This window comes from Pseudomonas sp. yb_9, from assembly GCF_043103635.1.
GTDB lineage: Bacteria > Pseudomonadota > Gammaproteobacteria > Pseudomonadales > Pseudomonadaceae > Aquipseudomonas > Aquipseudomonas monteilii.
The window spans coordinates 109281-224623 of sequence record NZ_JBICKA010000025.1 but is presented as its reverse complement, the minus strand read 5'-3'; the positions used below and the strand labels follow the sequence as shown (position 1 = coordinate 224623).

Genomic DNA, 115343 nt, shown 5'->3' with positions numbered 1-115343 from the left:
TAACGGCGGCCGCCGGTCTGCTTGAGGAAGTTCGCGAACAGCTCGTGGCCCTGTTCGGTCAGGATCGACTCGGGGTGGAACTGCACCCCTTCGATATTCAGCGTCTTGTGGCGCAGGCCCATGATTTCATCGACCGAGCCGTCTTCATGCGCAGTCCAGGCCGTGACTTCCAGGCAGTCGGGCAAGGTTTCGCGCTTGACCACCAGCGAGTGGTATCGGGTAACGGTCAGCGGGTTGTTGAGCCCGGTGAACACACCCAGGTCGCGGTGGTGCACCGGGCTGGTCTTTCCGTGCATCACCTGGCGGGCACGCACCACATCACCCCCAAAGGCCTGGCCGATGGACTGGTGGCCCAAGCATACCCCCAGGATCGGCAGCTTGCCGGCGAAATGCAGGATGGCCTCGATGGACACACCAGCCTCGCTCGGCGTGCACGGGCCTGGGGATACGACGATGCGTTCGGGATTAAGGGCTTCGATCTGGGCAATGGTCATTTCGTCGTTGCGAATGACCTTCACCTCCGCACCCAACTCGCCCAGGTACTGAACGACGTTGTAAGTGAATGAGTCGTAATTGTCGATCATCAGTAACATGGTGTTAAACCTCTTGAACGTACTGACTTCAGAATTCGAACCTTCTTGCTGTCGCAACAGGCACAGCTTCGCCACAAAGGGCAGAAAATGAAGAAGGCAAACGGAGACGGGCCGGACGGGCCGGCAAGAGATAAAGTCAGGCGCGCCAACGCCAACGGGCGTGGGCCTTGATTACGCGCATCAAGAGTTTGCTGACGATCAACACAGGATAGGTCTCGCTCATACGTCCCGGCACAGTAGCTTACCGGGGCGGCGGGCGCAATATGCCTGTAACCACGGGGAAACGAATGGACTTGGGAGGGATGCACGGCGATTTGCCAAGGTCGATCGGGCAGCCCCTCATAAAAACAAAGAAAAGGATGTTCCCTGATGCGAAAAGCCCCGTTATTTGCGCTTTACCCTCGCCTCATTGGCATTAGCCTGCAGCCAGCCATTCGCGGCACCCTCGCCCTACTCCAGCATGATCGTATTTGGCGACAGCCTCAGCGATGCCGGGCGGTTTGGCTGCGTGCGCTTCACCAACCTCGATGCCAATGGCAACTATGCGCCAGTTTCGCCGATGGTCCTGAGCGGACGGTTGGGTGTGAACCCGACCGAGCTTGGCCCGCGCGCCGACCCCTCCGCGCTACAACCTGACAGTGGGCGGCAGCTACCGCCTGAACGACGCCGGGCGGCTGGGCCACACCTGGCAGCTCACAGCAGCAACTGGCAGCTGGCCCCCTTCATCAGTGCCGACTATGCGCGCGTGAAGGTGGATGGTTACGACGAGAAGAGTGGTCGCTCGACGGCGCTGGGCTTCGATGACCAGGCGCGCACGTCACGCCGCTTGGGCCTGGGGTCGCAGGGCACTGTGCAGGTGCTGCCGAGTACCCGGCTGTTCACAGAAGTGGCGCAGGAACATGAGTTCGAAGATGACCGGCAGGATGTGACCATGCACCTCACCAGCTTACCGGCGAATGACTTCACCCTCACCGGGTATACGCCGCACAGCGACCTGACCCGGGCGAGCCTGGGGGTAAGCCATGAAGTGGTGGCAGGGGTGCATTTGCGCGGAAACTACAACTGGCGCAAGAGTGACGAGTTGACGCAGCAGGGGGTGAGCCTGGGGATCAGCATGGACTTCTGAATAGATGGGGCCGCTGCGCGGCCCTTCGCGGGCGTGCCCGCGAAGGGCTGCAAAGCAGCCCAATCGATTTATTTGGCGCTGGTCTGCTCAGCCAACGCAACTGCACGGAACATCGCGCGGCGCTTGTTGATGGTTTCTTCCCACTCCAGCGCCGGCACCGAGTCGGCAACGATGCCGCCACCGGCCTGCACATGCAGTTCGCCGTCCTTGATCACGGCAGTACGGATGGCAATCGCGGTGTCCATGTTGCCATTCCAGGCAAAGTACCCCACGGCACCACCGTAAACCCCACGCTTGACCGGCTCCAGTTCGTCGATGATCTCCATCGCACGAATCTTCGGTGCGCCCGACAAGGTGCCAGCCGGCAAAATCGCCCGCAGCGCATCCATCGCCGTCAGCCCTTCACGCAGCTGGCCGGTGACATTGGAAACAATGTGCATCACGTTGGAATAACGCTCGATCACCATCTTCTCGGTCAGCCGCACGCTTCCGGTCGAGGACACCCGGCCCACGTCGTTACGGCCCAGGTCGATCAGCATCAGGTGCTCGGCGATCTCCTTGTCGTCCGACAGCAGGTCGTCTTCCAGCGCGCGGTCGGCCTCTTCAGTCGCACCACGCGGGCGAGTACCGGCAATCGGGCGCACGGTAACCAGGTTGTCCTCGACACGCACCAGCACCTCGGGCGAACTGCCAACCACATGGAAGTCACCGAAGTTGAAGAAGTACATGTAGGGCGTCGGGTTGAAGCAGCGCAGCGCGCGGTACAAGTCGATAGGCGCAGCCTTGAAGTCGATGGACATGCGCTGCGACGGCACCACTTGCATGCAGTCACCGGCCAGGATGTATTCCTTGATACGGCCGACGGCGTTCTCGTAGTCCTCGCGCGTGTAGCTGGAGCGGAACTCCGGCTCGGCGGCCTGCGGGCCACTCAAGTCCAGGCCACGGCGCGGAGTGATCGGCTGACGCAGGGTTTCCAGCAGGCCTTGCAGCCGTGCCTGGCCCTGTTCGAAGGCGTGCGCTTCAGCCGGGTCGACCAGCACGATCGCGTGCATCTTGCCTGCCAGGTTGTCGAACACCACAACGGCATCGGACACCATCAGCAGGATATCCGGCACACCCAGCGGGTCCGGGTTGGGGCTGGCGCCCAGGCGCTTTTCCACATAACGCACGCAGTCGTAGCCGAAGTAGCCGACCAGGCCGCCGTTGAAGCGCGGCAGGCCAGGGATGTCGGCGACCTTGTAACGGTCCTTGAAGCTTTCGACAAACGCCAACGGGTCTTCGACATCGTGGCTTTCCACCTCGATGCCATCCTGCAGGATGCTGACGTGGTAGCCGTGAACGCGCATCACGGTGCGCGACGGCAGGCCAATCATCGAGTAACGGCCCCACTTCTCGCCGCCCTGAACCGATTCGAGCAGGTACGAGTTGGGTTGGTCGGCCAGTTTCAGGTAGATCGATAGCGGCGTGTCGAAGTCGGCCAGTGTTTCGCAGGCCAGGGGGATGCGGTTGTAGCCGGCAGCGGCTAGGCGCAGGAATTCTTCGCGGTTCATGAGTAGCCTCGTGGCAAGCTGCAATAAGTCAGGCAAACGGATGGGCCGGCACACGCCGGCAGGCAGAAGTCAGGCGCGCCAACGCCAACGGGCCAGGGCCTTGATGACTTTCATCCAGAATTTGCCAGTAACCGCCACGGTGGACTCTCTGTCTTGTGAGGCTTGAAGGTCCGCCAACGTTATCCCAGTGGCCGGGTCTTCGCAACCGGGCAGCAAGGCGCGCAGGTCATCGATCACAAGGCTGGGGGTTTCGTCGTGGATCGGTCGGCCATGGTTGTAGCCGTAGGTCAGCCCTACGCATTGCACGCCAGCCGCCTTGGCCGCCAGCACGTCACTGCGCGAATCACCGACGAACAACGATTGTTGCGGGGTAACGCCGGCCATCTGCATGACGAACAGCAACGCCGCCGGGTCCGGTTTTTTCTGCGGCAGGGTGTCGCCGCCGATGATCCAGCGGAAATAGCGGCCGATCTTCATCTGGTCCAACAACGGGGCGACGAAGCGCTCCGGCTTGTTGGTGATCAGCGCCATTTCCACGCCCTGCTTCTGCAGCCAGCGCAGGGTGTCTTTCACACCGGGATAAACCACGGTGAGCTCATGGCTTTCGGCATAGGCTTCCATGAACAGCGCCAGGCCCTGCTCGGCCAGCGCATCATCCACAGCGCCATGCTCAATACCGCCCGCCAGTGCTCGGCGCACCAGCACCTGAGCGCCATTGCCAACCCAATGGCGCACCGCCTCAAGGCCGGCAGGCGGGCGCCCCAGTTCGAGCAGCATGCGGTCCACGGCGGCGGCCAAGTCTGGCACGGAATCGATCAGGGTACCGTCCAGATCGAACATCACCAGCCTGGGCAGCGTCCCCGGGAACAGCTGCTCGAAGCCACTCATGGGCGGGCCTGAGCCAGCTCGGCGCGCATCTTGGCGATGACTTCCTGGTAGTCCGGGGCGTTGAAGATCGCCGAGCCGGCCACGAAGGTGTCGGCGCCAGCGGCAGCGATCTCGCGGATGTTGTTGACGTTGACACCGCCGTCGATTTCCAGGCGGATATCACGGCCACTGGCATCGATCAACGCACGCGCCTCGCGCAGCTTGTCGAGGGTGCCGGGAATGAACTTCTGCCCGCCGAAGCCTGGGTTGACGCTCATCAGCAGCACCATGTCGATCTTGTCCATCACGTACTTCAGGGCATCCAGGCTGGTGGCCGGGTTGAACACCAGGCCGGCCTTGCAGCCACCGTCCTTGATCAACTGCAGCGAGCGGTCGATGTGCTGGGTGGCTTCCGGGTGGAAGGTGATGTAGGTGGCGCCGGCCTCGATGAAGTCGCCGATGATGCGGTCGACAGGGCTGACCATCAGGTGCACGTCGATCGGCGCGGTGACGCCGTACTTGCGCAGGGCAGTGCACACCATCGGGCCGATGGTCAGGTTCGGAACGTAATGGTTGTCCATGACATCGAAGTGGACGATGTCGGCACCCGCCGCCAATACCTTGTCGACGTCCTCACCCAGGCGGGCGAAATCAGCAGAGAGAATGGAGGGGGCAATAGCGTAGGGCTGCATGGCGCACCTGTTGGCAGAATCACGGTGGCGCGCATTGTAACTCAGGCAAACGGGTAGAGGCTGATTGGTATCAATCCGTGTCGACCAGCTGTTTCAACCTGTACCGACCTCTTCGCGGGCTTGCCCGCGAAGAGGTCGGTACAGAAAACTGACAATCAGGCAGGCTGCTGGGTTCTCAGCTTCTCGCTACGCCCACGCAACCACTCCAGGGTCAGCAGCAATATCACCGAGAAGGCAATCAGCAAGGTCGCTGCCGCTGCAATGGTCGGGCTCAGGTTTTCGCGAATACCACTGAACATCTGCCGTGGCAGGGTCGCCTGCTCCGGCCCAGCCAGGAACAGGGTCACCACCACCTCGTCAAACGATGTGGCAAAGGCGAACAACGCACCAGAGATAACCCCGGGCGCAATCAGCGGCAGTGTCACGCGGCGGAAGGTCAGCAGTGGCGATGCGCCCAGGCTGGCCGCCGCGCGCACCAGGTTGTAGTTGAAGCCCTGCAAGGTGGCCGACACGGTAATGATGACGAACGGTACACCAAGCACCGCATGCACCAGAATCAGCGAGGTGAAGCTGTTGCCCATCCCCAGCGGTGCAAAGAACAGGTAACTGGCTACACCGATAATCACGACCGGTACCACCATCGGCGAAATCACCAACGCCATCACCAGCGACTTGCCGGGGAAATCGCCACGGGTCAGGCCGATGGCCGCCAGGGTGCCGAACACCATGGCCAGCACCGTGGCTGCCGGGGCGACGATGATGCTGTTCTTCAGCGCACGCATCCATTCGGCCGAGCCGAAGAAGTCCTGGTACCACTGCAACGAGAAGCCCTGCAGCGGGTACACCAGGAAGCTGCCACTGTTGAACGACAGCGGCACGATCACCAATACCGGCAAGATCAGGAACAGCAGGATCAAACCGCAAAGAATGCGCAGGCTGTAGAACCAGACCCGCTCCACGGGCGACATGTATGGGCTCAGCATGACAAGGCTCCTCAGCTCAGGCGCAGGCGGCTGGCGCCGACCAGCCAGCTATAGATCAGGTACAACAGCACGGTCGCCAGCAGCAACAGCCCGCCCAGCGCGGTGGCCATGCCCCAGTTGATGCTGGTGTTGGTGTAGAAGGCAACGAAGTAGCTGACCATCTGGTCGTTCGGGCTGCCCAGCAGTGCCGGGGTGATGTAGTAGCCGATGGCCAGGATGAACACCAGCAGGCAACCCGCACCAACACCGGCGTAAGTCTGCGGGAAGTAAACCCGCCAGAAGCTCGCGAACGGATGGCAGCCCAGCGAAATTGCCGCACGCATGTAGCTGGGCGAAATGCCCTTCATCACGCTGTACAGCGGCAGGATCATGAACGGCAGCAGGATGTGCACCATCGAGATGTAAACGCCGGTACGGTTGAACACCAGTTCCAGCGGTTGATCGATGATGCCCATGGCCATCAGCGCGCTGTTGATCAGGCCGCCCGACTGCAGCAGCACGATCCACGCCGCCACCCGCACCAGGATCGAAGTCCAGAACGGCAGCAGCACCAGGATCATCAGCAGGTTGCTCTGCCGGGTCGGCAGATTGGCCAGCAAATAGGCCAGTGGGTAGGCCAGCACCAGGCAGATGGCGGTGATCACCACACCCATCCACAGGGTACGGGCAAAAATGTCCAGGTAAATGGCCTGGTCCGGGGTGGCCTTGGCCAGTTCGCCAAGGTCATCGATGCGGTGGTCGACAGAGGCCAGCAGGTAGAACGATGTCACCGAACTGGTATTGCGGCGTATCGCTTGCCAGTAGGCTGGGTCACCCCAACGCTCGTCGACGGCCTGCAGCGCGTCTTTATAAGAGGCAGGCTCAGCCTTGAAGGGCAGTGCCCGGGCGGTCTTGGTCAACAAGCTGCGGTAGCCGGCCAGCTCCATGTTCAAGCGCTTGGAAAGGTCGCCAAGGGTCTGGTTCTTGCGCGACTCGGCTAGGTCCTGGCTCAGCGCCTTGTACACGTCCTCGCCGGGCAGGCTCTTGCCATCCCACTGGCTGATGACCTCGACCGTGCGCGGCAGGCCGCCGACCACCTCCGGGTTGCCGACGCTCTTGTACAGCAGCGCTGCAATCGGCACCAGGAACACCAACAGAAGAAACAGCGCCAGCGGCGCGATCAACGCCTGCGCCTTCCAGCGGTTGACCCGCTCGGCGTGCTTTAGGCGCTGCTTGAGACTTGGACCTGCGCCTTCATTGAGGGGCACTGCAATGGCCATGGCGAACTCCGCGATACGAACTGAAAATGGGGCCGCTTTGCGGCCCCCTACACCGGACGCTTACTTCTTCGCCGCCCAGGCGTTGAAGCGTTGCTCCAGCTGCTCGCTGTTGTCAGCCCAGAAGGCCACATCGATCTGCACCTGATTGGCGATGTTCTCAGGCGTGGTCGGCATGTCCTTCTTTACCTCATCCGACAGCAGGCTCACGGCCTTGGAGTTGGCCGGGCCATAGGCGATGTTTTCGGAGTAAGTCTTCTGCTGCTCGGGCTTGACGCTGTAAGCGATGAATTTCTTCGCCTCTTCTGCGTTCTTGGCACCTTTAGGGATCGCCCAAGCGTCAAAGTCGTAGATGCCGCCGTTCCACACCACCTTGAGGTTGCTCTCTTTCTGCACAGCGGCAATACGGCCGTTGTACGCAGAACTCATGACCACGTCACCCGAAGCCAGGAACTGCGGTGGCTGTGCACCCGCTTCCCACCACTGGATGCTGGGCTTGAGCTCATCGAGCTTTTTGAAGGCGCGGTCCTGGCCTTCCTTGGTGGCCAGCACTTTGTAGACGTCCTTGGGCGCAACGCCGTCGGCCATCAGTGCGAATTCCATGGTGTACTTGGCACCTTTGCGCAGGCCGCGCTTGCCTGGGAATTTCTTGGTGTCCCAGAAATCAGCCCAGCTGGTAGGTGCGGTTTTCAGCTTGTCGGCGTTGTAGGCCATGACCGTGGACCAGACGAAGAAGCCCACGCCGCACGGCTGGATGGCACCCGGCACGTAGTCACCCTCATTGCCAAACAGGGCCGGGTCGAGCTCTTCGAACATGCCCTCATCGCAACCACGCGCCAGCTCTGGCGACTCAACCTCTACCAGGTTCCACGACACACTCTTGGTGTCGACCATCGCCTTGACCTTGGCCATTTCGCCGTTGTACTCACCGGCGACGATCTTGCCATTACCCGCCTTCTCCCATGGCTCGTAGAACGCTTTTACCTGGGCCGCCTTGTTGGCGCCCCCGAACGAGATCACGGTGAGGTCTGCGGCCATGACCTGGCCAGCGGCGAACAGCCCCAAGGCCAGGGCGGTCAGTTTCAACTGCTTGCGCATTCTTATTCTCTCCACAGTACAGGGTTGGTGAAGCAATCCATCAATGGGCTTCGGCAATCGGATCGAGCGCGCGGGCGTGCTCCACCTCCCAGCCCAGCGGTACTACATCGCCCACGGCCAACGCCGGGTCGAGCTCGGCAATGGGCTGTTTCACGAAGAAGTCGCCCTTGCCGCAAACTTCCAGGCGCACCCGCACGTGATCGCCCAGGTAAATGAATTCAGCCACCCGGCCAGAGAAGCGGTTCACGCAGCTTTCGCTGTGGCCGTTCAGACGTACGCGTTCGGGGCGGATCGACAAGGTGACCGGCTCGCCGACCTGGCCGACATTCACCGCCAGCGCCTCTACCCGCTCACCGCGCGGCAGCTGCACCTGGCAGCGCTTGCCATCACTGGCCAGCAGGGTGCCGTTGATGCGGTTGTTCTCGCCGATGAAGTTGGCGACGAAGGTGTTGCAGGGCTCTTCGTACAGCGTTCGCGGGTCGGCGATCTGCTGGATCTCGCCCTGGTGGAACACCGCCACGCGGTCGGACATGGTCAGCGCTTCGCCCTGGTCGTGGGTCACGTACACCACGGTCACGCCAAGGCGCTGGTGAATATGCTTGATCTCCATCTGCATGTGTTCACGCAGTTGCTTGTCCAGCGCCCCGAGCGGTTCGTCCATCAGCACCAGCTGCGGCTCGAACACCAGCGCACGGGCCAGGGCCACGCGCTGCTGCTGGCCGCCGGACAGCTGGCCGGGATAGCGCTTGGCGAAGGCATCGAGCTGGACCATGTTCAGCACGCGCTTGACCCGCTCGCTGATGTCGGTCTTGCTGAGGTTGCGCACGGTCAGCGGGAAGGCCAGGTTTTCGGCCACGGTCATGTGCGGGAACAGCGCGTAGTTCTGGAACACCATGCCGATGTCGCGCTTGTGCGGCGGCACGTTGTTGATCGAGCGCCCGGCCAGCTGAATTTCACCCGCGGTGGGCGTTTCGAAGCCGGCCAGCATCATCAGGCTGGTGGTCTTGCCCGAGCCGGACGGGCCGAGCAGGGTCAGGAACTCGCCCTTGCGAATCTCCAGGTTGAGGTCTTTGACGATCAGCGACTCGCCGTCGTAGCTCTTCTGCACACCACGGAAGCTGACCAGCGTTTCGCTGGTTGCAGCGTTCGACTTCGCCTCGCTCATGCCTGCACCTTCTTGTTGGATGACTGCGTAGGCAAAAGAGTAGAAGAGGCGCAAGCGCCCGAAAATCGGGGGTGCTGAGAGAATGCCATCATCCGGATGGAAGATTTGTTGTAGGGATTGCCCTACAAGGATGGCGGGATTGGAATGCCCTTGCGAACACTCCACCGAACCTGTGGGAGCGGGCACGCCCGCGAAGAGGCCGGCACAGCCATGGAGATCAGCAGGTAAGGCCCTTTCGCGGGCACGCCCGCTCCCACAGGGACGTCGACAGGTTCACCGAGAGTGCATGTCGCAATCAGACCAGCTTGTGCTCCATGGCGTACTTCACCAGCTCCGCCAGCGAGTTCACTTTCAGCTTCTGCATCAGGCGCGCCTTGTGGGTGCTGATGGTCTTGCTCGACAGCGCCAGCTGCTGGGCGATGTCGTTGACGTTGGCGCCCTGGGCCAGGCGCTCGAACACCGAAAACTCGCGCTCCGACAGCAGCGTGTGCAACGGCCGCGACTCGGTCAGGCCCACTTCGAACACCATGCGGTCAGCCAGCGAAGGGTCGATGTAACGCCCGCCACCCGCCACCCGACGGATCGCGGTCAGCAACAGCGCCGGATCACTGTCCTTGGTGGCATAACCTGCCGCTCCGGCCTTCAGCGCCCGCGCCGCCATTTGTGCCTCGTCGTGCATCGACAACATCAGGATCGCGGGGGCATCGTGCAACGCACGTATCCGCGGGATCGCCTCCAGGCCATTCACACCCGGCATGGAGATATCCAGCAATACCACCTCACAGGGCGTGTGGCGCAAGGTTTCAAGCAGCTGCTCGCCGTTACCGGCCTCCCCCGCCACCTGCATGTCCTTGGCCAGGCCAATCAGCTGCTTGATACCCTCACGGACAATGGTGTGGTCTTCGGCCACCAGCACTCGAATCACGATCGCTCTCCTACTCCAACGGTATGGCCACGCTCAGGCTGGTGCCTTCGCCTGGCTCGCTGTCCAGCGCCATGCTGCCCCCCAACATCAGCACCCGCTCACGCACGCCCACCAGGCCAAACGAGGTGGGCCGGGTCTGCTCGCGGCAAAAGCCCTGGCCATCATCGCTGACCGTCATGCGCAATTGCCCCTGTGCAAGCACCAGCTCGATCTCCACGCTGTGCGCCTGGGCATGACGCATCACGTTGGTCAGTGCCTCCTGGAGGATACGGAATAACCCAATGGCCTTGGCATCGCTCAATGCTGGCAGATTATCCGGCACTTGTACCAGGCACGGGATCTGCGTGCGCGCCTCGAAACGCCGTGCCTGCCATTCGATGGCCGAAGCGATGCCGGCATCGAGGATTGGCGGGCGCAACGCCGTGGCCACGTCGCGCACCAACTGGAACAGCTGGGCGATCAGGCGTTTCATGCTAGCCAGGCGCTCGTTCAGGCCCGGGTCCAGCTCGGCAAAGGCCAGCTCGCACATCGACACTTCCAGCTTGAGCACCGTCAGCATCTGCCCCAGTTCATCATGCACTTCCCGGGCGATGCGGGCTTTCTCTTCTTCACGCACGCTTTCCAGGTGGGCCGACAGCTCGCGTAGCTGCTCCTGGGACTTGGCCAGTGCCATTTCCGCACGCTTGCCTTGGGTGATGTCCCACACCACACCGTCCCACACCACCTGGCCGTTACCCAGGCGCCGGGTACTGGCCTTGATGTCGGCCCAACGCTGTTCGCCCTGGCGGGTGAGGATACGGCCCTGCCAGGACCAGTCCTGGTCACTGGCCAGGGCCAGGTCCTGCACCCGGTGGTAATCGGCACGGTCCTCAGGGTGCACCAGGTTACGCAGCCCCATCTGCGGGTGCTGGATTTCACCAGGCGTATACCCCACCAGCGCCTCGCTGCCTTCACTGATGTAGGGAAACTCCAGATCGCCCTCGGCCGGGTCGCGCTCCAGACGAAATACCAGCCCCGGCACATTGCCAGCAATGCCCTTCAGCCGCGCCTCGCTTTCGCGCAGTGCCGCCAGGGCACGGTGGCGCTCGGTGACGTCGGCAAGGTAGACCACCAGGTATTCGGAATCACGAAAGCGCAGAAAACTCAGCGACAGCTCGACCGGCAGCAGGCTGTGGTCGGCCCGTCGGCACTGCGTCTCGAACTGGCCGATGCCCGTTGCCCCCGTACGCGCGCCTTTCCACAGTTCCAGCCAGCGGTCCATGTTAAGGCTTGGCTCGAAGTCACCCAGCGGCCGTTCCAGCAGCGCCCCCTCGGCGTAACCCAGCATGCGCTCGGCAGCGTGGTTGGCGTAGCGCACGTGGCTGTCCCAGTTGACCCACAAGATACCCACCGTGCTCTGGTCGATGGCGAACTGGCTCAATCGCAACGCCTCTTCGCGCACCTGGCGCTCCACCAGGCTTTCCCGCGTGGCCAACAGGCTGCGCTCCAGCTGGCGCTGCTGCCGGCGTTGCCACACCAACGTGGCCAGCGCGCACAACAGCAGCATGCCGAACAGCAAGGCCAGGTTCTGCCAGAAGCCAGGCGACTCGCTCAGGCGTGGGTACTTCGGCTGCAACCAGCGCTGGTGCATTTGCTCCAGCTCCTTGGCCGGCAATGCCTGCAGGCCACGCTCCAGCACGTCGGCCAGCAGTGGCCAGTCGCGTCGAGAACCAATGCGCAGTAGCTGTGGCAGGCCTATATCGCCAACCACCGCCAGCTCACTGAACTCGCTCTCACGCGACAGGCGGCTGAGTCGGGCTTCATCCAGCACGGCGAAACTGGCCTGGCCACCTACCACCAGTTGCAAGGCCTCACGCTCGTTGGGTACCCCCTGCAGGTTGAGGTTGCCGTAGTTGCCACGCAGATAATCCGCCAGCTGGCTGGGCATGCGCACCGCCACGCGCTGCTCGGCCTCGAGCTTTTCCAGCTCTACCGCCATGGCCCCGGTGCGCGGCCCCACCACCAGTTGCGGCACGCGCATGTACGGGTCGCTGAACAACCACAGGCGCAGGCTGGCTGGCGTCTGGGTAAGGCCTGGGGCAAAGTCGATTTCCCCGGCCTGCAGGGCATGTTCAAGGCTGGTCTGGTCGGTGAAGTTGCGCCAGGTAAGGTCCAGGCGCAGTGCCTGCGCCAGGCTGTTCACCAGCTCTACGTTGGCCCCATACAGTTGCTGCAGGCGCCGGTCGAACTGGGCGTAGGGCGCTTGCAGCACCAGGCCGACGCGCAGGCTGCGATGGCTGTCCAGCCACTGCTGCTGCGCAGGTTCCAGTACAACCGTGGGCTGCGCCTCGGTCCTGGCCAAGGCTATCAAGGGCAGCCACAAGCAGCCGATAACCAACAGGCGACGCACTCGCTTCATCTACACGCTCGTCTTGGCAAAGGCGGCCATGCAGCATGGCCGTCACGGGCAAATACTATTAGGCTGCCGGTATCATTCTGGCCTTGGGTTGACGCATGTCCACACTTTATCGCACGACGCTGGCAATGTGCTGCCTGGCCTCGATCCTTCCGCTCGCCGCCGTGGCCGCCGATGCAGAAAAAGCACCCGCCACAACCGATGCACCCGCTGCCGAAGCCCCGCGCCCGCCGCTGCTGGAGCGCAGCCAGGAAGATGCCCTGGCCCTGGAGCGGCTGGTACCCAGGGCCGAGCAGCAGACGTTGCAGGCGGGCGCCGACAGCTTCCTGGCCTTGTGGAAGCCGGCCAACGACAGCGACCCGCAAGGGGCGGTGATCATCGTCCCGGGGGCTGGTGAAACGGCCGACTGGCCAAATGCCGTAGGCCCCCTGCGGCAAAAATTCCCGGATGTCGGCTGGCACAGCCTGAGCCTTAGCCTGCCGGATCTTCTGGCCGACAGCCCGCAGGCACGGGTTGAAGCCAAGCCGGCTGCCGAACCCGAAAAAACCCAGGGTGAAAGTGCGCCAGCCAAGGACGTACCCGCCGACGCCAATGCCAATGTCGCCCAGGCCACTGCTGCCGATGCCGATACGGCGGAAAGCACCGACGCCGAACAGGCCAGCGAGCAGACAGACCCGGCCGACGCCGAGCGCATTTTCGCCCGACTGGACGCTGCCGTGGCGTTTGCCCAACAGCACAATGCCCGCAGCATCGTGCTGATCGGACATGGCAGCGGTGCGTACTGGGCAGCCCGCTACCTGAGCGAAAAACAGCCACCGCACGTGCAGAAACTGGTGATGGTGGCTGCGCAGACGCCAGCGAGGGTGGAACATGACCTGGAAAGCCTGGCGCCAACCTTGAAGGTGCCGACAGCCGATATCTACTACGCCACCCGCAGCCAGGACCGCAGCGCAGCCGAACAGCGGCTGCAGGCCAGCAAGCGGCAGAAGGACAGCCAATACCGGCAGTTGTCGTTGATCGCCATGCCGGGGAACAAGGCAGCCGAGCAGGAGCAGTTGTTCCGCCGGGTGCGGGGATGGATAAGTCCACAGGGTTGAGCTGAAATCGATGGGGCCGCTTTGCGGCCCCGTTTTTTACAGGCCCCGACGCTTGCGGATCATGGCATAGGCCTGGTGCAACTCACGGGTACGCTCGGTCGCTTCCCGCACCTGCGCCTCACTGGCACCCGTGCCCGCCAGCTTGTCCGGGTGGTGACGGCTGACCAGCCGACGATAGGCCTGCTTGACCTTGTCGCCTTCGGTATCCGCCTCCACCGCCAACAAGCGCAAGGCAGCCGCATAGGTCATGGGGACACCTTCCGCCCCCGTAGCCTTGCGCGGCTCGTACTCCAGCGACATGGCCTGCACCTGCCGCCGGCTCAGGCCCAGTTTCTGCCCCCAGTCCAGCAGCAGCTCACGCTCCTTGTTGCCCATCTTGCCGTCGGCCCAGACCATGCGCCAACAGGCACGCAAGGTGCCTTCCGCCGCATGTGGCTGCTGGCGAATGCGCCGCAGGTGCCTGCCAAGCCTGTCCTTGCCTGCCTTGCCACGGTTGAACGCATTGATAGCGCGTAGCCGGGCCGCTTCGGCCAGGTCCAGGCGCACCATCTCCTGACGCGCCTGCTGGATGTGCTGCTCGCCCACCCGACCATCGCACTTGGCCAGGCGCCCAAGCATCACGAACAGCAACTCGTCATCGCGCAAGGCCGGGCGCCCGCCCAGGCGCTCGCGCATGTCCTCCCAGCCATCCAGGCGCAAGCGGCGGTCAAGGGCCTGCCCAAGCAACAGGCCCAGCAAAGCGCCCGGAATGCTGGCCACGGCAAAGCCGGCGCCGGCGCCAATCAGTGTCCCTGGCCACCACATATCAGGCGCGCTCGCCAATCAGGCGCTCGGCTTCGGCCAAGCGCTCGAGCGTGCCGACATCCACCCAGTGCCCACGGTAGTGTTCGCCACTGACCTGCCCTGCCGCCATGGCCTGGCGCAACAGCGGTGCCAGCTTGAAGGCACCCGGTTGGCAGCCGTCGAACAGCGCAGGGTCCAGCACCGAAATGCCACTGAAAGTCAGCGTGCCCGGTGCCTCATCGCCATCGACGACTTGTTCGCCCAACAGGCGGAAGTCACCTCGGCCATGGTGGCCCGGGTTGTCGACCAGCACCAGGTGAGCAAGCCCTTGCAAGGGGGCTTGCAGGCGTGCGAAGTCGTAGTCGGTCCAGACATCGCCGTTCACCAGTAGGAATGACTCATCACCCAGCAAAGGCAAGGCCTTGAAGATGCCTCCACCGGTTTCCAGCGGCTCGCCCTCGGGCGAATATTGGATGCTCAGACCAAAGCGGCTACCGTCACCCAGGTGGTCTTCGATTTGCTGGCCGAGCCAGGCATGGTTGATCACCACCTCGTTAACGCCTGCCGCCGCCAGGGCGCGCAGGTGATACTCGATCAGCGGCTGGCCGGCCACCGGGACCAGCGGTTTTGGGGTGTGCAGGGTCAGCGGGCGCATGCGCTCGCCTTTACCCGCCGCCAGGATCATTGCCTTCATGCACGCGCTCCGGCCTGCAACTGTGCGATCAGTTCACGCAGCTCCGCCAATTCGGGCCGGCGGCTGATCACTTCTTCTATATAGGCGAAGAAACGCGGCACGTCGCCCAGGTAACGGGGTTTACCGTCACGGTGGCAGATACGGGCGAAGATACCGATCACCTTCAGGTGGCGCTGCACGCCCATCAGGTCGCTGGCACGCTGGAACGCCTCGAAGTCGGCCTGTACCGGGATACCGGCAACCTGCGCCTTCTGCCAGTAGTCACGCAGCCAACCTTCGACCCGTGGCTGAGGCCAGCTGAGGAAGGCGTCCTTGAACAGGCAGGTGATGTCGTAGGTGACCGGGCCGTACACCGCGTCCTGGAAGTCCAGCACGCCGGGGTTGGGGGTGCTTTGCATCAGGTTGCGCGGCATGTAGTCGCGGTGCACCAACACCTTGGGCTGGGCCAGGGCACTGTCGATCAGCAGTTGGCTGATACGCTGCCAGGCAGCCTTCTGGGCATCGGTGAAGGTCAGGCCCAGTTCACGACCCACGTACCACTCCGGGAACAATTCCACTTCACGGCGCAGCAGCGCGTCGTCGTAGCTGGGCAGTGGCGCGTCCATCGGCAGGCGCTGGAAGGCCAGCAGAGCATCGATGGCATCTGCGAACAGCCCGTCGGCGTTGTCGGCATCAATGATATCAAGGTATGTCTGGTGGCCCAGATCACCCAGCAGCAGGAAGCCGCGCTCCAGGTCCTGGGCGTGGATCAGCGGCACATGCACGCCAGCGCTGGCCAGCAGGTGGTCGATGGCGACGAACGGTCGGCAGTTCTCCTGCGGAGGCGGTGCGTCCATGACCACAAAGCTGTGGCCGGCGCCCTGCCAGCGGAAGTAGCGGCGGAAGCTCGCGTCGCTGCTGGCCGCAGTCAGGCTGCCGGCCGGCACTTCGCCCCAGGCGTTTTTGCGGAAAAGATCATTGAGCTGCTCATCGAGCCAGACCGTCAGTTGTTGCAAGCGTACATCGTGTTCAGGCATTACAAGGGTCTCCGACGGCCCTAGCCGTCAAGCGGGTCATGCTTTATTATCCAGCATCTTTTTCAGACCATCGAGAGGCGTGCGGCCCCACACGCGGGCAGATGGCACGCAGGAAGCCCGGACTAATAAGATGGCATTGAAATCCCCCGCGTTTCGTAGAAAGTTTCCGTTGCTGGTAACCGGCGGTCTGCTGGCCCTGCAACCTCTGGCCACGTCGTACGTGGTGGCAGCCGAACAGTTCGACTGCCAAGTGTCCGCTGCCGGTGGTTGGGACTGCAAGCCCAAGGCCCCAGTCAACAACCTGCCACCGCGCCCGGTGCATGAGGGTGCTGCTGTCAGCACCGGCACCGAAGCCGCGAGCGAAGGCGAAACCGCGGACCGGCCAATGCTGGTCACCGAGGCCAAAGGCCGCGCCCTGAAGTCGCGCAGCGAAGACTACAGCCACCTGGACTGGGTTCCGCGTGAAAAACTCACCGCCGCGCAGCTGGCCGAAACCGGCCCGTACTGCGGGGGTGCGTACATCGAGCCAACCCGCCCGGGCATGGCCGACACCACGCCGAAGGACGAGTCGCCGACCTACATCAACGCCAAGGTGTCCAAGTACCAGCAGGAGCAGCAGATCGCTACCCTCGCCGGTGACGTGGTGATGCGCCAGGGCAGCATGCAGGCCGAAGCTGACGAGGCCAACCTATACCAGACCGAAAACCGTGGCGAGCTCAAGGGCAACGTCAAGATCCGTGACAACGGCTCGCTGGTGGTCGGTGACGAGGCACAGATTCAGCTCGACACGGGCGAGGCCCAGGTCGATAACGCCGAATACGTGATGCACAAGTCGCACATCCGCGGCAGTGCCCTGTACGCCAAGCGTGGCGAAAACGCCATCATCCGCCTCAAGGACGGTACGTACACCACCTGCGAACCGGGCAGCAACGCCTGGCAGCTGAAGGGCAACAACATCACCCTGAACCCAGCCACCGGTTTCGGTACCGCGACCAACGTGACGCTGCGGGTTAAGGATTTCCCGGTGTTCTACACACCGTACATCTACTTCCCGATCGACGACCGTCGCCAGTCCGGTTTCCTGCCGCCATCGTTCAGCACCAGCAGCGACACCGGCTTCATGCTGGTAACGCCGTACTACTTCAACCTGGCGCCTAACTACGACGCCACGTTGTACCCGCGTTACATGGCCAAGCGCGGCCTGCTGATGGAAGGCGAGTTCCGCTACCTGACGCCTTCGAGCGAAGGCCAGTTCGGTGGCGCGTATCTGAACGACAAGAATGACGATCGCAAAGACCAGACTGACTACAAAGATCAGCGCTGGATGGTCAACTGGCAGCACAAGGGCGGGCTGGACGAGCGCCTGATGGCCGAGGTGAACTACACCGACATCAGCGACCCGTTCTACTTCCAGGACCTGGAGTCCGACCAGATTGGTGTTGAAAGCAAGGATCTGCTGGACCAGCAGGGCGCACTGACCTGGCGTGGCGACAGCTACACCGCGCGCTTGAATGTGCATGCCTACGAGATGGCGACCATTTCGCAGATCACGCCGTATGATCGACTGCCGCAGATTACTTTCAACGGCAAGCTGCCGTTCGAACCAGGCGGGTTGAATCTTGCTTATGAAACCGAAGCTGTTCGCTTCGACCGTGACCTGAAGAACGACCTAGTTTTCAATAAGGATGGCGAGGCTGACAGGACTGCTGGCGTCGTCATCGACCCGGTTACCAAAGAGGTGCTGGGAGGACGGCGACTTGATGAAAACGTTTCAGGCATCGCTCGAGCAAATGGCACCCGCCTGAACGTTGCCCCATCCATCAGCTTACCCATGGAGGCCAGTTACGGCTTCATTACGCCGAAGCTGAAGTATGCATATACGCATTACGATCTAGACCTCGACAGCAAGGGTAAGGCTGAAGCAATTACCCAGTCTGCCAACCCTGCTTACGGCAGCTATAACAGCACGCTGAACCGCGATGTCCCGATTTTTAGCGTTGATAGTGGCTTGTACTTCGACCGTAACACGTCGATGTTTGGCACTAACTACAAGCAGACGCTTGAACCGCGAATGTTCTACCTCTATGTACCTTACAAAGACCAGCGAGACATTCCGCTGTTCGACTCGGGCGAAACGCTGTTCAGCTACGACTCGCTGTTCCGTGACAACCGCTTCAGTGGTACTGACCGCATTGGCGACGAGAACAAATTATCGCTGGGTGTGACCACTCGCTGGATCGAGGACAACGGTTTCGAGCGCCAGAACTTTAGCATCGGCCAGGCTTACTACTTCAAGGACCGCAAAGTTCAGCTGCCGGGTATCAACTACAGGACCCGCACCGACTCGCAATCCGACGTATCGCCATACGCATTGCTTTACAACTACTACTTCAACCGCGACTGGCGCTTCAATTCGGACTTCAACTGGGACCCGGACAGCCGCAGCACCCGCTCGGGCAGCGCGATGTTCCACTACCAGCCTGAAGACAACCCGAACAAAGTGGTCAACCTCGGTTATCGCTACCGTAACGACACCATCGCCTACGACTCCACGACCGGTACCTGGAAAGTGGGCGGCGGTGACTACGGCACCCCGGGCGACCCGAACTACATCAAGGACTACTACAAGATCCAGCAGCATGACTTCTCGGTCATCTGGCCGATCGTTCCGCAGTGGAACGTTATCGCTCGCTGGCAGCATGACTACAACCGCAACCGCACCCTGGAAGCCATGGGCGGTTTCGAGTACGACAACTGCTGCTGGAAGCTGCGCCTGATCAACCGCTACTGGATCGATTACGACGACTTCAGCCAAGCCCTACCGGCGAACGAAAAAGGCGACCACGGTGTCTTCCTTCAGATCGTCCTGAAAGGCCTCGGTGGCGTCGTTGGCAACAAGGTCGAATCTTTCCTCGACCAAGGCATTCAAGGTTACCGTGAACGTGAAGACCAAGCTTATTGATCGACTGCGCCCGGCGTTGCTGGGCGTTGCATTGCTGAGTGGCGCGGTGCATGCCGCGGTGCAACCTCTTGATCGCGTGGTGGCCATCGTCGACAACGACGTGGTCATGCAAAGCCAGCTGGACCAGCGCGTTCACGAGGTGCAGCAGACCATCGCCAAGCGCGGCGGCGGCGTGCCGCCAACCGGCGCCCTTGAACAGCAGGTACTGGAGCGCCTGATCGTCGAGAACCTGCAACTGCAGATCGGCGAGCGCTCCGGCATCCGCATCACCGACGAAGAACTGAACCAGGCCATCGGCACCATTGCCCAGCGCAATGGCATGTCGCTGGACCAGTTCCGTGCTGCCCTGGCCCACGACGGCCTGTCGTTCGACGACGCCCGCGAACAGGTCAAGCGCGAGATGATCATCAGCCGCGTGCGCCAGCGCCGTGTGGCCGAGCGCATCCAGGTGTCGGAGCAGGAAGTGAAGAACTTCCTCAACTCCGACATGGGCAAGATGCAGATGTCGGAAGAGTACCGCCTGGCCAACATCCTGATCCCGACCCCGGAAGCAGCCAGCTCGGATGACATCCAGAAGGCTGCGCGCCAGGTTGGCGATGTGTACCAGCAGCTCAAGCAAGGCGCGGACTTTGGCCAAATGGCTATCGCCCGTTCGGCCAGCGAAAACGCCCTGGAAGGCGGCGAGATGGGCTGGCGTAAAGCCGGCCAGCTGCCACCCGACTTCGCCAAGATGCTCAGCAGCATGCCGGTCGGCGAGATTACCCAGCCTATCCGCATCCCTAACGGCTTCATCATCCTCAAGCTCGAGGAGAAGCGCGGGGGTAGCGAGAACGTGCTGCGTGACGAAGTGCATGTACGCCACATCCTGATCAAGCCAAGCGAGATCCGCAGCGATGCGGCCACCGAGCAACTGGCCGAGCGCCTGTACGACCGCATCAAGAACGGCGAAGACTTCGGCGAACTGGCGAAGAGCTTCTCGGAAGACCCAGGCTCGGCGCTTAACGGCGGCGACCTCAACTGGGTAGACCCGAACAGCCTGGTACCGGAGTTCCGTGAACAGATGGCCAACGCCCAGCAAGGCGTGGTGACCAAACCGTTCAAGACCCAGTACGGCTGGCACGTTCTGGAAGTGCTGGGCCGCCGCGCCACCGACAGCACCGAGCAGGCTCGCGAACAGCAAGCCCTGAGCGTTCTGCGTAACCGCAAGTACGACGAAGAGCTGCAAACCTGGCTGCGCCAGATCCGCGACGAAGCCTATGTTGAAATCAAGCTGCCTGGCGCTGACCAGGCCGCCCAGTGAAGCCCCTGCGCTTCGCCGTCACTCCCGGTGAACCAGCCGGCATAGGTCCCGACCTGTGCCTGCTGCTCGCCGCAGACGCCCAGCCCCACCCCCTGATCGCCATCACCAGCCGTGACCTGCTCGCCGAGCGGGCCACGCAGCTGGGGCTGGCTGTCAGCCTGCTGCCGGTAGGCCCGAGCCAATGGCCCGACCAGCCGGCACCCGCAGGCAGCCTTTACGTCTGGGATACCCCCCTCGCTGCCCCGGTAGCGCCAGGCCAGCTCGACAAAGCCAACGCCGCGTTCGTGCTGGAGACCCTGACCCGTGCAGGCCAAGGCTGCCTGGACGGGCGCTTCGCCGGGATGATCACCGCCCCTGTGCACAAGGGTGTTATCAACGAAAGCGGTATCGCCTTCTCCGGGCATACCGAATTCCTTGCCGAACTGACCCACACCGCACAGGTGGTGATGATGCTGGCCACCCGTGGCTTGCGTGTGGCCCTGGTGACCACACACCTGCCGCTGCGTGATATTGCCGACGCCATCACTGCCGAGCGCGTAGAGCGTGTAACCCGTATCCTGCATGCCGACATGCGCGACAAATTCGGCATCGCCAACCCGCGCATTCTGGTGTGCGGCCTCAACCCGCATGCGGGCGAGGGCGGCCATCTTGGCCGCGAAGAAATCGACATCATCGAGCCGACCCTGGCCCGCCTGCGCACCGAAGGCATGGACCTGCGCGGGCCACTGCCGGCCGATACCCTGTTTACCCCCAAATATCTGGAGCACTGCGACGCGGTGCTGGCGATGTACCACGACCAGGGCCTGCCCGTACTCAAGTACAAAGGCTTCGGCGCTGCGGTCAACGTAACCTTGGGCCTGCCGATCATCCGCACGTCGGTCGACCACGGCACCGCCCTGGACCTGGCCGGCACCGGCAAGGTCGACACCGGCAGCCTGCGCGTCGCGCTGGAAACCGCCTACCAGATGGCCGAGAACCGACCATGAACGAGCAATACCAACACCGGGCGCGCAAGCGTTTCGGCCAGAACTTCCTGCACGACGCCGGCATCATCGACCGCATCCTGCGTGCCATCAACGCCAAGGCAGGCGAACACCTGCTGGAAATCGGCCCGGGCCAGGGCGCCCTGACCGAAGGCCTGCTGGGCAGCGGTGCACAGCTGGATGTGGTGGAACTGGACAAAGACCTGGTGCCGATCCTGCAGCACAAGTTCGCTGACCGCAGCAACTTCCGCCTGCACCAGGGTGACGCCCTGAAGTTCGACTTCAACCAGCTGGGCGTGCCGCCACGCAGCCTCAAGGTGGTCGGCAACCTGCCCTACAACATCTCCACCCCACTGATCTTCCACCTGCTCAGCCATGCCGGGCTGATCCGCGACATGCACTTCATGTTGCAGAAGGAAGTGGTCGAGCGCATGGCCGCCGGCCCCGGTGGTGGGGATTGGGGGCGTTTGTCGATCATGGTGCAGTACCACTGCCGGGTCGAGCACCTGTTCAACGTCGGCCCTGGCGCCTTCAACCCGCCGCCGAAAGTGGACTCGGCCATCGTGCGCCTGGTACCGCACGAAGTGCTGCCCCACCCGGCCAAAGATGCCAAGCTGCTGGAGCAGGTGGTGCGCGAGGCGTTCAACCAGCGCCGCAAGACCCTGCGCAACACCATGAAGGGCCTGCTCGACAGCGCAGCCATCGAAGCTGCCGGCGTGGACGGCAGCCTGCGCCCTGAACAGCTGGACCTGGCGGCCTTTGTGCGCCTGGCTGACCAGTTGGCTGACCAGCAAGCCTGATTTCGCCTGTACCGGCCTCTTCGCGGGCAAACCCGCGAAGAGGCCGGCATATCCAACCTAGCCCTCAAGCCCCCTCGGCGCTGGCCCTCCCCCCTCCCAATGGCCTAGACTGCATTATTGCGTCAGTTCGCCCAAGGCCCTTGCATGTCCGACCCCCGCTATCAAATCGACGTCAGCGTCGTGACCCGCTACCTGAAAGAACAATCCGACCCGGAAAACAGTCGTTTCGCGTTCGCCTACACCATCACCGTGCAGAACAACGGCTCGCTCAAGGCCAAGCTGTTGTCGCGGCACTGGCTGATCACCAACGGTGACGGCGAAGTCGAGGAAGTGCGCGGCGCCGGTGTGGTTGGTCAGCAACCCAACATCGACCCGGGCCAGAGCCACACCTACAGCAGTGGTGCGGTCATCAGCACCCGCGTGGGCACCATGCAGGGCAGCTACCAGATGTTCGCCGAAGACGGTAAGCGCTTCGACGCCGACATCGCGCCCTTCCGCCTGGCGGTGCCCGGGGCGCTGCACTGATGGCCACCTACGCCGTCGGCGATCTGCAAGGCTGCCTGCAACCTCTCAAGTGCCTGCTGGAACGCGTCAACTTCAACCCGGCCGTCGACCGCCTGTGGCTGGTCGGCGACCTGGTCAATCGCGGCCCCGAGTCGCTGGAAACCCTGCGCTTCCTGTACTCGATCCGCCAGTCGCTGGTCTGCGTGCTGGGTAACCATGACCTGCACCTGCTGGCCGCCTGGCATAACGTCGAGCGCCTGAAAAAAAGCGACACCCTGCGCGAAATCATCGAAGCGCCGGATGCCGATCAACTGTTCGACTGGCTGCGCCAGCAAAAGCTGCTGCATTACGACGAGGCACGCGGCATTGCCATGGTGCATGCCGGCATCCCGCCACAGTGGACGCTGGGCCAGGCACTTGGCCTGGCGGCTGAGGTGGAAGAAGTACTGCGCGACGATGGCCGCCTGAAGCTGTACCTCGACGGCATGTACGGCAATGAGCCGAACAAGTGGAGCAAGAACCTCACCGGCGTGGAACGTCTGCGGGTCATCACCAATTACTTCACCCGCATGCGCTTCTGCACCGCCGAGGGCAAGCTCGACCTCAAGAGCAAAGAGGGCCTGGGCACCGCGCCCAAGGGCTACAAGCCCTGGTTCGCACACAAGGACCGCCGCTCGCGGCATGTGAAGATCATCTTCGGCCACTGGGCGGCCCTCGAAGGCCGCGTAGACGCGCCAGGCGTCATCGCCCTGGACACCGGCTGCGTGTGGGGCGGCGCCATGACCCTGTACAACGTCGACAGCGGCGAATACCACCGCTGCGACTGCGCCGACGACGGCACCCTGCGCCCGCCGGCACAACCCACTACACTCAACGACCACACCTGAAGGAAGTAGTACCCATGAGCGAATTCAAGCGCATCCCTCCCGAGCAGGCACTGGCACTGCGCGCGCAAGGTGCGGTCGTCGTCGATATTCGCGACCCGCAGGCCTTTGCCGCAGGCCACATCACGGGTGCCCAGCACCTGGATAACCACTCGGTTGCCGAGTTCATCCGCAATGCCGACCTCGATGCCCCGACCCTGGTGGTCTGCTACCACGGCAACTCCAGCCAGAGCGCTGCCGCCTACCTGGTCGGCCAGGGCTTCTCCAACGTGTACAGCGTGGACGGCGGCTTCGAACTGTGGCGCGCCACCTACCCGGCCGAGACCGCCCAAGGCAGCGCCGAATAAATATTTTCATTTTTCCTGCAGCCCGCGCCCCGTGCGGGCTTGCGGCTTATCTGACGAACGGTCGTTCGTAACTTCTGCCCACCTCGCCCCTTGACCTTGCAGATAACCAACTACGCTTAAGCTCAGGCCATCCAAAAAAGGGGAGAGCCGGTACACCGGCGTGCGGGTCATCGGTAGCGTTACAGGGTGTTCTGGGGGGTATACAGCAATCGGCGAACCCGGTTGCATGCCAGCATCAGCTGACTGATCCGGCGTCGTCTCCACGTATCGAGCGAGGTGACGTCATGAGTATTTTTAGCCACTTCCAACAACGTTTCGAGTCTACGCGCCAGGAAGAACTCTCGCTGCAGGAGTACCTCGAGCTGTGCAAAGAGGATCGCAGTGCCTACGCATCGGCGGCCGAACGGCTGTTGCTGGCCATCGGTGAGCCAGAGCTGATCGACACCTCTACCAACTCCAGGCTGTCGCGCATCTTTTCCAACAAGGTAATTCGCCGCTATCCGGCCTTTGCCGACTTCCATGGCATGGAAGAGTGCATCGACCAGATCGTTTCGTACTTCCGCCACGCTGCCCAAGGCCTGGAAGAGAAGAAACAGATCCTCTATCTGCTGGGCCCGGTGGGCGGCGGCAAGTCGTCGCTGGCCGAAAAACTCAAGCAGCTGATGGAAAAGGTGCCGTTCTACGCGATCAAGGGTTCGCCGGTGTTCGAGTCACCCTTGGGTTTGTTCAATGCCACCGAAGATGGGGCCATTCTCGAGGAAGAGTTCGGCATCCCACGGCGCTACCTGAACACCATCATGTCGCCATGGGCCACCAAGCGCCTGCAGGAGTTTGGCGGCGATATCTCCAAGTTCAAGGTAGTGAAACTCTACCCGTCGATTCTCAACCAGGTCGCCATTGCCAAGACCGAGCCCGGCGACGAGAACAACCAGGACATCTCGGCCCTGGTCGGCAAGGTCGATATCCGCAAGCTTGAAGAGTACCCACAGAACGACGCCGACGCTTACAGCTACTCGGGCGCGCTGTGCCGGGCCAACCAGGGCCTGATGGAATTCGTCGAAATGTTCAAGGCGCCTATCAAGGTTCTGCACCCCTTGCTCACTGCCACACAGGAAGGCAACTACAACAGTACCGAAGGCCTTGGGGCGATTCCCTATACCGGTATCCTGCTGGCGCACTCCAACGAATCGGAGTGGCACACCTTCCGCAACAACAAGAACAACGAAGCGTTCATCGACCGGATCTACATCGTGAAGGTGCCGTACTGCCTGCGCGTCAGCGATGAGATCAAGATCTACGACAAGCTGCTGGTCAACAGCTCGCTGTCCAAGGCCCATTGCGCGCCAGACACGCTCAAGATGCTGGCTCAGTTCACGGTACTTTCCCGCCTCAAAGAGCCGGAAAACTCCAATATCTACTCGAAGATGCGCGTTTACGACGGAGAAAACCTCAAGGATACCGATCCCAAGGCCAAGTCGATCCAGGAATACCGGGACTCCGCTGGCGTTGATGAAGGCATGAACGGCCTTTCGACCCGCTTCGCCTTCAAGATCCTGTCCAAGGTGTTCAACTTCGACCCACACGAGATTGCCGCCAACCCGGTGCACTTGCTGTACGTGCTGGAACAGCAGATAGAACAGGAACAGTTCCCGGCGGAAGTGCGCGAACGCTACTTGCGCTACCTGAAGGAATACCTGGCACCACGCTACATCGAGTTCATCGGCAAGGAAATCCAGACGGCCTACCTGGAGTCCTACAGCGAATACGGCCAGAACATCTTCGACCGCTATGTGCTGTACGCCGACTTCTGGATCCAGGACCAGGAATACCGCGACCCGGAAACCGGCGAAATCCTCAACCGCATCGCCCTCAACGAGGAGCTGGAAAAGATCGAGAAACCGGCCGGCATCAGCAACCCGAAAGACTTCCGCAACGAGATCGTCAACTTCGTACTGCGCGCACGCGCCAACAACAACGGCAAAAATCCAAGCTGGCTGAGCTATGAAAAACTGCGGGTCGTGATCGAGAAGAAAATGTTCTCCAACACCGAAGACCTGCTGCCCGTCATCAGCTTCAACGCCAAGGCCAGCAAAGAGGACCAGAAGAAACACAACGACTTCGTCACCCGGATGGTGGAGCGTGGATACACCGACAAACAGGTGCGCCTGCTGTCGGAATGGTACCTGCGGGTCAGGAAATCGCAATAAAGCGACAAGCTATACACCGCGCGCCCAAGGCTGCCATGCCGGCCTTGGGCGGCGGCAGCTGCTTTGCTGCCATGACGTGCAGCAGCTCGTAGCTTGAAGCGTGCAGCTGTTCCCAGCTACCGGAGGGACCATGAGCTACGTTATCGACCGACGCCTGAACGGCAAGAACAAGAGCACGGTCAACCGCCAGCGCTTTTTGCGGCGGTACCGCGAACACATCAAGAAGGCCGTCGAAGAGGCGGTGAGCCGCCGTTCCATCATGGACATGGAACATGGCGAGCAGATCAGCATTCCCGGTCGCGACATCGACGAACCAGTGCTGCACCATGGTCGCGGGGGCAAACAGACCATCGTGCACCCTGGCAACAAGGAATTCACTGCAGGTGAACACATCCCAAGGCCGCAAGGCGGCGGGGGTGGCGGCGGTGGCCGTGGCAAGGCCGGTAATTCCGGCGAAGGCATGGATGAATTCGTCTTCCAGATCACTCAGGAAGAGTTTCTCGAATTCATGTTCGAAGACCTCGAACTGCCCAACCTGGTCAAGCGCCACCTGACAGGCGCCGATACCTTCAAGACCGTGCGCGCCGGCATCGCCAATGAAGGTAACCCGTCGCGCATCAATATCGTGCGTACCCTGCGCTCGGCCCATGCCAGGCGCATCGCCCTGACCGGAAGCAGCCGTGCGCTGCTGCGCGAAGCACAAAAGGAACTCGCCCGCCTGCGGGTCGAAGAACCGGACAATTTCACCGATATCCAGGAAGTCGAACAGGAAATCGAACGCTTGAAGGCGCGCATCAACCGCCTGCCCTTCCTCGACACCTTCGACCTCAAGTACAACCTGCTGGTCAAGCAGCCCAACCCCAGCTCGAAGGCGGTGATGTTCTGCCTGATGGACGTGTCCGGCTCGATGACCCAGGCCACCAAGGACATCGCCAAGCGCTTCTTCATCCTGTTGTACCTGTTCCTCAAGCGTAACTACGACCGCATCGAAGTGGTGTTCATCCGCCACCACACCAGCGCCCGGGAAGTCGACGAGGAGGAGTTCTTCTACTCACGGGAAACGGGCGGCACCATCGTTTCCAGTGCACTCAAGCTGATGCAGGAGATCATGGCCGAACGCTACCCGGCCAGCGACTGGAACATCTATGCCGCGCAGGCCTCTGATGGCGATAACTGGAACGACGACTCGCCCATCTGCCGCGAGATCCTCTCCAAGCAGATCATGCCGCATGTGCAGTACTACACTTACGTCGAGATCACCCCCCGTGAGCACCAGGCGCTGTGGTATGAATACGAACGCATCGGTGAAGCCTACCCCGACACGTTCGCTCAGCAGCAGCTGGTATCGGCCGGCGACATCTACCCGGTCTTCCGTGAACTCTTCCAGCGCAGGTTAGCCACATGACCGCCAGAGCACAGAGACGCCAACCCATTTCCACCGGGTCCGAGTGGACGTTCGAGCTGATCCAGACCTACGATCGGGAAATCAGCCGCCTGGCCGAGCGTTACGCCCTGGACACCTACCCCAACCAGATCGAGGTGATCACGGCCGAGCAGATGATGGACGCCTACGCCTCGGTCGGCATGCCGCTGGGCTACCACCACTGGTCCTACGGGAAGCAGTTCCTCAGCACGGAAAAGTCGTACAGCCGAGGCCAGATGGGCCTGGCCTACGAAATCGTGATCAACTCCGACCCGTGCATCGCCTACCTGATGGAAGAAAACACCATGTGCATGCAGGCACTGGTGATCGCCCACGCCTGCTACGGCCATAACAGTTTCTTCAAGGGCAATTACCTGTTCCGCACCTGGACCGACGCCAGTTCGATCATCGACTACCTGGTGTTCGCCAAGCAGTACATCGCCCAGTGCGAAGAGCGTCATGGCATTGATGCCGTGGAAGACCTGATCGACTCCTGCCATGCCCTGATGAACTACGGTGTGGACCGCTACAAGCGGCCCTACCCTATTTCCGCCGAGGAAGAACGGCGCCGGCAACAGGAGCGCGAGGAGCACCTGCAGCGCCAGATCAATGACCTGTGGCGCACCATTCCGAAAAGCGCCGAAAAGGGTAACGACCGCGATGACGGGCGCTTCCCCGCCGAACCTCAGGAAAACATCCTGTATTTCATCGAGAAAAACGCCCCGCTGCTGGAGCCCTGGCAACGTGAAGTGGTGCGCATCGTGCGCAAGATTGCCCAGTACTTCTACCCGCAGCGCCAGACCCAGGTGATGAACGAAGGCTGGGCGACGTTCTGGCACTACACCCTGATGAACGACCTGTACGACGAGGGGTTGATTACCGAAGGTTTCATGATGGAGTTCTTGCAGTCGCACACCAGCGTGGTGTTTCAGCCCGGCTTCGACAGCCCGTACTACAGCGGCATCAACCCGTATGCACTGGGCTTTGCTATGTACACCGACATCCGCCGCATGTGCGAAAACCCGACCGAGGAAGATCGCCGCTGGTTCCCCGACATTGCCGGCAGCGACTGGCTTTCTACCATCAAGTTCGCCATGAGCAGTTTCAAGGACGAAAGCTTCATCCTGCAGTATCTGTCGCCTAAAGTGATGCGCGACCTCAAGCTGTTCAGCATCCTCGATGACGACCAGCGCGACGACCTGCTGGTGCCCGCCATTCACGACGAAGCGGGGTACCGGGTGATTCGTGAGCAGTTGGCAGCGCAGTACAACCTGGGCAACCGCGAACCGAACGTGCAGATCTGGAGCGTCGACCGCCGTGGCGACCGCTCGCTGACCCTGCGCCACCAGCAGCACAACCGCAAACCGCTGGGCGACTCGACCGATGAAGTGCTCAAGCACCTGCACCGCCTGTGGGGCTTCGATATCCACCTGGAAACCGTGCAAGGTGAGCAGGTGATGAAGACCCATCACATGCCGCCGCGTGGCGAGCACGGCGAAAGCGCGGACTACGGCCGCATGGACCTGGCAGTCATCCACCACCTCTAGTGCAACGCCATAACGGCCGACAGGGTATTCTGTCGGCAGTTATGGAGAGCTGCACATGCACATCTACAAAGTCGGCGGCGCCGTGCGCGACCGCCTGCTCGGCCGCCCGGTCAGCGATATCGACTGGCTGGTGGTGGGCGCCACCGTCGAAGAAATGCTCGCCAACGGCTATCGGCCGGTCGGCGCTGATTTCCCGGTGTTCCTGCACCCGAAAACCGGCGAGGAATACGCACTGGCGCGCACCGAGCGCAAGAGCGGGCGCGGCTATGGTGGTTTCACCTTTCACGCCAGCCCTGACGTGACCCTGGAAGAAGACCTGATCCGCCGCGACCTCACCATCAATGCGATGGCCGAGGATGAGGCGGGCACGGTGTACGACCCCTACCATGGCAAGGCCGATCTCGATCAGCGCCTGTTACGCCACGTTTCCCCGGCATTCGCAGAAGATCCTTTACGCGTGCTGCGCGTTGCGCGGTTTGCTGCCCGCTATGCACCACTGGGTTTCCGGGTTGCCGAAGAGACTCTGGAGCTGATGCGCCAGATCAGTGCTTCGGGGGAGCTGCAAGCACTGACAGCCGAGCGTAGCTGGAAGGAAATCGAGCGGGCATTGATGGAAGCGCAGCCGCAGGTGTTCTTCCAGGTGCTGCGTGCTTGCGATGCACTGCAAGCGCTGCTGCCTGAGCTTGCAGACAACTCACGGGCATTGGCAGCCCTGGAGCAAGCGGCGGTGCACGAGCAGCCCTTGCACGTACGCTGGGCGTGCCTGCTGAGCGGCTTGGCACCGGCCTCGATCAAAGCCGTCAACCAGCGCCTCAAGGCGCCTCGGGAATGCCAGGAGCTGGCGCTGCTGACAGGGGAATGTCTGACGCAGGGCAATCAGGCGCTGGCGTTACCTGCGGCGGTACTGCTGGAGCTGTTGCAGAAGTTCGACGTATATCGGCGGCCGCAGCGGTTCGAGGATTTTATTGCGGCGTGCGAGATGGTGGCGCTGGGTGATGGCAAGGAGGGTTATCCACAGGCAGCGTATCTGCGTGGCGCAGCGGCGGCGGTACGGGCGGTGGATGTGAAGCCCCTGGTGCAGGCCGGGCTGACGGGCCAGGCACTGGGCAAAGCACTCAAGGCTGAGCGATTGAAGGCGATTGAAGCCTACATCGGTGTTGCAGAAGGGTGATTTTTTGGCTGTCTGTACTGGCCCTTTCGCGGCTAAAGCCGCTCCTACAGGGACCGCGTTTGCTCGGCATCCCGCGATCTCTGTAGGAGCGGCTTTAGCCGCGAAAGGGCCGGTACAGGCTTATGCTGGAGTCAACTGCAACCCACGCCATTCAAAGGCGACCGGCGCCAACACCTGATCAATCTGCGCCTCCTGCCACAACTGCGCCATGGTCTTGCCCGCCCCCGGATGCACCAGCTCAGGTGCCAGCAACGACAATGGCCACAGCACAAACGCGTTCTTCAGGATCTCGGCCCTGGGCAGCACCAGCCCATCGAACGTACCGTGCAATTCGTCATACATCAGCACGTCGATATCCAGCGGCAACCCTTTGCGGTCCGGCGCATAGCGGCCGTTGTCGGCCTCGATGAACTTCAGCCGACGGTCCAGTTCAATCAGCGGCAGCTCGGTTTGCCCGGTCACCACGAAGTTGATGAACGGCCCGCTCTTGATCCCCACCGCCTGGCTTTCGAACGCCGGTGAGCAGCGCATGTCGGTCAGGATGCCGGCCAGGGCATCAAGCCCGGCGCACAAATGCGCTTCGCGGTCGATGTTGCTACCCAGTCCCAGGTAAACCGTGCTCAGAGACATCCGCGCTCGATCTCCACGCCAACACCACCACGGGCCGCCGGCACCGCTCCCGGCTTGGTCAGCTTCAACCGCACCCACGGGATCTGGAACTCTTCCATCAAGGTGGCCACCAGGCGCTCGGCAAAGGTTTCCACCAACTCGAAGCGCGCCTGCTCGGCAAACGCCTGGACACGCGCCGACACGCTGGCATAGTCCAGCGCCAGGCTCAGGTCGTCACCCGCCGCCGCCGGGCGGTTGTCCCAGGCGAAGCTCAGGTCCAGGCGCAAGCACTGGCGAATATCCCGCTCCCAGTCATAGGCACCGATGACGGTATCGACTTCCAGGCCTTCGATGAACACTCTGTCCAAGCACTTCTCTCCACAGCACGACAAGGGCGACTGGCGCCGTTAGAATCAGGGCGTCCTCGCCCGGAATAGTTAGCATGTTTTGGTTACTGGCGTTACTCGCCTACCTGCTCGGCTCGCTGTCCTTCGCCATTGTCCTCAGCCGCCTTTCGGGCAGCCCGGACCCGCGTTCCAGCGGCTCAGGCAATGCCGGCGCCACCAACATGCTACGCCTGGCAGGCCGTAAACTGGCGATCCTGACCCTGCTTGGCGACCTGTGCAAGGGCCTTTTGCCGGTATTGCTTGCCCGCTTTGCCGGGCTGGACCTGCACGCGCAAGCCTGGGTAGGCGTGTGCGCAGTGCTGGGCCACCTGTTCCCGCTGTATTTCTGCTTTCGGGGCGGCAAAGGCGTAGCCACCGCCGCCGGCATGCTCATGGGCCTGTACTTCCCGGCCGCGCTGCTGGCCATTGGCGCCTGGCTACTGACGTTCTACCTTACCCGTACCAGCTCGCTGGCGGCACTGATTGCCACGCCACTGACCTTGCCATTGCTGGCCTGGCGCGAGCCGGAAGCCCTGCTACCGATCACCGTGCTGACGGTGATGATCGTGTGGCGCCACCGCAGCAACCTGCGCGACCTGTTTGCCGGGCGCGAACGGCACTTCTAAAACCTACAGCGGTGGCAACTGCTCCATCGGCCAGCGTGCCTGCACGCTGATGGCCAGGTCCTGCTGCTGCCCGGCCAACAGGCGCTGGCAGCCGGCGTAAGCGATCATCGCGCCATTGTCGGTACAAAACTGCGGCCGCGCGTAGTACACGTTGCCCTTGATGCTGCCGAGCATGTCCTCGAGGGACGCCCGCAACGCCTTGTTGGCACTCACGCCACCGGCGATGACCAGGCGCTTGAGGCCGGCCTGCTTGAGCGCCCGCTTGCATTTGATGGTCAACGTCTCCACCACCGCCTGCTGGAATGCCAGGGACACGTCGCAACGGGTTTGCTCACCGTCGTCACCAGCATCCTTGCATTGCTGCCAGGTGTTGAGGGCGAAGGTTTTCAAGCCACTGAAGCTGAACTCCAGGCCCGGGCGATCAGTCATCGGCCGTGGGAACACGAAACGCCCAGGCACACCCTTTTCAGCAAGGCGCGCGATTTCCGGGCCACCGGGGTAGTTGAGGCCGATCAGCTTGGCGGTCTTGTCGAACGCTTCACCGGCAGCGTCATCCAGGCTCTCGCCCAGCAGTTCGTACTGGCCGATGCCATCGACCCGAACCAACTGGGTATGCCCGCCGGAAACCAACAAAGCGACGAACGGAAACTCCGGTGGGTTTTCTTCCAGCATGGGCGCCAGCAAGTGGCCTTCCATGTGGTGTACGCCAATTGCCGGAATGTCCCAGGCAAAGGCCAGTGCCTGGGCGCAGGAGGCACCCACCAGCAGTGCACCGACCAGGCCAGGGCCTGCGGTGTAGGCGATGGCGTCGATCTCGGTGGCGACGCAGCCGGCCTCGTCCAGCACCTGGCGGATGAGCGGCAGCATGCGCTTGACGTGGTCACGCGAGGCAAGCTCGGGCACCACACCGCCAAACACGCGGTGCAGGTCGATCTGGCTGAACAGTGCGTCGGCCAACAAACCGCGTTCACTGTCGTATAATGCGACACCAGTTTCGTCGCAGGATGTTTCCAATCCCAGTACTAGCATGGGTTCGTCCCTTGTGGGGGCTGAATTCGAAGCCGCGCATGATAGTCCCCGTGTCGGATGCCGACCAGCGGTTTTCGATCAGAGGCTTTGCATTCCGGCTTGCTAAGGGTTAACATCCGCAACCCTTGAAAACCGACGTTCTCCAGCACACCTTTGTTTTGCCAGGAGCACGTCTACCCCGGTAATGAATTAAGGTAGCCCTGGATGCCAGCCGTCAAAGTTAAAGAGAACGAACCCTTCGACGTAGCTCTGCGTCGTTTCAAGCGCTCCTGCGAAAAAGCCGGTGTACTGGCTGAAGTTCGTAGCCGCGAGTTTTACGAGAAGCCGACCGCAGAGCGTAAGCGCAAAGCAGCTGCCGCTGTTAAGCGTCACGCCAAGAAAGTTCAGCGCGAACAGCGCCGCGCCGTTCGTCTGTACTAATACAGGCGTTCAACGCAAAGCTTCTGCCCTGCCCGGCTAACCGCCGGGCGATGGCAGTGGTCGCTTCAAACTTGAGCAGCTAGCTCAAGGCCCTGCACAAGCGTCATGCGAACTGCACATGGGCAACCTGCCTGAAACGTCAGAGCTGGTCCTCCTTGTTGTATGACCAGACGTGCACGTCCGACTGACGGGCCCTCAAGGGCCGGCGACGAGCACACTCCCTCGCACTTCCCCAAGCAACACTCGCCCCATTCGGCGCGTGAGCGATTAGACTTGCCAGTTGCCAGATGACGAGACTGCCATGGCCGGGCTGATTCCCCAGAGCTTCATTGACGACCTGATCAACCGCCTCGACATCGTCGACGTGGTGAGTTCGCGCGTCCAGCTGAAAAAAACCGGCAAGAACTACTCCGCCTGCTGCCCGTTCCACAAGGAGAAAACCCCCTCCTTCACGGTCAGCCCCGACAAGCAGTTCTACTACTGCTTCGGCTGCGGCGCCGGCGGCAACGCCCTGGGCTTCGTCATGGACCACGACAACCTGGACTTCCCCCAGGCCGTCGAGGAACTGGCCCGCGCCGCCGGTATGGAAGTGCCCCGCGAACAGGGCCGCCGCGACCACAAGCCGCGCCAGCCTACCGACTCGCCACTGTACCCGCTACTGGATGCCGCCTCGGAGTTCTACCGCCAGGCCCTGCGCAGCCACCCGACCCGCAAGGCGGCGGTGGATTACCTCAAAGGGCGCGGCCTGTCCGGGGAAATTGCCCGCGACTTCGGCCTGGGCTTTGCCCCGCCAGGCTGGGACAACCTGCTCAAGCACCTGGGTGCCGACACCCTGCAGCAGAAAGTGATGATCGACGCCGGCCTGCTGATCGAGAACGCCGAAAGCGGCAAGCGTTACGACCGCTTCCGCGACCGGGTGATGTTCCCGATCCGCGACAGCCGTGGGCGCATCATCGCCTTCGGCGGCCGGGTGCTCGGCGACGACAAACCCAAGTACCTGAACTCCCCGGAAACCCCGGTGTTCCACAAGGGCCAGGAACTGTACGGGCTGTACGAGGCGCGCAAGCACAACCGCAACCTCGACGAAATCATCGTCGTCGAGGGCTACATGGACGTCATCGCCCTGGCCCAGCAAGGCTTGCGCAATGCCGTGGCCACCCTGGGCACCGCCACCAGCGAGGAGCACCTCAAGCGGCTGTTCCGCGTGGTGCCCAGCGTGCTGTTCTGCTTCGACGGCGACCAGGCCGGGCGCAAGGCCGCCTGGCGTGCGCTGGAGTCGACCCTGTCGAACCTGCAGGACGGCCGCCGCGCGCGTTTCCTGTTCCTGCCTGAAGGCGAAGACCCGGATAGCCTGGTGCGCGCCGAGGGCACCGATGCCTTCATGGCCCGCATCAACCAGCATGCCCAGCCACTGGCCGACTACTTCTTCGAGCAGCTGAGTGTCGAAGCCGACCCTCGCTCACTGGAAGGCAAGGCACACATGGCGACCCTGGCCGCACCGTTGATCGAAAAGATCCCTGGCGCCAACCTGCGCCAGTTGATGCGCAACCGCCTGAAGGAAATCACCGGCCTCGATCCGCAGCAGGTCGAGCAACTGACGCAACACGCACCCGCGGCCAACAGCGTGCCGGATTACGACCCTGGCTACGACTACGACGCCATGGCCAGCTACACCCCCGACTTCGGCGACATGCCGCAGCACGACTACGCCCCTGTTCATCAGGAACAGGAGTGGAAGCCGAACAAGGGCGGCGGCAAGAAGCAATGGAGCGACAAACCCTGGGACAAGAACCGTAAAGGCGGCAAGCCCTGGCAGCAACGCGACGAAGCGCCACCACGCGTACCGGCCCCGGTCGAACCCCCCACCCTGGCGGCCTTGCGCACCCTGCTGCACCACCCGCTGCTGGCCGGCAAGGTGGAAGACGCCAGCCATTTTGCCGACGAAGAACATCTGTACAGCCAACTGCTGGTGGCACTGATCGAAGCCGCGCAGAAAAATCCTGGGCTAAGCTCAATGCAGTTGATCGCACGTTGGCACGGCACCGAACAGGGCCGCCTGCTGCGAGCGCTGGCAGAAAAGGAATGGCTGATCGTGGCCGACAACCTTGAACAACAGTTTTTCGACACTATAACTAGCTTGTCCGCCCGCCAACGCGAGCGCAGCCTGGAACAACTGCTCAGGAAATCACGTCAAAGCGAATTGACCAGCGAGGAAAAAACCCAGCTCCTCGCCCTGCTGAGCCGGAATGTTCCCGCACAAACGCCGACCTCATCTGGCGCGTGAGGCCCATGCTCGGGTATAATCCTCGGCTTGTTTTTTGCCCGCCAAGACCTTCAGTGGATAGGGTGTTATGTCCGGAAAAGCGCAACAGCAGTCTCGTATCAAAGAGTTGATCACCCGCGGTCGTGAGCAGGGCTACCTGACTTACGCGGAGGTCAACGACCACCTGCCTGAGGATATTTCAGATCCGGAACAGGTGGAAGACATCATCCGCATGATCAACGACATGGGGATCAACGTATTCGAGAGTGCTCCGGATGCGGATGCCCTTCTGTTGGCGGAAGCCGACACCGACGAAGCCGCGGCCGAAGAAGCCGCTGCTGCGTTGGCGGCAGTTGAAACCGATATCGGCCGCACGACCGACCCGGTGCGCATGTACATGCGCGAAATGGGTACCGTCGAGCTGCTGACCCGCGAAGGCGAAATCGAAATCGCCAAGCGTATCGAGGAAGGCATCCGTGAAGTTATGGGCGCCATCGCCCACTTCCCGGGCACTGTCGACTACATTCTCGGCGAATATGACCGCGTCACCACCGAAGGTGGCCGTCTGTCGGACGTTCTCAGCGGTTACATCGACCCTGACGACAACATCGCTGCGCCGACCGAAGAAGTGCCGATTCCTGGCACCAAGGCCGCCGCTGCGAAAGAAGAGTCCGACGACGACGAAGAAGAGTCCGAAGGCGGTGACGACGAGGAAGAGGCCGAAAGCGGCCCGGACCCGGTTGTTGCAGCCCAGCGCTTCGGTGCGGTATCCGAGCAGCTTCAGGCGACCACCAAGGTCCTGAAGAAAAACGGTCGTACCCACAAGGAAAGCGTCGAGGCCCTGCAGGCCCTGGCCGACCTGTTCATGCCGATCAAGCTGGTACCGAAGCAGTTCGAGGTACTGGTAGAGCGTGTACGTGATGCCCTGAACCGCCTGCGTCAGCAAGAACGCGCCATCATGCAGCTGTGCGTGCGTGACGCCCGCATGCCGCGTGCCGACTTCCTGCGCATGTTCCCAAGCAACGAAACCGACCAAACCTGGAGCGGTGACCTGGCCAAGCGCAACACTAAGTGGGCTGCCGCCCTGGGTGAAAAGGACGCCGCCATCGTTGCCTGCCAGCAGAAGCTGATCGACCTTGAGACCGAAACCGGCCTGACCGTTGCCGAGATCAAGGAAATCAACCGTCGCATGTCGATCGGTGAAGCCAAGGCCCGCCGCGCCAAGAAAGAAATGGTCGAGGCGAACCTGCGTCTGGTGATCTCCATCGCCAAGAAGTACACCAACCGTGGCCTGCAGTTCCTCGACCTGATCCAGGAAGGCAACATCGGCTTGATGAAAGCGGTGGACAAGTTCGAATACCGTCGCGGTTACAAGTTCTCGACCTACGCCACCTGGTGGATTCGTCAGGCGATCACCCGTTCGATCGCCGACCAGGCACGCACCATCCGTATTCCGGTGCACATGATCGAAACGATCAACAAGCTCAACCGTATTTCCCGCCAGATGCTGCAGGAAATGGGCCGTGAACCGACCCCGGAAGAGCTGGGCGAGCGCATGGAAATGCCTGAGGACAAAATCCGCAAGGTATTGAAGATCGCCAAAGAGCCGATCTCCATGGAAACCCCGATCGGTGACGACGAAGATTCGCACCTGGGCGACTTCATCGAGGACTCGACCATGCAGTCCCCGATCGACGTAGCCACGGTCGAAAGCCTCAAGGAAGCCACCCGCGACGTGCTCTCGGGCCTGACCGCACGCGAAGCCAAGGTGCTGCGCATGCGTTTCGGTATCGACATGAACACCGACCACACCCTTGAAGAAGTGGGCAAGCAGTTTGACGTAACGCGTGAGCGGATCCGTCAGATCGAAGCGAAGGCGTTGCGCAAACTGCGCCACCCGACGCGCAGCGAGCACCTGCGCTCCTTCCTCGACGAGTGATGACAAACCCCGGCCCAGGCCGGGGTTTTTCTTTAGTGGCCCGTAACATAAAGCCCGGCTTCCACTGCACATCTGCCGCAATGCCCGTCTACACTCGACTTCAGACCACCTGAATGCGAGGCTGCCATGTCCTTGAAGCCGGCCATTCTGTTGCTGCTCCTGATGCTGTGGAACACAACGGCCGGCGCCCTGACCCTGACAGACGAGGAAAAAGCCTGGCTGGCTGCCCATCCGCAGCTAAGCCTGGGTGTCGACGCCTCTTGGCCACCGTTCGAGTTTCGCGACCAGGAGGGCCGGTACCAGGGATTGGCCGCCGATTACATCGCCATGATCCAGCAACGTCTGGGTGTGACGCTAAAACCGGTCGAACCCAGTAGCTGGACCGAAGTACTGGCGCAGGCGCGCGAAAGCCGCATCGACCTGCTGCCCGGCATCATGTCTACCCCTGAACGCCAGGGCTACCTGGCTTTCACCCGCCCATACCTCGACTTTCCCATTGTCATCCTTGCCCACAAAGGCGGTGCACAGCCGCGCAAACTGGAAGACCTGTACGGCCTGAAAATCGCTGTGGTCGAGAACTACGCCCCGCACGAGTTGCTGCGCACCCACCACCCGGACCTCAACCTGGTCGCACTGCCCAATGTAAGCTCCACGCTGCAGGCCTTGGCCACCGATCAGGTAGATGCTGTCGTCGGCGACCTCGCATCCAGCATCTGGAGCCTGCGCCAGCTCAAGCTCGACGGCCTCTACGTCAGCGGCGAAACGCCCTATCGCTACCAACTGGCGATGGCCGTCCCCCGCAGCAACCACGTACTGGTCGGTATTCTCGACAAAGTGATGGCCGACATGAGCAGCAGCGAAGTCAGCCAGATACAGCAGCGCTGGGTAGGCAATGTGGTCGACCAGCGGATGTTCTGGTCCGACCTGCTGGTGTATGGCCTGCCAACGGTGCTGCTGCTGATGGCCGTACTGGCCGTGGTGATCCGCATCAACCGCCGCCTCAGTTCGGAAATTTCACGGCGCATTGCCTTGGAACAGGAACTGCGCAGCAGCGAATACCACTACCGAGGTTTGATAGAAAGCCTGTCGGCCATCGCCTGGGAAGCCGATGCCAAAGACTTCACCTACAGCTACGTTTCGCCGCATGCCGAAGACCTGCTCGGCTACCCCTTGAGTGACTGGCTCAAGCCTGGTTTCTGGCGCAGCATTCTGCACCCGGAGGACGCCCTTTGGGCCCAGGCCTACTGCGACAGCGAAACTGCAGCCGGGCGCGACCACAGCCTGGATTACCGGGTAATCCGAGCCGACGGCCAGCCCCTCTGGGTACGCAATATTGTCAGCATGATCGAGCACGGCCACCAACCGGTGATGCGCGGGCTGATGATCGACATCAGCGAAACCAAGCGCACCGAGGACGCCCTGCGCCTGTCCGAGCAGAAGTTCGCCTCGGTGTTCCAGCAGTGCCCCGATATTTTGCTGATCGCCCGTCACAGTGATGGCTGCCTGTTGGAGGTGAACGAAGCGTTCGAAGAACAGATCGGCCTGACCCCAGGCCAGGTGATTGGCCGTACCGCCACCGACCTCAACCTGTGGGGTGTCGAAGGCAGCGGCCCGCGGGTGCTCGAACGCCTGCACCAGGGCGGTATCCGTAACCTTGAAATGAGCTTCCGCCGCAGCAACGGCCAACTGTTCACCGGCCTGACCTCGGCCGAAACCTTCGAGCTCGACGGCACCCCGGCGCTGGTGGTGGCAGTACGCGATATCAGCCAGCTCAAGGAAACCCAGGAACAGCTGCAAACCTCGGAAGAGAAGTTCGCCAAAGCCTTTCACGCCTCGCCCGACGGCCTGTTACTGTCGCGCCAGAGCGACGGTTTGCTGCTGGAGGTGAACGAGGGCTTCTGCCGCCTTACCGGCTATGACCTCAACCCGACCATCGACCAAACCTCGCTGGACCTGGGTATCTGGGTCGACCTCAACGAGCGCAAGCGCCTCGTCGACCAGCTCAACCGTGACGGCTTCGTGCGCGACTTCACCTGCCACATCCGCCGCAGTGACGGGCAGATCCGCCTCTGCGAGCTGTCCGCCAGGCCCCTGCCGATTGCCGGCGTCGATTGCATGCTGACCATTGCCCGAGACATCACCGAACGCCATCTGATGCAGGAAAAGCTGCAACTGGCGGCCACCGTGTTCGAAAACACCGCCGAAGGCGTGCTGATCACAGACATCGACCAACGCATCAGTGCCGTCAACCGCGCTTTTAGTGAAATCACCGGCTATAGCGAAATCGAAGCCCTGGGCCAAACCCCGCGCCTGCTCGCTTCCGGCCAGCACGACAGCGCCTTTTATGCCGCCATGTGGCACCAGCTTACCGACGAAGGCCACTGGCAAGGCGAGATCTACAACAAACGCAAGAACGGCGAACTGTACCCCGGCTGGCTGACCATCAGTGCGGTGCGCAACAACGAACGCGAGATCACGCATTTCGTGGCCGTGTTTGCCGATATTTCCAGCCTCAAGCACGCCCAGGCCAAGCTCGACTACCAGGCCCACCACGACCCGCTGACCGGGCTGCCCAACCGCGCCCTGTTCGAGAACCGCCTGCAGGCCGTGCTTACCTGCGCGCAAGTGTCGAACCGCCAGGGCGCGGTGCTGTTCCTCGACCTCGACCGCTTCAAGCACATCAACGACAGCCTCGGTCACCCGGTCGGCGACCTGCTGCTCAAAGGCATCGCCCAGCGCCTGAAGGAACAGGTACGTGACGTCGACACTGTGGCCCGCCTGGGCGGCGACGAGTTCATCATCCTGCTACCGGGCCTGCACAAGCCCAGTGACGCCAGCACCATCGCCAACAAACTGCTGGCCTGCTTCGTCGCGCCGTTCCAGGCCGGTGAGCACGAGTTCTTTACCAGCGCCAGTATCGGCATCAGCCTGTACCCACAGGACGGCACTGATGTCGCGACATTGATCCGCAACGCCGACGCGGCCATGTACCGCTCCAAGGCCAAAGGCCGCAACCGCGTCGAAGCCTACACCCGCGACCTCACCGCTCAGGCCAGCGAGCGCATCGCCCTTGAGCACGAGCTGCGCCGCGCCGTCGAACGCAACGAAATGAGCCTGTGCTTCCAGCCCAAGCTCAGCCTCAAGACCCAAAGCCTGGTAGGCGCCGAGGCGCTGATCCGCTGGAGCCACCCCACCTTTGGTGAAGTACCGCCGGAGCACTTCATCCACCTGGCGGAAGAGAACGGCACCATTCTCCAGCTCGGCGACTGGGTGCTGGAGCAAGCCTGCCGGCAGATGCAGGCCTGGAAACAACACTATGAACCGTTCGGCCCGTTGTCGATCAACCTCGCTGGCGCCCAGCTACGCCACCCAAACCTTGCCCGACGCATCGAGCAATTGCTCAAGCAGCACCAGCTCAAGGCCGGCGACTTGCAGTTGGAAATCACCGAAAACTTCATCATGAGCCAGGCAGAAGAGGCCTTGGCTGTGCTGTACCAGCTGAAAAAACTGGGCGTGCAGTTGGCCATCGACGACTTTGGCACCGGCTACTCCTCGCTGAGCTATCTCAAGCGCCTGCCGCTGGACATCCTCAAGATCGACAAGTCGTTCATCCGCGGCCTGCCTGACGACCCCCACGACGCGGCCATCGCCCGTGCGATCATCGCCCTGGGCCGCAGCATGCAACTGACGATCATTGCCGAGGGTGTTGAAAACCAAGCCCAGCAGCGTTTTCTGGCAGCCGAAGGATGCGAGCAGATCCAGGGCTACATCGTCAGCCTGCCGCTGCCGCCAGAGGAATTTGCGGCCGCGTTTCTTCGCATAGCACTATCGGATCTTTCAGATGGCACAGGTGCGAAACCCTCGTTATAATCCGGCCACTTACTGAGGGCCTATAGCTCAGTCGGTTAGAGCAGAGGACTCATAATCCTTTGGTCCACGGTTCGAGTCCGTGTGGGCCCACCAGCTTACAAGCCGCGCACTGCGCGGCTTTGTCGTTTCTACAGTCTGCTATTTCCCGTCTCCCTCACCTTTCACAACACTTCGATGTGTCCACCGTGTGTCCACGCCCAGCCAGAGGGTTGAGATTGACCACATCGGCCAGATGGCCTGGACTGAAATGGGCGTATTTCTGAGCCATGGCTGTGAGCCAGCTGCAGAGTGAGGATGTCTCCACGTTATTTGGCACCCCTTCTTTGGGAGAAAGGCAGTAACTAGCGCCGAAGAACCGGTTGAACTTGTTCACATCTTGATACGGAAACATTAAGGTAGCAAATTGCCACATTCCGCCCTGGATGGCGCATCGCAGAGAACATGGAGTCGTTTTCTATCTCCCCCCATGTCAAGACGCATGCACTCAATCTCGCCCTGCACAGCGGCCTCGCGCAGGGTCGATTCGATTTCAGCCCCCAGCGCGTGAATTTTTCGATAGCACCGTTACGGTGCTATCGATGCAAGGAAATTGCGGCCGACGCTGCAACAGTTTCAGCGGTAACGCTGGTATTCGCCCGGGTTGGGCAGAAGAAAGAGGAAGGGGCATGCTGAGCACAAAGACAATGCAACGCACAGCTCTCGCTACGGCTATTGCCGTGGGGTTGAGTGGATGCGCAACGATCGATAAAACGCTGGGAGAGCGCTCCGGCAAATTCGCCTGTGGTGCCGGCGCGGTTCTCGGCTCGCTCGTCGTAGGCGGTGTTGTTGCTGCCGCTGGTGGCAACGGCAATCAGATTGCCGCAGGCGCTGTCGCTGGCGGAGCGCTGGGCTGCGCTGCACTGTATGCGTACAAGCAGCGTGTCGATCGTCTGAAGGCTGTGGCTGCCGAGCAGGGTCTCACCGCCGAAGTGCGGGAAGTAGAAATGGTTGATGCCAGCGGCCAGAAGAAGTCTGTCGGCGTGGAAGCCCAGATCGAAGTCGCCGAGATGTTCTCTTCGGGTTCGGCAACCCTGACCGCTGAGGGCTATCGCAAGCTGAGCATGATGGCACAAGAGTTCGCGCGTGATCGCGCAGCAACTCGGCCAGGTGTCCCCGCCAAGAAGCTCTTGGTGGTCGGTCACACCGACTCTTCGGGTGGTGCCGAACTTAACCAGAGACTGTCCGAAAAACGCGCTCAAACCGTCGCTGACATGATGGCTGCGATTGGCGTTCCGAAACAGGACATCTTCTTCCAGGGGGCAGGCTCCGCACGGCCTGTGGCAGATAACACCACCGATGCCGGCCGAGCGAAGAACCGCCGAGTGGAGATCGTCGAAGTCGACAACGAGCAGGTTCTGGCGCAACGCGTGCGTGACGAGCGTTCTAGCGCCAAGTACCTGGCTCATGGCACCGCCGTCGAGTCCAAGGTCAAAGCCAAGACGGTCGCCGCAAAGCCGAGCACCCCGTCCAAACCCATTCAGGTCGCTACTGCTGCGAAGCAGCCAGTGAGCACGCCCGCCAAGCTGGAAGCTCCGGTTATCAACAAGAAGGCCCCCGTACTGCCAACCACCCCGGCCCAGGATGTTGTGGTCCAACTCGGAGGCAAAGGCGGTATCGACTTCGGTGGTGTGCCGGTTACCACGACCACCTCGATGCTGTCGTCCCGCATTCAGCCGAAGAGCTCGACCTTCTCCATGATCAGCTCGGCATACGCCGATGCACCTGTCACCTCTTGCGTTGGGGACCTGCCGCGCGTCGAGGGTGAGGTGAAAAACCTGGCCACCGGTAAGGCGCTGAAAGACTACTCGACCACTGACTTCCTGCCAGGCCTCAACGGTGGAGTCTGGGCGAGCAAGGTCAATGGCCACGTGGCCGCAGTAGGCCCCGTTGCCGTGCTGCGTGACACGGGTGCAGCTGCCGGGGTGCCGATCATGCAGTTCACTTCGAACGTCGGTACCGCCAACAGGAAGGACTCTGCCCCCTTCAAGTCGGTCGCCAACACCTACGAAGGTGAGACTCAGGTGCTTTACCGCGTTTTCGCGCTCGACCAAAAGAGCACTCCGGTTTCCTGCATGGACATCGTGTTCGACAAACGTGCAGGCAATGCGGTGGCCGGCGAAATCTACTACCCGAAACAGGGTGACGCCTACGTGGCGCAGTTCCAACCGAAGAAGCGCGGCTAAGGAGAATTACCCATGCTCGAAACCATCCAGACGTTTTTCGCCCTCTACTGGCACATCGTCCTGCCAATCGTCCTGCTGACGTTCCTGGCCATCCCGATCATCACCAACTGGTACGAGGTGCGCTACGCCCTGATGAAGGCGCGCATCAACACCCCTTGGGTCGGCCGCCTGGCACATTGGGTCAAGAATCCGGGCTCGAAGGAGCAACCGACCCCGAAAAACCCGGAAGCTGTCGGCTTCTACGAGTCGGAAAACCAGCTGAACCTGAAATACGAAACCTACTACCGTGACCACCAGCCGTCGGAAGCGCACTTCAAGCGCTGCCAGGACTACCTGGGCAAGATCGGAGAAGACAACCGCAAAGAAAAAGGTTTCGGCATGTGGGCGATCATCATCGTACTGATGCTGATCGAGGCCACGGCTTTCGGCTACGCGCTCGCACCCTTTGCGTTGACGCTCGCAACCCCCGACACTGCCGTAGCAGGTGCATTTGGCATCGGGTTGGTCATATCGATCATCGGTGTTTTTCTGTCTGAGTTTGCTGGCCGTCAGCTCTACCTCAACAGCATCGTCGGCAAGATCATGGGTTACGAGGAACTGCGTCACGGTGGTGCTGATGGCGACATGGTGTCCCGTGACATCGTGACCATCGATAACACCAACATCGATGACGGGCGCCCGGAATATCAGCGAATGCTGAACCGCGTGAAGGTGCCACAGGATGGCGCTATGCCGGCCAAGCGTTACGGCATCGTTATCGGTTATGCCGTGTTTATCGTCATCCTGGCCGTCGCTGCGTTCTGGGTACGTACCGAGACCCTCAATGCACAAGAGGCTGACCTGATCGCCAACCCTCCGGCTGTCTCGCAAGCAGCTGACGACTTCCCTGCCAGCGGTGAGGACGACTTCCCGTTGCCGGGCGACATGCAGTCCATCGCCAACGATACCGCTGGCAAATCTGCCCAGGACCAGATTGATGCTCTCCACCGCGCAAGCCTCGTGACATTTGCGGTGCTGAGTGCACTGTTCATTTTCATCCAGTTCACCTCCACCTTCCTGGCCTACACCTTCGGCTTCGCCGGTACCTACTCGCGCAAGGCTTGGGAGTTGGTGCACAAGTTCTCCAGCGCGAGTGAGTTCACGCGTTATCACGAAGCCAAAGCCCGCAGCATTGCCAATGACGCCCAATCAGCCCTCGGCAAGCTCCAGGCTCTTCAGCTGGCGCAATTCCGCGTGAAAGGCGGTGATCGCGAAGAGCTGCGCAAAGACAACGTACGCCGTACCTTCATCCGCTTCATTGAAGAGCAGGACGCGGGCAAAGCCTGGACTGATCAGAAAGCGATTGCTGAACAACTCGGTAAAGACAGCCGGGCGGTATTGGAAAACTACATCAAGAAGTCGACTGCTGACCTGAACACTGCCATTGCCAACAACGACTCTGCGAGGATTGATGAAATCATTCGGGTAGCCTTGCCACGGATGAATCAGATCGATGACCCGTCATTGTTCCAACTTCGCGACACCTTCAGAAGTGTAGCGAAAACCTTCGTAGCACCTGCCGCACCTGCACCTGCACCGACTGTGGCTGTTCAAGTGAATGTCCCAGTCGAAACCCAGCCTGTTGTGGCCGTCGTGCACGCTGCGCCAGTCGTCGAAACCGCCCCGGCAGTTGCCGCGCCTGTAGTCCAAGCTGCACCCGCGTCTGTTGCAGCAGCCCCTGTTGCAGCACCCGCTGCTGGCGGGTTCGACCCGAACCAGTTCGGTGACCTGACTGAGTTCCACGACGATGACCTGTCCTTCGTGGCCACCACCAAAGGTGTTGATCTCGACACCATCAAGCGCGCTCGTCGCCTGCAACTGATGGTCAAGCAAAGCACCCAGCGTGCCTAAGCCTGCACTGAGCGGCTGCGCCCTTGCGTAGCCGCTCTACCCACACCCCCTGGAGGCACCATGAATTTCAAGAGCCTGGCTCTGGCGCTGCTGCTCGCGCCTACCGCTCTGCTGGCGGCTGAACGTAATGACGTTCCGAGCTGCTACGCCCAAGCCCGCATCGACGAGTTCCGCACTTCGCCGTCCGGCCGGATGCTGACCGTGGTCGTGGACCAGACCACTCCCCTGACCCAAGACCTGCAACGAACTGCCTGGGGCCACATCAAGCGCTTCATGCAGCCAGGCGACAAGATCCGCCTGTACTCCTTCAGCGCGTACCTTGAAGGTCACTACACCCGCCTGCGCTACGCCGGCGAGCTGGAGCAACCGATCGACCCGAAGGTATTGGGTAGCGTACCGATGATGGCCACCCGTAAGTTCGAGTCCTGCCTCAAGCACCAACCTGCGCAGATGTTCCAAGGCTTCGGCAAGGTCTTTGCCGCCACCATGGGCAAGTCGAGCTCCGACATTCCCCGCAGTGAGATCCTGTTCAGCCTGAAAGCAGTGGGCGAGGACCTGGCCAAGGCTGAAGGCGTCAGCGAGCATGTCATGCTGCTGATGTCCGACATGCTGGAGTACAGCGACTTCGGAAGCTTCTATCAGTCCAACGGTATCCGTCAGATAGATCCGAAGGTCGAAATAGCCAAGGTCGAGAAGCAGAAACTGCTGGGTGATTTCAGCGGAGCGCGCGTCTACGTGCATGGCGCAGCCTTCGTACCGACCACTGCCAAAAACGGGTACCGCAGTGGAAAGATGATTCAGAACCTGGAGCAGTTCTGGAGCACTTACTTCAAGGAGTCGAACGCAAGTCTCGCCGGTTTTGGCAATCCAGAACTGACGGCGGCTGTCGAGTAGTTGAGGGACCACCAGATTCGACAAAGCCGCGCTCACGCGCGGCTTTTTCATGCTTGCCATTCAGTTGAGCATTTAGGCTCGCTTCTTCCGTGCACGCCCTTGGCCAATCAACCTGTTTGCGTACTGGCCAGACGAACCACGAGATACGCTATTAGCCTCAGCCTCAGCCTCAGCCAACCGGAGTGCCTCCCACCCTTTCATAGCCAAGGCTACGGTCTTCGGTACGGGTTTTTCACCACTGCGATAGTAGGCCAACATACGCCTGCTCAGCCCCAGCTCCTGAGCTGCACGATCCAACGTCAGCCCATGCCTGGCCATCCAGTTCCAGATGAACTCATGTGAACACTCCCCTGCCTGTTCGACAGCTCTGGCACGAAGGTTGTCGGCGGCAAGTTCAAGATTTTCGTCACCGGCCCAGATGACCGTATCTTTCCACTCACCAATTGCGACCTTTGCGAACACCTTGGGATTGGCAAGCGGGGCCAACGTCGCGTGCTTTCCAATGATTTCATCCAGAACCACGGTGAATTGCTGGCCGTCCGCAAAGCTCAGCAGCAATGAACCAGGGGCGACCGCAGCCACCTCGGTCAGCTGGAATTGTTTGTTGGTCATGGATTCAGCTCCTCCCACATTGCTAGCAGTCGAGCCCTGTTCCGCGAAGCCCATTCAAGCGCTTCACTCATTTCTTGCAGGGAAACCCGCGAAGCGCCGAAGCCGACCATCGGGGTCAGGTCATTGATCGCGATCAGTGCCTGACGACCATCACTGAGTCGCAGATGGAAATGCGGCGGCAGATGATCATTTGCATACAGGCAGACTACGCAATTGGACAACCGATGGATCGTGGGCATGGGCTAATCATACAGTGCAATGGTTGCACTAGACAGTTCCCGTTTAGCAACACGCTTACAGCCCCAAAAATGTAACTATTATGGTTACATGTCTCTTCAGGCCAGCGCGGTCGCTGTAGAAGCGGTCTTGCCCTGATTGGCAGTCGCTCGCTAGGCTAGCAGGCCAACCGAAGAGACTCGTCATGTCGGATTCCCGCTCCATCACGCTGGATGAGATCGATCGCCAGCTGATCGCCCTGCTGCAAATCAACGCCCGCGAAAGCGTCGCCACACTCGCCCGCCAATTGGGTATCGCCCGGACCACCGTCAACTCGCGCCTGGAGCGGCTGGAGAAGAACAAGGTCATCTCCGGTTATGGCGTGCGCTTGGGTCAGCGGGTGCTGGGTGGCGGGCTGCAGGCGTATGTGGGTATCAAGGTGCAGCCGCGCTCCGGCAAGGAAGTGGTGCGGCGCCTGAGTGCCATGGGCCAAGTCCAGCAGCTGTGCGCAGTGAGCGGCGAGTTCGACTACGTGGCCTGGCTGCTTACGGATTCGCCTGAGCAACTGGACCAGTTGCTCGACCAGATCGGCAGTGTCGACGGGGTGGAGAAGACCACCACGTCAATCATTCTCAGCAGCAAGGTGGACCGTGGGCAACCACTTTGAAATGGCACTCGGACTGTACAGCGATCTAAGTAACACGCTGCAACTCACTACGCCTTAGGTGTAGCTCGAATGCGTATAGGCTGGCTAGCGATGGATTGACATACCTCGTGGCCAACACGAAACTATACGCAGATAACGTACACACCATGGAAGCAGTTTTTGTCGAGCTCCCCCCTTTCGAGCGGCATCGTGCCAGCTATCTGAGTGACGAGGGTTTTCGTTCCTTGCAGCGCTTCTTGATGAACGGTCCGCTTGCCGGAGATGTGATCAAAGGCACAGGTGGCCTCAGAAAGCTGAGGTTCTCTGATGCTCAACGTCACAAGGGGAAGCGAAGTGGCATCCGCGTCATCTACTACTTCTGGCTTCCTGGCAGTCAGTTCTGGCTTTTCACCGTGTACGGGAAAGACATGCAAGATGACTTGAGCGACACCGAGCGAAAAATACTGCGAACCCTGCTCGAGCGCGAATACCTGTCGAGGACAAACCATGCACCGCAACCTGTTCACTGAGCTCACTGAAGGCTTCGATGCACTAGCTGAAGATCGCCAAGGCAAGAAAACCCTGCGCTCGCACAAAGTCAGCTTCACCGAGCTTGCCCCCTTGGCACCTAACGAACTGTTAGAGCTCCGCCAGCGCCTCAACATGTCCAGGGCGCTGTTCGCAAATTATTTACGGACCAATGCCAGAACGCTGGAGAATTGGGAGCAAGGCCGTTCCAGGCCCAATGCACAGGCCGTCGCATTGATTCGTCTTGTACAGAAGTTTCCCGAGACGGTGAATCACTTGGCATCCCTGACCTGAATCGTCATAAATATCTTTTAAATGGTAAATATGACGACAAAAGCTACATTCAGACACCACTCTGTGCCTTATTAACGAACACTCCACTCCCTAAAATGACCTCCAGCCATCTCCTATACTCAGGCTCCGCCACCCGCGCAGCCCCTCTGGCAAGGTCACTTCATGAACAAGAAAAACCGCCACCCCGCCGACGGCAAAAAGCCCATCACCATCTTCGGCCCGGATTTCCCCTTCGCTTTCGACGACTGGCTGGAACACCCCGCAGGCCTGGGCAGTATTCCGGCTGAGCGCCACGGTGAAGAAGTGGCCATCGTGGGTGCCGGTATTGCCGGCCTGGTGGCGGCCTACGAGCTGATGAAGCTAGGCCTCAAACCGGTGGTGTATGAGGCCTCCAAACTGGGCGGCCGGCTGCGCTCGCAAGCCTTCAATGGCACCGACGGGATCATCGCAGAGCTGGGTGGCATGCGCTTTCCGGTATCGTCCACTGCCTTCTACCACTATGTGGACAAATTGGGCCTGGAAACCAAGCCCTTCCCTAACCCGCTGACGCCGGCCTCGGGCAGCACCGTGATCGACCTGGAAGGCCAGACCTACTACGCCGAGAAAACCACCGACTTGCCCAAGCTGTTCCACGAAGTGGCCGACGCCTGGGCCGACGCGCTGGAAAGTGGTGCCCAGTTCGCCGACATCCAGCAAGCCATCCGCGATCGGGATGTACCGCGCCTCAAAGCGCTGTGGAACAAGCTGGTACCACTGTGGGACGACCGCACGTTCTACGATTTCGTCGCCACCTCACGCTCGTTCGCCAAACTGAGCTTCCAGCACCGCGAAGTGTTCGGCCAGGTCGGCTTCGGCACCGGTGGCTGGGACTCGGACTTCCCCAACTCGATGCTGGAAATCTTCCGCGTGGTGATGACCAACTGCGACGACCACCAACACCTGGTCGTCGGTGGTGTGGAGCAGGTGCCACAAGGGATCTGGCGCCATGTGCCGGAGCGCTGCGCCCACTGGCCGGAGGGCACCAGCCTGAGCGGCCTGCATGGCGGCGCGCCACGAACGGGGGTGAAACGCATTGCCCGTGCCGCCGATGGCCGCCTGGCGGTCACCGACAACTGGGGCGACACCCGCCACTACGGCGCCGTGCTCGCCACCTGCCAGACCTGGCTGCTGACCACCCAGATCGACTGCGAGGAATCGCTGTTCTCGCAAAAGATGTGGATGGCCCTGGACCGCACCCGCTACATGCAGTCGTCGAAGACGTTCGTCATGGTCGACCGACCATTCTGGAAGGACAAGGACCCGGAAACCGGCCGCGACCTGATGAGCATGACCCTCACCGACCGCCTCACCCGCGGCACCTACTTGTTCGACAACGGCAACGACAAGCCGGGGGTGATCTGCCTGTCCTATGCGTGGATGAGCGATGCGCTGAAAATGCTGCCGCATCCGGTGGAAAAGCGCGTGCAACTGGCCCTGGATGCGCTGAAGAAGATCTATCCGAAAACCGATATCGCCGGGCACATCATCGGCGATCCAATCACCATTTCGTGGGAGGCGGATCCGCACTTCCTGGGCGCCTTCAAGGGCGCACTGCCGGGTCACTACCGCTACAACCAGCGCATGTACGCACACTTCATGCAGCAGAACATGCCCGCCGAGCAGCGCGGCATGTTCATCGCCGGTGACGATGTATCGTGGACACCCGCCTGGGTGGAGGGCGCGGTGCAAACATCGCTGAATGCGGTGTGGGGTATCATGAACCACTTCGGTGGCCACACCCACCCGGACAACCCAGGCCCGGGCGATGTGTTCGATGAAATCGGCCCTATTGCCCTGGCAGACTGAATCAAGGAGGCGTCATGCGCATCGCTTTGTTCCAGGGCACACCCAAGCCACTGGACGTGCCCGGCAACTTGCAACGGCTGCGCCATCAGGCACAGTTGGCAGCCGAGCGCGGCGCACAGCTGCTGGTGTGCCCGGAGATGTTCCTGACCGGCTACAACATCGGCCTACCCCAGGTCGAGCGCCTGGCCGAAGCTGACGATGGCCCGGCGGCCATGGAGGTAGTGGAAATCGCCCAGACCCACCGCATTGCCATTGTCTATGGCTACCCGGAGCGGGCAGATGATGGCGCGATCTACAACAGCGTGCAGTTGATCGATGCCCATGGCCGCAGCCTGTGCAACTACCGCAAGACCCACCTGTTTGGCGAACTGGACCGTTCGATGTTCAGCGCAGGCCCGGACCACTTTCCGGTGGTCGAGCTTGAAGGCTGGAAAGTCGGCCTGCTGATCTGCTACGACATCGAGTTCCCGGAAAACGCCCGACGCCTGGCGCTGGCGGGTGCCGAGCTGATCCTGGTGCCGACGGCGAACATGGCGCCGTATGACTTCATCTGCCAGGTGACCGTAAGGGTACGGGCGCAGGAGAACCAGTGCTACCTGGTGTATGCCAATTACTGCGGCGCGGAAGGCGAGATCCAGTATTGCGGGCAGAGCAGCATCATCGGCCCGGATGGTAGTTTGCTGGCCATGGGCGGGCGGGATGAATGCCTGTTGCTGGCGGAGCTGGAGCATGAGCAAGTGGTGCATGGGCGGCAGGCATTTCCTTATCTGACTGACCTGCGACAGGAGCTGCATCTGCGTAAGGGCTGACGAACTCTTCGCGGGTAAACCCGCGAAGAGGCCGAGCCTGCAAACAAATGGGTTAGCATGGACAGCAGCAACCGGAGCCCCCATGCCTGACGCCATCCGCCACCTCACCCTCGCCAACCGCCTGCAACTGACCCTGCGCCACGCCCCGCGCCTAAAGCGTTCGGCCGCCGCCCTACGGGTACATGCGGGTAGCCATGACGCACCGGGCAAATGGCCGGGCCTGGCCCACTTCCTCGAACACCTGTTCTTCCTAGGCACCCCACGCTTTGCGCTGGACGACGGCCTGATGCGTTACGTGCAGACCCTGGGCGGCCAGGTCAACGCCAGCACCCGGGAACGCACCACCGACTTTTTCTTCGAAGTGCCGCCCAATGCCTTGGCCGGGGGCCTCGAGCGCCTGTGCCAGATGCTCGCCGAACCGGATCTGGGCATCGAGCGCCAACGCCGCGAGCGTGAAGTGATCCACGCCGAGTTCATTGCCTGGTCACGCAACCCGCAGGCCCAGCAGCAATTCACCTTGTTGCAATCAGTGTCGCAAGGCCATCCGTTGGGCGCATTTCATGCCGGCAACCGGTATACCCTGGCCCTGCAGGCCCCTGCCTTTCAGCAAGCACTTACGGGCTTCCACCAACGCTTCTACCAGGGCGGGCAGATCGTCTTGAGCCTGTGCGGGCCGCAGCCGCTGGATGAGCTGGAGCAACTTGGCCGGCAGCATGCGACGCTGTTCGCCACAGGCAAGCATGTGCCGCAAGTCGAACCGCCGCCATTGTCGGCGACGGCTACACCACTGGCCTTCACTCACGAAAACCTCCCGGCAGGTGCCGAGCAAGCGCTGGAGCTGCTGATCGCCTGCCTCGGCGACAGCCGCCCGGGTACCTGGCTGGGCGCACTTCGCGCGCGTGGATGGCTGCAACGTTTCAAGGCCGAAACACTGTATGCCTTTGCCGGCCAGCTGCTGTGGCACCTCGACCTTAAGCTCAGCGCCGACGCCTGCGCAGACGAAGCCAGCGCCCTGTTGCGAGGCTGGTTCAGCTTCATCCGCCAGGCCGACCTCGAGCTGTTGAACCGCGAATTCGGCCTGCTGCAACACAGTCGCGAACGCAGCGCCAGTGCACTTGAACTGGCCCGCCGTGACAGCACGGGGCAGCCGTTCGCCAAGTTGGATGCGCACGGTTTGCAGGCCCTTCAAGCCGTGCTGCAAGGCCTGCCATGCAACGTGTATGGCGAATGGCACATGCCCTTGGTCGACCCCTTGCTGATGGCTGGTCTACCCAGTGCGAGTACAAAGCCTGTACCGGCAGCACTGCGGGTCAGTGAGCTGCTTCCTGGCGCCCGCCAATACGCAGCGCTCTACCTGCGCTGGCACGTACCCTCAACGCTGCGCCAACGTTTGCAGGGTGTGCTCGAACAGGCCCTGGCGCCACTGCAGGAGCGCTGTGAACGCGCCTCGGTACAACTGCAATTCACGGCTGCCGGGGAGTACTGGCAGTTGCGCTGCGCCGGGCTACCGGCAGCGGTGCTGCGGGCAGTAACGCAGGCCTTGGTTTTGATCGTCAGCCCCCCGGCCAGATGCTGGTTGCCTTGCACAACGCCACCAGCGGCCCTGATCCCCATCAGGGCCTTGCTCAAGCAACTGCCTGACGCGGTGCTCGGCACCCCGCCCCCTGCTGTGCCTGCCTGCACGCTGGAGCAGCAGCAACTCGACAAGCTGTGGCAGCACACACGCTGGCACGGCCTGGCCGCAGGCTTCGACGATTCAGCCCGGAGCGCCCTGGGCACTGCGCTGCAGCACTGCCCAGGGCACGGCTCGCTACCAAGCCCCCTGCGCACCTGGGCCAACCGCCGTTGGCAGCATGCCGAAGTACCGGGCAGTGAACATGCCTTACTGCTGTTCTGCCCGCTGCCTGCAACCCGCGAAGCCAGCGGCCGCTTGCTCGCGCAACTGCTGCAAGGGCCGGTTTACCAGCGGCTGCGGGTGGAGCTGCAACTTGGCTATGCGGTATTCAGTACCTTTCGTCAGATAGAGGGAGTCGGCGGCCTGTTGTTCGGGGTGCAATCGCCGCACACCCACCAGGCACAGATCCTCGACCACCTGCTCACGCTACTCAGCAAGGGTGTCACCCTTGACCCAGACACCCAGCAGGCCCTGGCCAGTCAATTCGATGAACCGGCCATGGCCAACGCCGATGTCGCCGAATGGGCGTGGCAGACACACCTGGCTACACAACCCGGCAGGCTGGATACGTTGCGCAGGGCTATTCTGAACACGCGGCAGACGGATCTGGACCACCTGCTGGGTAACCTGCTCGATGCAGACGCCTCCTGGTTGTGTTTGGCCAACGCTGCCGCGCCAAGCCCTACGTGGAAGTGATCCAGGCCCGTGATTGTTACGCAAAATGCAACGGCACTTTTCGAATAATTAACCTTCCAGTACAAATTTTTCTTGTAAGATAGCGCAATCCCAGTTCCGGGAACCTCCAGTGCGTGGTGGTACCCAAGTAGTAACTGAGCAACCCCAAACCCATCCGGAAGGAGTAATCCCATGTGGACCAAACCTGCATACACTGATCTGCGTATCGGCTTCGAAGTCACCATGTACTTCGCTAACCGCTAAGCCCGGCTTAGGGTTCCACGCCTCGGCCTGCCGGGGCGTTTTCGTTTTTCCGATCCGGTTTTTTGCATAGAGAGTGGCCATGTACATCCAGGTTCTCGGCTCCGCCGCCGGTGGCGGGTTCCCGCAGTGGAACTGCAACTGCGTCAACTGCAAGGGCTTTCGTGACGGCACCCTGCGGGCCACTGCGCGCACTCAGTCGTCCATCGCCCTGTCCGACGACGGCGTACACTGGGTGCTGTGCAATGCCTCGCCCGACATCCGCGCCCAGCTCCAGGCCTTCGCGCCGATGCAGCCAGCCCGGGCCCTGCGCGACACCGGCATCAACGCCATCGTGCTGCTGGACAGCCAGATCGACCACACCACCGGCCTGCTCAGCCTGCGTGAAGGCTGCCCGCACCAGGTGTGGTGCACCGACATGGTCCACCAGGACCTCACCACCGGCTTCCCGTTGTTCAACATGCTCAGCCACTGGAACGGTGGCCTGCAGTGGAACCGCATCGAGCTGGAAGGCAGCTTCGTTATCGAGGCCTGCCCAAACCTCAAGTTCACCCCATTCCCTCTGCGCAGCGCCGCACCGCCTTATTCGCCGCACCGCTTCGACCCGCACCCGGGCGACAACCTGGGCCTGCTGGTCGAAGACACCCGCACCGGCGGCAAGCTGTTCTACGCTCCAGGCCTGGGCCAGGTAGACGACAAGCTGCTGGCGATGATGCACGGCGCCGACTGCCTGCTGGTCGACGGCACGCTGTGGGAAGACGATGAAATGCAACGCCGTGGCGTGGGCACTCGCACGGGCCGCGAAATGGGCCATCTGGCGCAGAACGGCCCGGGCGGCATGCTCGAAGTGCTGGACGCTTTCCCGCGTCAGCGCAAAGTGCTTATCCACATCAACAACACAAACCCGATTCTCGATGAAGACTCCCCGGAGCGCGCCGAAGTCCAGCGCCGCGGTGTGGAAGTTGCCTTCGACGGAATGAGCATTGAGTTGTAAGGAGGCCTGATGAGCGACGCATTGCCAATGTCCCCTGCCGAATTCGAGCAGGCCCTGCGCGCCAAGGGCGCCTATTACCACATTCATCACCCGTACCACGTGGCGATGTACCAAGGCCGCGCCACCCGTGAGCAGATCCAGGGCTGGGTGGCCAACCGCTTCTACTATCAGGTCAACATCCCGATGAAGGATGCCGCGATCCTGGCCAACTGCCCTGACCGCGAAGTACGCCGCGAGTGGATCCAGCGCCTGCTCGACCACGACGGCGCGCCTGGCGAGGACGGCGGCATCGAAGCCTGGTTGCGCCTGGGCCAGGCTGTCGGCCTGGACCCGGACCAGCTGCGTTCGCAAGAGCTGGTACTGCCCGGCGTACGCTTTGCCGTCGATGCCTACGTCAACTTCGCCCGCCGCGCCAGTTGGCAGGAAGCAGCCAGCAGTTCGCTGACCGAGTTGTTCGCCCCGCAAATCCACCAGTCGCGCCTGGACAGCTGGCCACAGCACTACCCGTGGATCGACCCGGCCGGCTACGATTACTTCCGCACCCGCCTGGGCCAGGCTCGTCGTGACGTAGAGCACGGCCTGGCGATTACCCTGCAGCACTACACCACCCGCGCGGGCCAGGAGCGTATGCTGGAGATCCTGCAGTTCAAGCTGGATATCCTCTGGAGCATGCTCGACGCCATGAGCATGGCCTACGAGCTGAACCGCCCGCCCTATCATTCCGTCACCCAGGAACGGGTGTGGCACAAGGGAATCACCCTATGAGTTTCGACCGCAATCAGGTGCCGAACTGGCGCCCCGGCTACCGCTTCCAGTACGAACCGGCGCAGAAAGGCCATGTGCTGCTGTACCCCGAAGGCATGATCAAGCTCAACGACAGCGCCAGCCTGATTGGCGGCTTGATCGACGGCCAGCGTGACGTGGCCGCCATCATCAGCGAACTCGAACAGCAATTCCCCGATGTCCCGGAAGTGGCCGAAGACATCGAGCAGTTCATGGAGGTGGCCCGTGCCGAACACTGGATCGTCCTCGCCTGAGTTGCCGCCCACGCCGGAGGTCGGCCTGCCGCTGTGGTTGCTGGCCGAGCTCACCTACCGCTGCCCGCTGCAATGCCCGTACTGCTCCAACCCGCTGGACTTTGCCGCCCAGGGCCAGGAGCTGAGCACCGAGCAGTGGTTCAAGGTCATGGCCGAGGCTCGGGAGATGGGCGCGGCGCAAATCGGCTTTTCCGGCGGTGAACCGCTGGTGCGCCAGGACCTGGCCGAACTGATCGGCGAAGCCCGCCGGCTGGGTTACTACACCAACCTGATCACCTCGGGCATCGGCCTGACCGAAGCGCGTATCGCGGACTTCAAAAAGGCCGGCCTGGACCATATCCAGATCAGCTTCCAGGCCAGCGACGAGCAGGTGAACAACCTGCTGGCCGGTTCGAAGAAGGCCTTTGCGCAAAAGCTGGAGATGGCCCGCGCCGTGAAGGCCCACGGCTACCCGATGGTGCTCAACTTCGTCACCCATCGGCACAACATCGACAAGATCGACCGCATCATCGAGCTGTGCATCGCCCTTGAGGCCGACTTCGTCGAGCTTGCCACCTGCCAGTTCTACGGTTGGGCGCACCTCAACCGCCTGGGCCTGCTGCCGACCCGTGCGCAACTTGAGCGGGCCGAGCGCATCACCAACCAATACCGGGACAAACTCAAGGCCGAGGGCAACCCCTGCAAGCTGATCTTCGTCACCCCGGACTACTACGAAGAGCGCCCGAAGGCCTGCATGAATGGCTGGGGCAACCTGTTCCTCACCATTACCCCGGACGGCACCGCGCTGCCCTGCCACGGCGCCCGCCAGCTGCCGGTGCAGTTCCCCAATGTACGCGACCACGACCTGCACCATATCTGGTATGAGTCGTTTGGCTTCAACCGCTTCCGTGGTTACGAGTGGATGCGCGAACCGTGCCGCTCCTGTGACGAAAAAGAAAAGGACTTCGGCGGCTGTCGCTGCCAGGCCTTCATGCTGACCGGCGATGCCAGCAACGCCGACCCGGTGTGCGCCAAGTCGGCCGACCACCGCATCATCCTCAAGGCCCGCGAGGAGGCGGAAAGCGCCCAGCTCGCCATTGAACAGATGACCTTCCGCAATGAACGAAACTCCCGTGTCATCGCCCGTGGCTGAATTCAGCGCGGCGCAGGCCGTTGCCGCCGGCACCGACTTCGCCGAACTCAAAGCCAGTGCCGACGGGCTGTTCTGGATCGAGTTTCGCCCGGCCGATGGTGCTTGCCGTATCTGGCACTGGCTGTACCACCAGGCCCGCTGCCTGACACCGGATGGCTTCAGCGTGCGCAGCCGGGTCTACGAGTACGGCGGTGGTAGCTTCTGCCTGGGTGGCGACGGGCTGGTGTTCGTCAACGAGAAGGACCAGCAGGTCTACACCCAGCCGCTGGACGATTCGCAACCGCGTGCGCTGACCGAGGATGCCAGCTGCCGCTACGGCGATGTGCAGTGGCACGATGGCCAGTTGCTGGCCGTCGAGGAACGCCATGCCGAGCAGGTGGAGCATCGGCTTGTCGCGTTGAGTGAGAGCGGCCGGGTGGTGCTCGCCGAGGGCGCCGATTTCTACGCCTCACCCACGGTGAGTGCAGATGGCATGCGCCTGGCGTGGATCGAATGGAACCGACCGGCACAGCCCTGGACTATCACCCGATTGATGTGCCGCGCACGCGACAGCAGTAGCCAGTGGGGCCCCGTGCAATGCATCGCCAGCAATGATGAGTCGCTGCAACAACCGCGTTTCGATGCCGAAGGCCGGCTCTACTGCCTGTCCGACCGCAATGGCTTCTGGCAGCCCTGGGGGGAAGTCGATGGCCACTGGCAGGCGTTGCCTGCCGAGGCTGCCGACCATGCTGCTGCGCCCTGGCAATTGGGTTCCTGTACCTGGTTGGCACTGGGGCCGCAAAGCTATCTGGCGAGTTGGTTCAAAGACGGCTTCGGGCAACTGGGGCTGCGTAACACCGATGGGCGCATGGAGCGTTTCGCCAGTGGCTACACGCGCTTTCGCAGCCTGGCCATGGACAGCGATCACCTTTATGCCATTGCCGCCTCGCCCATCAGCCCGCCTGCAGTGATTGCCGTCGACCGCAGTAACCACGAAGTACGTGTGCTGGCCGGGGGGGCCGAGATACTGCCGGCAGGGCAAATCAGCCTGCCGCAGTCGATTCACTATGGCCGTGACGGCGAGCGGGCCCACGGATTCTTCTACCCGGCAGCGCACTCGCAAGGCGCCACACCGCTGGTGGTGTTCATCCACGGCGGGCCGACCTCGGCCTGTTATCCGGTGCTCGAGCCTCGCATCCAGTACTGGACCCAGCGCGGCTTTGCCGTGGCCGACCTGAATTACCGGGGCAGCACCGGCTATGGCCGGGACTACCGCAAGGCGTTGCACCTGCGCTGGGGCGAAAGCGATGTGGCCGATGCCTGCGCGGCGGTCGAGTACCTGGCGGCTCAGGGCCTGGTCGACAAACGCAAGGCGTTCATCCGTGGCGGCAGCGCCGGTGGCTACACCACCCTCTGTGCCTTGGCCTTCCACGACGTGTTCCGCGCCGGTGCCAGCCTGTACGGGGTCAGCGACCCGGTTGCCCTGGGCCGGGCCACGCACAAGTTTGAGGGCGATTATCTGGACTGGCTGATCGGCGATCCGCAACAGGATGCCGAGCGCTATCGCCAGCGCACACCGCTGCTGCATGCGGGGCAGATCAAGGTGCCGGTTATTTTCTTCCAGGGTGAGCTGGACGCGGTGGTGGTGCCGGAGCAGACGCGGTCGATGCTGGCGGCGTTGCAGGCTAACGGGATCGAGGCTGAAGGGCACTTCTATGCGGGTGAGCGGCATGGGTTCCGCAAGGCAGAGAACCTGGCCCATGCATTGGAAGAAGAGTGGAAATTCTATTGCAGGGTGTTGGAGGGCTGAGATTTTGGGGCCGCTTTGCGGCCCCAAAGGCCTCAACGTTTGGCGATGATGTACACCGCATGCACGATCCCCGGAATGTAGCCCAGCAAGGTCAGCAGAATATTCAGCCAGAACGCCCCGCCAAACCCCACCTGCAAGAACACGCCCAGCGGCGGCAGGATGATGGCGATGATGATGCGAATAAAGTCCATGCGAGTCTCTCCTGAAGGGGTTATCTCACAGACTAGCCGCCCACCGCAGAGGTTCCACAGGCAAAAAAAACGCCCCGGGCCGAATGAAACAGGCCAGGGGCGATGCGCAGGAACGCCAGACGGTTCGTTGAATGCTCAGTGTTGCTACACAGTCAGGCCGGCACTTCGCGGCGGGCCTGCTGCTGGGCATGAAGACGGGCAAAAGCACGTGCCAGGCGCAGCAGCATTTCGTCGATGTTGCCCTTGCTCACGGTCAGCGCAGGTGAAAAGCGCACCACATCCGCTTGCGGCGCATTGAGCAGCAGGCCTTCGTGCAGCGCCGCAGCCACCAGTTCACGGGCCAGGTTTTCTTTGAGTTGCAGCGCCCACAGCAGGCCTTGCCCACGCACTTCGCCCTGGCCATAGCGCCCGGCCAGCCGGCTCAGGCCTTCACGCAGGTGACGTCCGTTGTCCTGCACATGCGTGAAAAAGCCAGGCTCCAGCACGGTGTCCAGCACCGCCAGGCCGGCAGCGCACATCAGCGCATTGCCGTGGTGGCTGCCTTCCAGTTCGCCAGGCTCGGCGCAGCACGCCGTACCCCGAGCCAGCAAGGCGGCCAGTGGCACCCCACCGCCCAGGCCCTTGCCCAGGGTGATGATGTCGGCACGCACGCCGTAGGTTTCCTCGGCCAGCAGCGCACCACAGCGGCCAATACCGGTCTGCACTTCATCGAGGATCAGCAGGATGCCCAGTTCGCGGCAGAGCGTTTCCACACCCTTGAGGTATTCCTGGGTGGCCGGAATCACGCCCGCCTCGCCCTGGATCGGCTCGAGCATGATCGCCACGGTGCGTGAATCCACCTCGGCGTGCAGTGCTGCCAGGTCGTTGAACGGCACCTTGCTGAACCCCGGCAGCCCAGGCTCGCAGCGGTTGCATGGCAGCGGGTCGGACGCCGACAGTGCACCCAGGCTGCGGCCGTGACAGGCCTGACTGGCCGTGATGATGTGATAGGCCCCGTTGCGGTGCAGTTGGCCCCACTTGCGCGCCAGCTTGATCGCGCCTTCGCAGGCCTCGGCACCACTGTTGAGCAGGTAGGCCTGGTCGCTGCCAGTGCTCTGACACAAGCGGTTCACCAACCCCAGCAAGCCACGGCTATGGAAGCCCGAACCCGGGTTGATCAACGCCTGGGCCTGGTTGCCCAGCGCTTTCACCAGCACGCTCGGGCTGTGGCCCAGGCTGTTGACCGCGCCGCCTTGAGTGAAGTCCAGGTAGGCATGCCCTTCACTGTCCCACAACCAGGAGCCTTGGCCGCGCACGAACACCTGCGCTGCGCGCTCGGCGCTGGGCATCAGGCGATCACGCGACAGCTCAGCGGCTTGCGGCACGATCACCGGCGCACGCTTGGGCTCGGCGGCAGCGACAGGGGCCGAGCGGCGCAGGTTGAACAGGTTCATCAGGGCTCCAACCAATCACGGTAAGGGGCGGCAACGGTGCGGTCTTGGTGCCGGCACTCGATATTTTGCCTTGCCTATCAAAAGTGTTTTTCATCCGGAGTAACAATCGACCGATTCATCGCTGTAACCCGTTGGAATACGGCGATAGACTAGGCTTCGCAAGGGTTTTCGACCATTTCGTTTTTCCAGCATTTTCGATAAGTGTTACTTATGGATTTCCGCCAACTGCGTTATTTCGTCGCGGTGTATGAAGAAGGCCACGTGGGCCGCGCTGCAGAACGCCTGTCGCTGTCCCAGCCGGCACTCTCCCAGCAGATCCGGCAGCTGGAGCACAGCCTTGATTTGAGCCTGTTCGAGCGCAGCAACAAGCGCCTGTTGCCTACCTTGGCTGCCCATACCCTGTACAACCATGCCTTGCCCTTGCTTGACGGCCTGCAACGCGCCCACGAGGCCATGCGCAACTTCAAGGGCCAGTCGCTGCGCACCCTGGCCATCGGCGTGCTGCAGACCGTGCGACCGAGCCTCGTGCCACAGCTGCTCGAACGGCTGCGCAAGGCTCAGCCGCACCTTGTCGTGCAGATCTACGAGTTGTCGGGGCTGGAGATCGAACGGCGCCTGCTCAACGGCAGCCTGGACATCGGCATCAGCTACCTGCCGCCGCGCCAGCCCGGGTTACATGGCCTGCTGCTGTATGAAGACGAGCTGCAACTGGTCATCCCCGATACTCACGCGCTGAAGGACTTCAAGAAGGTGTCTATCCGCCAGGCTGCCGAATTGCCCATGCTGATGCTGGGCGAAGAATTCCAGATCCGTCAGATCTGGCAGGCGCAACTGGCCAGCCAAGGCCGCCGGCCGCAGGTTCAGGCAGAGATGAACAACATGGCGGGGATTCTCGACAGCCTGGCGCACACGGCACTGGCGACCATCCTGCCGGGGCGGGCCAAGGAGGCCGCCGAAGATGATCAGGGGCTGTTGTGGAAGCCCTTGAGCGAGCCACGGGTGCCGCTGAAGGTTGGCCTGGTGTTCCGCGATGCCCAACGCCAGCAGGCCTCTGTGGAGCTACTGCGCACGCTGCTGGAAGAAGAGACGGACGCCCGCCTGTTGGGGGCATCACCGCTGGATGTGCTGGCCTGAAAAAACACGCGCACAAAGAAAACCCCGCCGAAGCGGGGTTTTCCAGACTGTTTCCCTGTGACATCCGTATCGCCCCGCCATCCTGGCAGGTGGTCCTTCGTCGTCTTCCTTGATCTGTCCTTTGCGCTTCCTGCGCAACGTCCATGTGGTAAAGATTAACCGTGGATCCAATCTGAGAACAGTGGTGAAAAGTCACCACGTCGTGTAGGAAAAAGCTTACAACGGGGATTCATCCCCAGACATACCGAAAATCGGGGCCGCCAAGCGGGCCCCAAATACGTCAGAACTGCTCGGCATCCAGCAGGTACAGCGATTCACTGCCCGCCTTCACCGAAGCCACCAGCGAATCCACCCGTGGCAGCAACCGCGCAAAGTAGAACCGCGCCGTACCCAGCTTGCCCGAGTAGAACGCCTCGTCGCCCTCACCCGCCTGGGCCGCCCGTGCCATCAGTGCCCACATATAGCCGTAGGCCACATAACCAAACGCATGCAGGTACTCGACCGAAGCCGCGCCGATTTCATTCGGGTTGCCCTTGGCCTGTTCCAGCACCCACTCCGTCAGCCCGTCGAGCTGGTCGAGGCTGGCCGCCAACGGCTTGGCAAATTCGTCCAGCTCGCCAGTTGCGCTGGCAATGAACTGGCGGATCTCGTCGGAGAACAACCGGTAGTACGCGCCACCGCTGGCCACCACCTTGCGCCCCATCAGGTCGAGGGCCTGGATGCCGTTGGTGCCTTCGTAGATCTGTGTGATGCGCACATCACGCACCAACTGCTCCTGCCCCCATTCGCGAATGTAGCCATGCCCGCCGAACACCTGCTGGCCATGCACCGCGCACTCCAGCCCCAGGTCGGTGAGGAATGCCTTGGCCACTGGCGTGAGCAGCGCCACCAGCTCTTCGCTGCATTTGCGCACGGCGGCGTCTTCGCTGTACTTGGCGCTGTCCAGCTGCATGGCCACGTAAGTGGAGAAGGCGCGGCCGCCCTCGATCAGCGCTTTCATGGTCAGCAGCATACGGCGCACGTCCGGGTGGACGATGATCGGGTCGGCGGCCTTGTCCTTGGCCTGTGGGCCAGTCGGGGCACGGCTCTGCAGGCGGTCGCGGGCGTATTCCACGGCGTTCTGGTAGGAGCGTTCGGCCGAGGCCAGGCCCTGGATGCCAACACCCAGGCGCTCGTAGTTCATCATGGTGAACATGGCCGCCAGGCCCTTGTTCGGCTCACCGACGATATAGCCGACTGCTTCGTCGAAGTTCATCACGCAGGTAGCCGAGGCCTGGATGCCCATCTTGTGTTCGATCGAACCGCAAGTGGCCGGGTTGCGTGCACCGAGGCTGCCATCTTCGTTGACCAGAAACTTCGGCACCAGGAACAGCGAAATACCTTTCGGCCCCGCCGGTGCGTCCGGCAGCTTGGCCAGCACCAGGTGGATGATGTTCTCGGTCAGGTCGTGCTCGCCACCGGTGATGAAGATCTTGGTGCCGCTGACCTTGTAGCTGCCATCGGCCTGGGGCTCGGCCTTGGTACGGATGATGCCCAGGTCGGTGCCGGCGTGCGGCTCGGTCAGGCACATGGAACCGGCCCATACGCCTGCATACATGTTCGGCAGGTACTTTTCCTTCAGCGCTTCGCTGGCGTGGGCATTGATCGACAGGCAGGCACCGGCGGTCAGCATCGGGTACAAGCCAAAGGCCAGGCTGGAGGCGTTGACCATTTCCTCGACCTGGGCCGAGATGGCCTTGGGCATGCCCATGCCGCCGAACAGCGGGTCGCCGCCCACGCCGACCCAACCGCCTTCGGCGTAGGTGTTGTAGGCCTCGATGAAACCGGCGGGGGTCCGCACTGCGCCGTTGTCCCAGTGGCAACCTTCTTCATCGGCTGCGCGGCTGAGCGGCGCGATGGATTTGGCGGTGACCTTGCCGGCTTCCTCCAGCACGGCCAGAGCGGTGTCGGCATCGACAACGTCAGCCAGCCCGGGCAACTGCGCCCACTGCTCGGCCACGTTGAAGACTTCATTCAGTACGAAGCGCATGTCGCGCAGGGGCGCTTTATAGTCAGCCATGACAACCTCTCGCTAGTCGGGTCGGAGCGGTCTCGGGGAACCGCGACACAGGGGTTATTGGCAGTGTAACCGAACAACTTTTACGAGACATAGGGTCATCAACTGACCATGCAGTATTGCCCGGTCACGCCGTGCGTACGGCTCCGCGCTGCGATTGTTGCCCATGGACCATGACACAATTGCGCCCCGCGCCTTTGGCGCTGTACAGCGCCTGGTCGGCGGATTTCAGCACCGCCTCGGGGTTGCGATGATCGGCCTGGCGCTCGGCCACGCCGATACTGATGGTGACCGACACCGTGCCGCCACTGCTGCCCGCCCGGCGCTGGCGCCCGGCCGTATCGTCCTGCGGGCGGTTGTGCTGATCGCGCAGGTGCATCACATAGTTGGCGATAACCTCACGCACCGCTTCCACGTGGGGCACGCACTCCTCGGCTGTCTTGCCCGCGAACACCAGGGCGAACTCCTCGCCGCCATATCGGTAGGCCCGGCCGCCGCCGGTCACCTTGGACAAACGGCTGGCCACCAGGCGCAACACCTGGTCTCCCACGTCGTGGCCATGGGTATCGTTGAATTTCTTGAAGTGGTCCACGTCGGTCATGGCGATCACATAATTGCGCCCCAGGCGCTGCATGCGTTCGTTCAGCGCGCGGCGCCCCGGCAGGCCGGTCAGCTCGTCGCGGAAGGCCATCTGGTAGGCCTCATGCGCTACCGCTGCGGCGATCATCAACATCACCTGGCTGCACATGATGTTAAGGGTGAATGGCAGGATGAAGGTTTGCGGCAGCATCCAGAAAATGCCCAGCAGGCCGGTCAACTGCGCAGCATGCAGCGGCCTGGGGGCACGCAGGTATTGCACCACCAGCAGGATGAACACAACGAAGAACAGTGGGTAAACGATCTGGATCAGGCTCATCCACTGGCCATGCAAGGCTGGCCAGCGGATTTCCGCCAACCAGCTCAGCAGCGCTTCGGGGTAGCTTTGTTCGAGGGCCACCGCCACGCTGCCCACGGCAAACAGCACAGCGCCGCGGGCAACCAGGTCCTGCAGCAGGTGGGTACGTTCCTGCCAGGCGCCATACAAGCCGAACAGCGTGGGCAGCAACAGGCACACCAGGTGGAAGATCACCGCCGCGTCCTCGCGCACGCGGCCATGGTCACGGTAGAAGTCGGTCTGGGTGTCGAGCAGAAAGTAGGCGATGTACACCGTAAGCATCAGGAACAGCTCACGTTGCCGACGGTACACGGCACAGTACGCGCCGCCCAGCAGCAGAACCAACGTAGGCAAGACATTGAACAGCGATGTGAAGAAGACGCTGAGGTCTCTCACATAGGCTGCGGCGAGCCCTGCCAGCAACAAGAACAGCGAAGGCAGGAAGTGGCTTGCGCGAACAGCATTAAGACGAAACAAGGGTAATCTCCAACCCGGCAGATCAATAGTGGCATTGTGCCCTTACTTCATCGGCAGTGCACATGAACAGTTGAATTTGCCGTTGGGTCAATTGGCCCCAGATGCGGAAAACCCGCCTGCCGGTGAGGGCAGGCGGGTTCCGTGTACAGCGGTAGGATCAGTACGACAGGCCGAAGTTTTCTTCGTCCATCGCCATCAGGTTGTTGGCACCCGACAGCATGGTCGCTACATGGGTACGGGTGCGCGGCAGGATGCGCTGGAAGTAGAAGCGCGCCGTTTGCAGCTTGGCGGTGTAGAACGCCTCTTCGCTGGTGCCGGCTGCCAGTTTTTCGGCCGCCAGGCGGGCGATGTCGGCCCAGAAGTAGGCCAGGCAGGCGTAGCCGGAATACATCAGGTAATCGACCGAGGCCGCACCCACCTCTTCGCGGTCTTTCATGGCGGCCATGCCCACTTTCATGGTCAGCTCGCCCCACTCCTTGTTGATTGCCGCCAGCGGCTCGACGAACTCCTTGACCGCTTCGTTACCTTCCTGCGCCTGGCAGAACTTGTGCACGATCTTGGTGAAGCCCTTCAGTGCTTCGCCCTGGGTCATCAGCACTTTACGGCCGAGCAGGTCCAGCGCCTGAATGCCGGTGGTGCCTTCGTACAGCATGGAGATACGGCTGTCGCGAACGTTCTGCTCCATGCCCCACTCGGCGATGAAGCCGTGGCCGCCGTAGATCTGCACGCCATGGTTGGCCGCCTCGAAGCCGACTTCGGTCATGAACGCCTTGGCAATCGGGGTCAGGAACGCCAGCAGGGCATCGGCCTTCTTGCGCTCTTCTTCGTCCTGGCTGTACTTGACGATGTCCACCTGCTTGGCCGTGAAGTACACCATCGCGCGGTTGCCTTCGGCGAAGGCCTTCATGGTCAGCAGCATGCGGCGCACGTCCGGGTGGACGATGATCGGGTCAGCAGCCTTGCCCGGTGCTTTCGGGCCAGTCAGCGAGCGCATCTGCAGGCGCTCACGGGCGTACTTCAGGCCACCCTGGAACGCCACTTCGGCGTGGGCCAGGCCTTGCAGCGCTGTACCCAGGCGAGCGGTGTTCATGAAGGTGAACATGCAGTTCAGGCCTTTGTTGGCCGGGCCGATCAGGTAACCGGTGGCCGCATCGAAGTTCATCACGCAGGTAGCGTTACCGTGGATGCCCATCTTGTGTTCGATGGAGCCGCAGCTCACGCCGTTGCGCTCACCCACGCCGCCTTCGGCATTGGGCAGGAACTTCGGCACGATGAACAGCGAAATACCCTTGGTACCGGCCGGTGCGTCCGGCAGGCGGGCCAGGACGATATGGACGATGTTGTCGGCCATGTCGTGTTCACCGGCCGAAATGAAGATTTTTGTACCCGACACCTTGTAGCTGCCGTCAGCCTGTGGCTCGGCCTTGGTGCGCAGCATGCCCAGGTCGGTGCCGCAATGTGGCTCGGTCAGGCACATGGTGCCAGTCCACTCGCCGGACACCAGCTTGGTCAGGTAGGTGTGCTGCTGCTCGGGGGTGCCGTGCGCAGAGATGGTGTTCATCGCACCATGGGACAGGCCTGGGTACATGCCCCACGACCAGTTCGAGCCCCCGACCATTTCACTCAGGGCCAGGCCCAGCGACTCTGGCAAGCCCTGGCCGCCGTGCTCGACGTCATGGGCCAGGCTCGGCCAGCCGCCTTCGACGAACTGTTCGTAGGCTGCCTTGAAGCCAGTCGGGGTTTTGACGCCCGATTCGCTCCAGGTGCAGCCTTCCTGGTCACCCACACGGTTCAGCGGCGACAGCACCTGCTCACAGAACTTCGCGCCTTCTTCGAGGATCGCGTCGACCATGTCGGGCGTGGCGTCCTGGCAGCCCGGCAGGCTCTGATAGTGCGCCTCATAGCCAAGCAGTTCGTCGCGAACGAAGCGGATATCACGCAAGGGGGCTTTGTAATCAGGCATTGCGATGAACCTCTGAGTCAGTTCTGTGGGGTGACCAGCTCTTGGCGGCCGTCGTATCAAACAGTTGTTTGAAACTTACGTTTAGCACCGCATTCTGTCAAGGATGGACTATGGTGCCATTTACGCCACGAAAAATGGCAAATATGCCAGACCTAGAGAAAACAATGCCCCTGTGGGAGCGGGCGTGCCCGCGAAGGCGTCCGATCAGGCAATTGAGGTGCCTGATCTGACGCTTTCGCGGGCACACCCCCACAGGGGCTGTGTGTAATTCGAGGGAGCGCCCTCTCAGGCGTAAGTATCGATAATCCGGCCGAGCATTTCGTCGGATGCCTTAGCCACCTTTGCGCCAAGCTCGACTTCGGTTTTGCCCAAGGCCATCTGCACGGTGCTGGTGGCCAGGTCCATCTGCTGGCTGCGGTCGACCGCGCGCAAGCGCTCAGCCTGAAAGTCGCTGGACTGGCTGGTGGCGGTACGTTCGGCGGTGGCGTTTGCAATCTGGCCGGCGGCCTGATCGACGCGGTTCTGGCCGGCCTGGATTGCGCTCAGGCCCGCGTAGTAGGCGGAGCTACCGGTGATTTCCATGTCAGGACTCCATTGACGCTGGATGACGAACAGGCTCAATTAAAGCAGGCCTGTCGTGAAAAGGCCCGTTTAAATCCATAATGGCCTGGTGCTATCTGATAGGCCTTGGGTATTCCTGCACCGGCCTCTTGGCGGGCTTGCCCGCGAAAGGGCCGGGCCTGGAAACGACTAATCCAGCAGATCCAACTGAAGGTGTTCAGCCACCATATCGGCACTGGCGAGCTTCAGTTTGGGCACCCGCCCAAGGCAAGGCGCCGGCAAGCGCTCGGCCAGACTGGCCAGATTTTCTTCCAGCCGCGAAGTACGCGGCTCGATGATATTCGCCACCCACCCGGCCAACTGCAGCCCGTCACGCTCGATCGCCTCGGCACTGAGCAAGGCATGGCTGATACAGCCCAAGCGAACGCCCACAACCAGTATCACTGGCAATTTAAGGGCAACGGCAAGGTCCGAAAGGTTCTCCAACCCCGACAACGGCACACGCCAGCCACCCGCACCTTCAACCAACGTGAAGTCGGCATTTTGTTGCAGCACATTGCGCATCGCTGCCAACAGCGCGGGCACGGCCAGCGTCACCCCCGCCTCGCGCGCCGCCACATGCGGAGCAATCGCCGGCTCGAAGGCGAACGGGTTGACCTGCTCATACGGCAACTTGATCGTACTTTCATCGATCAGCGCCTGGGCATCACTATTGCGCAACCCTTTCGGGGTCATCGTGCAGCCCGAGGCCACCGGCTTGGCGCCCAGTGTGCTCATGCCCTGCAACCGCGCCGCATGCAACAGCCCGGCGGCGATGGTGGTCTTGCCGACATCGGTATCGGTACCGGCGATGAAATAGGCCTGGCTCATCGTGCTCCCCTTACGCCTGTGGCTTGCGCAACACACCATAGACCACTTGATAGGTGGCTGGCAGCCCCGCAGGCTGGCGAAATGCCTCATAGGCGTGCAGCAGGCCCTGCATGCGCGCCCGACCGGTAAGCCCGGACGGTCGCCCGGGGTTCAGGTTGTGTGCCCCCAACGCCTTGAGTTCATGGGTCAGGCTACGTACATCCGGGTAGTGCAGCACGTGTGGGCAACGTTGCAATTCAAGCTGTTCCAGCCCGCTGCCAGCACACAGGCGTTGATAATCCTCAAAACGCCGGAAGCGGTTCACATGCACCAGGCCATCCACTGCCTGCCAACTGGCCCGCAGTTCGTCGAGGGTACCCACGCAAAGGCTGCTGAAGGCCAGCACGCCGCCGGGGCGCAGCACACGCGACGCCTCTGCCAGCACGCTGGCAAACTGGTCGCACCACTGCACGGCCAGGCTGGAAAACACCAGATCGACGCAGGCATCACGCAGCGGCAGGCGCTCAGCATCACCCGCCACATGGTAATGCGCACCGCCCTGCTCATGACGAGCATGGCGCAGCATGCCTTCAGCGATATCCACCGCCACGCCACTGGTTTGCGCAAAGCGCTCGGCCAGGATGCGGCTGAAATGGCCGGTGCCGCTGCCCAGGTCCAGCCAGTGTGAGGGCTGCATGCCTGCCGGCAATTGCTCCAGCAGGTGCAAACCCACTGCGCGCTGCAAGGCCGCCACGCTGTCGTAGCTGGCCGCAGCGCGGGAGAACGAGGCCGCCACCTGGCGTTTGTCGGGCAGCGCGCCAGGGGTTGGACGGGATAGGTCAGTCATCGCCACTCTCATGCAGGAAACTCTTGATGCCCGCCGCCAGCTCCTGCGGGTACTCCAGCAGGAATGCGTGGGAACTGTCTTCGACCAAGCCCACTTCCACATCGGGCAGCAACTCGCTCAACGCTTTGGCCGCCTCTGCCGGCACCAGTGCATCGCTACCGGCAAACAGGTGCAACTGCGGGCCAGCATAGGCCTGCAGGGCTTCACGGGTATCAAGCCTGGCCAGCACTTCAAGGCCTGTGGCCAGGTACAACGGGTCGGTATCCGGCACGCCGACACCCAGTTGCCGCAGCAACGTGCGCGGTTGCAGGGCGCCATCGCTGCACAGCGTGCGGAAGCGCTTGAGCGTGACCTGGGTATGGCTGCGGCAGCCATCGAGGAAGGTGCCGAAGGTGTCTTCGGCCATGCCATGGGGCCAGTCCGGGCGGGCCACGAAGCTGGGGTTGCTGGCCAGTGTCAGCAGGCCGCAGCAGTGGTCACCGCGCTTGTGTGCCAAGGCGCTGGCCAGCATGCCGCCCAGCGACCAGCCGCCCAGCCACACGTCGTTCGGCAGCTTCCGATCCAGGTGGTCGACCCAGGCCTGAACATCGCTGTCGGCCAGTTCCGGCAAGGGCATCAGCTCCACCTGCAGGCGAGCGTCCTGGGCGCGCAGGCTCGCTGCCAGCGGCTCCAGGGAGGCAGTGCCCAGGCCCCAGCCGGGCAGCAGTACAAGGCGATTACGCATCGGCGTTCTCCAACTGTGGATAACACTCGGCCAATGCATTCAACAATAGCTGCACCTGCGCTTCGCTGTGCGCGGCGCTCAGGGTCACCCGCAGGCGCGCACTACCAGCCGGCACGGTGGGTGGGCGGATGGCCGTCACCAGCAAGCCGCGCTCGCGCAGCATGCGCGACAGGCGCAGGGCCTGTGCGCTGTCGCCGATCACAATGGGCTGGATCGGCGTTGGGCTGTCCATCAGTTGCAGCCCGATCTGTTGCGCGCCCTCGCGGAACTGGCGAATCAACGCCGCCAGGTGCTCACGTCGCCAAGTCTCGCGGCGCAGCAACTCCAGGCTCTTGAGCGTGGCATAGGCAAGTGCCGGTGGCTGGCTGGTGGTGTAGATGTAGGGGCGGGCAAATTGCACCAGCGCCTCGATCAGCGCTTCGCTGCCGGCGACAAAGGCACCGGCAGTACCGCAGGCCTTACCCAACGTGCCGATCAGCACCGGCACGTCTTCCACGCCCAGGCCGAAGTGCTCGACGATACCGCCGCCCTGCGTACCCAAGGTACCCAGACCATGGGCATCGTCGACCATCAGCCAGGCACCACGCGCCCGGGCGACATCAGCCAGTGCCGGCAGGTTGGCCAGGTCGCCGTCCATGCTGAACACGCCATCGGTCACCACCAGGGTATTGCCGACGGCCTTGTCCAGGCGGCTGGCCAGGCTGGCCGGGTCGTTGTGCAGGTAGCGGTTGAAGCGGGCACCACTGAGCAACCCGCCATCCAGCAGGGACGCGTGGTTCAAGCGGTCCTGCAGCACGGTGTCGCCCTGCCCCACCAATGCGGTGATAGCACCCAGGTTGGCCATGTAGCCGGTGGAGAACAGCAGCGCACGCGGGCGCCCGGTCAGTTCGGCCAGCGCCTCTTCAACCTGATGGTGCGGCGTGCTGTGGCCGACCACCAGATGCGAAGCGCCACCGCCCACACCCCAGCGCTCGGCGCCGGTCTGCCAGGCGGCAATCACTTCAGGGTGGTTGGCCAGGCCCAGGTAGTCATTGCTGCAGAAGGCCAGCAAGCGCTGGCCGTCGACCACCACCTCCGGCCCCTGCGGGCTTTCCAGCAGTGGCCGCTGCCGATACAGGTCTGCGGCGCGCCGTTCGGCCAGGCGCGCCGCCAGGTCGAAGGCCATGTCAGGCCGATGCAGCGTTGTAGAACATCTCGCTGCTGCGCTGTTCGACCAACGCCTGCTCGATAGCCGCCTGGTGCACTTCGTCGGCGTGCTCTTCACGCGCTTCAGGCTTGATGCCCAAGCGCGCGAACAGTTGCATGTCCTTGTCGGCTTGCGGGTTGGCGGTGGTCAGCAGTTTTTCGCCATAGAAAATCGAGTTGGCGCCAGCCATGAAGGCCAGAGCCTGCATCTGCTCGTTCATTTGCTCGCGGCCGGCGGACAGGCGCACGTGCGACTTGGGCATCAGCAAGCGGGCCACGGCCAGCATGCGGATGAAGTCGAACGGGTCCACATCCTCTTCCTCGGCCAGCGGCGTGCCGGCTACCTTGACCAGCATGTTGATCGGCACCGACTCCGGGTGCTCGGGCAGATTGGCCAACTGGATCAGCAGGCCCGCGCGGTCGTCCAGCGACTCACCCATGCCCAGGATGCCGCCAGAGCAGATCTTCATGCCGGCATCACGCACGTAGGCCAGGGTTTGCAGGCGCTCGCTGTAGGTGCGGGTGGTGATGATGCTGCCGTAGAACTCCGGCGAGGTGTCGAGGTTGTGGTTGTAGTAGTCCAGGCCCGCCTGGGCCAAGGCCACGGTTTGCTCCTGGTCGAGCTTGCCGAGGGTCATGCAGGTTTCAAGGCCCATGGCCTTCACCCCTTTGACCATCTCCAGCACATAAGGCATGTCTTTGGCCGACGGGTGCTTCCACGCTGCGCCCATACAGAAACGGGTGGAGCCAATGGCTTTGGCGCGGGCGGCTTCTTCAAGCACCTTCTGCACTTCCATCAGTTTCTGTTTTTCCAGCCCGGTGTTGTAGTGGCCGGACTGTGGACAATATTTGCAATCTTCCGGGCAGGCGCCGGTCTTAATCGACAGCAGGGTCGATACCTGCACGCGGTTCGGGTCGAAATGCGCGCGGTGCACGGTCTGCGCCTGGAATAGCAGGTCATTGAACGGTTGCTGGAACAACGCCTTGACCTCGGCCAGGGACCAGTCGTGACGTGTTGTTGCAGTTGTGCTGGCGCTCATCGGCGTTTCCTTGTTTAGGCTGTAGCTGGCGCCGAGACAGGAAAGCCCGCCAGCGCATCACGGATAGCTCGCATAGTCATGGAAGGCCTATGAACTGTCAACCATACTGGAAAAGACTGGTTTACAAGTGCTCACTTATTAATCAGTCGTGTTTGTTGTGTGATGAGCCTGCCGAGCAGGCCTACCCCCTGTGTATGGCCTGCGAGCAGGAATTGCCTTGGCTAGGTGATCATTGCCTGCGCTGCGCCCTGCCGCTGCCCATGGCGGGCCTGACCTGCGCCCAGTGCTGTCGCCACCTGCCGGCCTTCGACCGGGTGTTTGCGCTTTGGCAATTCGGCTTTCCGGTCGATACGCTGGTCAGCCGCTTCAAGCACAACCGGCAGTGGCCCTTGGGGCGGTTGATGGCTGAATTGCTCGGGCTTGGGCTGCGGCATCGCTTTGCCGAAGGGTTAGCCCGCCCTCACCTGCTGTTGCCGGTACCCTTGGCCAGGCGTCGACTGCGCGAACGAGGGTTCAACCAGGCGGGGATGCTTGGGCGTTGGTTGTCTTCGCAGCTTGGGCTGGTTTGCGACGAGCGGTTATTGGTGCGCACGCGCGAGACGCCTGCACAACAACAGCTGGACGCCAAGGCACGGCGGCGCAATCTACGTCAGGCGTTTGCGGTCACGGGCGATTTGACAGGCAAGCATGTCGCCATTGTCGATGATGTGGTAACCACCAGTGCCACCGTGCAGGCCATTGCCGAAGTGCTGCGCAAAGCCGGCGCGCAGCGTGTGGATGTGTATTGCCTGGCACGCACGTCCAAGCCGGGGTATGCATGACACTGCACAGTCCTACACAATCCACCCTCAGGCCCTTCACCTACAACGACTCAATGCTCATGACGCTGCCTACTTTGCTTACCCAGCACATCGCCCGCCGCCCCCAGCGCATTGCGCTGCTGCAGCACATTGCCGAGCAAGGCTCGATCACCCGCGCCGCCAAGGCTGCGAGCATCAGCTACAAGACCGCCTGGGATGCCATTGACGAGCTCAACAACCTGGCCAGCCAGCCCTTGGTGGAGCGCAGCGCCGGTGGCCGTGGCGGTGGCGGTGCGCGTTTGTCGCCGGAAGGCGAGCGGGTACTGCGCCTGTATCAGCGGCTGCAGGCCTTGCAGGCGCAAATCCTTGAAGCCGCCGAAGAGTCCAGCGACCTCGACCTGCTCGGCCGCCTGATGCTGCGCACCAGTGCGCGTAACCAGCTGCAGGGCCAGGTCAGCGGCCTGCGCCGTGAAGGCCGGTATGACCGTGTCAGCCTGGCATTGGGCGGCGGGCTGGAAATTGATGCGCTGATCACGCACGACAGTACCGCGCGGCTGGAGCTGACGTTGGGGACAATGGTGGTGGCGTTGCTCAAGGCTGGATGGGTGCGGTTGTTGGCGGAGGGAGAAGAGGCTGAAGCGGGCAGCAATTGCTTGAGCGCTACGGTGGAAGACGTGCTGACCGAGGATGACGGGCCTGGTGAGGTCCGGCTGGCGCTGGGCAATGGGCAGACGCTGTGTGCAATTGCCGAGGGGGATTGGTTGGCTGGCCAGCAGGTAGCAGCTGGCAGTTCTGTACGGGTGCAGTTTCATCCGTCCTATGTGCTGATCGGCGTTCCTGCCTAGCCTGGCCGCGCTTCGCGCGGTTCGCGGGCATGCCCGCTCCCACAGGAATTTCGCACACCTTGAAGGCTTCGCTGTACTTGTGGGAGCGGGCGCGCCCGCGAAGAGGCCGGTACAAGCGGAACGCGGTAACATGGCCCCATGCCGCTTATCCCCGGAGCCCCCATGTCCCACCCCTTCGACACCCTCACCCCTGACCTGGTCCTGGACGCCGTGGAAAGCATCGGCTTTCTCAGCGATGCACGGGTGCTGGCACTGAACAGCTACGAAAACCGCGTCTACCAGGTGGGCATCGAGGACGCGCAGCCGCTGATCGCCAAGTTCTACCGCCCAGGCCGCTGGAGCGATGCGGCCATCCTCGAAGAACACAGCTTCACCGCCGAACTGGCTGACTGCGAAGTGCCGGTGGTTGCGCCCCTGCAGCACAATGGCCGCACCTTGTTCGAACACCAGGGTTTCCGTTTCACCCTGTTCCCCCGCCGCGGTGGCCACGCTCCGGAGCCAGGCAACCTCGATCAGCTGTATCGCCTCGGCCAACTGCTCGGCCGCCTGCACGCCGTAGGCGCCAGCAAACCGTTCGAACACCGCGAGGCCCTGGCTGTGGACAACTTTGGCCACGCCTCGCTCAACACTCTGCTGGAAGGCGATTTTGTCCCGCGTGAGTTGTTGCCAGCATTCGAGTCCGTGGCCCGCGACGTGCTCAAGCGGGTCGAGGAGATCTACGCCCGCACGCCCCACCAGCTCATCCGCCTGCACGGCGACCTGCACCCCGGCAACCTGATGCACCGCGACGAGGTGTACCACGTGGTCGACCTCGACGACTGCCGCATGGGCCCGGCCGTGCAAGACCTGTGGATGATGCTGGCCGGCAGCCGCGAGGAGCGCCTGGGGCAGTTGGCCGAGCTGATCGACGGCTACAACGAGTTCCACGACTTCGACCCGCGCGAGCTTGCCCTGATCGAACCCCTGCGCGCCCTGCGCCAGCTGCACTACAGCGCCTGGCTGGCACGGCGCTGGGACGACCCGGCGTTCCCGCCGAGCTTCCCGTGGTTTGGCCAGCCCCGCTACTGGGGCGACCAGATTCTCGCCCTGCGCGAACAGATGGCGGCACTGGATGAAGCCCCGCTGAAATTGTTCTAGAAGCACGCCCGCCTCTGTCTACAATAGGCGTCGCTTTATTTAGCTACCTAAGCAAGGATTCTGCATGCACGCCGCAAACCCGCGTCGCGGGTACATATTGGGCCTCAGTGCCTACATCATCTGGGGCCTGTTCCCCTTGTACTTCAAGGCGATCCAGAGCATCCCGGCGGTGGAGATCATTGTCCACCGGGTACTCTGGTCGGCATTGTTCGGCTCGCTGCTGCTACTGGTGTGGAAACACCCTGGCTGGTGGCGTGAACTGCGCGACAATCCACGCCGGCTGGGCATCCTGGCCCTGAGCGGGGCACTGATCGCCGGTAACTGGCTGACGTACGTGTGGTCGGTGAACAACGGCCGCATGCTCGAAGCCAGCTTGGGCTACTACATCAACCCGCTGATCAATGTGCTGTTGGGCATGCTGATTCTTGGCGAACGCCTGCGCCGCCTGCAGTGGCTGGCGGTGGGCATGGCCGCCGTGGGCGTGGCCCAGCAGGTGTGGCAAGTGGGCAGCCTGCCCTGGGTGTCGCTGGTGCTGGCGCTGAGCTTCGGCTTCTATGGGCTCATTCGCAAACAGGCGCCAGTGGCGGCATTGCCGGGCCTGGTAGTGGAAACCTGGATGCTGGTGCCGCTGGCCCTTGGCTGGCTGCTGCTGCACCCGGCGGCGATGAGTGCCCAAGGGGCGTTCTATACCAGCAGCGAGGCGCTGTGGCTGATGGCTGCCGGGCCGGTGACGCTGATACCGTTGGTGTGCTTCAACGCGGCGGCGCGGCACCTGCCGTACACCACGCTGGGCTTCTTGCAATACCTGGCACCCACACTGGTGTTGCTGCAGGCAGTGCTGCTGTTTGATGAGCACCTGTCGTCGAGCAACCTGGTGGCGTTCATGTTCATCTGGGCAGGTTTGGCCATTTACAGCGTCGATGCCTGGTTGAGTTTGCGCAAGCGAAGCTGATCAAAAAACGATCAAATCTCTGCAGGCCTTGTGATGCGAGGCCTGCAGAGACATCTCCAAAGGTTATCCACACCCTCGTCCCCGTGCTTTGTGCACAAGCTGCTGATTTTTGGGTGTTTTTTGAGCAAACCTGTGTAAGGCACGCTCGGCCTGGGCTGGAGAGGGGAACCCCCAGGTTATCCACAGGGCCTTCCCCGTGATATCGGGATAACCGCAGGGGGCCAGTCTCGAATCAATCCTCGGCACGCAAGTGCAACTCCACCATCAAGTCATCCGCCAGGCTTTCCAGCTTCTGCTGCAGCACATCCAGCGGCAAGGTCAACGGCAGCGCCAGCAGCGCATCAGCATGAAACAGCGGCTCGCTGCTCATCGGCGCAGGCCGCACCTCTGTGGAAAACCGCTCGACGTTCACCTGCAACTCCGCCAGCAAACGAGTAATGTCGCGCACGATCCCCGGCCGGTCGTTACCCACCAGTTCCATGGCAATCGGTTTCCATGTGCAAGAGGGCTCACTCCCGCTCTCGGCAATCAGCACCCGAATGTCATACCTGGCCAACCCCTGCAGCGATGCCACCAGCTCAGCATAATTCTCAGCCGGCACCGCCACCCGCAGGATACCGGCAAACTGCCCGGCCATACGCGACATGCGGCTTTCCAGCCAGTTGCCACTGTGGTCGGCGATGCATTGGGCAATACGTTCGACCTGGCCGGCCTTGTCAGGGGCAATTACCGTCAGTACAAGATGATCCACAAGCCCTTCCTCGTGTCGAACCGCGCCGGGCGGCAGAAAATCGGGGGATCGACTCAGTATAGGCAAGGCGCGGCAACCTGCCGCAGGGCAATCCGCATAACCAATCGTGTACTGTTTCAAGATTTATCTGGAACAATCCACCTGTTTTTTGCGAACATACTCACTCCCAGCGTGACCATACGCGACCAACGGGTCGCATAACGGCGCTTTTAGTCTGATTTTGCCCCGCCTACTGCTTCATGTAGTATCCCGTGGCGCGGACTACAAAACGTCGTTTGGATGTCTGCCAAGGCGCCTGTGAAAATACGCACACTGCCCGCCAGCCAGTCTGGCAGGCCGCACCCAGCCGCGTCCGGCGCAACCCGGGGGCATGCACTGGTGCCGTGTTTAGAGAAGCGCTACAGGCTTAATACAGAAGAGCGAAATAGCTGAGCAGAGTGAGGCAAGCAATGACTGGATACGTTCAAGTCGGTGGCCTTCAGGTCGCCAAGGTCCTGTACGACTTCGTGAACAACGAAGCCATCCCCGGGACCGGCATCGTCGCCGAGCAGTTCTGGGCGGGTGCAGAGAAGATCATCAATGACCTCGCTCCAAAGAACAAAGCCCTGCTCGCCAAGCGCGACGAGCTGCAAGCCAAGATCGACGCCTGGCACCAGGCACGCAAAGGCCAGGCCCACGACGCCGCAGCCTACAAAGCATTCCTCCAGGAAATCGGCTACCTGCTGCCACAAGCCGACGATTTCCAGGCCACCACCCAGAACGTGGACGAAGAAATCGCCCACATGGCCGGCCCACAGCTGGTCGTTCCGGTGATGAACGCCCGCTTCGCCCTCAACGCCGCCAACGCCCGTTGGGGTTCGCTGTACGATGCGCTGTACGGCACCGACGCCATCAGCGATGAAGGCGGCGCCGAAAAAGGCCAGGGTTACAACAAGGTCCGTGGCGACAAAGTCATTGCCTTCGCCCGCGCCTTCCTCGACGAAGCCGCGCCACTGGCCGCCGGCTCGCACGTCGACTCCACCGGCTACCGCATCGAAGGCGGCAAACTGGTAGTGGCCCTTAAAGGCGGCAGCAACAGCGGCCTGCGTGATGACGCGCAACTGATCGGCTTCCACGGCGACGCCGCCGCGCCGACTGCCGTGCTGCTCAAGCACAACGGCCTGCACTTCGAAATCCAGGTCGATGCCAGCACCCCGGTTGGCAGCACCGACGCTGCAGGCGTGAAAGACATCCTGATGGAATCGGCACTGACCACCATCATGGACTGCGAAGACTCGGTTGCCGCTGTCGATGCCGACGACAAGGTGATCGTCTACCGCAACTGGCTGGGCCTGATGAAAGGCGACCTGGCCGAAAGCGTGAGCAAGGGTGGCAAAACCTTTACTCGCACCATGAACCCGGACCGCGAGTACGCCGCGCCAAACGGCGGCAGCGTGACCCTGCATGGCCGTTCGCTGCTGTTCGTGCGTAACGTTGGCCACCTGATGACCAACCCGGCGATTCTCGATGCCCAGGGCAACGAAATCCCTGAAGGTATCCAGGACGGCCTGTTCACCAACCTGATCGCCCTGCACAACCTCAACGGCAACACCACCCGCAAGAACACCCGCAGCGGCAGCGTGTACATCGTGAAGCCGAAGATGCACGGGCCGGAAGAAGTGGCCTTCGCCGCCGAAATCTTCAGCCAGGTCGAAGACCTGCTGGGCATGCCGCGCAACACCGTCAAGGTCGGCATCATGGACGAAGAGCGCCGCACCACGGTCAACCTCAAGTCCTGCATCAAGGCAGCCGCAGAACGCGTGGCGTTCATCAACACCGGTTTCCTCGACCGCACGGGCGATGAAATCCACACCTCGATGGAAGCCGGCGCCGTGGTGCGCAAGGGCGCCATGAAGAACGAGAAGTGGATCGGCGCCTACGAGAACAACAACGTCGACGTGGGCCTGGCCACCGGCCTGCAAGGCCGTGCGCAGATCGGCAAAGGCATGTGGGCCATGCCTGACCTGATGGCCGCCATGCTGGAGCAGAAAATCGCCCACCCGCTGGCCGGTGCCAACACCGCCTGGGTGCCGTCGCCGACTGCCGCCACCCTGCACGCCCTGCACTACCACAAGGTGGACGTACAGGCGCGCCAGCGTGAACTGGCGTCGCGTACCCCGGCTTCGGTAGACGACATCCTGGCCATCCCGCTGGCTGCCGATACCAACTGGTCGGTCGAAGAAATTCGCAACGAGCTGGACAACAACGCCCAGGGCATCCTCGGCTACGTGGTGCGCTGGATCGACCAGGGCGTGGGTTGCTCGAAGGTGCCGGACATCAACAACGTCGGCCTGATGGAAGACCGCGCCACCCTGCGTATTTCGGCCCAGTTGCTGGCCAACTGGCTGCGCCATGGCGTAGTCAGCCAGGAGCAAGTGCTGGAAAGTCTCAAACGCATGGCCGTGGTGGTTGACCAGCAGAACGCCGGCGACGCCCTGTACCGCCCGATGGCGCCGAACTTCGACGACAACGTCGCGTTCCAGGCCGCTGTCGAGCTGGTGGTGGAAGGAGGCAAGCAGCCGAACGGCTACACCGAGCCGGTGCTGCACCGTCGTCGCCGCGAATTCAAGGCGCGTAACGGGCTGTAAATCGAAAGGGGCCGCTTTGCGGCCCCTTTCTGCATCACTCTATTTTCAGTTCTCTCTTCACCAGGTCCAGCAGCTTGCCCAGGTCCACAGGCTTGAGCAGGAAATCCACCACCCCCAGGTGCATCACGTCCACTGCCTCCTTCACATCGGTGTCGCCCGACACCACGATGATCGACAACGCCGCCCGCTCCGACTCACGAATCGTCCGGATCAAGTCCAGGCCATCCTCGGGCTGCATGCGCAAATCCGTAATCATCAAACCAATCCGCTGCTGGTAATGCAGGTACAGCCTGGCCTCCTGCGCCCCGTCCGCCCCTACCGCATCGATGCCCCGGCTTTTCAGGTACAGGATCAGCGCCTCGCGGTTAACCGCGTTATCGTCCACCACCAGCACCAACGGCCTTGGCGCCACAGGCGCACTCACCACGGCCAATGCCTCGCGCTCGGCGTCGCTCAGGATGTCGGTTTGCTCAGGCATGGTCATCTCGTCAAAAAAATTCCGCTTCAGCAGTAGGACCACTTTACTTGCGTAACCCGGTGCGCCTTTCGTCGGGTCTTTGACAGGCGTGCTCATAGACTTACGTCCAATGGGCACCACCCCGCCGCAAGCCGACCATGGAGGCAGAGAACAACAGGGCCGGCACCTATATATAGATATATATAGTTCGGCATAGCGATACGGTCAGTTTCATGAGCAAAAAGGACGCCTACAGCCAGGCGGGCAGGACGGCAGTGCTGCAGAACATCCAGGGCACCCTGCAGTTTCTGCAGCGCTTCCCGCCGTTCAACCAGATGGAGCACAGCCACCTGGCCTTCCTGGTGGAACAGTGCCAGCTGCGCTTCTATGCCAGCGGCGAAAGCATCGTCAAACCTGCCGACGGGCCGGTGGAGCACTTCTACATCGTCAAGCAGGGGCGAGTGGTTGGCGAGCGCCAGCACCTGGTCAAACCGGGCGTGGAGACCACCTTCGAAATCACCAGCGGCGAATGCTTCCCTCTGGCCGCACTGCTGGGCGAACGGGCGACCCGCACCGAGCACCTGGCCGGTGAAGACACCTTCTGCCTGCAGTTGAACAAAGCCGCGTTCATCCGCGTGTTCTCGATGTCTGAAGTGTTTCGGGATTTTGCCTTGCGTGGGGTCAGCAGCCTGCTCGACCAGGTCAACCAACAGGTACGCCAGCGCGCGGTGGAAACCCTCGGTACCCAGTACTCACTGAACACCCCGCTGGGTGAGCTGGCCATGCGTCACCCGGTGGTGTGCAGCGCCGATACACCGTTGCGCGATGCCGTGCGGCTGATGCACGAACAGCAGGTCGGCAGCATCGTGGTGATCGACCTGCAGCGCTACCCTGTCGGCATCTTTACCCTGCGCGATCTGCGCCAGGTGGTGGCGTCGATGGATGCGGACCTGGGCGCCCCCATCGAGCGGCACATGACCGCCAAGCCCTTCTACCTCAGCCCCCAGGCCAGCGCCTTCGACGCGGCCATGGCCATGACCGAACGGCATATCGCCCACGTGTGCCTGGTGGAAAACCGACGCCTGTGCGGGGTGGTTTCCGAGCGTGACCTGTTCTCGCTGCAACGGGTCGACCTGGTGCACCTGGCGCGTACCATCCGCCATGCGCCTCGGCTGGACACCCTGGTTTCGCTGCGCGGTGAAATCAGCCAGCTGGTCGAGCGCATGCTCGCCCACGGCGCATCGTCCACGCAGATCACCCAGATCATCACCCTGCTCAACGACCACACCGTGTGCCGGGTGATCGAGCTGGCACTGGCCGAGCGCGGCGACCCAGGTGTGCCATTCAGCTGGCTGTGCTTCGGCAGCGAAGGGCGGCGCGAGCAAACCCTGCACACCGACCAGGACAACGGCATCCTCTTCGAGGCCGCCGACAGCGCCGAGGCCGACAGCATCCGTGCGCGCCTGCTGCCGCTGGCGCAGTACATCAACCAGTGCCTGGCACAGTGCGGCTTTACCCTGTGCAAGGGCAACATCATGGCCGGCAACCCTGAATTGTGCCTGTCGCGCAGCGAGTGGGCACGGCGCTTTGCCGGTTTTGTCCGCGAAGCCAGCCCGGAGAACCTGCTGGGCTCCAGCATCTATTTCGACCTGCGCGTGGTGTGGGGCGACGAGCAAGGCTGCGAGCAGTTGCGCCAGAGCCTTCTGGCGCAAGTAGCCGACAACCGCCTCTTCCAGCGCATGCTGGCCGACAATGCCCTTCGCCAGCGCCCACCGGTGGGCCGCCTGCGCGAATTCGTGCTGACCCGCCTGGGCAACGACAAGGCCGCCACCCTCGACCTCAAGGTCCAGGGCCTGACGCCCTTCGTCGATGGCGCACGCTTGCTGGCCCTGGCCAATGGCATCGGCGCCTGCAATACCCTGGAGCGCCTGCGCCAACTGGTGGCCAAGGGCGTGATCGAGCCGCTGGATGGCGCTGCCTATGAAGAGGCTTATCACTTCATCCAACAGACCCGCATGCAGCAGCATCAGCGCCAGACCCGCGACAACCTGCCGTACTCCAACCGGCTCGACCCGGACAGCCTCAACCACCTGGACCGGCGCATCCTGCGCGAGTCCCTGCGCCAGGCCCAACGCCTGCAAAGCAGCCTGGCCTTGCGGTATCAGCTATGAGCCTGTTCGCCTGGCTGCGCCCCAGCGCGCCCGAGCTGGACCACGCCATGCGTCAGCGCCTGGCCCGGCAGCCCAAGCCCGCGCCGTTGGGTGTGTGCAGTTTGCGTGAGCAGCGCTGGGTAGTGCTGGACCTGGAAACCAGCGGGCTTAACCCCAACCGTGACCAAGTGTTGTCGATCGGGGCGGTGGCCATCGAGGACGGTGCCATCGATTTTGCGCAACAGTTCGAACGTACCCTGCACCGGCCTTTGCAGAAAACCAACGCCAGCGTGTTGATCCACGGCCTGGGGCCTGGGGCCTTGGCCGCCGGTTGCGACCCGGCCGAGGCCTTGCTGGATTTGCTCGATTTCATTGGTGACAGCCCGGTGCTGGCGTTTCATGCGCCATTCGACCAACGCATGCTGGCGCGGGCGCTGAAGGAAAGCCTGGGTTACCGCTTGCAGTCACCGTTCCTCGATGTGGCCGAACTGGCGCCGATGCTTAACCCTGACACCGTGCTGCGCGAGGCCGGGCTGGATGACTGGGTCGCGCGGTTTGGCTTGCAGGTGGAAGAACGCCACCATGCCAGTGCCGATGCACAGGTAACGGCTGAGCTGGCACTGATTTTGTTCAGCCAAGCCCGGCGCCAGCAGCTGGACAGCCCGTTGCAGCTGGAGCAGCGGTTGCGAGGGTGGCGGCGGCGAAACGCCCAGAGTCATGGGCTGTAGGGCGTGGTTTTTATTGCGCCTGTGAGATCGAGCACCGCCCGCGCAGCGGATCGCTCGCTCCTACGTTTGTTTTCGGCGAGTAACGCCTGTGACAGGCGCGCGCGACCGCCTTGTTTGTACGACGCGATATCGAGCCATACGCCAAAGCATTCGCGCGTAAATCCCGCAGGAATAATTGGCCCGAAACAAACGTAGGAGCGAGCGATAGCTCGCGATCCGCCGCGCGGGCGGAGCTCGATTTCACAAGCGCTAAAAGACTCAAGCCAGCCCTATCAGCCTTTTCCATGATGGCAATCCGATAAGCGTCCATTGCCCCCACCCCCTCCCCTCTGCAACAATCGCGAATAATTATCGTTAGTTAATGCATACGTTCCGGGGGGACGCTGCTTGTCTTCTGCACAGAGCCCACACGCCGATCTGGTCGGTGCGCTGTACCGCGACCATCGCGGCTGGCTGCTCGCCTGGCTGCAACGCAGCACGGCCTGCCGCCAACGTGCCGAAGACTTGAGCCAGGACACCTTCGTGCGCCTGCTCGGTCGCGAGCAACTGGACACCCCCCGCGAACCCCGCGCTTTCCTCGCCGCCGTGGCCAAGGGGCTGATGTTCGACCACTTCCGCCGCGCGGCGCTGGAACAGGCCTACCTGGCCGAGCTGGCGCTGATCCCGGAAGCCCAACAGCCCTCGCCCGAAGTGCAGCACCTGATCCTCGAAGACCTCAAGGCCATCGACCGCCTGCTGGGCAAGCTGTCGAGCAAGGCCCGGGCGGCGTTCCTGCAAAACCGTCTGGACGGCATGGGCCATGCCGAGATCGCCGAGCGCCTGGGCGTTTCGGTATCGCGCGTGCGCCAGTACATTGCCCAAGGCATGCGCCAGTGCTACGTGGCCCTGTACGGGGAGCCAACGTGAGCAACGCACCGGTTTCGTCCCGGGTACTGGAAGCCGCCATCGCCTGGAAACTGAGCCTCGGCGACGCCAGCGGCACACCGGATGAACGCAACGAATTCATGCGCTGGCATGCCGCCAGCGAAGAACACGCGCGGGCCTGGCGCCAGCTCGGCGCCATGGACCAACGGGTCAGCGCGGCAGCCGGCCCGGCACGCCAGGCCCTGCTGCAATCGCGCGTCAGCCTGCGGCGCCGAATCGGCAAGGTTGGCGGCGGGCTGGCCGGGATGTTCCTGCTCGGTTCACTGCTGGCTTGGGTCGGCGCCCCGTCGCTGGCACCCAGCTACTGGCTGGCCGACCAGCGCACCGCAACTGGCGAGTTACGTACCTTGCGCCTGCAAGACGGCACATTGCTGAGCCTGAACACCCACACCGCCGTCGATATCGACTACGCAGGCGAACACCGGGTGATCGTGCTGCACCAAGGTGAAATTTCGGTCGAAACCGGCCACCAGGACCCGCGTCCGCTGCTGGTACGCACCGACGATGGCCGCCTGCGGCCACTGGGCACGCGCTTCCTGGTGCGCCGCGAAGCCGACGGTACGCGCCTGGAAGTGCTGCAAGCCTCGGTTGCGGCCATGCCGCATAACAGTGGCGACGAGCAAGTGCTGCGTGAAGGCCAGCAAGTGTTGATGAACGCCAACGGCCTCGGCCGGATCGGCGCGGTGCCCGCCGGTGCCGATGCCTGGACCCGGGGCATGCTGGTGGTCGACAACGTGCGCCTGGGCGACCTGCTGGCCGCGCTGGGCCAGTACCGCAGGGGCCACCTCGGGGTGGACGCCAAGGTCGCCGACCTGCGCGTGACCGGCAGCTTCCCGCTGACCGACACCGACCTGGCGCTGGCATCGCTGGTGCCGGCTTTGCCGGTGAAAATCGAGCGGCATACCCAGTGGTGGGTGAACGTGGTGCCGAAGTAAGGCTGAACGCCAAAAATACTGCTCGATATTTTTCAGATCAGCCCTGTCACTTTTCAAATCTCGCTCGGCAAGGAAGCAGTTAGCACTTATCCGTCCAGGAGCCACTGCATGTCCCGTGCTGTTGATCGTATCTTGCGCCCTAGCCTGATGGCCCTTGCCATCGCCGTAACCGCGCCATTGGCCAGCCCTGTCCTGTGCGCCGCCGAGCAATCCGCTGCGCGCGCCTATGACCTGCCCAGCGCCCCGCTGGCCACCACCCTGAACCAGATCGCCAGCCAGGCCGGTATCGCCTTGGCCATCGACCCGGCGTTGGTCAGCGGCCGCACCTCGGCCCCGGTGACCGGCCAGTACGACGGCCTCGGTGCCCTGCAAGCCGCCCTGCGCGGCACTGGCCTGCAACTGCAACAAAGCAGCGTAGGCAGCTACAGCCTGGTGGCTACGCCGGAAGGGACACTGGCGTTACCAGAAACAGCGATCAACGCTACAGCCAATTATGAAAGCGCCTGGGGGGCGGTCGAGGGTTACACCGCAACCCGCACGGCAGCAGGCACCAAGACAGACACGGCCATCGCCGAACTACCCCGCTCGGTAACCGTGATCACTCGGCAGCAGATGGAAGATCGTCCAGTACTCAGCCTGAATGATGCCCTGCGCTATACGGCAGGCGTGCAGAGCAGCGGCTACGGCTCCGACTCCCGCAGCGACTGGTTGCTGGTACGTGGTTTTGTGCCCACCCAGTTCCTCGATGGCCTGCCATTACCCAAGGGGAACTATGCCACCCCCAAGATCGAACCCTGGAACCTGGAGCGCATCGCCGTGCTGCGCGGCCCGGCTTCATCCGTGTACGGCCAGACCCCGCCAGGCGGGTTGCTGGACATGACCAGCCGTCGGCCGCAGCTGGAAAGCAGCCATGAAATCGAAGCCCAGGTTGGCAGCAACAATCACAAGCAGATCAACTTCGACAGCACCGGCAAGCTCGACGATGCAGGCCAGTTCCTGTACCGGGTGAGCGGTACCGTGCGTGACAGCGGCTCGCCAATCGACCATATACCGGACAAGCGCTATAACATCGCGCCCAGTCTGACCTGGAACATCAACGACGACACCAAGCTGACCTTCATCTCCCAGTACACCCGCGATGATACGGGCATTACTGGCCAGTTCTTGCCGCTGCAAGGCACCAAGCTGGACAGCCCGGCGGGCAAGATTTCTCACCACAAGAACCTGGGTGACCCGGATTGGGAGTCCTACGACCGCACCTACTACCACCTCGGCTATGCGTTCGAAACCCGCCTGAATGACACCTGGCAGTTCCGCCAGAACCTGCGCTATGCACGCAACGAACTGGACTTCAAGGCCATTACCGCCGGTGGCTCGATCTGGCCAGCCGGGCCGGACGAAGCCGTCAGCGCCGATGGCACCGTGCAACGTACTGCCGGTATCGTCGAAGAAGATATCTCCCAGTTCGCAGTGGACAACAACTTCCAGGCCGACTTCCAGACTGGCCAACTCTCCCATACCCTGCTGCTGGGCCTCGACCATCAGCGCTCGGACAGCAACGCTCGCTGGCGTTGGGGCTCGGCCGGTGTGCCATCAAGCAATATCCATAACCCGATTTACGGCCAGGATTTCTCGAACGTTCAGTACTTCGACATGTACGACTACGATCAGAAAACCCAGCAGACCGGCCTGTACGTCCAAGACCAGATGGCCTTGGACAACTGGCGCCTGACCCTGGGTGGTCGTGAGGACTGGGTGCACACCGGCACCACCTTCCACAATCAGGGCGACGCTACCAATACCCAGCGCGACAAGAAGTTCAGTGGTAACGCAGCGCTCAGCTATGTGTTCGATAACGGCCTGACGCCTTACATCTCGTATGCCGAGTCGTTCCAGGCTGCTACCGGGTCAACCGTCACTAGCACCGATGCCTTCAAGCCGACCGAGGGCAAGCAGTACGAACTGGGTATCAAATACCAACCGCCCGGCAGCAAAAGCCTGTTCACCGCAGCTGTATTCGACCTGACGCAGCAGAACATGTCGGTGACCGAGGGTGGCGTTACCCGCCAGGTTGGCGAAGTGCGTGTGAAAGGCCTTGAGCTTGAGGCTACTTCGGATGTGAGCGAGAACCTCAAGCTGGTGGGTTCCTACACCTACAACGACAGCGAAATCACCAAAGGCACCCGCGAAGAGAAAGGCAAGCGCATGGCGCAGGTTCCGCGCAACCAGGCCACTGCCTGGGCCGACTACACCTGGCACAGCGGGGTGCTGGACGGCTTTGGCGTAGGCGTTGGCGTGCGCTACGTGGGCGACACCTACGGCAACACCACGAATACCGACTGGGGCCATGTGGGCTCGTACACGGTCTACGACGCCTCCGTACATTACGACCTGGGCCGCCTGAACAACACACTCAAAGGCGTCACCGTGGCCGTCGATGCGAAAAACCTGTTCAACAAGGACTACCTGTCGACGTGTGATGGGTACTACTGCTACTACGGCGACGAACGCAACGTGGTCGCCAGCGTCAATTACAAGTTCTGAGTGAACGGGGGCCGCTTTGCGGCCCCCTGTTCCAACAGACAAAAAACGGTACCGTGATGAAAAGCCGAACCATCCGCCGCTGGTCCGTGATCCACACCTGGAGCAGCCTGGTCTGTACCCTGTTCCTGCTGTTGCTGGCGCTCACCGGCCTACCGCTGATTTTCCACCACGAACTCGAACACCTGCTCGGCGACGCCCCCGAACTGCGTGACATGCCAGCAGGCACCCCGCACCTCGACCTGCAGCAGCTGGTACTGAAAGCCGAGCAACACCGCCCCGGCGAAGTCATGCAGTACTTCGGCTACGACGAAGACGAACCCAACGGCGTGATCGCCATCACCGCCGCCACTGCGGGCACCGACCCCAACTTGTCGCACACCTTCATGCTCGACGCCCGCACCGGCGAAGCAGTGGCCATGCCGGCGGCCAATGGCGGGTTCATGATGGTGATGCTGCGCCTGCATGTGGACATGTTCGCCGGCCTGCCCGGCAAGCTGCTGCTGGCCTTCATGGGCGTACTGTTCATCCTCGCAATCGTCTCCGGCACCGTGCTCTATGCGCCCTTCATGCGCCGCCTGGACTTTGGCACGGTACGCCACGAAAAATCCCGTCGCCTGCGCTGGCTCGACCTGCATAATCTGATCGGCGTAGTAACCCTGGCCTGGGCACTCACGGTAGGCGTGACCGGCGTAATCAGCGCCCTGTCCGACCTGGTTATCGCCGCCTGGCGCAACGATAGTCTGGCTGCCATGGTTGCGCCTTACCGCGACGCCCCGCCGCTCACCGAGCGCGCGCCCGCCACACGCCTGCTGGAGATTGCCGAACAGGCTGCCCCCGGCATGCGCCCGGACTTCATCGCCTTCCCCGGTACGCGCTTTTCCAGCGAGCACCACTATGCCGTGTTCATGAACGGTGCCACACACCTGAGCTCGCACCTGTTCACACCCGTGTTGATCGATGCCCGTACCCTGGCAGTTACAGCAGTCGGCGAGCGCCCCTGGTACATGGACGCCATGGGCCTGTCGCAGCCGCTGCATTTTGGTGACTACGGCGGGCGGCCCATGCAAATCCTCTGGGCGGCACTCGATGTGCTGACCATCATCGTGCTCTGCAGCGGCCTTTACCTGTGGCTGGCCAAGCAGCGCAGCGGCAAGAGGGCGCCCGCATGAGTCATGAATCGCAAAGCACCCGGCGAATTTTTGCCTGGCCGGCCATGATTGCAGTGTCAGGCGCAGCGGGGCTGTTCGCGGCCCTGCTCGGCGATGGCGCCTGGGACGCCTTGTCATGGCTGGGGCTTGGCGTGCCAGCCTGGCTCGGTTTTCGTGGGTTGTGGGCCAGGTGAGGTAAGCGGCTAACACGCCTGCATAGCTCGCAGGCGGCAAGCTGGGCAGCTCCATCATTGCCGAGCCCCCTCAATGAGCCTGCAAAACTTCATCGCTTTCGACCTGCAACTGAGTGCGTTGCTTGACTCGCCGCCCAGGCCGGACACCGCCCTGCCCCTGTTCAGGGCACGCCAGCAATACTTTGCCGACCTTGCCGACTACTGGCTTGCCAGCGTCGCCCCTGCCGAATGCCGTCGGGCGCTCATGGCCAGGTTGCTGCGCCAGCAACTGCTGGCGCAGATCGCACTGCGTATCGATGACCACACCTTGGGCTCGAACCATGCCGAGCTGATCGCGTACTGCGTCAACCAGCCACTGCCGTCGCAGCGTCAGCACCTGCCAAGCGCGCAGCGCCCGCAGGTGTATCGGCCCGTTCTGGACATTACCACGCCCAACTGGCGAAGCTATCTGCCCGGCGCTTTCGTGATCATCGAAGGCGGCCCCGAGGGCAGCATGCCCGACCCACTTAAGCCCGGCGACTACGCGGTGCTGTATACCCTGTCGCACGGGATCGAGGCGTTCGACAACCTTGGCGACTTGCACATCGAACTGTGCGAACGCCTGGATGATGTTTACCAAAGCCAGCCGCTGCTGCGGCACATGGCAAGCGACCACGAGCGAGACCGGGCACGCAACGCCGAGCGCCTTCGTTACGAGTGGTTCAACGACGACATAGTCCAAGCCCAGGCCCAGGTATTGATCGATGGGCAACGGGCCGCGCTGACCCACATCTGGCAGGATGCCGCCCTACAATCGCCGGTGGACTGGGCGACGCTTGAAGAACGCCTGAAGAAGGCTGCCGATGTACTGCCTTGGGCCGACAGCCGCTCGGCGCTACAGACCCGTTACGGCCTGTTGCTGGAACGCAATTCACCGGCGTGGCTGAAAAACGCCTCTGTGCAGGGGCTTACGCACATCATGCAGACCCTGCAGGAGCTGGTAATCGCCATTGATCGCGCAGCGGCGCCCGGTATTCTGAGCCACGAGCAATTCCTCGACCGCAACGGCCTCCTGGCCTGGACACGTGACCGCTTGCGCGCCTTGTTGAGCCAACGCTATCAGCTGGATGTCGACCCGCTGGACCTGTTTGTCAGCGTCACCATGGCCCGGCAAACAGGCCCGGTACCCTTCCCTGGCGTCAACAGCGCCTGGATCCCGGTGGCCAGTCGGCCACAGGTGGGCGAAACCATCGAACTGGTCCGCCAGACCTACCGCCTGGATGAGCTGGCAATGGTCAACATCGGTTTGCTCGACATCGATTACTGGTTGACTGCCAGAGTGCATGACAAGAACGACACCGCCGTGCCCGGTATCACACCCAGTCAGGTCAAGCAGATAGTGCGGGAGCTGGACGTGGGCCAGAGCTACAGCCAGTATTTGCGCACTCATCTACTGACATCGCCGCAAGCGCAATGGCGGCGGGACAGCTACGTGGCTATAAGCTCTGCAAGGATGCGTGCCGAGTTGGCCAAGGCGCGTTACGCGGGGCACTTACTGGAAGACCCATTCGAGCGCGGTTACAGGTGGGCGACGACGGTGCTCGACCACCCGCACAGTCAGGTACGCCAGCAGTTGAAAGTACAGCGGGTTAGTGCGCGACAATTACTGATTGGTGGGCATACGCTGCAAGGCGTAATGCTGGTAACGCCTGATACCCCAGGTTTAACGCGGTTTCTCGCCTACACACCGGACGCACCCGATCGCCGTTCCTGGCGCGAATTCAGAAACGCCCGGCACATGCTCAGGACACTGCGTGACAAACCTGGCCTGCGCGAGTACGTAAAAGACCGCCTTCCGTTTACCGACCGCAAGCAGATCGAAAACTGGCTGACCAAGGGTGGCCTGGGGGCCGAAGTACAGCGCCCGCGGATCACGGGCGACTTTCAGCAGGCCCGATATCTGGCGGAAGTGAGCGCAAGCCTTGCGGCCGTCGACGCCAGCACCAACACCAAACGGGAACTGCTTGGCGAGCTAAGCCTGCACGCCTTGTCGATACTGCTGGATATGATCAGCCTCGCGCTGCCAGCTCGCGCACTGGTTGCGCTGGCGCTCGGCCGCTCGATATTGTCATTGATCGATGCCGGGAAGGCTTTCAAGGAGGAAGACCGAATAGGCACGTTGAAACACATTGTCGAAGCGTTCACCCACGCCAGTGACGCAGCCAACAACATTGGCGGAACAACCGTGATGCGCCGGGCCATCCGGGCGATGCCCACTCCGCCACCCTTGAAATTGCCGCCAGCAGCAGCAGTGCAAGTGAACAGCGACAAATTGCACTATCGGGTCGATGGTATCCACAAGGAGGGCATCTACGAACAGCGCTCGCCCTACCCTGGCGTGTCTTTCTACTACATCAAAGATGCTGCTGGCACGAGCTACCAGGTAGCGTTCGACGGCTACCGCTGGCGGGTAGTGGACCCGCGCATGCCGGACGCCTATACCAAGGTGGCGGTCAAACGCCGCGAAGATGGGGAGTGGGTGGTGGACTCGCCGGTGCTGTGGTACGACGGGCTGCCAGACCTGCAAGCACTGTTAGAGGGCTGCCAACTGCCCGGCCAGCCGGCCGGTATCAGGCAGGCCGGCATAGACGGCCTGTATAAAATGGACCAGCAGCTGTACCTGCTCGCCGGCACCCATGCCTTACCGCTGCGCCCGCACCTACTGGTCAACCACTACCACTTGCAGATACCTCGGCAGCCGCACAGCAGCAGTACGGCGTGGGCCGTACTGCGCTGGCAGGATAACCAATGGCGCATCCGCGTGCGCCAGGCCGGGCGCAGCAGTGACTGGTTGGCGTTACCGGCCAGTCACTCGGTCAGCCGCGGCAGCAGCTTGTCCAGCCGCTGATGCAGGGCACTGCCACTGGGCCAGTTACGCAGCAGCCGTGCCCGATCACGGGCATAGGCCGGGGCAAAGCTGAGCTGGGTGGCGTGTTGGCACATGGCGTCGAGGTCGATCAGCGACCAGCGGCCTTGGTCCCAGAACAGGTTGTGGCCTTTGAAGTCACCATGGCTGATGCGTTCGCGAATCAGCTGCTGCATCACCTGCACCAGGGCGTCGATCTGTTCTTCGGGGGCATCGCCACTCTCGACGTAAGGGGCAAAGCACGCGGTCAGGTCCGGGCCATCAACGTACTCGGTAACCAGATACGCGCGGCTACGCAGGCCCATCACCCGCTGCTCCAGCACCGCCAACGGGCGCGGCGTGGCAATATCGAGGAATTCCAGGCGGTGGCCTTCGATCCACGAATGCCAGGCACGGCTCGGGCGCCAGAAGCGCTTGAACCAGTGCGCGGTGTTCTTGATGTTGTAGCGCTTGAGCACCAGCTTGCGACCCTTCACCTCGATGCGCGCCACACTGGCGGCGCCACCGGTCTTGTACAGGTGGCCCTCGTCGATCAGCGCATCGGCCTGCTCCAGCACCGGCTGCATGGCGTCGACTTCGTTGCGGCGGATCGCCTGCAAGCCCGAGAGGCTGCGCTGGACGCTGAACAGGCTGCACTCGCGCCCGGCCTTCTCCAGATAGTCCTTCTGCCGCCAGTTACGCACCTTGTCCACCTGCTTTTGCAAGGCTTCCAGCGGCAACGCATGCTCGGCGTTGGCCAGCAAGTAGTGCACCAGCAATTCTTCGATGAACGGCTCCAGCCGCTTTGGCAACTGGGCGAAGAATACCCCTAGGTTTTCCAGCACACGCGGACGTGACAGCTGCTGGCCAGGCGTCTCGGCCTTGATACCGGCGCCGTCGATCAGGTACAGCTTACCGCCGTGGCGCAGCAGGTTGTCCAGGTGCAGGTCTTCCTGCCAGAGGCCTTGGGCGTGCATGTGTGCGACAGCAGTAAGCGCTTCACCCAGCACGAGGTGTTGTTCGTCAGCCAGCACTGCCAGGTGTTCCACCGCCGACCAGGCATCGGCCAGGCTTTCGGCGCCGTCGAGGAATTCAAACAGCAGCCAGCCACCCTCGCCTTCCTTCAGGCCGTCAGCCAACAGCTTTGGCGTGGTCAGGCCTTGCTCGGCCAGCAGCTTCACACCTTGCAGTTCGCGCTGGAAATGCCGGGCGGCGTTACCGCCCACCAGCAGCTTGGCCAGCACCGGGGTACCGCGCCACACACCGGCGCCAACATAGCGCTGGCCGGGCAGCACGCGCAGCAGGCTGAGCAGTTGCAGCTCGGCGCTGCCGGCGGCATCCGCCAGGGTGATGCTCAGGGGCAACAGCGGGTTGCGCCCGGCATCTTTCAGTTCAGACAAGCGCATCAGCGGGCCTCTTTGTCACGACGGCGTTGCGTCAGGCGTTGCAGCCAGGTGTCGACCAGTGTGCTGTCAGCCGGCTGCGCCAGATAGGTCGCCAGCAGCGTGCGCACATCGGCCTCGCTCCAGGCCCGGGCGCGGCGCAGCAGCGGCTCCAGGTCCTTGAGGCGGTCGCGCATGCCGAACAACAAAGGGCGGGTCTTTTCCAGGTCGATCAGTTGCGCGTCCCAGCCATCACGGCGTTGGCGCAGGAAGATGTGCTTGGGGTAGAAGCAGCCGTGCACCTGGCCGGCGCTGTGCAGGGTGCGCGCCAGTTGGCCGCAGGCCTGCAGGATACCGGTGCGTTCGCCATCACCTAGCTGCGGCCACTGGGCCAGCAGGCTGTCGAGGTCGGCCCACTCGTCCAGGGCACGGGTCATCAGGATGGCCCGGTGCTTGCCGCCTTGCTTGCGCTCGCCATAGAACACCGCCTGCAAGGCCGGGATGTGCAGCTTCTGGTAGCGGCTGATGTTGCGAAATTCTCGCGCGAAGGTCGGCTCGCCGAACGGTCGGTGCAGGGTGCGGGTCAGGTAGTCGCTCTGCCGCTTGAGGTAGTAGCCCTTGCCTTCGAGTTCCAGGCGGAACACGCTGCTCCAGCCGCCACGGCCCGTGTTGGGTTCGTCCACGGCATCCAGTTGCAGCGCCCACAGCGCCTCGAAGTCGTCCAGGCCATGGCGTTTGAGCAGCGCGAGGTCCGCGCTGGCCAGGTAATCGGTCATTCCCTTCCCTCGAAAAAGCCCAGCACCTGGCGAATGCGCTTCTTGTCACGCACATTCAGCCGGTCGCGGCCACGGTATTGCAGGTAGAAGCGCAGGCGCTGGGTGGCCGACAAGTGGTATTTGGCCACTTTGTCCAGGCAGGCCAAGTCCTTGATCATCCGGTGCCGCCACATGAAGCCGCGCCAGAAGTCGCCGGTAGGGCAGTCGATGAAGAATAGCGTGCCCTGGTCATCGACCAGCAAGTTGCGCCATTTCAGGTCGTTATGGGCAAAGCGGTGCTCGTGCATCACCCGGGTATGGCGCGCCAGCTGGCGGCTGAGGTGATCGACCCAGGCCCGGTCGGCCAAACGTGCATCGTTGCGTTCAGCCAGCGCCGACAGGTCTTCGGTGCGCGGCAGCTCGCGGGTGATCATCGCCCCACGGCCAAAGGCCAGGCCATTGCGCTCAAGCCCCCACGCCACCACTTCGGCAGTGGGAATACCCCACTTGGCGAACTGCTTGAGGTTCTGCCATTCGGCCTTGATGCGTGGCCGGCCCAGGTAGCGGCGCATGTGCTTGCCGGCCCCGGTGTAGCGTTTGACGTAGTAGTTGACGCCGTCACGCTCGATGCGCACCACCTCGCTGAGCGGGTCGCGGGTCAGGCGCTCGCCCTGGAGGGCAAATACCGCATCGAGGCTGCCGAAGTCCGCCGCCAGGTGTTCATAGCCCGGCGCCAGTGTCCAACCCGCCATCAGAGTGCATCCCCATAGCGTTGCTTGCGGTCGTAGAGTTTCTGCGCCTTGCGGTCCAGCCAGGCGAGCAACCGGGCTTCGTCCTTCAGGATTTGCCGCAGCGGGCGCTGGAAGTAACCCCGCAAAAAGCGCAGCTTGTCGCGCTGGGTCAGGCCGATGTCCAGCGCCGAGAAGTACAGCGCGGCCAGGTCCTTGTCGCGCCAGCGGCGGCTGATTTTCGCTCGGGTCTGGGCACGGTGCAGGTCGATAACCGACAGTTTGAAGTCATCCGCCGTCACCGGGCGGTCGGTGTGCAGCAGGAAGTGGCAGATGTAGCAGTCGCGGTGGTTGACCCCGGCGCGGTGCATGCCGCCGGTCATTTTCGCCACTTCGGCGATCAGCGCGCGCTTCAGGCGTGGCGTGGGCGGCTGCTTGATCCAGTCGATGCTGAAATCTTCCAGGCTGATGGTCGGCGCCAGTTCCTCGGTGATGATGAACGAGTGCTGCGCAGCCGGGTTGCTGCCGCGCTCGCCATAGGCGACTGCGGTCATCGTCGGCACGCCCACCTCGTGCAGGCGCTGGATGGCCCGCCATTCCTGGCCGGCACCGAGCACCGGCAGCTTGGCGGTGAACAGGTTCTTGAAGATCTCGCCCCAGCCGATGCCGCGGTGGATCTTGACGAAAAACCCTTCGCCCTCCACCTCGGTACGCAGCGTGCGGCGCCCTTCCAGTTCGCGATAGACCTCGCCTTGCAGCGCCTCGACGGCGTCGAAGGCATCCCGCCCGGCCCACAGGCGTTTGAAGGGCTCGGCCACTATCAGCTTCATGCGGTTTTCTGCCCCAGGATCACGTCGGCAGCATGCTGCGGCATGCTGTACAGATCAGCGGTTTCAGCGAACGCCAGGCCGTTGCGCGACCAACTGGCGCGGGCCTGCGAGTCTTCGAGCATGCGCTGCAGGTAGCCATTGAGCTGGTCCTGTTCGAACGGCTCGTCCAGCACCAGGCCGCAGTCGGCCTCGGCAATGTAGTGGGCGTAGCCGCACACCTTGGACACCAGCACCGGCAGGCCGGCCACCAGCGCTTCGAGCAGCACCGTACCGGTGTTCTCGTTGTAGGCCGGGTGAATCAGCAAATCGGCACCCAGCAGGAAGCGCGGGATGTCGCTGCGGCCCTTGAGGAACTGCACCTGGTCGCCCAGGCCCAGGGTGGCGCTTTGCAGCTGGAACACCTTGGGGTCGTCCTGGCCGATCACCATCAGCTTCGTGCGTTTGCGCAGGGCCGACGGCAACGCGGCCAGCGCCTTGAGGCTACGGTCCACGCCCTTGGTCTTGAAGCCCGAGCCAATCTGCACCAGCAGCAGGTCGTCATCCCCCAGGTTGAATTCCTTGCGGAACTCGGCGCGGATCTCGGCGGCATTGGCCGGCGCACGGCGGTCCTGGGAAATGCCCGGCGGCAGAAGGTGGAAGCGTTCCACCGGGGTGCCATAGTGCTTGATGAACAGCGGCTGCTGCACTTCGGAAATCATCAGCACTTCGGTGTGGGCGTCCTTGGCGAATACCGCACGCTCGTACTCGACAAAGTGCCGGTAACGGCCCCAGCGGCGGTACAGGCCGCCACGCAGGGTCTGCGCCTTGTCTTCGAAGCAGCCGTCGGCGGCGTAGTACACGTCCAGCCCTGGCATCTTGTTGAAGCCGATCAGGCGGTCGACCGGGCGCTTGGCCAGGTCGGCGGCCATCCAGGCGCTGAGCTTCTCGTTGCGGCGGTGGTTGAAAATCGCCTTCACCGGCGCCACCAGCACTTCAAAGCCCGGCGGAATGTCACCTTCCCAGATCAGCGTGTACACACGGATCTGGTGGCCCCGCTTCTGGCATTCCAGGGCAATGCGCATGAAGTCGCGCTGCAGCCCGCCGAAGGGGAAATATTTGTAAAGCACGAAAGCCAGTTGCATCAACGGACATCCTCAGCCAGCAGCAACGCGCTCAAGCGGCCCGCCACATGCTCGGGATTCAGGCGAGTGAAGCACAGCGGCCACTCGCGTTTCAGATCGAACCGGCGCAGGTCATCGGCGCTCGGTTCGTAGGTGCACTTCTTCTGCAGGCAGGGCGCGCAAGGCCAGTCACTGGCCTGGTGAATCTGGGTCCGTCCGTAGGCGCCAGTCAGGCCCGGGTTGGTCGGGCCGAACAGCGAAATGGTGGGCACATCGAGTGCTGCGGCCAGGTGGCCAAGGCCGGTATCGACCGCCACGCAGGCTTTTGCCGCTGCCAGCACGCGGGCAACGCCAGCAAGGTTCAATTTGGGGAGTACCTGGCAGTTGTTCAAGCCCTGGGCGATGCGCTCGGCGCGCGCCTTCTCGGCCGGGTTGCCCCAAGGCAGACGCACTTCCAGCTTGCGCCGGCCCATGCGCTCGGCCAGTTCGCGCCAGTAAGCTTCAGGCCAATGCTTGGTTGCCCAGGTGGTGCCATGCAGGAACACCACATAGGGCGCAGCCGGCGGCAGCTGCAGGCGGTCCAGGTCCAGGCCGTAGTTGCCGATGCCTTCCGGCAGGTCGTAGGCCAGGGCCATGGCGAACAACTGGCGCACCCGCTCCACCGCATGCTGGCCGGTGGCAACCGACAGGCGCCGGTCATAGAAGCGGCTGGCCCAGCCTTCGCGGGCCGAGTAGCGGTCCAGGCCGGCGACCGGGGCCTTCACGTAGCGGGTCAGCCAGGCCGACTTCACCAGGCCCTGGGCATCGATCACCAGGTCGTATTTGCGTTCGCGCACACGCTGCTTGAACGCCTTCCACTCGCCACTCTTGAGGGTTTGCCAGAGGTTCTTGCGCCAGCGGCGGATGGCCACCGGGATAACCTGGTCGACCGCCGGGTGCCAGCTGGGGATTTCGGCAAAGCCTTCTTCAACCACCCAGTCGAAACGGATGCCCGGGATGGCATGGGCGGCATCGGTAAGCGCCGGCAAGGTGTGGATCACATCACCCAGCGACGAGGTCTTGATGATCAGTACCCGCACTTAGTCGACCTCAGCCACGGTATCGATCAGGTCCGGCCCGCTCAGGCTGTGCAGGGCGGCAATGACTTTGCCCGGCTCCAGCAGACGCAGGCAGTTGTAGTGGCCGAAGCGGCAGGTACGGTCGAAACACGGGCTGCACTCGATGCCGGTGCGCACCACTTCCACCTGGTCGGCCAGCGGCGGGGTAAACCCGGGCGACGTCGAGCCGTATACGGCCACCAGTGGGCGGTTCAGCGCGGCGGCCACATGCATCAGGCCGGAGTCGTTGGACACCACGGCATGGGCGCAGGACATCAGGTCGATGGCCTCGGCCAGCGAGGTTTCGCCCGCCAGGTTGGACGACTCTTCACGAAAACCCGGGATCAACCGGTCACGGATCTGCTCACCGACCGGGTGGTCTTTCTTCGAGCCGAACAGCCACACCTGCCAGCCCTGGCGGATCATCGCGTCGGCCACGGCAGCGTAATGCTCGGCCGGCCAGCGCTTGGCCTCACCAAACTCGGCACCTGGGCATAGCGCCAGCACCGGGCGGTCCAGTTCCAGGCCGAACTTGGCCAGCGCGGCTTCGCGGCTTTGCGCTTCGATCTGCAGGCTGGGGCGCGGGTACGGCTGCGGCAGCTCGGCACCGGGCGCAAAGGCCAGGGCCATGAAGCGCTCGATCATCAGCGGGTAGCGGGCCTTGTCCAGCTTGCGCACATCGTTCAGCAGGCCAAAGCGCATTTCGCCGCGCCAGCCGGTGCGTTTGGGGATACCGGCGAAGAACGGCACCAGGGCCGACTTCAGCGAGTTGGGCAGCAGGATGGCCTGGTCGTACTGGCCGGCCAGGGACTTGCCGATGCGCCGGCGCGTGGCCAGCTCCAGCGCGCCGTGGCCGAGCGGGAAGCTCAAGGCCTGGCGCACCTCGGGCATGCGCTCCAGGATCGGCCGGCTCCACTCGGGGGCCAACACGTCGATCACGCAGTCGGGGTGCTGCTGTTTCAGGCACTGGAACAGGGTCTGCGCCATCACCATGTCGCCGACCCAGCTGGGGCCAATGATCAGTATTCTCATGCTTAGTCCAGAAACGCTCGGGGAGGCTACAGACTGCGGTACAGCCTGGCCTCCCCTCTTTATATTCAGGCTATGTGGCGGACAGTGTACCACTCACATGGCCTATTCGCGGGCAAGCCCGCTCCCACAGGTACTGCACTGCTCTCAAGGCTTGTGCTGTCCCCGTGGGGGCGGGCGTGCCCGCGAAGAAGCCAACGCGGTATCAGCTCAACCCCAGCTCACCCCAGATCCGCCGCACCTCGCGGCGTTCATCGGCAAACTGCGCCGCGTCGATCACACCGGCCTGCTTCTGCAGGGCCTGGCGGTGCGAGGCCGAGCGGAACGCCTTGTACACTTCACGCAACAGCACCGCGTCACTGGCCGGCATCAAACTCGCCTGCTCCAGCTCTTCCAGAATGCGGATGTTATCGGTCCATCGGAGTATGGCCGGGTGGTCATGGGACCAGGCCAAAGCAGCGTATTGCACCATAAATTCGATATCGACGATACCGCCGGCATCCTGCTTGATATCGAAGGGCACACCGGCCTCGAACGCGTTAGCCGCAGTGCCCGCAGCCGTAGCCTTGGTCCCTAGGTTGTCACGCATCTTGGCGCGCATTTCACTCACTTCGGTGCGCAGTTTTTCCAGGTCGCGGGCCTGGCCCAGTACCTTGGCGCGCACGCCTTCGAACGCGGTGCCGACCTGTTTGCAGCCCACCAGCACGCGGGCCCGCACCAAGGCCTGATGCTCCCAGGTCCAGGCTTCGTTCTGCTGGTAGCGCTCGAAGGCGCCCAACGAACTCACCAGCAGGCCGGCAGCACCGGATGGGCGCAGGCGCATGTCCACGTCATACAGTTGGCCCGAGTTGGTCTGGGTGGTCAGCAGGTGAATGATGCGTTGGCCCAGGCGCGTAAAGAACTGCGCACTGTCGATGGGCTTGGCGCCGTCGGTTTCCTCTTGCGGGTCGCCGTCGTGGATGAACACCAGGTCCAGGTCCGAGCCGTGCCCCAACTCCAGGCCGCCGACCTTGCCATAACCAATGATGATGAAACCTGGGTCGCACAGGCTGCCGTCGCTGCGCTTGGGCTGGCCGTGGCGGGCCACGGTCTGGCGCCAGGCCAGGGCCAGTACCTGGTCGAGGATGGCTTCGGCCAGCCAGGTCAGGTAGTCGCTGACTTTCATCAACGGCAGGTTGCCGCTGATTTCCGAGGCGGCCACGCGCAGGCTGTGGGCCAGCTTGAAGTGGCGCAGCGCTTCCATCTGCTGCTCCAGGTCATCCTCGGGGATGCGCGTCAGGCGTTCACGCAACTCGCTGGCCAGCTCTGGGGCCAAGGGCGGGCTGAACAAGCGGCCTTCGTTAAGCAGTTCGTCGAGCAGCAACGGGTACAGCGCAATCTGTTCGGCAATCCACGGGCTGGCCGCGCACAAGGTCAGCAGACGGCGCAGGGCACCCGGGTTTTCGGTCAGCAGCACCAGGTAAGCCGAACGCCGCGCCACGGCTTCAACCAGCGGCAGCACACGTTCCAGCACCAGGTCAGGGTTGTCGTGCTCGACCGCCTGGGCCAGCAAACGTGGAATAAAGGCGTCCAGCCGCTCACGGCCAATGCGCTGCATCGACCGCAACTGCGGGCTGGAGCGCAGCCCCGCCAAACGCCGCAAGGCTTCAACAGGCTCCTTGAAGCCAGCCTCTTCCAGCTGCCGGCCAGCGGCTTCTTCATCCTGCGCCTGTTCCCACAGTGGCGACCATTCGCCCCCTACCACCAGTTCGCCTTCACCGTCTTCATCATCCGGGTCGGCGATCACCTGGCGGAAGTGCCAGTCGATACGGCCACGCCAGTAGGTCAACTGGTCGTGGAAGCTCTGCCAGTCGGCAAAACCGAGCATGTAGGCCACCCGCGCCTGGTCGGTCTCGCCCTCTGGCAACATTTGCGTCTGGCGGTCGGCAATGGCCTGGATGGCGTGCTCGGTATAACGCAGGAACTCATAACCCTCGCGCAGCTCGGCAACCACCGCCGGCGGCAGGTAACCCTGGCCTTCGAGGGTGGCCAGCACCTTGAGCAACGGCCGTTGCTGCAAGCTCAGGTCGCGCCCGCCGTGGATCAGCTGGAAAGCCTGGGCGATGAACTCAACCTCGCGGATACCACCGGCACCCAGCTTGATGTTGTCGGCCATGCCCTTGCGCCGCACTTCCTGCTGGATCAACTGCTTCATGGTGCGCAGGGCTTCGATCGCGGAAAAGTCCAGGTAACGGCGGTACACGAACGGGCGCAGCATCTCCTGCAGTTGCGCGCCGGCAGCCTGGTCGCCGGCCACCACCCGCGCCTTGATCATCGCGTAACGTTCCCAGTCGCGCCCCTGGTCCTGGTAGTACTGCTCCAGGGCATTGAAGCTGAGCACCAGCGCGCCGGCCGAACCATAGGGGCGCAGGCGCATGTCGACGCGGAACACGAAGCCGTCGACGGTCACCGGGTCCAGCGCCTTGATCAGCCGCTGGCCCAAGCGGGTGAAGAATTCCTGGTTTTCCAGCGAGCGCTTCACCCCTTCGGTTTCGCCGCCTTCGGGGAAGCCGAAGATCAGGTCGATGTCCGACGACAGGTTCAGCTCCACCGCCCCCAGCTTGCCCATGCCCAGCACCACCATGTGCTGCGGCTGGCCGCTGCGGTTGCCGATGGGCGTGCCGAACTGCTGGCAATGGCGCGGATACAGCCATTGGTAGGCTTCGTCGATGGCGGCATCGGCCAGGTCGGACAGGTCGCGGCACGTCTCGCTCAGTTCGGCCTGGCGGGTGATGTCGCGCCAGATAATGCGCAACTGCTGGCGGTTGCGCTCGCGGCGCAGGTTGCGCGCCAGCTCATCGTCGCTTTGTGCCGCCTGGGCGGCCGCAGCGATGTGCCCGCGCAGCTCACCCGGTGCATAACGGCGCTCTAGCTCGCCACTGGTCAGCAGGCCGAACAGCATGGCCGGCTCGCGCTGGGCCAGGCCCAGGACAAAATCGCTGGCCGCGGCCACCTGGTCGAATTGCTGCCGGTGCAGCGGGCTCCAGGCATTCAGGTCGAGCTCGGGGTGAGCCGCTAGCGCATCGCGGAGGAATTGCTGGTTGCGAGCGACCAGTGGCTGAAGTATGGCGGGCAGATCGGACGGCAAAGGCAGGCGCATGGTCTATCCTTGATCGGCGTGAAATAGAGGGGAAAAAGCGGCCAAGGGGAAGCCGGACCACGGTTGGACTGTCGTACAAAAGTTGGAAATAGCTGAAAAAAACGAAAACTTGGCAACAATCATCAAGAACCACCCGTTCGCGACACAATGCCAACCAACATGAACGTTTTTCCTCACAAGCCAAGGTGCGACCAAACGTCGCACAAATGTAGTTTTACTACTACTCGTGTCGTGTAAAAGCATGAAATGCGAAAGCAAATGTAGTAAAACTACAACGCGCCGGAAGACACCCCGGTAATCCAAGAATTCACGACGTCTGCCCATAAGGCCAGTCGCAACTTCAGGCAATCGATTCTGGTTGCCTTTCCGCCCTGGAGCAAGCCATGCAAGACCTCGATCCAATCGAAACCCAGGAATGGCTGGATGCCCTGGAGTCGGTCCTCGACAAAGAAGGCGAAGACCGCGCTCATTACCTGATGACCCGTATGGGCGAGCTGGCCACCCGTAGTGGCTCCCAGCTGCCGTATGCGATCACCACGCCATACCGCAACACCATCCCTGTCACCCACGAAGCACGCATGCCTGGCGACCTGTTCATGGAACGCCGCATTCGCTCGATGGTGCGTTGGAACGCCCTGGCCATGGTCATGCGCACCAACCTGAAAGACTCGGACCTGGGCGGACACATCTCCAGCTTCGCCTCCAGTGCCACCCTGTACGACATCGGCTTCAACTACTTCTTCCAGGCCCCGACCGAAGAACACGGCGGCGACCTGATCTTCTTCCAGGGCCACGCCTCCCCAGGCATCTACGCCCGCGCCTTCATGGAAGGCCGCATCAACGAAGACCAGATGAACAACTTCCGTCAGGAAGTGGACGGCAATGGCCTGTCTTCGTACCCGCACCCATGGCTGATGCCTGACTTCTGGCAGTTCCCGACCGTATCGATGGGTCTGGGCCCGATCCAGGCCATCTACCAGGCCCGCTTCATGAAGTACCTGGAAGCGCGCGGCTACATCCCGGCCGGCAAGCAGAAAGTCTGGTGCTTCATGGGCGACGGCGAGTGTGACGAGCCGGAATCCCTGGGCGCAATCGCCCTGGCCGGCCGCGAGAAGCTGGACAACCTAATCTTCGTCATCAACTGCAACCTCCAGCGCCTCGACGGCCCGGTTCGCGGCAACGGCAAGATCATCCAGGAACTCGAAGGCGTTTTCCGTGGCGGTGGCTGGAACGTCAACAAGGTTGTCTGGGGCCGCTTCTGGGACCCACTGTTCGCCAAGGACACCGACGGTGCCCTGCAGCGCCGCATGGACGAAGTCATCGACGGCGAGTACCAGAACTACAAAGCCAAAGATGGCGCGTACGTTCGTGAAAACTTCTTCAACACCCCAGAACTCAAGGCCATGGTCGAAGACCTGTCCGACGACGAGATCTGGAAGCTCAACCGTGGTGGCCACGACCCGTACAAGGTCTACGCGGCGTACCACCAGGCGGTCAACCACAAAGACCAGCCTACCGTCATCCTGGCCAAGACCATCAAGGGTTACGGTACCGGTGCCGGCGAAGCCAAGAACACCGCGCACAACACCAAGAAGGTCGACGTCGACAGCCTGCGTCACTTCCGTGACCGCTTCGACATCCCGGTCAAGGATGCCGACCTCGAAAACCTGCCGTTCTTCAAGCCGGAAGAAGGTTCTGCCGAAGCCAAGTACCTGGCCGAGCGCCGTGCTGCCCTGGGCGGTTTCGTGCCACAGCGCCGTGCCAAGAGCTTCAGCGTACCGACCCCGCCACTGGAAACGCTGAAAGCGATCCTGGACGGCTCGGGCGACCGCGAAATCTCCACCACCATGGCCTTCGTGCGTATTCTGGCGCAGCTGGTCAAGGACAAGGAAATCGGCCAGCGCATCGTCCCGATCATCCCGGACGAAGCCCGTACCTTCGGTATGGAAGGCATGTTCCGCCAGCTGGGCATCTACTCGTCGGTCGGCCAGCTCTACGAGCCAGTCGACAAAGACCAGGTGATGTTCTACCGCGAAGACAAGAAAGGCCAGATCCTCGAGGAAGGCATCAACGAAGCCGGCGCCATGTCGTCGTTCATCGCTGCCGGTACCTCGTACAGCTGCCACAACCAGCCGATGCTGCCGTTCTACATCTTCTACTCGATGTTCGGCTTCCAGCGCATTGGCGACCTGGCCTGGGCCGCTGGCGACAGCCGCACCCGCGGCTTCCTGATCGGCGGTACCGCCGGCCGTACCACCCTGAACGGTGAAGGCCTGCAGCACGAAGACGGTCACAGCCACATGATGGCGGGCACCATCCCGAACTGCCGCACCTACGATCCAACCTACGGCTACGAGCTGGCGGTGATCATCCAGGACGGCATGAAGAAGATGACCGAAGAGCAACAGGACATCTTCTACTACATCACCGTGATGAACGAATCCTACCAGCAGCCAGCCATGCCGGCCGGTGTCGAGGAAGGCATCATCAAGGGCATGTACCTGCTGGAAGAAGACACCCGCGAAGCCGCGCACCACGTACAGCTGATGGGCTCCGGCACCATCCTGCGCGAAGTCCGCGAAGCGGCGAAGATCCTGCGTGAAGAGTTCAACGTCGGTGCCGACGTGTGGAGCGTCACCAGCTTCAACGAACTGCGCCGCGACGGCCTGGCCGTGGAACGCGCCAACCGTCTGAAGCCTGGCCAGAAGCCACAGCAGACCTATGTCGAGCAGTGCCTGAACGGTCGCAAAGGCCCGGTCATCGCTTCTACCGACTACATGAAGCTGTTCGCTGAACAGATTCGCCAGTGGGTGCCGAGCAAAGAGTTCAAGGTCCTGGGTACCGACGGTTACGGTCGCAGCGACAGCCGCAAGAAGCTGCGTCACTTCTTCGAAGTCGACCGCCACTTCGTGGTGCTGGCTGCCCTGGAAGCCCTGGCTGACCGTGGCGAGATCGAACCCAAGGTTGTTGCAGACGCTATCGTCAAGTTCGGTATCGACCCGGACAAGCGCAACCCACTGGACTGCTGAGGAGTATTTTTAAGTGAGCGAACTCATTCGCGTACCTGACATCGGCAGCGGTGAAGGTGAAATCATCGAGCTGTTCGTCAAGGTCGGTGACCGTATCGAGGCTGACCAGAGCCTGCTGACCCTGGAGTCCGACAAGGCCTCCATGGAAATCCCGGCCCCCAAGGCCGGCGTCATCAAGGAACTGAAGGTCAAGCTGGGCGACCGCCTGAAAGAAGGCGACGAGTTGCTGGTTCTGGAAGCCGAGGGCGCCGCTGCTGCGGCCCCTGAGGCTCCAGCCGCTGCAGCTGCGGCCCCGGCTGCTGCCCCAGCGCCTGCTGCCGAAGCTGCCCCTGCGCCAGCCGCAGCCCCGGCTGCCGCCAGCGTGCAGGACATCCACGTGCCGGACATCGGCTCGTCGGGCAAGGCCAAGATCATCGAAGTGCTGGTCAAGGTCGGCGACACCGTCGAAGCCGACCAGTCGCTGATTACCCTGGAGTCCGACAAGGCCTCCATGGAAATCCCGTCGCCAGCTGCTGGCGTGGTCGAAGAAGTGCTGTGCAAGCTGGAAGACGAAGTCGGCACTGGCGACCTGATCTTCAAACTGAAGGTCGCTGGCGCAGCCCCGGCTGCCGCTCCGGCCCCTGCTGCCCCGGCGCCAGCCAAGGCTGAGGCTGCTCCGGCTGCCGCACCTGCCGCTGCTGCCCCGGCTGCCGCCCCGGCACCGGCTGCTACCGCACCGGCCGCTGGCAGCAACGCCAAGGTTCACGCAGGCCCAGCCGTTCGTCAGCTGGCCCGTGAATTTGGTGTCGACCTGGGCGCTGTTGCCGCCACCGGTCCGCACGGCCGCATTCTGAAAGAAGACGTGCAGGTTTACGTCAAAGCGATGATGCAGAAGGCCAAGGAAGCTCCGGCAGCAGCCGGTGCAACCGGCGGTGCCGGCATCCCGCCGATCCCTGCCGTGGACTTCAGCAAGTTCGGTGAAGTGGAAGAAGTGGCCCTGACCCGCCTGATGCAGGTCGGTGCTGCCAACCTGCACCGCAGCTGGCTGAACGTGCCGCACGTGACCCAGTTCGACTCCGCCGACATCACCGAGCTGGAAGCCTTCCGCGTTGCGCAGAAGGCCGTGGCCGAGAAGGCTGGCGTGAAGCTGACCGTGCTGCCACTGCTGCTCAAGGCCTGTGCTTTCCTGCTCAAGGAACTGCCAGACTTCAACAGCTCGCTGGCACCAAGCGGCAAGGCCATCATCCGCAAGAAGTACGTGCACATCGGCTTTGCCGTGGACACCCCGGACGGTCTGCTGGTCCCTGTGATCAAGAACGTCGACCAGAAGAGCCTGCTGCAACTGGCTGCCGAAGCGGCTGCGCTGGCCGAAAAAGCCCGCACCAAGAAGCTGTCGGCCGACGAGATGCAAGGCGCCTGCTTCACCATCTCCAGCCTCGGCCACATTGGCGGCACCGGCTTCACGCCGATCGTCAACGCGCCGGAAGTGGCTATCCTGGGCGTCTCCAAGGCGACCATGCAGCCAGTGTGGGATGGCAAGGCCTTCCAGCCTAAGCTGATGCTGCCACTGTCGCTGTCCTACGATCACCGTGTGATCAACGGCGCAGCCGCCGCGCGCTTCACCAAGCGCCTGGGCGACGTGCTGGGCGATATCCGCACCATGCTGCTGTAAGGCGGCCCGCTGCCCCTCCTTGCGAGGGGCAGTACCCTTTTCGAGCTGCCACGCTCGTACCTCAACCCCGTCGATTGGCGGGGCTTTTTTTTGCCTGACACAAGGTACATTAGGGCTGCGTAGCAGCCCTAAAATCTCCAGCCAAACTACAGAATCAGCCCTGACAGCCGATAACCTGTACACAGCATCACGCATGGCCGCTTGCCAGCCCTCGGGACATGATGCAACCTTGCCGAATCTGCCGCCGCCGCAAGGCCGCGTTCCCTCTTCAAGCGAGTCTTCGATGAAAAGCCAACCCGATGCCGCCAGCCGTGTGGCGGCCGAGGTCGTCACGCCGTTACCCGTGCCCTCGCGGCTCGGCATGCTGCGTTTCGAACGGCTCAACGAAGCCACCTGGGCCATGCTCTACCTGGACCCGGCCTGCGAGCGCCAGTTTGGCCTGCACGCCGGCGACCTGTGTGCCTTGGTAGACGCACCCTACGCCAGCCTGATGGAACCCGAAGTTCGCTACCGGTTGCACGACGAGGTCCAACTGCAACTGGCCCAGCGCGGGTACTACCGCGTGCGCTACACCCTGCACACGCCCAGCGCCTCGCTGCGCCTGCTGGAGGTGGGTGAAACCTACAAGCAGCATAACCGCCAGCTGTTGCGCGGCTACCTGAGCGTGCTCGATGACCTGCTGGACGATACCGGCGAAGCCGACGCCAACGACCTGGAATCACGCAACAACCGCCTGCAGCTGGCCCTGCAACTGAACCAACGCGCCCAGCAAGAGCAGCTGGAACACCTGGAGCGCGTGCACGGCCAGCAGGACCTGATCCTGCGCCTGGCTCGCCAGCGCTACAGTGCCGGGAACTCGCTGCTGGAAGCTGCCCAGCTGATTACCCGCAGCGCCTGCGAAATCTACAAGGTCGACAGCGCCAGCATCTGGCACCTGGACGACCAGCGTCTGGAACCGATCACCGCCTGGTACCGCGATGCACAAGAGCATCGCCAGCCCGAAGCCATCGATGCCAGCCGTTTCCCCGACTACCTCGACGCGCTGCACGCCAGCCGTGCCATCGACGCCCACAACGCCGGCCACGACCCACGTACCCGCGCCCTGGCGCAAAGCCTGTGCCCGGAAAACAAGGCCATGCTCGACGCAAGTATCCGTGTCGATGGCCAGGTCGTCGGCGTGCTGTGCCTGGAGCAGACCGGCCAGCCACGGGCCTGGCAATCGGACGAGATAGCCTTTGCAGGTGAGCTGGCCGACCAGTTCGCCCAAGTCATCACCAACCACAACCGGCGCACTGCGGCCAGCGCATTGCACCTGTTCCAGCGTGCCGTCGAGCAAAGCGCCAGCGCCTTTTTGCTGGTGAACCGCGATGGCCGTGTGGAGTACGTCAATCCGAGTTTCACCGCCATCACCCAGTACAGCACCGAAGAAGTGCAAGGCCGCCACCTGGGTGAGCTGCCGGCATTGGAGAACCTCAGCGAATTGCTGTTCGACTCGCCGTCGAGCCTGGCCATGGGCAACAGCTGGCAGGGCGAATTCAGGAGCCGGCGCAAGAACCTGGAGCCCTACTGGGGCCAGTTGTCGATTTCCAAGGTGTACGGCGATAACCGTGAGCTGACCCACTACATCGGCATCTACGAAGACGTCACCCAGACCAAGCTGGCCCAGCAGCGCATCGAGCGACTGGCCTACACCGACAACCTGACCAACCTGGGCAACCGCCCGGCGTTCATCCGCAGCCTGGACGAGTGCTTTGCCCGCGATGGCGAAAGCGCGATGTGCCTGCTGCTGGTGGACATCGACAACTTCAAGCGCATCAACGACAGCCTTGGCCACCAGACCGGCGACAAGCTGCTGATCAGCCTGGCCCGCCGCCTGCGCAACAGCTTGCACACCGGCGGTATCCTGGCGCGCTTTGCCAGTAACGAGTTCGCGGTATTGCTTGACGACACCAGCCTGGAAGATGGCCAGGGCGTTGCCCAGCAATTGCTGCGCACCCTCGACAAGCCGATGTTCGTCGACAACCAGTTGATCAACGTCACGGCCTCGGTGGGCCTGGCCTACGCACCGCTGCACGGCGCTGACCCGGCCAGCCTGATGAAAAACGCCGGCTTGGCGTTGCACAAGGCCAAGGCCAACGGCAAGCATCAGGTGCAGGTGTTTACCGAAGTGCTCAATGCCGAAGCCAGCTACAAGCTGTTCGTCGAGAACAACCTGCGCCGTGCCCTGACCCAGAACGAGCTGGAAGTGTTCTACCAGCCCAAGATCTGCCTGCGTAGCGGTCGCCTGCTGGGGCTGGAAGCGCTGTTGCGCTGGAACCACCCCGAGCGCGGCATGATCCGCCCGGATCAGTTCATCAGCGTGGCAGAAGAAACCGGCCTGATCATTCCCATTGGCAAATGGGTGATACGCCAGTCATGCAGCATGAGCCAGCAACTGCGCGAGGCCGGCTTGGGCAACCTGCACGTAGCGATCAACCTGTCGCCCAAGCAGTTTTCCGACCCCGACCTGGTAGCCTCTATCAGCACCATCCTCAAGGAAGAAGCCCTGCCACCGCACCTGCTGGAGCTGGAGCTGACGGAAGGCCTCCTGCTGGAAGCCACCGAAGACACCCACCGCCAGCTGGACGAGCTGAAGGCCTTGGGCCTGACCCTGGCCATGGACGACTTCGGTACCGGTTACTCGTCGCTGAGCTACCTGAAGAAGTTTCCGATCGACATTCTCAAGATCGACCGCAGCTTCATCAATGAGATCCCCGACAACCAGGACGACATGGAAATTACCTCGGCGGTGGTGGCCATGGCGCACAACCTAAAGCTGAAGGTAGTGGCCGAAGGGATCGAGACGCCGGAGCAGCTGGCGTTTCTGCGCAGGCACCGTTGCGACGTGGGCCAGGGTTACCTGTTTGACCGGCCAATTCCGGGGCGGGAGCTGGCTGAGCGGCTGAAGCGATACCCGCGTGGCCCTGTGGCCTGACAGCGGCGCCATCCTCGGGCACTATAGAAGCCATTCGGGTCCCTTCGCGGGCATGCCCGCGAAGGCCCCAACACCTATCCAACTGAAAAAACACAGAGGAACGGCCATGGTCCTGCGTTCGGAAATCCTGGTGAACAAAAACGTCATGCCAACTGCGGAACAGGCGCTGCCTGGCCGCGAAACGCCAATGGCCCTGCCCGAGTTCCACTACGTGTTCGAAGGCACCCCGCTGCTCGGCCCGTTCTTCGAAGGCGCCATCGACTTCGCCATCTTCGGCCTGGGTTGCTTCTGGGGCGCCGAGCGCCGCTTCTGGCAGCGCGAGGGCGTGGTCAGCACTGTGGTCGGCTACGCCGGCGGCTTCACCCCAAACCCTACCTACGAAGAAGTCTGCTCGGGCCTGACCGGCCACACCGAAGTGGTGCTGGTGGTGTTCGACAAGGACAAAGTCAGCTACCGCGAGCTGCTGGCGATGTTCTGGGAGCTGCACAACCCCACCCAGGGCATGCGCCAGGGCAATGACGTCGGCACCCAGTACCGCTCGGCCATCTACTGCACCAGCCCGGAACAGCTGGAACAGGCCAAGGCCAGCCGCGACGCCTTCCAGGCTGAACTGAGCAAGGCCGGCTTTGGTGAAATCACCACTGAAATCGACCAGGCGCCGACCGTGTACTTTGCCGAGGCCTACCACCAGCAGTACCTGGCCAAGAACCCGGACGGCTACTGCGGCATCGGCGGCACCGGTGTCTGCCTGCCACCCAGCCTGCAGGGCAATTGAAGCATGAGCACGATGACCCTGTTCCACTCGCCGTTGTCGCCTTTCGTGCGCAAGGTCATGGTGGTGTTGCATGAAACCGGCCAATTCGAAAGGGTGCAGCTGCAGCCGGTGAACATCAGCCCGGTGAGCGGCGACCTGCAGCTCAACCAGGACAACCCGATCGGCAAGATCCCGGCCCTGCGCCTGGAAGACGGCACCGTGCTGCATGATAGCCGGGTGATCTGCGAGTACCTCGACCTGCAACACGTCGGCCTGCCGCTCTTGCCCCGCGAAGGCTCGGCGCGCTGGCGGCGCATGACGCTGGTGTCGCAGGCCGATGCGATCATGGATGCGGCGGTGTCGTCGCGCTATGAAAGCTTCCTGCGGCCCGAAGACAAACGCTGGGACGGCTGGTTGCAGGCGCAGGGCGACAAGATCCGCCGCAGCCTGGCCAACCTGGAGCATGAGCACCTGCCCGAGTTGATGTCTGGGTTCGACCTGGCAGCAATTGGCGTGGCGTGTGCGCTGGGGTATCTGGATTTGCGTCAGCCCGAGTTTGGCTGGCGTGAGCGCCAGCCAGGGTTGGCAGCGTGGTATGCCGAAGTGAGCCAGCGGCCATCGATGGTCGCCACTGCACCGGTGGCCTGACCGGCCCTATCGCGAGCTAGCTCGCTCCTACATGGCCTGTGGCGCCCCTGTAGGAGCAAGCTAGCTCGCGATGGCCTCACCTCGGTACAACAGGAAACAACTGCCCAATCCGCTGGGCCAGCCACCGCCCAATTTCTCTATCCTCCCTCATGCCACCCTCCCCACCCGCGCCCAGTCCAGCCGCCGGGTCAGCACCATGAACACCCCCAGCAAGCCAAAACACAGCAGCGAGCCCATCAGCAGCGCATAATCCTCGGCGCTCAGCAGACCGTAGAGCAGCGCATACAACGCCGCCAACCCCGCCGCAAACCCAACCCCTCGCCCCAGGCTGCGCAACACATGGCTCAGGTAGAAGCCGATCAGCAGCACGCACGCCGAAGCCGACAGCCCATACGCCAGGCCAAACCCGATGTGCTCGGACAACGACAGCAACAATAGGTAGAAGAACGCCAGCGCTACGCCCACCAGGATGTACTGCACCGGGTGTACGCTCAGGTTTTTCAGCACTTCGAACAGGAAGAAGCCGGCAAAGGTCAGTGCAATGAACAACAGCGCGTATTTAATCGCCCGTTCGCTTTTCAGGTACTGGTCCACCGGGTCGACAAAGCTCACCCCGAAGCTGCGCTCACTGAAGTCGGTGCACTGCCCGGCAATGGCGCACTGGCGCAGGGCGTCTTCAAGGTTGGTGGCAAAGAACGATGTCTGCCAATGGGCGCTGAAGCCCTGGGGATCAATGTCGCGGCGGTTGGGCAGGTAGCTGCCGACGAAGCTTGGGTGAGGCCAGTTGGCGCGCATGTCCACGCTGCTGGTACGGCCCACCGGCACGATGTGCAACTGGCCAGTGCCTTGCAGCGCCAGATCGAAGCCGTAGCTGAATTCCCGCGCCTGCAGGCCGTCCAGCGCTGGCAGGCTGGCATGCACGCCGCCGCGCATCCAGTCGAGCCGAGTACCGGCCTCGAACGGCACCTTTTGCACATCCATGCTCAGTCCCAGGCCGTTCTCGATGCCGCGGATATCGCTGATGCCCACCACCAGGAACGGCTTGTCGAAGCGGTAATCGTCGAAGTCCTTGTCGATGCCCCAGCGCTCCGGAAGCTTGAAACGACCGCTGATGCGGCCTTTGGCGTGGAACAGGCGGGCCTGGTAGATACCTCGGGCACGTAGTTCGGTGTCCACACCCAGGTCGGCGTCAAAGGTTTCCGGCAGGAAGTACAGGTGGCCGGCAACAGTGCTGGTTTCCTGAGTACGCTCGCCATCCTTTTCGATCCAGCGGCGCTGGTACTTGCGGTACGGCACCACCAGCAGGGGGCCGCTGAGCTGCTGGTCGAAGCTGGCACTTTGCGCGATGTCGCGCAGTACGTCGTCGCGCAGGGCCTGGCGCTCATCGATCAGGCCGTTGATCAGCAGCAACGGGATGAGCAGCAGCAATATGAGCACGGCTATCAGGCCGAGTTTGTATCCGAGGGTCTTGGTCATGGGGCCTCCTGTGGCAGTGGGCGCAGTGTCTGCGCCTTGCGTGGAGGCCTTGGGGAGACTGTGTGGAGATTGTGTGTTTTTGGGCCGCAGCTACCTCAACTGATACGCCGCACCGGCAACCACAACCGTACCCGCACGCCGCCATCGACGTTATCCACCGCCAACGCCCCACCATGCAGCTGCATCACTTCAGCCACAAAGTTCAGCCCCAAGCCGGTGCTCTTGCGCCCACTTCCTGGCCGCGGCAGCGAGTAGAACCGTTCGCTGACCCGCCCGATGGCATACGCCGGTATCGCCTGCCCCTGGTTGAACAGGCTCAACGCCACCCGCTCGCCATCGCGGTCAAGGTCGAACAGCAGCGCCCCCCCTTCGGGGGTGAAGTCCAGCGCGTTATCCAGCAGGTTGGCCAGCGCCTGGCGCATCAGGAACGGATCACACAGCAAACGCAACCCGGCAGGCACCCGCTGACGCACGTGCAGACTGGCCCCATCGATGCACGCTGCATGGGCCAACAACAACTCGTCCACCAACGCCGCCAGTGCCACCTGCTGCTCGTCTTCCAGCGCCTGCATCTGCTCGACCCGGGCCAGGTTGAGCAGGCGCTCGACCATCTGCTGCAAGCGTTCGCTCTCACGCTCGATATTGCCGGCAAACCGCGCGCGCTGGTCGGCCGGCATCTCGTCCTGCAACAGCTCGGACGCCCCGCGTATGGCCGCCAGCGGGCTTTTCAGCTCGTGGGTCAGGGTGTGCACGTAACGCTCGACATAGGCCTTGCCCTCCAGCTGCGTGCGCATGCGTTCCACGGCCTGGGCCAAATGCGCCAGCTCGCCGCCCTTGTAATGAGGCAACGCGGCGCGCTCGCCTTCACTGACAGCTTGGGCATAGCGGGCCAGCCGGCGCAGCGAGCGCGCCAGCCACCACGACAATGCTGCACCGATCAGCAGGCCCAGACCGATCAACCCCAGGCCCAAAGTGAGCAAGCGCTGTTCGGAGCGGTCGATGTACGGTTGCAGCGAGCTGTTGGGCTTGGCCACGGTAACCACGCCGATGATCTTGCCCTCATCCGTGATCGGTGCAGCCACATGCATCACCGAGGTGCTTTCATCGTTGGGGTCACTGCGGGTGGAGCGGGCACCGTACTCGCCACGCAGGGTCTTCAGCACGTCATTCCACTGCGAATAGTCCTTGCCCAGGGCCTCGCCGGTGGAGTCCAGTAGCACGATACCCTTGGCATCGGTGACATAGATGCGGTGGCTGACCTGGGTCTTGGCCAGGCCCCAGATTTGCGCGCCGGGGCTACGCGTGCCATAGGCCTTGAGCACTTCGGGCAGACGGCTTTGGTTCAGGGTCCCGGCCTTGACGTCATCACGCAGGATCTCGGCCAGCAGGTTGGCGGTGTCGACCAGTGTTTCTTCAGAGGACTGGCGCACCACCGGGCGAATTTGTTCGCGCACGGTATTGAGCAAAAAGTAGCCCGCCAACCCGACGAACAGGAAGTACACCAGGAAAATCCGGATGCCCAGGCGCATCAGGCATGGTCCGGGCTGTAGCTGTAGCCGAGGCCGCGGTGGGTCTGGATCGGCTCGGCGTCGCCCGCTACCTGGCGCAGTTTCGCGCGTAGGCTCTTGATATGGCTGTCGACGGTTCGCTCGTAGCCCACATCGGAGGCCACGCCCAAGGCGTCGAGCAACTGTTCGCGGCTGAACACCCGCTGCGGTTGTTCCAGCAGGGATTGCAGCAGACGGAACTCATGGCGGGTCAGGGTGAGTGGCTGGCCACGGTACGTGATCTGCATGCGCAGGGTGTCGAGCTGGAACAGCGCGGTATCGGTGGCAGGCTCGGCCCGAGGCGCCATGCGCTTGAGGATCGCGCGTACCCGTGCGGCCACTTCGCGCGGGCTGAAGGGTTTGACCACGTAGTCGTCGGCACCGATTTCCAGGCCTACCACCCGGTCGATTTCACCGTCGCGGGCACTGAGGAACATCACCGGCACCTCGGTGAAACGGCGCAACTGGCGGCAGGTTTCGAAGCCACTGATGTCGGGCAGGCCGATGTCGAGGATGATCAGGTCGGCCGGGCGCTGGCGTTGCTGGTCGAGGGCGGCGCTGCCCAAGGTCACCCATTCGGTGCTATGACCGTCTGCCTGAAGGGCATAGACCAAGGTGTCGGCGATGGCGGCTTCGTCTTCGACGATGAGGATATGGGGCATGGCGTCCGGCCTTGTTGAGGGCAGACTGCACTTTTAGCTCACTGGCCTCTTCGCGGGCAAGCCCGCTCCCACAGGTACTGTGCTGCCCTTCAGAGCAGCGCTAGTCCTGTGGGAGCGGGCGTGCCCGCGAAAGGGCCAGAACAGGCGGATCGAATCAGCAGTCAGGTTTGCCAGCAGTAAACTTCTTGGCGGGGTTCACGGCAGCCTTGAACTCGCGCAGCGCCTTGGAACCCACCAGCAGCGGGTAATTGAAGCTGCTGCGGTCCACCAGGTTCACCTCCACGGTGCGCTTCACGTCACCCAGGCACAGCTCCAGGTCCACCACCGGGCGCTTGGAGATTTCCGGCGCATCGCCTTCTTCCTCTTCATCGGCACGCCCTTTGATCTTGCTGATGCGCGATACCTTGTGCTCGTACACCTTGCCGTCCGAGTCTTTCGTGGCCAGGCGGAAACGCACCCATTCGTCGCCATCACGGGTGAACAGTTCGATGTCCTTGGCCGACAGCGAAGCGGTGAAAGCACCGGTGTCCATCTTGGCTTTAAGGGTTTCGCCCAGCTCGGGCAGGGTGATGTTCTCGTAACGGCCATAGATCGTAGGCTCGGCGGCCATTACCGGCAGTGCCAACAGCGACAACAGGGCAAGCAGAGGTTTCACAGGCAGGCTTCCTTGAGAGGGGTCAGTGCTTAGACTGCACGGGCAAGATAGGTTCGCTGTCACAAGGTTAACCAACATGTTGTGAAACATTTGTCCCTGCCGTCGGGCATTGGACATTTGGCGTAGGCCACGGCGCTGCTTATCATTGCCAACCGTTTATCTCCCATAACAAGAGTCTCCTTATGCGTCGCCTGCTGACCGGCATTCTCACTACCACCCTGCTGCTGCTCAATACCGTGGTGTTGATCTGCCCGCTGCTGGTCTTCGCCCTGCTCAAACTGGTGTTGCCGGGCCGTGGCCGCGACTATGCCTCGTGGGCGGTGATGTGGGTGGCCGAAACCTGGTCGGAAATCGACAAGGCCATCTTCGCCTTGTGCATTCCTACCCA

The 115343-nt window shown here is 62.5% G+C and carries 95 protein-coding genes, 1 tRNA gene and 1 pseudogene (2 of these 97 cut by a window edge); 54 read left to right on the top strand and 43 right to left on the bottom strand.

Going from position 1 to position 115343, the window contains the following annotated elements:
• On the bottom strand, nt 1-593 hold the 5' portion of the coding sequence (locus ACF8MI_RS06330; RefSeq protein WP_016715787.1) for an aminodeoxychorismate/anthranilate synthase component II. The gene continues 1 nt to the left of window position 1, outside the view; only the first 593 of its 594 coding nucleotides appear in the window; the start codon lies at nt 591-593; only part of the stop codon is in view: it crosses the left edge, with 2 bases visible at nt 1-2.
• 676 nt (nt 594-1269) lie between these two features.
• Between ACF8MI_RS06330 and ACF8MI_RS06325 the strand changes: the two are divergent.
• Nucleotides 1270-1719: pseudogene (locus tag ACF8MI_RS06325) on the top strand (autotransporter domain-containing protein); the annotation flags it as partial.
• Between the two features lie 68 nt (nt 1720-1787).
• On the opposite strand, the gene trpE reads toward ACF8MI_RS06325, so the two are convergent.
• The 9 genes from trpE to ACF8MI_RS06280 all read right to left on the bottom strand — a co-directional run bounded on the left by trpE (nt 1788) and on the right by ACF8MI_RS06280 (nt 12653).
• Nucleotides 1788-3269 (bottom strand): anthranilate synthase component I, encoded by a 1482-nt coding sequence (trpE, locus tag ACF8MI_RS06320; RefSeq protein ID WP_060499053.1) that lies wholly within the window; start codon nt 3267-3269, stop codon nt 1788-1790.
• A gap of 69 nt (nt 3270-3338) precedes the next feature.
• On the bottom strand, nt 3339-4157 hold the full coding sequence (locus ACF8MI_RS06315) for a phosphoglycolate phosphatase (RefSeq protein ID WP_060499054.1): 819 nt from the start codon (nt 4155-4157) through the stop codon (nt 3339-3341).
• Nucleotides 4154-4828, bottom strand: coding sequence for a ribulose-phosphate 3-epimerase (rpe, locus tag ACF8MI_RS06310; RefSeq protein ID WP_016484625.1), 675 nt, complete (start codon nt 4826-4828; stop codon nt 4154-4156). The genes ACF8MI_RS06315 and rpe overlap by 4 nt, the downstream gene beginning before the upstream one ends.
• A 155-nt stretch (nt 4829-4983) precedes the next feature.
• A complete protein-coding gene (locus ACF8MI_RS06305) occupies nt 4984-5811 on the bottom strand; it encodes an ABC transporter permease (RefSeq protein ID WP_016715782.1) in 828 nt (275 codons plus the stop codon).
• Between the two features lie 11 nt (nt 5812-5822).
• Nucleotides 5823-7070 carry an ABC transporter permease gene (locus tag ACF8MI_RS06300; protein WP_016715781.1) on the bottom strand — a complete coding sequence of 416 codons (1248 nt, stop codon included), beginning with the start codon at nt 7068-7070 and terminating at the stop codon, nt 5823-5825.
• Nucleotides 7071-7130: 60 nt separating this feature from the next.
• The gene (locus tag ACF8MI_RS06295; protein ID WP_104833554.1) at nt 7131-8165 is read right to left on the bottom strand and encodes an ABC transporter substrate-binding protein; all 1035 of its coding nucleotides are present in this window, start codon (nt 8163-8165) and stop codon (nt 7131-7133) included.
• Nucleotides 8166-8205: 40 nt separating this feature from the next.
• Complete coding sequence (locus ACF8MI_RS06290; protein ID WP_060499057.1) at nt 8206-9330, bottom strand: ABC transporter ATP-binding protein; 1125 nt, start codon at nt 9328-9330, stop codon at nt 8206-8208.
• Between the two features lie 295 nt (nt 9331-9625).
• On the bottom strand, nt 9626-10258 hold the full coding sequence (locus ACF8MI_RS06285; RefSeq protein ID WP_173401663.1) for a response regulator transcription factor: 633 nt from the start codon (nt 10256-10258) through the stop codon (nt 9626-9628).
• A 7-nt stretch (nt 10259-10265) separates the two neighbouring features.
• Nucleotides 10266-12653, bottom strand: a complete 2388-nt coding sequence (locus ACF8MI_RS06280) for a PAS domain S-box protein (protein WP_060499058.1) — start codon at nt 12651-12653, stop codon at nt 10266-10268.
• Between the two features lie 95 nt (nt 12654-12748).
• On the opposite strand from ACF8MI_RS06280, the gene ACF8MI_RS06275 reads away from it, so the two are divergent.
• Complete coding sequence (locus tag ACF8MI_RS06275) at nt 12749-13747, top strand: alpha/beta hydrolase family protein (RefSeq protein ID WP_060499059.1); 999 nt, start codon at nt 12749-12751, stop codon at nt 13745-13747.
• Nucleotides 13748-13783: 36 nt separating this feature from the next.
• On the opposite strand, the gene ACF8MI_RS06270 is transcribed toward ACF8MI_RS06275, so the two are convergent.
• Genes ACF8MI_RS06270 through ACF8MI_RS06260 form a run of 3 tightly spaced genes read right to left on the bottom strand, consistent with a single transcriptional unit; the run spans nt 13784 to nt 16240 of the window.
• Nucleotides 13784-14551, bottom strand: coding sequence for a TerB family tellurite resistance protein (locus ACF8MI_RS06270; RefSeq protein ID WP_104833557.1), 768 nt, complete (start codon nt 14549-14551; stop codon nt 13784-13786).
• 1 nt (nt 14552) lies between these two features.
• On the bottom strand, nt 14553-15224 hold the full coding sequence (murU, locus tag ACF8MI_RS06265) for an N-acetylmuramate alpha-1-phosphate uridylyltransferase MurU (RefSeq protein WP_060499061.1): 672 nt from the start codon (nt 15222-15224) through the stop codon (nt 14553-14555).
• Nucleotides 15221-16240, bottom strand: coding sequence for an aminoglycoside phosphotransferase family protein (locus tag ACF8MI_RS06260; RefSeq protein WP_060499062.1), 1020 nt, complete (start codon nt 16238-16240; stop codon nt 15221-15223). The genes murU and ACF8MI_RS06260 overlap by 4 nt, the downstream gene beginning before the upstream one ends.
• A gap of 130 nt (nt 16241-16370) precedes the next feature.
• Between ACF8MI_RS06260 and ACF8MI_RS06255 the strand changes: the two genes are divergently transcribed.
• The 11 genes from ACF8MI_RS06255 (at nt 16371) to ACF8MI_RS06205 (ending at nt 30368) form a co-directional block, all read left to right on the top strand.
• The gene (locus ACF8MI_RS06255; RefSeq protein WP_104833558.1) at nt 16371-19202 is read left to right on the top strand and encodes an LPS-assembly protein LptD; all 2832 of its coding nucleotides are present in this window, start codon (nt 16371-16373) and stop codon (nt 19200-19202) included.
• On the top strand, nt 19183-20502 hold the full coding sequence (gene surA, locus ACF8MI_RS06250; RefSeq protein WP_104833559.1) for a peptidylprolyl isomerase SurA: 1320 nt from the start codon (nt 19183-19185) through the stop codon (nt 20500-20502). The genes ACF8MI_RS06255 and surA overlap by 20 nt, the downstream gene beginning before the upstream one ends.
• Nucleotides 20499-21488, top strand: coding sequence for a 4-hydroxythreonine-4-phosphate dehydrogenase PdxA (gene pdxA / locus ACF8MI_RS06245; protein WP_104833560.1), 990 nt, complete (start codon nt 20499-20501; stop codon nt 21486-21488). The genes surA and pdxA overlap by 4 nt, the downstream gene beginning before the upstream one ends.
• Nucleotides 21485-22285: a 16S rRNA (adenine(1518)-N(6)/adenine(1519)-N(6))-dimethyltransferase RsmA gene (gene rsmA, locus ACF8MI_RS06240; RefSeq protein WP_028699058.1), complete on the top strand. Its 801-nt coding sequence runs from the start codon at nt 21485-21487 to the stop codon at nt 22283-22285. The genes pdxA and rsmA overlap by 4 nt, the downstream gene beginning before the upstream one ends.
• A 144-nt stretch (nt 22286-22429) precedes the next feature.
• Nucleotides 22430-22810: a Co2+/Mg2+ efflux protein ApaG gene (gene apaG / locus ACF8MI_RS06235; protein ID WP_060499066.1), complete on the top strand. Its 381-nt coding sequence runs from the start codon at nt 22430-22432 to the stop codon at nt 22808-22810.
• Nucleotides 22810-23676, top strand: a complete 867-nt coding sequence (locus ACF8MI_RS06230) for a symmetrical bis(5'-nucleosyl)-tetraphosphatase (protein ID WP_060499067.1) — start codon at nt 22810-22812, stop codon at nt 23674-23676. The genes apaG and ACF8MI_RS06230 overlap by 1 nt, the downstream gene beginning before the upstream one ends.
• Nucleotides 23677-23690: 14 nt before the next feature.
• Nucleotides 23691-24020: a thiosulfate sulfurtransferase GlpE gene (glpE, locus tag ACF8MI_RS06225; RefSeq protein ID WP_060499068.1), complete on the top strand. Its 330-nt coding sequence runs from the start codon at nt 23691-23693 to the stop codon at nt 24018-24020.
• Nucleotides 24021-24304: 284 nt separating this feature from the next.
• Nucleotides 24305-26227 (top strand): PrkA family serine protein kinase, encoded by a 1923-nt coding sequence (locus tag ACF8MI_RS06220; protein WP_060499069.1) that lies wholly within the window; start codon nt 24305-24307, stop codon nt 26225-26227.
• A 130-nt stretch (nt 26228-26357) separates the two neighbouring features.
• Entirely contained in the window at nt 26358-27632 is a 1275-nt protein-coding gene (locus ACF8MI_RS06215; RefSeq protein WP_025754030.1) for a YeaH/YhbH family protein, read from the top strand.
• On the top strand, nt 27629-29197 hold the full coding sequence (locus ACF8MI_RS06210; RefSeq protein WP_019097138.1) for a SpoVR family protein: 1569 nt from the start codon (nt 27629-27631) through the stop codon (nt 29195-29197). The genes ACF8MI_RS06215 and ACF8MI_RS06210 overlap by 4 nt, the downstream gene beginning before the upstream one ends.
• Before the next feature lie 55 nt (nt 29198-29252).
• Nucleotides 29253-30368: a multifunctional CCA addition/repair protein gene (locus tag ACF8MI_RS06205; RefSeq protein WP_200929016.1), complete on the top strand. Its 1116-nt coding sequence runs from the start codon at nt 29253-29255 to the stop codon at nt 30366-30368.
• 120 nt (nt 30369-30488) lie between these two features.
• On the opposite strand, the gene folK is transcribed toward ACF8MI_RS06205, so the two are convergent.
• On the bottom strand, nt 30489-30998 hold the full coding sequence (gene folK / locus ACF8MI_RS06200; protein ID WP_060499071.1) for a 2-amino-4-hydroxy-6-hydroxymethyldihydropteridine diphosphokinase: 510 nt from the start codon (nt 30996-30998) through the stop codon (nt 30489-30491).
• Nucleotides 30989-31345: a dihydroneopterin aldolase gene (gene folB / locus ACF8MI_RS06195; RefSeq protein ID WP_016715761.1), complete on the bottom strand. Its 357-nt coding sequence runs from the start codon at nt 31343-31345 to the stop codon at nt 30989-30991. Before folB ends, folK begins: the two co-directional genes overlap by 10 nt.
• A gap of 74 nt (nt 31346-31419) precedes the next feature.
• On the opposite strand from folB, the gene plsY reads away from it, so the two are divergent.
• Complete coding sequence (gene plsY, locus ACF8MI_RS06190) at nt 31420-31989, top strand: glycerol-3-phosphate 1-O-acyltransferase PlsY (protein ID WP_016715760.1); 570 nt, start codon at nt 31420-31422, stop codon at nt 31987-31989.
• Nucleotides 31990-31992: 3 nt separating this feature from the next.
• Here the strand turns inward: plsY and tsaD are convergent, their stop codons facing one another.
• Nucleotides 31993-33018, bottom strand: a complete 1026-nt coding sequence (tsaD, locus tag ACF8MI_RS06185) for a tRNA (adenosine(37)-N6)-threonylcarbamoyltransferase complex transferase subunit TsaD (RefSeq protein ID WP_016715759.1) — start codon at nt 33016-33018, stop codon at nt 31993-31995.
• 204 nt (nt 33019-33222) lie between these two features.
• Between tsaD and rpsU the strand changes: the two genes are divergently transcribed.
• The 8 genes from rpsU (at nt 33223) to ACF8MI_RS06145 (ending at nt 46516) form a co-directional block, all read left to right on the top strand.
• The gene (gene rpsU / locus ACF8MI_RS06180; protein WP_003255575.1) at nt 33223-33438 is read left to right on the top strand and encodes a 30S ribosomal protein S21; all 216 of its coding nucleotides are present in this window, start codon (nt 33223-33225) and stop codon (nt 33436-33438) included.
• A gap of 301 nt (nt 33439-33739) precedes the next feature.
• Nucleotides 33740-35722, top strand: a complete 1983-nt coding sequence (gene dnaG / locus ACF8MI_RS06175) for a DNA primase (RefSeq protein ID WP_060499072.1) — start codon at nt 33740-33742, stop codon at nt 35720-35722.
• Between the two features lie 67 nt (nt 35723-35789).
• Nucleotides 35790-37640 carry an RNA polymerase sigma factor RpoD gene (gene rpoD, locus ACF8MI_RS06170; RefSeq protein WP_060499073.1) on the top strand — a complete coding sequence of 617 codons (1851 nt, stop codon included), beginning with the start codon at nt 35790-35792 and terminating at the stop codon, nt 37638-37640.
• A 126-nt stretch (nt 37641-37766) separates the two neighbouring features.
• On the top strand, nt 37767-41510 hold the full coding sequence (locus ACF8MI_RS06165) for a bifunctional diguanylate cyclase/phosphodiesterase (protein ID WP_060499074.1): 3744 nt from the start codon (nt 37767-37769) through the stop codon (nt 41508-41510).
• 16 nt (nt 41511-41526) lie between these two features.
• Nucleotides 41527-41603, top strand: a tRNA-Ile gene (locus ACF8MI_RS06160).
• Nucleotides 41604-42175: 572 nt separating this feature from the next.
• Nucleotides 42176-43732, top strand: coding sequence for an OmpA family protein (locus ACF8MI_RS06155; RefSeq protein WP_060499075.1), 1557 nt, complete (start codon nt 42176-42178; stop codon nt 43730-43732).
• 12 nt (nt 43733-43744) lie between these two features.
• Nucleotides 43745-45622: a hypothetical protein gene (locus ACF8MI_RS06150; protein ID WP_060499076.1), complete on the top strand. Its 1878-nt coding sequence runs from the start codon at nt 43745-43747 to the stop codon at nt 45620-45622.
• 60 nt (nt 45623-45682) lie between these two features.
• Nucleotides 45683-46516 (top strand): hypothetical protein, encoded by an 834-nt coding sequence (locus tag ACF8MI_RS06145; protein WP_233458210.1) that lies wholly within the window; start codon nt 45683-45685, stop codon nt 46514-46516.
• Nucleotides 46517-46588: 72 nt separating this feature from the next.
• Here the strand turns inward: ACF8MI_RS06145 and ACF8MI_RS06140 are convergent, their stop codons facing one another.
• Together ACF8MI_RS06140 and ACF8MI_RS06135 are read right to left on the bottom strand one after the other, a co-directional pair.
• Nucleotides 46589-47128, bottom strand: a complete 540-nt coding sequence (locus ACF8MI_RS06140; protein WP_060499077.1) for a DUF2442 domain-containing protein — start codon at nt 47126-47128, stop codon at nt 46589-46591.
• A complete protein-coding gene (locus tag ACF8MI_RS06135; RefSeq protein WP_082426392.1) occupies nt 47125-47367 on the bottom strand; it encodes a DUF4160 domain-containing protein in 243 nt (80 codons plus the stop codon). Before ACF8MI_RS06135 ends, ACF8MI_RS06140 begins: the two co-directional genes overlap by 4 nt.
• 182 nt (nt 47368-47549) lie before the next feature.
• Here ACF8MI_RS06135 and ACF8MI_RS06130 point away from each other — a divergent pair, with 182 nt between their 5' ends.
• The 12 genes from ACF8MI_RS06130 to ACF8MI_RS06075 all read left to right on the top strand — a co-directional run bounded on the left by ACF8MI_RS06130 (nt 47550) and on the right by ACF8MI_RS06075 (nt 59029).
• A complete protein-coding gene (locus ACF8MI_RS06130) occupies nt 47550-48011 on the top strand; it encodes an Lrp/AsnC family transcriptional regulator (protein ID WP_016484597.1) in 462 nt (153 codons plus the stop codon).
• A gap of 146 nt (nt 48012-48157) precedes the next feature.
• Nucleotides 48158-48520, top strand: coding sequence for a hypothetical protein (locus tag ACF8MI_RS06125; RefSeq protein ID WP_060499092.1), 363 nt, complete (start codon nt 48158-48160; stop codon nt 48518-48520).
• On the top strand, nt 48498-48812 hold the full coding sequence (locus tag ACF8MI_RS06120) for a DNA-binding transcriptional regulator (RefSeq protein WP_060499078.1): 315 nt from the start codon (nt 48498-48500) through the stop codon (nt 48810-48812). The genes ACF8MI_RS06125 and ACF8MI_RS06120 overlap by 23 nt, the downstream gene beginning before the upstream one ends.
• 162 nt (nt 48813-48974) lie before the next feature.
• On the top strand, nt 48975-50657 hold the full coding sequence (locus ACF8MI_RS06115) for an NAD(P)/FAD-dependent oxidoreductase (RefSeq protein WP_200929014.1): 1683 nt from the start codon (nt 48975-48977) through the stop codon (nt 50655-50657).
• Between the two features lie 14 nt (nt 50658-50671).
• The gene (locus ACF8MI_RS06110; protein WP_060499080.1) at nt 50672-51466 is read left to right on the top strand and encodes a carbon-nitrogen hydrolase family protein; all 795 of its coding nucleotides are present in this window, start codon (nt 50672-50674) and stop codon (nt 51464-51466) included.
• 82 nt (nt 51467-51548) lie between these two features.
• The gene (gene pqqF / locus ACF8MI_RS06105; protein WP_200929013.1) at nt 51549-53837 is read left to right on the top strand and encodes a pyrroloquinoline quinone biosynthesis protein PqqF; all 2289 of its coding nucleotides are present in this window, start codon (nt 51549-51551) and stop codon (nt 53835-53837) included.
• A gap of 171 nt (nt 53838-54008) precedes the next feature.
• The gene (gene pqqA, locus ACF8MI_RS06100) at nt 54009-54080 is read left to right on the top strand and encodes a pyrroloquinoline quinone precursor peptide PqqA (RefSeq protein WP_003243383.1); all 72 of its coding nucleotides are present in this window, start codon (nt 54009-54011) and stop codon (nt 54078-54080) included.
• Between the two features lie 79 nt (nt 54081-54159).
• Nucleotides 54160-55071: a pyrroloquinoline quinone biosynthesis protein PqqB gene (gene pqqB / locus ACF8MI_RS06095; RefSeq protein ID WP_060499082.1), complete on the top strand. Its 912-nt coding sequence runs from the start codon at nt 54160-54162 to the stop codon at nt 55069-55071.
• A gap of 9 nt (nt 55072-55080) precedes the next feature.
• Nucleotides 55081-55836, top strand: a complete 756-nt coding sequence (pqqC, locus tag ACF8MI_RS06090) for a pyrroloquinoline-quinone synthase PqqC (RefSeq protein ID WP_200929012.1) — start codon at nt 55081-55083, stop codon at nt 55834-55836.
• Nucleotides 55833-56108 (top strand): pyrroloquinoline quinone biosynthesis peptide chaperone PqqD, encoded by a 276-nt coding sequence (pqqD, locus tag ACF8MI_RS06085; protein WP_060499083.1) that lies wholly within the window; start codon nt 55833-55835, stop codon nt 56106-56108. Before pqqC ends, pqqD begins: the two co-directional genes overlap by 4 nt.
• The gene (gene pqqE / locus ACF8MI_RS06080) at nt 56080-57240 is read left to right on the top strand and encodes a pyrroloquinoline quinone biosynthesis protein PqqE (RefSeq protein WP_060499084.1); all 1161 of its coding nucleotides are present in this window, start codon (nt 56080-56082) and stop codon (nt 57238-57240) included. The genes pqqD and pqqE overlap by 29 nt, the downstream gene beginning before the upstream one ends.
• Nucleotides 57206-59029 carry a S9 family peptidase gene (locus ACF8MI_RS06075; protein ID WP_200929011.1) on the top strand — a complete coding sequence of 608 codons (1824 nt, stop codon included), beginning with the start codon at nt 57206-57208 and terminating at the stop codon, nt 59027-59029. Before pqqE ends, ACF8MI_RS06075 begins: the two co-directional genes overlap by 35 nt.
• A 32-nt stretch (nt 59030-59061) precedes the next feature.
• Here ACF8MI_RS06075 and ACF8MI_RS06070 read toward each other — a convergent pair whose 3' ends face one another.
• Together ACF8MI_RS06070 and ACF8MI_RS06065 are read right to left on the bottom strand one after the other, a co-directional pair.
• On the bottom strand, nt 59062-59220 hold the full coding sequence (locus tag ACF8MI_RS06070; RefSeq protein ID WP_009681539.1) for a YqaE/Pmp3 family membrane protein: 159 nt from the start codon (nt 59218-59220) through the stop codon (nt 59062-59064).
• 152 nt (nt 59221-59372) lie between these two features.
• Nucleotides 59373-60653, bottom strand: a complete 1281-nt coding sequence (locus ACF8MI_RS06065; RefSeq protein ID WP_104833565.1) for an aspartate aminotransferase family protein — start codon at nt 60651-60653, stop codon at nt 59373-59375.
• A gap of 210 nt (nt 60654-60863) precedes the next feature.
• On the opposite strand from ACF8MI_RS06065, the gene ACF8MI_RS06060 reads away from it, so the two are divergent.
• Nucleotides 60864-61787, top strand: coding sequence for a LysR family transcriptional regulator (locus ACF8MI_RS06060; protein WP_060499087.1), 924 nt, complete (start codon nt 60864-60866; stop codon nt 61785-61787).
• 280 nt (nt 61788-62067) lie between these two features.
• On the opposite strand, the gene ACF8MI_RS06055 is transcribed toward ACF8MI_RS06060, so the two are convergent.
• From ACF8MI_RS06055 to bioB, 9 genes are all read right to left on the bottom strand, one after another.
• Nucleotides 62068-63846, bottom strand: a complete 1779-nt coding sequence (locus ACF8MI_RS06055; RefSeq protein ID WP_164524067.1) for an acyl-CoA dehydrogenase C-terminal domain-containing protein — start codon at nt 63844-63846, stop codon at nt 62068-62070.
• A gap of 124 nt (nt 63847-63970) precedes the next feature.
• On the bottom strand, nt 63971-65254 hold the full coding sequence (locus ACF8MI_RS06050; RefSeq protein WP_060499089.1) for a diguanylate cyclase: 1284 nt from the start codon (nt 65252-65254) through the stop codon (nt 63971-63973).
• 157 nt (nt 65255-65411) lie between these two features.
• Complete coding sequence (locus ACF8MI_RS06045; RefSeq protein WP_200929009.1) at nt 65412-67217, bottom strand: phenylacyl-CoA dehydrogenase; 1806 nt, start codon at nt 67215-67217, stop codon at nt 65412-65414.
• A 285-nt stretch (nt 67218-67502) separates the two neighbouring features.
• A complete protein-coding gene (locus tag ACF8MI_RS06040; RefSeq protein WP_104833567.1) occupies nt 67503-67799 on the bottom strand; it encodes a pyrroloquinoline quinone biosynthesis protein PqqE in 297 nt (98 codons plus the stop codon).
• 168 nt (nt 67800-67967) lie between these two features.
• Nucleotides 67968-68648, bottom strand: coding sequence for a dethiobiotin synthase (gene bioD, locus ACF8MI_RS06035; protein WP_060499094.1), 681 nt, complete (start codon nt 68646-68648; stop codon nt 67968-67970).
• Between the two features lie 10 nt (nt 68649-68658).
• On the bottom strand, nt 68659-69474 hold the full coding sequence (gene bioC / locus ACF8MI_RS06030) for a malonyl-ACP O-methyltransferase BioC (protein ID WP_060499095.1): 816 nt from the start codon (nt 69472-69474) through the stop codon (nt 68659-68661).
• Nucleotides 69467-70198 (bottom strand): alpha/beta fold hydrolase, encoded by a 732-nt coding sequence (locus ACF8MI_RS06025; RefSeq protein ID WP_060499096.1) that lies wholly within the window; start codon nt 70196-70198, stop codon nt 69467-69469. The genes bioC and ACF8MI_RS06025 overlap by 8 nt, the downstream gene beginning before the upstream one ends.
• Nucleotides 70191-71363 carry an 8-amino-7-oxononanoate synthase gene (gene bioF / locus ACF8MI_RS06020; protein ID WP_200929008.1) on the bottom strand — a complete coding sequence of 391 codons (1173 nt, stop codon included), beginning with the start codon at nt 71361-71363 and terminating at the stop codon, nt 70191-70193. The genes ACF8MI_RS06025 and bioF overlap by 8 nt, the downstream gene beginning before the upstream one ends.
• A 1-nt stretch (nt 71364) precedes the next feature.
• On the bottom strand, nt 71365-72423 hold the full coding sequence (bioB, locus tag ACF8MI_RS06015; protein WP_016714563.1) for a biotin synthase BioB: 1059 nt from the start codon (nt 72421-72423) through the stop codon (nt 71365-71367).
• Nucleotides 72424-72512: 89 nt separating this feature from the next.
• On the opposite strand from bioB, the gene ACF8MI_RS06010 reads away from it, so the two are divergent.
• The 4 genes from ACF8MI_RS06010 (at nt 72513) to rarD (ending at nt 76157) form a co-directional block, all read left to right on the top strand.
• Nucleotides 72513-73244 carry a ComF family protein gene (locus tag ACF8MI_RS06010; RefSeq protein ID WP_060499098.1) on the top strand — a complete coding sequence of 244 codons (732 nt, stop codon included), beginning with the start codon at nt 72513-72515 and terminating at the stop codon, nt 73242-73244.
• A gap of 59 nt (nt 73245-73303) precedes the next feature.
• The gene (locus tag ACF8MI_RS06005; RefSeq protein ID WP_060499099.1) at nt 73304-74068 is read left to right on the top strand and encodes a TOBE domain-containing protein; all 765 of its coding nucleotides are present in this window, start codon (nt 73304-73306) and stop codon (nt 74066-74068) included.
• A 162-nt stretch (nt 74069-74230) separates the two neighbouring features.
• On the top strand, nt 74231-75205 hold the full coding sequence (locus ACF8MI_RS06000) for a serine/threonine protein kinase (protein WP_200929006.1): 975 nt from the start codon (nt 74231-74233) through the stop codon (nt 75203-75205).
• A 64-nt stretch (nt 75206-75269) separates the two neighbouring features.
• Nucleotides 75270-76157 (top strand): EamA family transporter RarD, encoded by an 888-nt coding sequence (gene rarD, locus ACF8MI_RS05995; protein WP_200929005.1) that lies wholly within the window; start codon nt 75270-75272, stop codon nt 76155-76157.
• 232 nt (nt 76158-76389) lie between these two features.
• On the opposite strand, the gene ACF8MI_RS05990 is transcribed toward rarD, so the two are convergent.
• Entirely contained in the window at nt 76390-76908 is a 519-nt protein-coding gene (locus tag ACF8MI_RS05990; protein WP_104833570.1) for a glycine cleavage system protein R, read from the bottom strand.
• Nucleotides 76909-77357: 449 nt separating this feature from the next.
• On the opposite strand from ACF8MI_RS05990, the gene ACF8MI_RS05985 reads away from it, so the two are divergent.
• On the top strand, nt 77358-79535 hold the full coding sequence (locus ACF8MI_RS05985; RefSeq protein ID WP_060499103.1) for a malate synthase G: 2178 nt from the start codon (nt 77358-77360) through the stop codon (nt 79533-79535).
• A gap of 34 nt (nt 79536-79569) precedes the next feature.
• Here the strand turns inward: ACF8MI_RS05985 and ACF8MI_RS05980 are convergent, their stop codons facing one another.
• Nucleotides 79570-80109 carry a response regulator gene (locus ACF8MI_RS05980; RefSeq protein WP_060499104.1) on the bottom strand — a complete coding sequence of 180 codons (540 nt, stop codon included), beginning with the start codon at nt 80107-80109 and terminating at the stop codon, nt 79570-79572.
• Nucleotides 80110-80225: 116 nt separating this feature from the next.
• Between ACF8MI_RS05980 and ACF8MI_RS05975 the strand changes: the two genes are divergently transcribed.
• The 8 genes from ACF8MI_RS05975 (at nt 80226) to ACF8MI_RS05940 (ending at nt 91502) form a co-directional block, all read left to right on the top strand.
• Entirely contained in the window at nt 80226-82163 is a 1938-nt protein-coding gene (locus ACF8MI_RS05975) for a DUF294 nucleotidyltransferase-like domain-containing protein (protein ID WP_104833572.1), read from the top strand.
• Entirely contained in the window at nt 82160-82870 is a 711-nt protein-coding gene (locus tag ACF8MI_RS05970; RefSeq protein ID WP_060499106.1) for a PolC-type DNA polymerase III, read from the top strand. Before ACF8MI_RS05975 ends, ACF8MI_RS05970 begins: the two co-directional genes overlap by 4 nt.
• 387 nt (nt 82871-83257) lie before the next feature.
• Complete coding sequence (locus tag ACF8MI_RS05965; protein ID WP_200929004.1) at nt 83258-83776, top strand: RNA polymerase sigma factor; 519 nt, start codon at nt 83258-83260, stop codon at nt 83774-83776.
• Nucleotides 83773-84729 carry a FecR domain-containing protein gene (locus tag ACF8MI_RS05960; RefSeq protein WP_200929003.1) on the top strand — a complete coding sequence of 319 codons (957 nt, stop codon included), beginning with the start codon at nt 83773-83775 and terminating at the stop codon, nt 84727-84729. Before ACF8MI_RS05965 ends, ACF8MI_RS05960 begins: the two co-directional genes overlap by 4 nt.
• A gap of 108 nt (nt 84730-84837) precedes the next feature.
• Nucleotides 84838-87273: a TonB-dependent siderophore receptor gene (locus tag ACF8MI_RS05955; protein WP_200929002.1), complete on the top strand. Its 2436-nt coding sequence runs from the start codon at nt 84838-84840 to the stop codon at nt 87271-87273.
• A gap of 56 nt (nt 87274-87329) precedes the next feature.
• Nucleotides 87330-88442, top strand: a complete 1113-nt coding sequence (locus ACF8MI_RS05950) for a PepSY domain-containing protein (RefSeq protein ID WP_060499110.1) — start codon at nt 87330-87332, stop codon at nt 88440-88442.
• Nucleotides 88439-88615 carry a hypothetical protein gene (locus tag ACF8MI_RS05945; RefSeq protein ID WP_164524062.1) on the top strand — a complete coding sequence of 59 codons (177 nt, stop codon included), beginning with the start codon at nt 88439-88441 and terminating at the stop codon, nt 88613-88615. Before ACF8MI_RS05950 ends, ACF8MI_RS05945 begins: the two co-directional genes overlap by 4 nt.
• Before the next feature lie 73 nt (nt 88616-88688).
• Nucleotides 88689-91502 carry a dermonecrotic toxin domain-containing protein gene (locus tag ACF8MI_RS05940; RefSeq protein WP_060499111.1) on the top strand — a complete coding sequence of 938 codons (2814 nt, stop codon included), beginning with the start codon at nt 88689-88691 and terminating at the stop codon, nt 91500-91502.
• Here the strand turns inward: ACF8MI_RS05940 and ACF8MI_RS05935 are convergent.
• The 8 genes from ACF8MI_RS05935 to glnE all read right to left on the bottom strand — a co-directional run bounded on the left by ACF8MI_RS05935 (nt 91463) and on the right by glnE (nt 101559).
• Complete coding sequence (locus tag ACF8MI_RS05935; RefSeq protein ID WP_104833576.1) at nt 91463-92905, bottom strand: lipopolysaccharide kinase InaA family protein; 1443 nt, start codon at nt 92903-92905, stop codon at nt 91463-91465. The two genes, ACF8MI_RS05940 and ACF8MI_RS05935, sit on opposite strands and share 40 nt — an antisense overlap.
• Nucleotides 92905-93657 carry a lipopolysaccharide kinase InaA family protein gene (locus ACF8MI_RS05930; protein ID WP_060499113.1) on the bottom strand — a complete coding sequence of 251 codons (753 nt, stop codon included), beginning with the start codon at nt 93655-93657 and terminating at the stop codon, nt 92905-92907. The genes ACF8MI_RS05935 and ACF8MI_RS05930 overlap by 1 nt, the downstream gene beginning before the upstream one ends.
• Nucleotides 93654-94388 carry a lipopolysaccharide kinase InaA family protein gene (locus ACF8MI_RS05925; protein WP_016714545.1) on the bottom strand — a complete coding sequence of 245 codons (735 nt, stop codon included), beginning with the start codon at nt 94386-94388 and terminating at the stop codon, nt 93654-93656. Before ACF8MI_RS05925 ends, ACF8MI_RS05930 begins: the two co-directional genes overlap by 4 nt.
• The gene (gene rfaP / locus ACF8MI_RS05920) at nt 94388-95194 is read right to left on the bottom strand and encodes a lipopolysaccharide core heptose(I) kinase RfaP (RefSeq protein ID WP_200929001.1); all 807 of its coding nucleotides are present in this window, start codon (nt 95192-95194) and stop codon (nt 94388-94390) included. Before rfaP ends, ACF8MI_RS05925 begins: the two co-directional genes overlap by 1 nt.
• Complete coding sequence (locus ACF8MI_RS05915) at nt 95191-96315, bottom strand: glycosyltransferase family 4 protein (RefSeq protein ID WP_392517435.1); 1125 nt, start codon at nt 96313-96315, stop codon at nt 95191-95193. The genes rfaP and ACF8MI_RS05915 overlap by 4 nt, the downstream gene beginning before the upstream one ends.
• Nucleotides 96315-97373, bottom strand: a complete 1059-nt coding sequence (waaC, locus tag ACF8MI_RS05910) for a lipopolysaccharide heptosyltransferase I (RefSeq protein ID WP_392517434.1) — start codon at nt 97371-97373, stop codon at nt 96315-96317. The genes ACF8MI_RS05915 and waaC overlap by 1 nt, the downstream gene beginning before the upstream one ends.
• The gene (waaF, locus tag ACF8MI_RS05905; RefSeq protein ID WP_060499117.1) at nt 97374-98423 is read right to left on the bottom strand and encodes a lipopolysaccharide heptosyltransferase II; all 1050 of its coding nucleotides are present in this window, start codon (nt 98421-98423) and stop codon (nt 97374-97376) included.
• A 202-nt stretch (nt 98424-98625) separates the two neighbouring features.
• The gene (glnE, locus tag ACF8MI_RS05900) at nt 98626-101559 is read right to left on the bottom strand and encodes a bifunctional [glutamate--ammonia ligase]-adenylyl-L-tyrosine phosphorylase/[glutamate--ammonia-ligase] adenylyltransferase (RefSeq protein ID WP_060499118.1); all 2934 of its coding nucleotides are present in this window, start codon (nt 101557-101559) and stop codon (nt 98626-98628) included.
• 383 nt (nt 101560-101942) lie between these two features.
• Between glnE and aceE the strand changes: the two genes are divergently transcribed.
• The 5 genes from aceE (at nt 101943) to ACF8MI_RS05875 (ending at nt 110615) form a co-directional block, all read left to right on the top strand.
• Entirely contained in the window at nt 101943-104588 is a 2646-nt protein-coding gene (gene aceE, locus ACF8MI_RS05895) for a pyruvate dehydrogenase (acetyl-transferring), homodimeric type (protein WP_060499119.1), read from the top strand.
• A gap of 13 nt (nt 104589-104601) precedes the next feature.
• Nucleotides 104602-106239, top strand: a complete 1638-nt coding sequence (aceF, locus tag ACF8MI_RS05890; protein WP_104833579.1) for a dihydrolipoyllysine-residue acetyltransferase — start codon at nt 104602-104604, stop codon at nt 106237-106239.
• Nucleotides 106240-106522: 283 nt separating this feature from the next.
• Entirely contained in the window at nt 106523-109213 is a 2691-nt protein-coding gene (locus tag ACF8MI_RS05885) for a bifunctional diguanylate cyclase/phosphodiesterase (RefSeq protein ID WP_060499121.1), read from the top strand.
• A 106-nt stretch (nt 109214-109319) separates the two neighbouring features.
• A complete protein-coding gene (gene msrA / locus ACF8MI_RS05880; RefSeq protein WP_060499122.1) occupies nt 109320-109988 on the top strand; it encodes a peptide-methionine (S)-S-oxide reductase MsrA in 669 nt (222 codons plus the stop codon).
• 3 nt (nt 109989-109991) lie between these two features.
• Nucleotides 109992-110615, top strand: coding sequence for a glutathione S-transferase (locus ACF8MI_RS05875; protein WP_104833580.1), 624 nt, complete (start codon nt 109992-109994; stop codon nt 110613-110615).
• Nucleotides 110616-110762: 147 nt separating this feature from the next.
• On the opposite strand, the gene creD is transcribed toward ACF8MI_RS05875, so the two are convergent.
• The 4 genes from creD to ACF8MI_RS05855 all read right to left on the bottom strand — a co-directional run bounded on the left by creD (nt 110763) and on the right by ACF8MI_RS05855 (nt 114955).
• Nucleotides 110763-112091, bottom strand: coding sequence for a cell envelope integrity protein CreD (gene creD / locus ACF8MI_RS05870; RefSeq protein ID WP_200929000.1), 1329 nt, complete (start codon nt 112089-112091; stop codon nt 110763-110765).
• A gap of 95 nt (nt 112092-112186) precedes the next feature.
• Complete coding sequence (gene creC, locus ACF8MI_RS05865; protein WP_392517433.1) at nt 112187-113620, bottom strand: two-component system sensor histidine kinase CreC; 1434 nt, start codon at nt 113618-113620, stop codon at nt 112187-112189.
• A complete protein-coding gene (creB, locus tag ACF8MI_RS05860; protein ID WP_060499126.1) occupies nt 113620-114300 on the bottom strand; it encodes a two-component system response regulator CreB in 681 nt (226 codons plus the stop codon). Before creB ends, creC begins: the two co-directional genes overlap by 1 nt.
• A gap of 154 nt (nt 114301-114454) precedes the next feature.
• Nucleotides 114455-114955 carry an ATP-dependent zinc protease gene (locus tag ACF8MI_RS05855; protein WP_104833581.1) on the bottom strand — a complete coding sequence of 167 codons (501 nt, stop codon included), beginning with the start codon at nt 114953-114955 and terminating at the stop codon, nt 114455-114457.
• Nucleotides 114956-115137: 182 nt separating this feature from the next.
• On the opposite strand from ACF8MI_RS05855, the gene ACF8MI_RS05850 reads away from it, so the two are divergent.
• On the top strand, nt 115138-115343 hold the 5' portion of the coding sequence (locus tag ACF8MI_RS05850) for an acyltransferase (RefSeq protein ID WP_060499128.1). 682 nt of this gene lie beyond the right edge of the window; only the first 206 of its 888 coding nucleotides appear in the window; its start codon is at nt 115138-115140; its stop codon lies off the right edge, out of view.

What these genes read in the sequence shown, in the direction of transcription:
- trpE (WP_060499053.1), bottom strand. Translation starts at nt 3,269, where the DNA reads ATGAACCGCGAAGAATTCCTGCGCCTAGCCGCTGCCGGCTACAACCGC.
- ACF8MI_RS06315 (WP_060499054.1), bottom strand. Translation starts at nt 4,157, where the DNA reads ATGAGTGGCTTCGAGCAGCTGTTCCCGGGGACGCTGCCCAGGCTGGTG.
- rpe (WP_016484625.1), bottom strand. Translation starts at nt 4,828, where the DNA reads ATGCAGCCCTACGCTATTGCCCCCTCCATTCTCTCTGCTGATTTCGCC.
- ACF8MI_RS06305 (WP_016715782.1), bottom strand. Translation starts at nt 5,811, where the DNA reads ATGCTGAGCCCATACATGTCGCCCGTGGAGCGGGTCTGGTTCTACAGC.
- ACF8MI_RS06300 (WP_016715781.1), bottom strand. Translation starts at nt 7,070, where the DNA reads ATGGCCATTGCAGTGCCCCTCAATGAAGGCGCAGGTCCAAGTCTCAAG.
- ACF8MI_RS06295 (WP_104833554.1), bottom strand. Translation starts at nt 8,165, where the DNA reads ATGCGCAAGCAGTTGAAACTGACCGCCCTGGCCTTGGGGCTGTTCGCC.
- ACF8MI_RS06290 (WP_060499057.1), bottom strand. Translation starts at nt 9,330, where the DNA reads ATGAGCGAGGCGAAGTCGAACGCTGCAACCAGCGAAACGCTGGTCAGC.
- ACF8MI_RS06280 (WP_060499058.1), bottom strand. Translation starts at nt 12,653, where the DNA reads ATGAAGCGAGTGCGTCGCCTGTTGGTTATCGGCTGCTTGTGGCTGCCC.
- ACF8MI_RS06275 (WP_060499059.1), top strand. Translation starts at nt 12,749, where the DNA reads ATGTCCACACTTTATCGCACGACGCTGGCAATGTGCTGCCTGGCCTCG.
- ACF8MI_RS06270 (WP_104833557.1), bottom strand. Translation starts at nt 14,551, where the DNA reads ATGTGGTGGCCAGGGACACTGATTGGCGCCGGCGCCGGCTTTGCCGTG.
- murU (WP_060499061.1), bottom strand. Translation starts at nt 15,224, where the DNA reads ATGAAGGCAATGATCCTGGCGGCGGGTAAAGGCGAGCGCATGCGCCCG.
- ACF8MI_RS06260 (WP_060499062.1), bottom strand. Translation starts at nt 16,240, where the DNA reads ATGCCTGAACACGATGTACGCTTGCAACAACTGACGGTCTGGCTCGAT.
- ACF8MI_RS06255 (WP_104833558.1), top strand. Translation starts at nt 16,371, where the DNA reads ATGGCATTGAAATCCCCCGCGTTTCGTAGAAAGTTTCCGTTGCTGGTA.
- rsmA (WP_028699058.1), top strand. Translation starts at nt 21,485, where the DNA reads ATGAACGAGCAATACCAACACCGGGCGCGCAAGCGTTTCGGCCAGAAC.
- apaG (WP_060499066.1), top strand. Translation starts at nt 22,430, where the DNA reads ATGTCCGACCCCCGCTATCAAATCGACGTCAGCGTCGTGACCCGCTAC.
- ACF8MI_RS06230 (WP_060499067.1), top strand. Translation starts at nt 22,810, where the DNA reads ATGGCCACCTACGCCGTCGGCGATCTGCAAGGCTGCCTGCAACCTCTC.
- glpE (WP_060499068.1), top strand. Translation starts at nt 23,691, where the DNA reads ATGAGCGAATTCAAGCGCATCCCTCCCGAGCAGGCACTGGCACTGCGC.
- ACF8MI_RS06220 (WP_060499069.1), top strand. Translation starts at nt 24,305, where the DNA reads ATGAGTATTTTTAGCCACTTCCAACAACGTTTCGAGTCTACGCGCCAG.
- ACF8MI_RS06215 (WP_025754030.1), top strand. Translation starts at nt 26,358, where the DNA reads ATGAGCTACGTTATCGACCGACGCCTGAACGGCAAGAACAAGAGCACG.
- ACF8MI_RS06210 (WP_019097138.1), top strand. Translation starts at nt 27,629, where the DNA reads ATGACCGCCAGAGCACAGAGACGCCAACCCATTTCCACCGGGTCCGAG.
- ACF8MI_RS06205 (WP_200929016.1), top strand. Translation starts at nt 29,253, where the DNA reads ATGCACATCTACAAAGTCGGCGGCGCCGTGCGCGACCGCCTGCTCGGC.
- folK (WP_060499071.1), bottom strand. Translation starts at nt 30,998, where the DNA reads ATGTCTCTGAGCACGGTTTACCTGGGACTGGGTAGCAACATCGACCGC.
- plsY (WP_016715760.1), top strand. Translation starts at nt 31,420, where the DNA reads ATGTTTTGGTTACTGGCGTTACTCGCCTACCTGCTCGGCTCGCTGTCC.
- tsaD (WP_016715759.1), bottom strand. Translation starts at nt 33,018, where the DNA reads ATGCTAGTACTGGGATTGGAAACATCCTGCGACGAAACTGGTGTCGCA.
- rpsU (WP_003255575.1), top strand. Translation starts at nt 33,223, where the DNA reads ATGCCAGCCGTCAAAGTTAAAGAGAACGAACCCTTCGACGTAGCTCTG.
- dnaG (WP_060499072.1), top strand. Translation starts at nt 33,740, where the DNA reads ATGGCCGGGCTGATTCCCCAGAGCTTCATTGACGACCTGATCAACCGC.
- rpoD (WP_060499073.1), top strand. Translation starts at nt 35,790, where the DNA reads ATGTCCGGAAAAGCGCAACAGCAGTCTCGTATCAAAGAGTTGATCACC.
- ACF8MI_RS06165 (WP_060499074.1), top strand. Translation starts at nt 37,767, where the DNA reads ATGTCCTTGAAGCCGGCCATTCTGTTGCTGCTCCTGATGCTGTGGAAC.
- ACF8MI_RS06155 (WP_060499075.1), top strand. Translation starts at nt 42,176, where the DNA reads ATGCTGAGCACAAAGACAATGCAACGCACAGCTCTCGCTACGGCTATT.
- ACF8MI_RS06150 (WP_060499076.1), top strand. Translation starts at nt 43,745, where the DNA reads ATGCTCGAAACCATCCAGACGTTTTTCGCCCTCTACTGGCACATCGTC.
- ACF8MI_RS06145 (WP_233458210.1), top strand. Translation starts at nt 45,683, where the DNA reads ATGAATTTCAAGAGCCTGGCTCTGGCGCTGCTGCTCGCGCCTACCGCT.
- ACF8MI_RS06140 (WP_060499077.1), bottom strand. Translation starts at nt 47,128, where the DNA reads ATGACCAACAAACAATTCCAGCTGACCGAGGTGGCTGCGGTCGCCCCT.
- ACF8MI_RS06135 (WP_082426392.1), bottom strand. Translation starts at nt 47,367, where the DNA reads ATGCCCACGATCCATCGGTTGTCCAATTGCGTAGTCTGCCTGTATGCA.
- ACF8MI_RS06130 (WP_016484597.1), top strand. Translation starts at nt 47,550, where the DNA reads ATGTCGGATTCCCGCTCCATCACGCTGGATGAGATCGATCGCCAGCTG.
- ACF8MI_RS06125 (WP_060499092.1), top strand. Translation starts at nt 48,158, where the DNA reads ATGGAAGCAGTTTTTGTCGAGCTCCCCCCTTTCGAGCGGCATCGTGCC.
- ACF8MI_RS06120 (WP_060499078.1), top strand. Translation starts at nt 48,498, where the DNA reads ATGCACCGCAACCTGTTCACTGAGCTCACTGAAGGCTTCGATGCACTA.
- ACF8MI_RS06115 (WP_200929014.1), top strand. Translation starts at nt 48,975, where the DNA reads ATGAACAAGAAAAACCGCCACCCCGCCGACGGCAAAAAGCCCATCACC.
- ACF8MI_RS06110 (WP_060499080.1), top strand. Translation starts at nt 50,672, where the DNA reads ATGCGCATCGCTTTGTTCCAGGGCACACCCAAGCCACTGGACGTGCCC.
- pqqF (WP_200929013.1), top strand. Translation starts at nt 51,549, where the DNA reads ATGCCTGACGCCATCCGCCACCTCACCCTCGCCAACCGCCTGCAACTG.
- pqqB (WP_060499082.1), top strand. Translation starts at nt 54,160, where the DNA reads ATGTACATCCAGGTTCTCGGCTCCGCCGCCGGTGGCGGGTTCCCGCAG.
- pqqC (WP_200929012.1), top strand. Translation starts at nt 55,081, where the DNA reads ATGAGCGACGCATTGCCAATGTCCCCTGCCGAATTCGAGCAGGCCCTG.
- pqqD (WP_060499083.1), top strand. Translation starts at nt 55,833, where the DNA reads ATGAGTTTCGACCGCAATCAGGTGCCGAACTGGCGCCCCGGCTACCGC.
- ACF8MI_RS06075 (WP_200929011.1), top strand. Translation starts at nt 57,206, where the DNA reads ATGAACGAAACTCCCGTGTCATCGCCCGTGGCTGAATTCAGCGCGGCG.
- ACF8MI_RS06070 (WP_009681539.1), bottom strand. Translation starts at nt 59,220, where the DNA reads ATGGACTTTATTCGCATCATCATCGCCATCATCCTGCCGCCGCTGGGC.
- ACF8MI_RS06065 (WP_104833565.1), bottom strand. Translation starts at nt 60,653, where the DNA reads ATGAACCTGTTCAACCTGCGCCGCTCGGCCCCTGTCGCTGCCGCCGAG.
- ACF8MI_RS06060 (WP_060499087.1), top strand. Translation starts at nt 60,864, where the DNA reads ATGGATTTCCGCCAACTGCGTTATTTCGTCGCGGTGTATGAAGAAGGC.
- ACF8MI_RS06055 (WP_164524067.1), bottom strand. Translation starts at nt 63,846, where the DNA reads ATGGCTGACTATAAAGCGCCCCTGCGCGACATGCGCTTCGTACTGAAT.
- ACF8MI_RS06045 (WP_200929009.1), bottom strand. Translation starts at nt 67,217, where the DNA reads ATGCCTGATTACAAAGCCCCCTTGCGTGATATCCGCTTCGTTCGCGAC.
- ACF8MI_RS06040 (WP_104833567.1), bottom strand. Translation starts at nt 67,799, where the DNA reads ATGGAAATCACCGGTAGCTCCGCCTACTACGCGGGCCTGAGCGCAATC.
- bioD (WP_060499094.1), bottom strand. Translation starts at nt 68,648, where the DNA reads ATGAGCCAGGCCTATTTCATCGCCGGTACCGATACCGATGTCGGCAAG.
- bioC (WP_060499095.1), bottom strand. Translation starts at nt 69,474, where the DNA reads ATGACTGACCTATCCCGTCCAACCCCTGGCGCGCTGCCCGACAAACGC.
- ACF8MI_RS06025 (WP_060499096.1), bottom strand. Translation starts at nt 70,198, where the DNA reads ATGCGTAATCGCCTTGTACTGCTGCCCGGCTGGGGCCTGGGCACTGCC.
- bioF (WP_200929008.1), bottom strand. Translation starts at nt 71,363, where the DNA reads ATGGCCTTCGACCTGGCGGCGCGCCTGGCCGAACGGCGCGCCGCAGAC.
- bioB (WP_016714563.1), bottom strand. Translation starts at nt 72,423, where the DNA reads ATGAGCGCCAGCACAACTGCAACAACACGTCACGACTGGTCCCTGGCC.
- ACF8MI_RS06010 (WP_060499098.1), top strand. Translation starts at nt 72,513, where the DNA reads ATGAACTGTCAACCATACTGGAAAAGACTGGTTTACAAGTGCTCACTT.
- ACF8MI_RS06005 (WP_060499099.1), top strand. Translation starts at nt 73,304, where the DNA reads ATGACGCTGCCTACTTTGCTTACCCAGCACATCGCCCGCCGCCCCCAG.
- ACF8MI_RS06000 (WP_200929006.1), top strand. Translation starts at nt 74,231, where the DNA reads ATGTCCCACCCCTTCGACACCCTCACCCCTGACCTGGTCCTGGACGCC.
- rarD (WP_200929005.1), top strand. Translation starts at nt 75,270, where the DNA reads ATGCACGCCGCAAACCCGCGTCGCGGGTACATATTGGGCCTCAGTGCC.
- ACF8MI_RS05985 (WP_060499103.1), top strand. Translation starts at nt 77,358, where the DNA reads ATGACTGGATACGTTCAAGTCGGTGGCCTTCAGGTCGCCAAGGTCCTG.
- ACF8MI_RS05980 (WP_060499104.1), bottom strand. Translation starts at nt 80,109, where the DNA reads ATGAGCACGCCTGTCAAAGACCCGACGAAAGGCGCACCGGGTTACGCA.
- ACF8MI_RS05975 (WP_104833572.1), top strand. Translation starts at nt 80,226, where the DNA reads ATGAGCAAAAAGGACGCCTACAGCCAGGCGGGCAGGACGGCAGTGCTG.
- ACF8MI_RS05970 (WP_060499106.1), top strand. Translation starts at nt 82,160, where the DNA reads ATGAGCCTGTTCGCCTGGCTGCGCCCCAGCGCGCCCGAGCTGGACCAC.
- ACF8MI_RS05955 (WP_200929002.1), top strand. Translation starts at nt 84,838, where the DNA reads ATGTCCCGTGCTGTTGATCGTATCTTGCGCCCTAGCCTGATGGCCCTT.
- ACF8MI_RS05950 (WP_060499110.1), top strand. Translation starts at nt 87,330, where the DNA reads ATGAAAAGCCGAACCATCCGCCGCTGGTCCGTGATCCACACCTGGAGC.
- ACF8MI_RS05945 (WP_164524062.1), top strand. Translation starts at nt 88,439, where the DNA reads ATGAGTCATGAATCGCAAAGCACCCGGCGAATTTTTGCCTGGCCGGCC.
- ACF8MI_RS05940 (WP_060499111.1), top strand. Translation starts at nt 88,689, where the DNA reads ATGAGCCTGCAAAACTTCATCGCTTTCGACCTGCAACTGAGTGCGTTG.
- ACF8MI_RS05935 (WP_104833576.1), bottom strand. Translation starts at nt 92,905, where the DNA reads ATGCGCTTGTCTGAACTGAAAGATGCCGGGCGCAACCCGCTGTTGCCC.
- ACF8MI_RS05930 (WP_060499113.1), bottom strand. Translation starts at nt 93,657, where the DNA reads ATGACCGATTACCTGGCCAGCGCGGACCTCGCGCTGCTCAAACGCCAT.
- ACF8MI_RS05925 (WP_016714545.1), bottom strand. Translation starts at nt 94,388, where the DNA reads ATGGCGGGTTGGACACTGGCGCCGGGCTATGAACACCTGGCGGCGGAC.
- rfaP (WP_200929001.1), bottom strand. Translation starts at nt 95,194, where the DNA reads ATGAAGCTGATAGTGGCCGAGCCCTTCAAACGCCTGTGGGCCGGGCGG.
- ACF8MI_RS05915 (WP_392517435.1), bottom strand. Translation starts at nt 96,315, where the DNA reads ATGCAACTGGCTTTCGTGCTTTACAAATATTTCCCCTTCGGCGGGCTG.
- waaF (WP_060499117.1), bottom strand. Translation starts at nt 98,423, where the DNA reads ATGAGAATACTGATCATTGGCCCCAGCTGGGTCGGCGACATGGTGATG.
- glnE (WP_060499118.1), bottom strand. Translation starts at nt 101,559, where the DNA reads ATGCGCCTGCCTTTGCCGTCCGATCTGCCCGCCATACTTCAGCCACTG.
- aceE (WP_060499119.1), top strand. Translation starts at nt 101,943, where the DNA reads ATGCAAGACCTCGATCCAATCGAAACCCAGGAATGGCTGGATGCCCTG.
- ACF8MI_RS05885 (WP_060499121.1), top strand. Translation starts at nt 106,523, where the DNA reads ATGAAAAGCCAACCCGATGCCGCCAGCCGTGTGGCGGCCGAGGTCGTC.
- msrA (WP_060499122.1), top strand. Translation starts at nt 109,320, where the DNA reads ATGGTCCTGCGTTCGGAAATCCTGGTGAACAAAAACGTCATGCCAACT.
- ACF8MI_RS05875 (WP_104833580.1), top strand. Translation starts at nt 109,992, where the DNA reads ATGAGCACGATGACCCTGTTCCACTCGCCGTTGTCGCCTTTCGTGCGC.
- creD (WP_200929000.1), bottom strand. Translation starts at nt 112,091, where the DNA reads ATGACCAAGACCCTCGGATACAAACTCGGCCTGATAGCCGTGCTCATA.
- creC (WP_392517433.1), bottom strand. Translation starts at nt 113,620, where the DNA reads ATGCGCCTGGGCATCCGGATTTTCCTGGTGTACTTCCTGTTCGTCGGG.
- creB (WP_060499126.1), bottom strand. Translation starts at nt 114,300, where the DNA reads ATGCCCCATATCCTCATCGTCGAAGACGAAGCCGCCATCGCCGACACC.